This is a genomic window from Mucilaginibacter flavus (assembly GCF_030409315.1).
Lineage (GTDB): Bacteria > Bacteroidota > Bacteroidia > Sphingobacteriales > Sphingobacteriaceae > Mucilaginibacter > Mucilaginibacter flavus.
Map to the genome: position 1 here is coordinate 1 of NZ_JAUFPS010000094.1, position 93,142 is coordinate 93,142.

Genomic DNA, 93,142 nt, shown 5'->3' on the forward strand with positions numbered 1-93,142 from the left:
ATTGTTCTTTATAAAAAACTTGCATTGAGCGACAAAATCAGGGCTTGTTTGAAATATCGTGGTAGCCCATAAGATTATGGCGCAAAGCGCCGTAATCGCAGAGGGTATTTTCGACCTATCGGCCACTGGAAAGGCAAAAAATCTGCATCAAAAGCAGTCTCTACAATGCGTCAACTTTCTTTAAAGTTAAGGCATACAACAAAAAAAGGCCGGTAAAAACTTACCAGCCCTTTCAAGAATATTCACATTTGACTTATTTATTTTCGCTCAACATCTTCACTTTTTCTTTTTCACTTTCTAAGAGACGTTCTAACAAAGCAACTTTTTCGTCATATAGCGCAACAATCTTGTCAATTGGACTGAAATTGTAGTAATGCCCGTAAGATGCGGCATGGTCATTATAAGTATTGGCGATAAAATTGATTACAGCCTCATCATTAAAGTTTTTAATAGCTTCAGCCGGAACACCCAGAGCCTTAGCCACCTTTTCTAAAACATCATCCTCTATTGTTTCGCTTTGCTCCATCCGGGACACAGTTTGTTGACTTACCCCCAATTCGGTAGCAAGCGTTTCCTGTTTAATGCCGCGCATTTCGCGAATACGACCAATTTTTCTTCCAATATGATTGTTTGAGGGTTTAGCAGATGTTTCCATATTCAAATATACAAAGAATAAACATTGGTAAAGAAAACCCGTTAACGGGTAAATAACCCGGCTTTTGAGTTCTATACGCAGCCCGTAGCCTTGAATTTTGATTTGATCGGTAATCAAAATTCAACAATATGAACAGCATTAATTTTTTCAATGGCTCGGTGATGAATAGTGTAATCATAAACGGGTCGAGTATCACCATATCTGGTGTTACGATGGAGATTGACAAGGTAATAGAAACAGCCTACAAACGATTGTTGGCACAGGCACGGGAACGCATAATGGTTTTAGAGGCGGCGCTCAACCGTGAGTTTCCCATTGAGGACTTGGTAGACGACCATTATGCAACAGAAGAACAAGGGAAAGAAATGGATGAACTAATCCAGAAAGTCGCAGAAAAGTACAACCTGTCACATATCTTTTGTTTTGCCCGGAAAAGCAATATATCAAACGATTTTAATGCTTTCGGTAATTTAAATTCGGGTACTGAAATTGACCTTCATCATTTTCTATTATTCATTACAAAAGGTTCAGAACGGGTAGAACATGAAATACAAGATTACATTAACAACCATTTTAAAAGCTTTAAGGTAACTGCCTTATCACACAGCTTTGAAAATGCCCGCAATGCCATAGCACAAGGCAACCGTTTTTTTGTCACCGCATTTAAAGGCATTACCATGTACCATGACAAGGAAACTTTCCTTGATATAGAAATGCCTAAACTCAACCCGGCGACTACACTTGAAAAGGCTGAAAAGCGATTTCGCGACCATATCAGAATGGCATCAGGCTTTTTACACAGTGCGTCTATCTGCATCAGAAACGAAAAATTCTTTGAAAACGGTGTTTTCTCGCTTCATCAGGCAGTAGAGCAGGCTTGCATAGCGCTAATTAAAGTACATACGGGCTACCGAATTGATTTACACAACATTGCACGGCTTTTAAACTTATGTAGGTTTATCTCTGAACAACCTGCTCATTTATTTCTACCCGGTGATCAGGAATCGGAAAGATTATTTCAAATCCTTCGGGACAGCTATGGCAATGCACGGTATAAGGAGGACTTTAAAATAGACGAAATCGATGCTGTAAATATTTTAGAAAAGGTAGCTGCATTCGTGGAATTAGCAGAAAACATTTGCCTTGACTGGATAAACAATCTGCGCACCGAGATCAGTAACAATGAAAATAGCAACATTGACGTAGAACAAACAACAGAATGACTATGCCTGCCAAAAAGAGAAAAGAGGCGGTAATCATTCCGTCCGAAATGTTTTTTTACGCAATGCCGTTTAAGTCGTCGCGCCAGCGCCTGACACGCGAAGACCTTGCAGAGCATTACGAGCCGCCGAAAGGAAGAAAAGCTTATATGGGTAATCACTATCTGCTTATCAGCTTTGAAAATAGTATCCTGACTGTTAAGGTTAATCCTAATGATGGCTCCGAAAATCATTTATATCTGCACGTTGAGCGTGATGAATTGAATGTGGCGTGTACATGTGGTATGCCCGGTGATAAACTTTGCTATCATGCTTTTATAGGGTTACATAGCATGTGTTGGCTTACAGAGGGTTTTGACTTTCAGGAGATTTATTGGCCGGGCTACTATGAGAATGGTAAAGCAAAAAAATTCCTTGAAATAGAGTTAGGTAAACAGCGTATAACCGTTTCAAGTAAGCCGGAATTTGGCACTATCTACCGCAGTGATTTGCAATTCCCTGATGACCAACCGCCTTTATTGGCAGACCCAACAGATCAAATATATACTATAAAACCGGGTGATACTGCTATCTATGCTTATGCGGTTTGCTTTGCAACTGGTCGTTTCCGAAATCGCCATTTTCCACTTCTACTGCCATTCTATGGCATAACAAGCAAGGACGGCTCAAAAGTAGTACGCTTTACTAAATTTATTTTGCCTGATAAGCTACCTGCTAAAAATAACGGTCATCAGTTACAACAGAGATTAGACGATTACAGCAAAACCTTATATGGCATAGTTAAACCTTTGAGCATTGCAGAAAACCGAAACAGAAAGACCTGGAAAGAAGCTAAACAAACAGTTTTTGAGTTATGGCAAAAGATATTACCCGTACTGGCAAACTATCCGTATAACCAAAGCTATTACTTATGGTGGCTAAAGTATTTGAGGGAGCGACCTATGAAAATGTTTATGCGGGGATGCCGGTATAGCTTAGAGCGGCCAACTTTAGCATTCGATCTCACTTATCATAAAGAGTATTTCACGCTTACCATAAACGTGATTGTCGGAAGTAAAGCAATTACTGTAGATCATAAACCTCATTTATTTGTTTTTGACGAAGAAACGCATACTGGATTTTTGATGAACAGCATCCAAGATGACGAATTATTGATATGGATGATGGACAATAAGAATGAGATAACTGTATTAGCTGAACATTTTAGTGAGTTTGATAGGGACTTTTTAGGTCAGCTAAGTGAAAAATATGTTGTTTTCTTTTCAGACAGATTGGGTAAAAGGGTAAGCTATAATTACAATTTGGTAAAAACGATGGTCGGGCTATAAACTTGCATAGCGGTTAGCGGTTGCGGCAAACGGCTCCATTCTTACGCCGTCAGCCTCACCGCAAGTAACAAAGAGCATTTGCCCTTTGCATAGCCCCTCAATCACCACTACAGCAAAGATAGCCACCGAAGACAGGACAGTAAAGGGCTTTCGCGGCATAAACCGTTACGCTGCGCTCCACTATTTATTCCACGTTCCCTTGACAGTCCTGTCTTCTTCCCCTTTTTGTTGCTTAAGTGGTGATTAAGGGGCGGTGTGTTTATTCGTATTTCCATCTTGCAATAATTTCTCTCAAACGCTTATCTTCATAAATGATTACGAAATCCAAATCAATCATGAGCCTGAAACAACTTACCCTTTTGCTACTGATTATTTTGTCCACGAAAACTTTTGGACAGACAAAACAGCAGGATTTAAGATTGTCAATACTTAGAAAAAATATTGTAGGCCATGATTTTGTATTTAAGACCGAAGAAAACACCACAACCCATCTAAAGTACTTAGGAATACTTAGGTCAAAGAAAGGAGATATTTATAAGGTGATGAACTCCATTTGGCTATGGGGCCAGGCACATCGTGCAACCAGTCGTATATTGATCTTCAATGGAAACAACCAATATCTTGGTAATTATTATCTCGCAGTAACAGACGATCTCCCTTCATTCATTAAAGACAATGAATTGGTATTTATTAATGATGCTAAGGATAACGATTGTGATTTAAAATCGATCACTCGAATTAACTTTAACAACGGGTTACCCAACAAATTCTTTCGCAAATGCCGGGGCGACAGTGGGGACTTTTACTCGTTTGATAGCGAATAATTTTAGTTGAAAAATCCGATTATATTCCTATCAATTACGGTAAAATGAGCGGTTTTATAGTTGGAAATATGAACTTAGATTGGTATATTTGTATCAATCGCTGTTAAGGAATATGTGAGTAAAACAGTGAGTTGTTCTAAAAAGTCTCTATCAACTAATTGATATATAGTTATTTGCGGAAAGGATTAATCGTCCTGCCATCCCGACAAAAGCGATACCAAATTTAAAAGCCCTCTGAATCGAAATCCAGAGGGCTTTTGTTTTAACTAACGCGATGATCCATCAATTCTGGCTTGATCCATTATTTTCTCCATCACGATCTTAATATCCAGTCTGCAATATGTTTACCTGATTGATCACCAAGTATAATAAATTCCCTTTTTTTGTTGTCGGCAGTTTTTACATATACCTTCCCATCATGCGGGTAGTTTCCCATGCCCCATTTTTTGCTATTATCGTAAGTTACCTCTGTAATATCTCGTTTGTATATCTTAAAATTAGCTTTATCATTTTGCAAAATAGCATCTGAATAAATGTCCTGATCAAGCAATGGTTGCAGATATTTGTTTTTAACGTAGGAAAACGGATTATTCAGGTCGCCTTTTACGGCTAATGCTCTTGAGACAGCAATAGCGAGCGGATTGTGGCCGCCTTCCGCACTAATCGCGTTATTTACTTTTAAGCCTAACAAAAAATCTTTAGTAATAATTACCAGGTAGGTTCGGTTTAATATTAGCGTGTGGTATTCCATGGCAACAAAATGGTTCCCATCGGTGAGGTTTAAATTTTTTAAAAGCATTTTCTTTTTTTTCGACACCAATTTGTGAAATAAATACTGGAAAAGGAAATGTTAGCATTGAACGAATCGGAATTATTTTTTTATGTAGGGCTTATACAATACGTATAGTTTTAAATTTAATAGTAACCTCAACTTATAAAGAAAAATACTCGAAATTTATAAAGGATTTGCCACAAAAGCAGATGCCAGGTATCAGTCCCGTTTAAACCGAACGTCAAAAAGGTTTTTTATATGATGACACCTTCAAAAGTTACTCTTTATTTGTTGCATACATTGTTGGTTCACGCAAACGTTTTCGCAAATAAATACGCGGATATGTATAAACATCCATTAAAAAATTAGCTACTTAGCAACGGTTTAAAGTTAATAGCCGATTAATTTAACCATTCTATAATGTAAACCTTACGGGAAAATTTATTGCCGTAGCAACTTTTGTATTTTGTTTATGAAACTTTTTGCCTTTTTATTAGTGCTGGTGTTGCCCTTTGCCGGTTACGCGCAAAACAAGGTATTTAATATTAATACTTATGGCACCAGGGCCGATGGCTTTACCGATAACAAAGCCGGTATCCAAAAAGCTATTGACGATGCCAACGCGCAGGGTGGAGGAGTAGTATTTATACCCGCCGGCGAATATTTAACCGGCCCGCTCACTCTAAAATCAAGCGTTACCCTAAAACTGGCAGTCAACGCCGTACTTAAAGGCACAGCTAAAAGGATTGATTACGGCACCGGGTACGCATCGCCGCTTATTATGGCCAGGGGGCAGCATAATATTGGTATTACCGGTCGCGGAACAATTGACGGCAACGGGCACGAGCTGCTAAAAGATGTATTTAAAATGCTTGAAGCAGGCCAGCTCAAGGATGCTTTGTGGAAAACAGAAAATCCCTGGGGACAAATACAGCCCGAAGAGCCAAACCGCCCGAGGATCATCGGGTTTTATGACTGTGATAACATTGCTATAAAAGGAGTAACAATTAAAAACGGATTGGTATGGGTACAGGAGTATAAAAATTGTACCGATATTAATGTCGATAATATAAAAGTGGAAAGCAACACTTACTGGAACAACGATGGCATCGACTTGGTTGATTGCAAAAATGCCCGTGTAACCAATAGCTTTTTTAATGCCGATGACGATGGAATTTGCCTTAAATCGTCTGACAGGAAACGCCGCTGCGAAAACATCTTCATTGCAAATTGCACCATTCGCTCAAGCGCCAGCGCCATTAAGTTAGGTACCGCGTCGTGGGGAGGCTTTAAAAACATCACCATAAAAGATATTAAGGTTTATGATAATTACCGTTCGGCCATAGCGCTCGAAGCCGTGGATGGTGGTGTTATGGAAGATATTGATGTAAATAACGTTCACGCCGTTAACACCGGGAACGCTATTTTCATTCGCCTTGGCCACCGTAATAAAGATAGTCTTTACAGTATTGCAAGGCACATCCGCATCAGTAACTTAACTGCCGAAATACCTGCGGGCAAACCAGATAAAGGATATCCTTATGAAGGGCCGCTGGTGAAGGTTGCACACAATATTTTCCCTTCCTCAATTGCAGGCCTGCCAGGGCACCCGGTGGAGGATGTGGTGCTTGAAAATATAAAAATAGTTTACAAGGGTATAGCCAATAAAAGCAGGGCAAATGTGCGTATCGATTCGCTTGCCGCCATACCCGAAAATGAAAGCAGCTATCCCGAGTTTTCCATGTTTGGCGAATTGCCGGCCTGGGGTTTTTATGCCCGGCATGCCAGTGGTATCACTTTTAAAAATGTAACCTTAAGTCATTTGGGAAACGATTTTAGGTCGGCCTGTGTTTTTGATGATGTTAATGTGCTAAACCTTCATGGGCTTTCAATACCGCAGGTTAAAGGATTGCCTGTTGTGGTATTGCGTAAGGTAAGTAAGCCAACCTTAAGTAAGCTTACTATACCAGGTAAGGCAGTCGGCAAAATAAAAACACTTTAGGTGGATTTCGATTTGTTTTTTAAAAGTTTACCCGTGGGGTAACAACTTGTTTAGCATCAAGGTTATTAAATCAGGGGAATCGCCTTTAAAGATTTGCGTGGTAAAAGGTAGCTCCTACGGAGCAAAAAAATAAAATATCTGTTCTACAAATAGGTAGCCGCTATGCGGCAATTTTTTGTTTTATCAAATATTCAATGCCGCGTAGTGGCTACCGGTTTGTAGAAATAAATGAACCAGACAAGATGCCGCATCGCGGCTACCTGTTGTGTGCTTATTGAAAGATTTCTCCTTGTATGAAAATGTTAAAAGCGATTTCTCTGGTTAATAAATAGGGGGAGCGACAAAACAATTCAAGTTTTGTATATTTGGCATACTTTTCCTGAACTATTGGAGTATGTCAAAAAATATTATTGTTGTTGATGACGATGAAGATATCCTCAACATCATTGAATTAATTCTTATAGAAGCCGGCTATCATGTCCGGGCTGTAAGTGACATCGTATCCTTTTATAGTATCCATGAATTTAGTCCTGATTTAATTTTGCTTGATGATTGGCTTGCCGATGGCTACGGGAGCAAACTTTGTTTGGATTTAAAACAAAACCCACGCACAAGTAACATACCGGTGATCCTGATATCGGCTAAAAACGATTTAAAGAATATCGCTAAAGCCTGCCTTGCCGACGATTTTATCCCCAAGCCTTTCGATCTGGATTTCTTTACCACAAAAATCAATAACTGGCTCCTTAATGCCATACCCAGGTAGGAGTATTGTTTCTGTATTTGATCTGCTTTACTGCTTCCGCTTTGCGGTATTATAAGGCCTTAAGATGCATAATTAAACGGTATTTGATCGCGATATGTAATAGTTTTTAAAGTGTAGCTTAATTGTTACCTTTTTTGCACCCCTTGACACGTTTGCGTGGATTACATTTTATGAAAAAGTTTAAATGTTATTTATTAATTAAATAAATAACATTATTTGAGACTGCTATTTTAACAATGAATGAATATATAAACTGCCATTTTGTAAAACTATCGACAATCGCTTTTTTTATTACCGCAAATTTGTAATTGTTAGTTAATAAGATGATTTTGGCGTAGTTATTTTAATAGGGGTATTAAATAACAAAAAATCAAAAATGCTGGCGTGATTATTCGCGCCTGCATTTTTTAATCTCATCATAACAAAAAGATTCAGCTATTTTGTGACAGAGACTATTTGAAGGGAATTTAAATAGCAATAGCCTTTCGCGGTATATCAATTATGATTTTACAGGTAATATCACGTTTTATCAAACATATACCCGGTTTCATGCTTGGCAGCAGACATAACAAAAAAACTTTGCATATTACCTACATCAGGTAGTTTGGATAATTTTTCTATAAGCACTTTGTTATACTCATCCATGTCTTTAATGGCAATTCGCAGCAAAAAATCAAATGCCCCGGTCATGTGATAGCACTCCATTACTTCAGGTAGTTTTATAGTTGCCTCCATAAAAGCTTTTAAGCTTTCCTGCGAGTGTTCTTTGAGATGTACCTGGGTGTAGGCAATAAGCCCCCTGCCTACCAGCTTATGATTAATAATGGCTGTATAACGTTGAATGTATCCCCCATCCTGTAGTTTTCTGATCCGGGCATGTATAGGAGTGATAGAAAGGTTCAGCAAATGCGCTATCTCTTTATGGCTTATCCTTGCATCTTTTTCCAGTAATTTAAGGATGCCGAGGTCTATTTTATCCAGGCGGTTTTCCATGTTCAGTTTTTTTGGAGTATCTGGTTTAATAAATTAAAGCTTTCGGCTTTTTCTACCATGTTTTTCGATCCTATAAAAATTGGAGAACGCTGATGCAACTCGGTGATTTCAAGATCCAGGATTCGTTTGCTGCCGTTGGTAGCCTTACCGCCAGCCTGTTCAATCAAAAAAGCCATTGGATTACATTCATAAAGCAGGCGTAATTTGCCGCCAGGGGCTGATGCTGTAACGGGATATATAAATATACCTCCTTTAATAAGGTTACGGTGTACATCGGCCACCATCGAGCCAATATACCGGGATGAATAGGGGCGTTTAGTAACCGGATCTTCTACCTGGCAATATTTGATATAGTCTTTAACCCCTTGCGGAAAATGCACGTAATTACCTTCGTTTATCGAGTAAATAAACCCATTCTGCGGAATTTTCATATTAGGGTGCGAGAGGCAAAACTCACCGATGGAAGGATCAAGTGTAAAACCGTTTACACCTTTGCCGGTAGTGTAAACCAGCATAGTAGATGAGCCATAAATTACGTAACCTGCCGCTACCTGCGCTGTTCCGCGCTGCAAAACATCTTTTATGCGTGGTGGCCCCTCTGTAGTTTTTCTGCGATAAATAGAAAAAATAGTCCCTACAGGTACATTAACATCAATATTTGATGACCCATCCAAAGGATCAATTGCTACAATATATTTAGCGTTTTTTGAAACGTCGGTATCAAGCCTTATAATCCCCTCATTTTCCTCAGAGGCAACAATGCAGCATTCGCCGCCGCTTTTTAGTGCCGAAATAAATTGCCGGTCGGCATAAACGTCAAGCTTTTGCTGGTGTTCGCCCTGGATGTTTACGCCGCCTGCGTCGCCCAGGATATCTATAAGTCCTGCTTTACTTACCTCGCGGTTAACAATTTTGGCGGCAATGCCAATGTCGCGCAATAACCTCGAAAGCTCTCCTTTAGCAAAAGGAAAATCGGCTTGCTGTTTAATAATGAATTGCCCTAAAGTAATAGTTTCGCTCATGGCTTAGTGTAAAAACTACATTGGTTGTTTACTTAATTGGTAAAGCCAATGTAGATATAAAATGATTTAATTTGCAAATTTTAACCATTAAATTGAACGCTTGTGTTATTTTATTGGTGTTGGCATAGTGTATTGAGTTTGTATTTCAAATGCCGAATTAGCTGCGGAATGTGTTTTTTAATGTATTAAACAGAAAAAATGACCTTTTATAAACTGTTTTTAGTCATGTTTTCCAAAATGATAGTATGCTATGGTTTTAGTAACTAAAACAGCCAACCTTTACAGCATAATTCAAACGCCATGGCGCATTTGATCAACCAATTATTATTAAAAAAATAGAACAAAAAAAACAGGCTTTTGAGGCAAAAACCCGGCTGGCGGTGATTGCTTTTTTTGTCGATAACTATTAGCTGTCAAGATCCCTATGATATCGGAAAGGATAATTATAAAAGACCAGGTTTTTGTTTTCAATCAACAACCGGCTATCTGGAAAAATAATTACAATTCAATAAAATGAAAGCGATGAAAGTATCAGTTACATCAATAACGGTCACAGCGTTGGTTTTAACAGCGGCACCAATTGCGGTTTACCTGTTTAGGCGATACCGTAAATGTAAAAAGGGATATAACGATGATTTTGAAGGTTGGATTTAAAAGGTTTAATATGATTGATTTAATTACAAAGCCTCAATTGCATTACCAGTTAACCGCAGAACAATTGGTGGCGCAAACGCTGCAAAGGGGCGAGGGAGTTTTAAATAGTACCGGGGCTCTTGTGGTTAATACAGGTACGTTTACCGGTCGCTCGCCGGCTGATAAATTTATTGTTAAAGATCAGACCACGGAAAGTGCCATCCACTGGAACAAATTTAATCATCCGCTTGAGCCGGCCGCTTTTCTTAAATTGCAAATAGCTATTTGCGCGTATCTTAATGAAAAGGCCGAAATATGGGTAAGGGATGCTTTTGCCTGCGCCAACCCCGGATACCGCTTATCTGTACGCGTGATTACCGAAACGCCCTGGAGTAATCATTTTACGGCCAACATGTTCATTAACCCCCAACCCGAAGAATTAAAGCTTGCAGATGATTGTGAATGGCAAGTGATACAGGCTCCTGGTTTTCAGGCTATACCCGAAGAGCACGGTACCAGAAAAGGAAATTTTACTGTGATTTCTTTTGCCCATAAAACCATCCTGATAGGAGGTACGGGTTATACCGGTGAAATTAAAAAAGCCGTTTTCACGGTGCTTAATTACCTGTTACCGGGCATCAACGTATTGCCGATGCATTGCAGCATAAATGAAGGGAAAAGAGGCGATACAGCCTTGTTTTTTGGCTTAAGCGGTACGGGGAAAACTACCCTGAGTTCTGACTCCGACAGGTTATTGGTAGGCGATGATGAACATGGCTGGGACGATGACGGAACTTTCAACTTTGAAGGTGGCTGTTATGCCAAAATTATTAACCTCTCGGCCGAGCATGAACCTCAAATATATAAGGCCATTAAGCATGGTGCTTTGGTAGAGAATGCCGGTTTTATTCCCGGTACTAATCATATTGATTACAGCTGTAAAAAGCTGACGGAAAATACCCGGGTGAGTTATCCATTGAGCTTTATTAATAATGCCAAAACACAGGCGGTTTCGAGCATCCCCAAAAATATCTTTTTTCTTACCTGCGATGCCTACGGGGTTTTACCACCTATAAGCCGTTTATCTGCAGTGCAGGCCATGTATCATTACCTTAACGGTTACACCGCTAAAATAGCAGGAACAGAAGAGGGAATACTGGAACCCCAGATAACATTTAGCGCGTGTTTTGGCGCGCCTTTTCTGCCCTTGCATCCCCATAAATATGCCGAGTTGTTTGGCTATCGAATGAAAATGCAGTCGGTAAAGGTATGGATGGTTAATACGGGCTGGTGTGGTGGCCCTTACGGCACTGGCAGCCGTATTAAACTTGCCTATACAAGGGCTATGATCACCGCCGCGCTTGATGGCCGGTTGGATCATGTAAGTTACGTTGTACACCCGTTTTTCGATATGCTTGTCCCACAAAGCTGTCCTGAAGTGCCCGAATTAATATTAAACCCACGTGATGCGTGGCCGGATGTAAACGCATATGACCTGGCCGCACTGGAGCTTAAACGTAAATTTCAACTCAATTATGAGGAAGTTATGCTGGATGGCATGGTTTCAAGTAATTGCTAAATGCTAACGTTCAGTAGCTTTTTAAAAACATATAAAAGCCGTCATTGTGAGGTACGAAGCAATCCCCAAGAAGCAGATCGACTAAGCAAATCCGCGCTTATTTGATCATTTTTAAATAGCTTCTTATTGACATGGGTAGTTTTTTTCCATGGTGCGGAATTCTATTGCTTAATGCCAATTCTTCGCAGCTCAGCTGTGATAGGATTGGCATTTATTGTTGGATACCCGACGCGATATTTAATTATTTGTTTGCTAAATCGATTTATTTTGCTTTCTTTGCTAAATCAATTTAGCTTAAATAAGTACTATACAATTTCAGAAAATAAATGAGGAACTATTTTTATAGCTTGCTACTGCTTTGCGCTTTAAATACGGCCGCGGCAGCGCAAACTATCGGGCCGTTTAAGGCGGGAGATAGGGTAGTGTTCACCGGCAATAGCATTACGGATGGCGGGCATTATCATTCTTATATCTGGCTGTATTATATGACTCGTTTCCCCGGGCAGAGGATCACTATGTATAATGCCGGTATAGGTGGCGATGTATCAAAACAAATATTGGAGCGCATGGATAATGACGTATTTGCTAAAAAGCCAACGGTAGTGACGCTTACTTTTGGGATGAACGATACCGGCTACCAAAACCTGAAAGGGGCGAAGGCCGATTCTACGTACGCTGCTAAAGTGGCCGAGTCATTAAAAAGTTTCAGGCTTATTGAGCAGAAATTAATTCAGCACCCCGAGGTTCGTAAAGTGATGATTGCCTCATCGCCTTATGACGAAACATCAAAAATAAAGACCACACCATTGATTGGTAAAAACGCGGCCATGTTAAAAATCGCGGCCGTTCAGCAAGCCACCGCAGCTAAACACCACTGGGATTTTGTGGACTTTAACGGCCCTATTACAGCTATAAATTTAAAGCAGCAACAAACCGATTCGACGTTTACCCTGGAGGGCAGCGACCGTATCCACCCAACTAACGATGGGCAAATGGTGATGGCCTGCCTGTTTCTGAAAGCCCAGGGATTAGCGGGAAAGAAAGTAGCCCAGATCACTATTAATAGTGGCCGTAAAATGTTAAAAGCCGCGGAAAACTGCAAGGTAGATTTAATGGTTTTTAAAAAGAATAGCATCGGTTTCAATTACCTGGCGTCGGCGTTACCCTATCCTATAGATACCATACCAAGTGGTTTCGGTCGGCCGGCCAAAGCCCAGGCAGAGGCTTTAAAAATTATTCCCATTACGGATGAATTTAACCAGGAACTTTTACAGGTTGAAGGTTTACAAGCATCTGCACAATATGTATTGAAGATAGATGGCGAACCAATGGGTAGTTGGAGCGGCACAGATTATAACAGAGGTATCAACCTGGCAACCATCAACGCTACACCGCAATATCAGCAAGCCCTGGCGGTAATGCACCTGAACGAGGAACGCTGGACTATTGAACGCCGCCTGCGTGAATACTACTGGATGCATTACTCTATCCTGAAACCCAAGAGAATGTTGTTTAACGACGGCCTGGCCACGGTAGATTCATTGCAGAAGTATGCCAAAAAAGATTTTTTTGTGGCAGTAACCGTACCCACTTACCAAAAGGCCCGGTTTACAGCCGTAAGGGAAGCCTGGCAAAAAGAAATGGATTTGCTTACCGATGAAATCTACCGCATTAATAAGCCTGTAACACATCGCATCGAAATAACATTGGCAGCAAACAACTAATGAAAATATCTACCTGTAAATTACTGATCATATTTTTAGTGATGAGCGGCATAGCGCATACAGCCGCCGCCCAAACCGCCTGGTATATTGACGGCTACCATGGGGGAGTGTGGGGACATTATCCCGATTGGAACACCCGTTTTATGGCCGATATGCTGAAGAACAACCCCGATTGGAAGATCAACATTGAACTGGAACCAGAAACCTGGGACAGGGCGCAAATGATTGATCCGGCAGCTTATGCCGATTTTAAGGCGTTGTTTGCCGATCAATCCCTTAACGGGCGCATTGAATATGTAAACCCGGCCTATTCGCAAAGCTATATGTACAATATCTCGGGCGAGAGCATGATTCGCCAGTTCGCGTACGGGATAAAAAAAATCAGGGAGCATTTTCCAGAGGCTACTTTTACATCGTACTCTTCCGAGGAACCCTGTTTTACCAGTGCTTTGCCGCAAATTCTTACTTCGTTTGGGTTTAAATATGCATCATTGAAAAACCCTAATACCTGCTTTGGCGGCTATACCCGCGCCCATAGCGGCGAGCTGGTTAATTGGATAGGGCCGGATGGTACCGGCATCCTTACCTCGCCACGTTACGCGGTAGAAAAACTATCCGACAAATCAACCTGGCAAACCATCGGGTGGACTAATGACGCTGCTTATTTGAAAGCCGCTTATGCCGATGGTATTAAGCACCCTATAGGGATGACTTTACAGGACGCCGGCTGGAAAGGCGGCCCGTTTATTGGCAAGGGCGATAAAAATGGAATACACAGCATTTATACCACTTGGAGAAATTACTTTGCCAATGTGATTAAAGGCGATGCGGTTACTGATTGGAAGGTATCGCAGGAAGATATGCTGGTGAGCCTGGTTTGGGGATCGCAGGTTACACAGCAAATAGCGCAACGGGTTAGGGTTAGCGAAAACAAGATAGTGCAGAGCGAAAAACTGGCGGCCATGGCAAAGATTTATGCCGGTGGCAATTATCCTTCGACTGGTTTTGATGCCGCCTGGCGAACCCTCTTGCTTTCGCAGCATCACGATTGCTGGATAGTGCCCTACAATGGCAAACCCGGCGATACCTGGGCCGATAAGGTTGTAGGCTGGACAACATTCACCAATAACAAAAGTGACAGTATAGCTAAGGCATCAGTCCTTAAAATAGCCGGTGCCGCTGATGATTATGTCGCCGTTTATAATACCCTTGGTATGCATCGTAATGAAATCATTACAGTTGCCATTCCGCCAAAGTTTAACGTGGAGTACGTCGCCCTTTTTAATAGTGATGGTAAAAGGGTAGTAGGGCAGGTTATTCCCGCTGATAACACGGGGAGTGCAATGATGGCTTTCAAGGCAAGTGTGCCATCAATGGGCTACGCTGCTTACCAGTTTAAGCAAGCAGAGCAGGCGGTTTCGACGGGTGCTCATATCAGCCAATCTGTTGATGGCAATTATCACCTGGAGACAGATTTGTATAGCATTACTATCGACCCTGCCCATGGCGGCATCATCAAAAGCCTGGTAGCTAAAACAATGGGCAACCGCGAGTTTGTGGATAAAGCCAATGCCCGTGGCTTTAATGAATTGCGTGGTAATTTTTATAACGATGGCGGATTTAAATCAACCAAAGATAACCCGGTAAAAGTGGAAGTATCGCAAAATGGTCCGCTTACTGTTAAGCTGGCTATTAATGGTACCATTAACGGCAGCGGCTATACCCAGGTGCTAACCCTTAACCAGGGCGAACCACGGATAGATGTGAAACTTAAGATAGATTGGAAAGGCAATCCAGGAATAGGGGAGGCTATGCAACCCGGTACCTACAAAATGGAGAACCCCGCCAAACCTTTTTATGACGACAGAAATAAACTGCTGGCGCTTTTTCCGCTTAATTTAAAACATCAAAAAGTATACAAAAATGGGCCATTTGATGTTACCGAAAGCAAGTTGCGCAACACGTTTTATACCCGCTGGGATAGCATCAAAAATAACGTGATCCATACCTGGGTAGATGTTACCGGCGATAATGACCAATATGGCATGGCGCTGCTAACAGATCATACCACCAGTTACGCGCATGGTGAGGATTTTCCGCTGGCGCTTGATGTGCAATACTCGGGCATGGGGCTTTGGGGGCGCAATTACACCGTTAACGGCCCAACCGAAATTAATTACGCGTTAATACCGCATACCGGCAAATGGGATAGGGCCGGAATTTGGGGCGAGGCTACCCAATGGCAGGAACCTTTGATAACAAGTACAGGCAGGCCGCAAACCGGTACTAAAAGTTCATTGATAAAAACGGACAAGGGGGTTGAGGTAAGCGCTTTGCAATGCAATGGCGATGATATGCTGCTGCGGGTTTTCAATACAGGCACCAGCAACCATTGCAAGGTCGAGTTCCATTTTAATATCGATAAAGCCGAACTTGTTGAATTGGATGGCCGGGTTAAACAGCAATTGCCAATTAAAAAAGTGCAGAGCGGCCACGCAATTGATTTTTACATACCCAAATTTGGTGTGCGTACGGTTAGGTTGGTTAAAGCGGGGCTGTAGGGGAGTTTTTAAAACTATAAGTCTGGTGTTTATCACCGCCCTCAAAAAAATATAAAAATAATTACACAAATATTTTGCTAAATCGATTTTATTAAATAATTTGGACGGTAATTACCAATTATAAATATCCACTTCTTAAAATATCAATGCGGCAACTTAAAGCTAATTCTGTAAAAGGGATTGTGTCTTTTGTTTTTGTGGCAGCAGGTATTTTTGAAAGTAAAACCATAGGAGCGGGGCAGGCAAAGGCGTTGCATTAAATAAAAAACAGCTAATAACTAACGGGGCTGAAAACAGGTACTTATTTTTTACTGTAAGCCAACAAAAACGGGGATGTAATATTGAGAATGATGTAATAGATGATGTTGATTTGTGCGGATTTGCTAAAACGATTTATGTGAAACCAAATTATAAATACTATATCTATCAACCATTTATCAAAACCAAATTATGAAAAGAAAATTATTTACCTTGTTTGTTGCCGGTACTGCCCTTTTGCAGGCCTGTAAACGCGATGAATCGGCAAAACCGGCTACGCCGTCCACGGTTGTAGCAGGGGCCAAAATTCCCCTGGCGGGGTCGCCCGTGAACGCTTATGGCACGTTTTACATCAGCAATGTTTCCAGCAGCAAGATCATCGAAATTAATGGGATAGGCATGCTCAATGATGGTAACGCCGCCCAACAATACCAATACCTGGGCAGTGGTACGGCCACCAATCCCAATCAAAAATGGTACATTATTCAACAAGGTACCGGTGCAATAACAAGTACCACCAAATTTAAGCTCATGAACGTGGCCAGCGGTAAGTACCTCGAAGTGCCACTGGCCTCTACCACGCCGGGTATTGGCCTTTGGCAGGATAAAGCCAATACCAATAACGCCCAGCAATGGTATATCCAATCGATAGGTACCAATATTTACAAAATTATAAATGTGGGCAATGGCCTTGCGGTAACCAACGAAGGCGCATCAACCAGTAACGGAACCGCCATAACGCAGGAGGCTTTTGTGAGCGGGAATACCGCCCAGCAATGGGTATTAAACAGTATCACTGCCGAAGCCTATCGCGATGATGATGTGGTAAACTTTTTCCATCGTACCAGCGGTACCGTGGCTTTTGACGAAGGTAAAAGTATCCCCCTTACTTACGGCGCCAATAACGGCAAGGTATTTTGGGTTACGGAGGATGCTTACGCCGGCGATCAGCTGCAATCAAGCGGGCAATTGTACTGCCAGTTTTTTAAATACCATAATTCGGCATTGTTGCAACCGGCAAGTCATAGCTGGGATCAATCATTAACGCCCAATATCACTACCACAAATTCGCCGGTGAGCAACCTGGAAATCATTGAAAGCCCTGGCGACCATAACAGTACCTATCGCTGGCCGGGCATTGGCATTGAGGCGGGGAGCAAGGTGCTGTTATACACCTATGAATCTGCAAACGGTTCAACCGCGGCTAACCAGGTTGTTTATTCCATTAATCAAAATACCACAGGCTTAAATTGGGGTGCTGCAACGCGTTTAACCCCGAATGGCATCTCGGGACAGACAGATGTAGGCTTTAGCAGTGGCATGGTAAAAAACACAACCGGCGATAGCGTTTATGTATATGGCAATAAAAGCGTTTACTTTAATACGGCCAACATATTCCTGGCCCGCTTCCCGGTAAGCAACCCATCAAGCTGGACTTTCTGGACCGGCAGCAGCTGGTCTACAAGCCTGCAATCGGCATCAACAGCAGCTATTACCGTGGGCAGTGGGAATACCACACAGCAAAACGTAGCTATATCAAAGGTGAATGGTAAATATGTAATGATGATTACAGACCTGGGGTATTTTTGTGATCCGGGCAGCCACAACATTTACATTTGTACGGCTACCAGTCCGGCAGGGCCATTCACCACACCCAAACTGGTTTTTACCATTAACGATATGTACAACGGGCATTTGGCCAAATATTATACGCCGGCCATACACGGCGAGTTTAGCAACGGGCATAACGAACTTTTGGTTACCTATTGTTTAAATTACAACGCCGATGGCGGCAGCTGCTCAACCCAAACCTGCTTTAACAATAACCAGGACCCTAATTATTACCAGGTAAAAGGGGTAAGGATACCGTATTCGTTGGTGGGGTTGTAGGGAGTACAAGAAGCGGACGTTAAGAGAAACGAGAGGCTTGCGAAGTTTTTAAAATGACAGGGCTGAAAAGCCAGAGCCACGAGCGAATCCCCTCTTCAGAGGGGCGGAGGGGTGTGTTGTACAAGCGATGAGGAACGCCGAAGAACACACCCCTGCCAACGCTCAAGCCCAGTGCGCCCCCTCTCAAGAGGGGATTTGACTTGATGGGAAGAAAAAAGAGAATAACTAAATACACAATGAAGAAAGTTTTTTTACTACTGGTGGGTCTCGGGATAACCGCGTTAACACATGCTCAAAAGATAGCGCCGTTTAAGGCTGGTGATAGGGTAGCATTTGTGGGTAACAGTATTACCGATGGCGGGCATTATCATTCCTACATCTGGCTGTATTACATGACGCATTTTCCCAACGCGCGCATCACCTGTTTTAACGTGGGTATCGGCGGCGACGCCATTGGTCAGATAGCTGATAGGTTTGATGACGATGCCTTATCAAAAAAGCCCAATGTTTTAACCCTTACCTGGGGCATGAATGATAGCGGCTATTTTGAATGGTATAAACCAGATGCGCAGGATTTTATGGATAAACGCATACAGGGTAGTTATAAAACTTTTGCCACCCTCGAAGAAAAGCTGGCGCAGCATACCGAAATAAAAAAGATCTTCATTTTAGGTTCGCCGTATGATTTTACATCTAAGTTTAATAAGCAAAATCTTTATCCCGGTAAAGCGCAGGCGTTTTCAAAAATCATTGATTTTCAGGAAGCCGCAGCTAAAAAAGATGGTTACGGTTATGTCGATTTTTTCCACCCGATGAGCGCCATTAACCTCCGAGAGCAGGCCAAAGATTCTACTTTTAGTTTAACCCCCAATGATAGGATTCACCCGGATAATGATGGACACCTGGTGATGGCTTACCTGTTTTTAAAAGCGCAGGGTTTGGATAATATGCCGGTAGCCGATGTGGTGGTAAACGCCCAAAACAAAAAAGTTTTAAAAGCAGTTAACTGCCGCGTTAGTAACGTGGTTACCGCTGCCGATTCTGTAGGTTTCAATTACCTGGCCAACTCGCTGCCTTACCCTATTGATACCATTCCGCGTTCATGGGGGAATCGCAAAAAACAGTCGGAAGCGTTAAAGGTTGTGCCTTTTACCAAAGAGTTTAACCAGGAGCTATTGACTATTAAGGGATTAAAAGCCGGCAATTATGTAGTGAAAATTGATGGTGAACAAATTGCCAGCACATCTGCGGAGCAACTTTCCAACGGGCTCAACCTGGCCGAAATTACCACTACCCCAGAATATCAGCAAGCCATACAAATAAGGGAACTAAACGAAGAACGCTGGGATATTGAACGCCGAACCCGCATGTACAAATGGATGCAGTATGATTTTTTAAGAGGAAAAGGTTTGTTGTACAATGATAGCAATGCGGCCCTTGATACCGTGAAAAAATACGCGGTGAAAGATATTTTTGTGAATGGCAACAAGGATAATTATACCCGTGCCCGCTACAAAAATGTGCGTGATGCCTGGCAAATGGAAATGGATGTACTTACCAATCAAATTTATGCCATTAACAAACCACAAAATCATCGCATAACCATTGTTGCCGCTAAATAACACACCACCGAACTTATCTTAACTATGAATACTTATAAAAAAACATTTTTATTGCTGATCATCTGCTTTATAACATTTATAAAGGCCAATGCTGCAACGGTTGATACCGCCTTAACACATAGTGATGCTATGCATAAGGATATTAAAGCCGTGGTAATTAAACCGGTGGGCTATAGCACCGGCAAAAAATACCCGGTACTTTACCTGCTGCATGGCTTTAGCGGTAACTACAGTGATTGGATTACCAAAGTGCCGGCCATTGCCGGCCTGGCCGATCAGTACCAAATAATCATCGTTTGCCCCGATGGTGCTTTCGCGGGCTGGTACTATGATAGCCCAATGAACAAAGAATGGCAATTTGAAACCTACGTAGGTACCGAGCTGATTAACTATATTGATAAGCATTATGACACCATAAACGATAGGAGCGGACGGGCAATTACTGGTTTAAGCATGGGCGGCCATGGTGCCATGTACCTGGCCTTTAAGCATCAGGATAAATTTGGCGCCGCAGGCAGCATGAGCGGTGTGGTTGATGTGCGGCCTTTTGCCGATAGCTTTGGCATTGAGCAAATGCTGGGCAAATACAGCGAGCATCCCGATACCTGGGAAAAAAATACGGTCATCAATATGATTTATCTTATCAAACCAAATTCATTGGCCCTCACCTTTGATTGCGGTTATGACGATTTTACCTTTAAGGTGAACCAGGCTTTTCATGACGAACTGCTGCTGCGCAAAATTCCGCATGATTTTACCATACGCCCGGGCACGCATAACTGGGAGTATTGGGGAAATTCCATCAATTACCAGATGCTGTTTTTTAGCAGGTTTTTTAATAAGCAGAAGTAGGGGAGAGGGGGAGATCTCATGGCGTAGAATACTCACCCGCCAGCCCGCCTTTGGCGGACGGCACCCTCGCTCCGGCTACGCCGCATAGAGGGGTTTGAACGCGGGTTGGTTTTTCTTTTATGTTTAGCAATTCAAAATATTCACCATTCAAACCCCTCTTTCAGGCTTGCCGAAGAGAGGGTGACGAGCGTAGCGATGTCGGGTGAGTCTTTGCCAGCATTCAAAGCCAATGTTTGTATAATACCCATTAAATAATGGATTATACGGCCGTTTAAGCTGACATTATTCGCCTCGATAACTATTCTGTTTTTGAGCAGTTTTTAGGGGGCATAGTGTTGCCATTTTAATTTTACCGGGCTTATAATGTTAAGCCCCATTTTTAAACACATTTTTAATTTTTTAAAGCATTTAATGCGAACAAAATAAATTTGAAAAAAGTGCGGAAAAAATTTGCTAAATCGTTTTTATGGTTTAAATTAGCACTCAGATTCAATATCTGTTATAAACCAGTTACCATATACTTACTTTTTTGAACCATAATCTGGTAAAGGTTATGGAAATGTGCTAAATCGATTTTTCTAAAATTGAAAAGTTGGTATTGCGTGTAAAATTATGCTATTGTAAATAAACCTATAATATGAAAAAAATTTACTCCAGGTTTCTTTTTTATCCGCTTACAGGGCTCGCGCTTTTTTACATGTCATCGTGTAAAAAGGATGGCTTTTTGGGGCAAACAGTTACATCAAACTTAACTAAGGGTACCGTGTTTGCCGATAGTGCTAATACCGTGGCGTTTTTATCAAACATCTACAGCGGGGTTGGTTTCAGCTTTAATCCCGGCAGGTTTACGTACGGGGGGATTGATGCGTCATCAGATGAGGCCGAAGTGTATACATCTGCGGGCTCAACGGCGCTGGCTTTTGAATCGGGCACGGTTAACGCGGCGGTTATTACGGATGATGCGTACAAAAACAGCTATATAAATATCCGCGCGGTAAATCAGCTGCTGGCTAATTTGCCAAAATCGCCAATAAAGGCCTTTGCCAAAACCCAGATGCGTGCAGAAGCTCACTTTTTAAGGGCCTGGTATTATGCCATTTTATTGAAACACTACGGCGGGGTACATATTGTTAAGGATAGTATTTACAATTATACCGATGCTATCCCGGCGGCCCGCAACACGTACGCCGAAACTGTTAACTACATCCTGGCCGATTGTGATACAGCGGCAGCTGATTTACCATTAACGCAAACAGGTTTAAGTTATGGTCGCGCTTCAAAAGGCGCGTGTATGGCGCTTAAATCAAGGGTATTACTTTACGCTGCAAGTCCGCTGTTTAATGGTCAGTCAATAGGAACAGGTGCCACCAAAGAATTGGTTGGCTATGCAAGCTATGATAAAGAACGCTGGAAACTTGCTGAAGATGCTGCCCTGGCACTGATAAGCACCGGTGCTTACCAGTTAAATACGGACAACGCTACAGCACCGGGTTACGGCTTTCAGCACCTGTTTACGCTGCCGCTTAATACCGAGTATATTTTTCAGCTGATGCGTGGATCAAATGCCGACTTTGAAGGCCTTTGGCAACCACCAACACGTACCGGTAAAAACGGTGCCTTTCCCTTGCAAGCCCTTGTGGATGCCTTCCCGATGGCAAACGGTAAGCCGATTACCGATCCAACATCCAATTACGATCCTCAAAACCCATACGCCGGTCGTGATCCGCGTTTGAATTACTCTATCATTCATGATCAATCGCTGATGCAGGTAAGGCTGGCATCTGGCAAAACCCCTATCGATATTTTTATTGGCACTTATCTGGGGCGCAGTACCGGGCCGGATGCTGTAAACGTAGGCACCCGCACGGGCTACTACACCAACAAGATGTTAGATCCCGATGCCGTATCGCAGGATTTTACTCATCCAACAAAAAGATGCTGGCCGCTGATGCGCTATGCCGAGATATTGCTTAACTACGCCGAGGCTGCCAACGAATACAGTGGCCCTACAACGCAGGTTTACCAGGCTATTGAAGCTATCAGGCAAAGGGCGGGCCTAAATCCTTACCAATTACCCACCGGGTTAAGCCAGGCCGATATGCGCACCGTTATACAAAACGAGCGCCGCATTGAACTGGCCTTTGAAGAGCACCGCTTTTGGGATGTGAGGCGCTGGAAAATTGCCGACCAAACCGAAAATGTACAAACCTACGGTATGGAGGTTGACAGGAATAACAGCTCCGTTACCTACAAAACTTTCCCGGTACGTAAACGCAATTTCCGCACGGCAATGTACCTGTGGCCTTTACCGCAAACCGAGGTGGCAAAATCAGCAGCGATGTTACAAAATCCCGGTTATTGATCATTAACAGATATAGCAAATGAAAAAGAATAACATATTTAACCAGGTAAGCCTTTTGCTGATAGCTGTGGTAACTATCCTGATGGCATCATGCAAAACCGAAAAGCCGCTATCCGTAGCCGAGCCGGTGAAAGATATTACCGGCAGCTGGCAGGTAATTCGGGCCACTCGCAACGGTACCGATTTAACCAGCATTATTGATTTTACAAAATTCAGGGTAAACTTTAAATCAGGTACCTACAACCTGGAAAACAAACTGCCTTTTTTGGTTGATGGCGACGGCCAATACTCATTGGATGATCCTAAATACCCGTTTAAAATAACTTTTACAGCCACCGGCGGTACGCCTGTTGCAACGCCTTTCACTTATCCTATTGTGAACGGTAAACGGCAGCTAACTATTACGTTTAGCCCGGGATGCCCCAATAATAGCTATGTGTATGTATTACAGAAAACCAATTAATTAAACACAAACCCAATAAATAAATACGAAGAATTTATGAGATCATATTTACATATTAAAGCTAAAGGTTTGTGGAAGTTTTGCGCTTTAATAACCATTGCCATAATACTGGCCTGCTGCGGCGAAATTATTACCGGCGTCGATCAGCCGGCTACTGCTACGGTGGGCGCGGTTGTGCCTATTACCGTTCACATTAACATACCCACAGTAGGTAACGGCGGCCCCGATTACCTGATCTTCGGTTTCCTGGTGCCTAAAGGCTGGAAAGCGGCTCAAAACACCACCATTACATACACCAGTCCGCTGGGTAATGGCACTATGAACCTGGTACCTGCCGGTACAGTTGCAAAAAATGGCGGCGGCCTTGACTGGCCTGCTTATATGAAAAAAACTTTTCAGATAGGCGGCAACTTAATTGACGATATGGAGTGGGTGGCCTATCAATCAGATAAAGCCTATCCGCACAGTGATGGTAATGCCATATCTGGCGATTTGCACATCAAAATTAAAGTAGGTGCCGATGGTAATAACACCCTGGTGAAATTAGGCTACGTAATTACCGATACCGGTAACGGTTTTACCAGCGATGGTAATGGCACTTACTATAGCGAAAAGGTAACCGACTGCTTTGAACTAACCGGCGGCACCGGCGATCTGGTGGATTTTTGTAACCCGCAGTTAACCACCATTAACCCGCCCAAATCATTAGACAATGATATCATCACCCTCACCTTTGATGGTACCGTGGTTGAAACCAAATTAATTGATAGCAATCCAACAGAAACTTATCTGTGCGCCACAGCCTATACCAGCGATGGTAAAACCATTAGCGTGTGCGAGCAAACGGATAAAACCAAAATGGTGCAAACGGCGTCGGGCAGTAAAAAATTTCAGGTAACATTTTGGCCAAAGGCTTTCTTTGGTACCACCGGTACGCAAACCATAACTAAAATAGAGTATTTCGTAACCGATAAAACGGGCGCTATAAAGGTTGGCTATGGTAATACCCTGGCTCCGTTTGTGTACACGTTTAAGTGCTCATAAACCAGTTTTAAAACAATGATGTTGCTTAAGGGACCATAAAGTGCTATGGTCCATGCACATTTGCTAAAACGATATTTTAATTATTGCCAACAATTTAAATCTTATACTATGGCTTATTGCTACTTAAAGAAATGCTTTACAGGTTTCATGATATTGATGCTTATGCTGGTAAAAACCGGGTATGCAGCCATGCAGGATACCACAGGCAGGGGTAGTACCCATCCTGATTGGGTAAGCGGGATTGTACTTGATGAATTTGCCAATCCCTTAAAAGGGGTTAAAGTTGCCATAAAAGGCAAAGCCGAAGCGGCAGTTACTGATAAGGACGGCCATTTTGAAATTAACGCCGGGCTTAATGATGAGCTGGTTTTTACCAGGGCTAATTATAACACACGCCAGGTTGTAGTTAAAAATAAAGGCATTTTAACGGTACGGTTGCTGGATACCTACCTTAAATCGCCAGAAACCATTAATGTGTTGTACGGCACCAAAAAGGCATCTGCCAACTTAGGATCGGTTGCTACCATTTACAACAACCAACTCACCACCACACCTGCATCGTTATATACCTATGCATTGCCGGGCCAGTTAGCGGGCTTGTATACGCAGCAATACAGCGGTTTCAGTACCCCGCAAACAGCTACCCAAACCGTGGCCGACTTTGTTGGTAATGTGGTACAGCACAACAACTACTCCGCAAATGATAATACCGAAATTGGTTTATCATTACGCGGCCAGGCGCCCATTACCATTATTGATGGGGTACAGCGCGAATTATCGTCTATCGATCCGGAAAGTATCGAATCGGTATCGGTATTGAAGGATGCGTTGTCAAATATATTGCTGGGCATCAACAGTTCACGTGGGGTGCTATTGGTAACTACCAAACGCGGCCAGGCCGGCGCGCCACGCATTTCATTTACGGCCGAAGCCGGATCACAGCACCCGCTTGATTTGCCTACGCCATTGCCTGCCTACCAGTATGCGTATTTGTATAACGAGGCTTTGCAAAATGATGGTAAACCGGCTATTTACACTGCCGATGATTTTAATGCCTACCGTAACCATACCGATCCGTACCGCCACCCGGATGTTAACTGGTTTAAAACCCTTTTGCGTAATAATTCGCCATTAAGCAGCTATAAGTTAAATGTTAATGGCGGTACCGATGTGGCACAGTACAGCGTATCGTTAAGCTATCTTGATCAGCAAGGGATGTTCAATACGGCCCCTACATCAACCTATAACACCAATAACGATTTAAACCGGTATGTGATCAACTCTGATCTGAGCGTTAACGTTACCAAAAAGTTTACTGTTGATTTACAGTTATTTGGCCGTATTCAACAAGCTACGCAGCCGGGAACGGGTTATGGAAATATTTTAAACACATTGTACAACACGCCAAACAATGCCTACCCGGTTTATAACCCTAACGGCTCATTTGGTGGTACTACCTTGTTTACCAATAACCTGTTGTCACAATCAGAGTTTTCGGGCTATCAGCGTACCAACAGTAACGATGTAATGGCCAATCTCGATCTTAATTACAACCTCAGCAGCGTAACACCGGGCCTTTCGTTAAAATTGAAAGGTAACCTGGCTTTTGAATCGCAGGGGCTGGTGAACCGTTCTTTACAAAATAATACCTATTTGTATAATAAAGATAGTACGTATTCGGCAGTGGGTACGCCAATATCACAGTCAAATGGCTTTGCAACGGTATCAAGCGCCCGCTACTCATTCGCGCAGGCTGCCGTGAATTATGAAAGACAATTTGGCAAAAGCAATGTAAGCGGCATGTTGCTGTATGATAGCCGGTCTGCAGTTTTAAACTATGACCTTTCTGGCGTCACTACCGATAGGGCGGTTAAGTTTGGCTACAATTATGATAGCAAATACTTTTTAGAAGCATCGGTAAACAGCAGCGGTTACAACAGGTACCCACCGGGCCACCAGTATGGCACATTTTACGCTATTGGTTTGGGCTGGCAAATGGCACAGGAAAGCTTCATGACGAATCTAAGCTGGATAAGCTCATGGAAATGGCGTGCAACCTACGGTAAAACCGGTAATGCCAACGTAGATAATTTTGGTTACTACAACTTTTTACAAACCTACAGTACCTCAAATGGCTATCCTTATACTTTGGGTACTGCCCGCAGTGTAATTCAAAGCTACAATGAAAATACGCTGGCTAACCCATACATCAGGTGGGAGAGTGCTAAGAAGCTGGATATAGGTGCCGATATCTCCCTGTTTAAAGATCACTTTAAAATTACTGCCGATTATTACCGCGACAGGTATTACGACTTGCTGCAAACCCGTGGCAACAGCATCGCTTTGTTGGGTACAGGTTACTCTGCAGAAAACATTGGTGTAAAACTATACAAAGGCACCGAGCTTACGTTAACCTACCAGGATCATGCAGGCAGCTTTAACTACTTTATAAGCGGCAACGGATCAATTCAAAGAGCTGTTAATGTATTTAGCGATGAAGAGCCTGTGCCGTACCCCTGGATGAAACATACCGGCCTATCGCCAGATGTGGTATTTGGCTACACTGCCATAGGTTACTTTAAAGATGCCCAGGATGCTGCAAGCAGCGCCACGTATACAGGCTACACCCCGCAAGCCGGCGATGTAAAATACAAAGACCTTAACGGCGATCATGTAATTAATCAGTTTGACGTTGCGCCAATTACCAATAACAAACCGCTTATTTATTACGGAGCGTCACTTGGGTTTAATTATGAGGGCTTTAGCCTGAGCGTGATTTTACAGGGCGTAACCAACCGTCAAATCATCTATAACAGCAACTTGGTAAACGGCTTTGCGGGCATCGGGCCGTTTGGTAACATTTATTCGGGACAGGGCTATGATGCCTTAAGCGGCCGCTGGACACCAGAAACCGCCGATGTGGCAACCGCGCCGCGATTAACGGTATCCGGTAATATCAATAATGGGCTGCTTTCAAGCCGCAACATTCGCTCTGGTAATTACATGAGGCTTAAAAATGCAGAGGTAGGCTATAACCTGCCTTACGACTGGGCACACAAGCTGCGCCTATCGGGCATCAGGGTGTTTGCCAATGGCGAAAACCTGTATACGCTTTACGGCTATAAAGGGGTCGATCCCGAGGTAAATGGTTTGGTATACCCTATACAAAGGGTGCTTAACGCGGGCATAAATATTAAGCTATAGTTTTTGGCCAACATTAAAATTATGATCATGAAGAGAATTAAAAATATAAGTATAGCGGCCACAGCATTAGTGATAGTATTGGCGGGCTGTAAAAAATATGAGCAATTTCCGGTTGATAAGGTGGGCATCAACTATGTGTTTGATCCTAAAGATTCATTGGGTACCGGCGCACGGGAATTTTTATACGGCATTTACCCGGTAATGAAGAGCGGCCACAACAGGGTAGGCGGCGACTATTTGGATGCCGCGTCTGACGATGCGATGTCATCAGCATCATCAACCACAACCCAAACTACCATACTGGCTACGGCCACCTACAACTCGTATACCGTACCTGCCGATGAAAATCTTTGGGCTTACTATTACGCAGGTATCCGTAAGGCAAACATTTTTGTAAATAACATTGGTGTTGTGCCGGTAATGGCTAAGTACAACGGCTATTCGGAAAAGTATGTATGGAAAAGCGAGGCACGCTGGTTAAGGGCTTTCTTTTACTTTGAACTGGTAAAACGCTATGGTGGCGTGCCTTTATTAGGCGATAAAGTATATACCATAAGCGATAACGTAGCCCTGCCGCGCAATTCGTTTTCCGATTGTATCAAATACATTGTAAGCGAATGCGACGCTATTAAGGATACCCTGCTAACAGCTCCTGTTGCCAACCCCAATGCCGATGCGCAAAGGGTTACCAAAGGCGCTGCGCTGGCTTTAAAAGCAAGAGCGTTGCTGTATGCTGCAAGTCCGTTATTTAATGGTGGCAATATTGACGCGTCAAACCCTTTAACCGGCTATACCGATAACAGTGTAGCCCGTTGGGCAGCGGCTTCTGCAGCTGCTAAGGATGTGATGAATTTAAATAGCTATTCGCTATTTAGCAGTTTCACAGGCCAGTTTTTAACGCAGAATAATTCTGAAATGATTATGATACGGCAAACCGGCAGCGACAACGCTATTGAGAGCATCAACGCGCCTATAGGTTTTACGGGCGCGGCCGCCAAAGGCCAAACCAGCCCAAGCCAGCAATTGGTTGATGCTTACCCCATGTTAAACGGCCTGGCAATTACCGATGCTGCATCGGGCTATGATAGTAACAACCCTTACCAAAACCGCGATCCTCGCCTTACGGGTACCATTTTTTACAATGGCGCGCGCTGGCTAAACAGCGATTTGCAGCTGTATGAAGGTGGTATGAGTAAGCCCAATACCAGCTTGCAACAAACCACAACTGGCTATTACATGCGCAAGTTTATGGGTAACGAGGAAAATACCAACAGTTTCCAGGGCCATAATGCCGATTGGATCATCATCAGGTATGCCGACGTGCTGTTAGGGTATGCCGAGGCCGAGAATGAGGTTAACGGCGCTACCAGCGATGTGTACAGTGCCTTGATCAGCATCCGCAAAAGGGCAGGTATTACAGCAGGTGGCGACGGTTTATATGGCTTAAAAGCCGGTATGAGCCAGGCACAAATGCGCGATGCCATCCATAATGAACGCCGTATTGAATTTGCTTTTGAGGAGAGCCGCTACTGGGATATCCGCCGTTGGAAAACAGCCGAAACAGTGATGAACCAGCCGCTGAAAGGCATGTCTATCACCAAAATAGGATCGAGCTTAACTTATAACATCGTTAACGCGCTCACCGCCAAGTTTACTTCGCCGCAAATGTACCTGTATCCAATACCGTACGACGAAGTGTTAAAGAACCCGAATATGAAACAAAACCCCGGATGGTAATCCTTAAATCAATTTAACCAATTAATTAAGCAGTTATGAGAAAATTCATACTTTTCTTTCAAATAATAATAGCCATAGTTCCGGTGGTGGTGTTTGCGCAAAATAAAGCCATAACAGGCAACGTGCGCGATCTTACCGGTGCTTTGCCAGGCGCATCGGTGGTTGAAAAGGGATTGCCATCAAATGGTACCATTACCAATGCCAACGGTAAATTCAGCCTTACCCTTAAAGGGAAGTCAAACATAATCATTGTAAAATTCATCGGCTACATTACGCAGGAATATGCGCTTAAAGATGGTAATACAGCCGATGTTATCCTGCAAACCAATAACAACGGTTTGGATGAAGTAGCAGTAGTAGGTTACGGCAAAAGGAGCAGGCCAACCAACACCGGCGCGGTAAGCTCCATATCAGCTGCCGATATCCGCACGGTACCAACAGCCAACGTGCAAAACGCGCTTACCGGTAAACTGCCGGGTTTCTTTTCGCAACAGGCATCGGGCCAGCCGGGTAAGGATGCATCTGACTTTTATATTCGTGGTGTAAGCTCATTAAATCCTGCCGGTAACCAGCCTTTGATTATTGTGGATGATATTCAGTATAGCTATGACCAGTTACAACAAATCAACGTAAACGAAATTGAAAGTATCTCGATATTAAAAGACGCCTCCACCACCGCTATTTACGGTATTAAAGGTGCAAATGGTGTTTTGGTAGTAACTACCCGCCGCGGTAAAAGCGGAGCGCCCAAAGTTAACCTGCGGGTTGAAACCGGTGTACAGGCCCCTACAAAAACGCCAACCTTTTTAGATTCCTATCATTCGGCACAGCTAATTAATGAAGCTTATGCCAATGATGGCCTTCAGTTGCCGTTTACAGCGGCCGATATAGATCATTTTAAAACCGGCGATGATCCTTACGGGCATCCCAATGTTGATTGGTATAACAAGATCTTTAAGAAAAACACCTACCAGGCCAATACCAACCTCGATATCTCGGGCGGTAACAGCGCTTTAAAATATTTTATCTCGGGTGGTATTTTAAAACAAAACGGTTTGGTACGTGATTTTGCCGATCCGCAAAGTTTGGTGAACACCAATTACTACTTTAACCGTTATAACTTCCGGTCTAATTTAGATTTAAAGGCCAATAAAACATTGGATCTGCGTTTGGATGTAACCACCCGTTTCTCAGATCTTAACCAGCCTTATAATGAAAACGCTGTAGGCGAAATTTACAATTTTACCAAAGAAACACCTTTTACAGCGCCTTATTTAAATCCCAATGGGTCATACTCTTACGCGTATTCGGGTTTTAACCCCGATCACCTGCCAACGCTAAATGCAAGGCTTGCTGCAGGCGGTTATCAACACTCGCGCCGTACCGACTTTAACTTTTTGTTTGGCGCAACTCAAAAATTAGATGCCCTTACCGATGGACTGTCATTAACCGGCAGGGTGGCTTACTCCAGCATTGAGCAGTTTACCAAGCAAATATTTAACGGCGGCGGTATCCCGGCTTATCATTACAATCCAACAAATAATCAATACTCATTGCAGCCGGGCGGTACCTATGTTTACTCCACCTATGTGTTAACTGGTAACACCGATATGAACAGCAATAATTATGATATACAGTTGTATGCCAATTACGATCATAATTTTAATAACGCGCACCACGTAACCGGTTTGTTGTTGTTTAACCAAACATCGCAAACGTATAACGCGCAATCATTACTGGATGCATCTTTGGTGGCTGTGCCGCAAAAGTTTCAGGGTGTATCGGGTAAATTAGGGTACGATTATATGCAGAAATATTTGTTGGAGTTTAACATCGCCTATAACGGTACCGATAGGTTTGCGGCCAATCACCGTTTTGGTTATTTCCCGGCATTAAGTATTGGTTATAACCTTGCTAAAGAGAAATTTTTCTCTGACAAGTTCCCTGTATTCAGCCTGTTAAAAGTAAGGGCAAGCTATGGTTTGGTGGGTTCTGATGCAGCGCCGGGCAACCGTTATGTGTATAACCAGGTTTACAAACAAGGTGGAGGCTACTATTTTGGCGAAACACCTACAGGTTACGGTACCATTTATGAAGATGCCTTAAGCAATGCCAACGTAGTTTGGGAGCGTGCCAAGAAAACCGACATTGGTTTGGATATGAACTTATTTAACGATAAAATTTCGGCCACGATAGATTATTTCCATGATATCAGGTATGATCAGCTGATTGTGCCGGGTAGCGTGCCCGAAATTTTAGGTGTTGGCTTACCAGCCGTAAACATTGGTAAAACCCGCAATCAGGGTTTTGATGGGCAAATTAGCTATCATAGCACCCTGGGTAAGGTTCAGTACAATGTTGGCTTTGTGTTTTCATACGCCAAAAACAAAATCCTTTTTCAGGACGAAGCAGCTCCGGCTTATCCCTGGCTGGCTAAAACAGGGCAGCCAATCGGTCAGCAGTTTGGTTACCATTCCCTGGGATATTATACCGCCGATGATATCAGCAAAATTACAGCATACAAAGCCGCTCATGGTGGCTCAAACGCAGGCGATCCTATAGCAGTGCCAGATAATGGTTTACCGCTACAACCCGGCGATTTAAAATACCAGGATTTGAATGGCGATGGGCAGATTAACGTATTTGACCAGCGTGCTATCGGTCATCCAAACCTGCCAAATACCTCATTAGGTTTATCGCTACAGGCGGTTTACAAGGGGTTTAGCATCAGCGCGCTGTTTGCAGGTTCGTTTAACTACAGCTTCGCGGTATTGGGCACAGGTATTGAACCTTTCCAAAGCCAGTTTCAACCCATACACGAGGAGCGCTGGACGCCTGCTACAGCCGCCACTGCCCAATTCCCAAGGTTAACCACCAATCCTACATCGGTAAATAGTCCAACATCATATTTTTCTGACTATTGGTTAATTAACGCTTACTACATCCGCTTAAAAACCATCGATGTAGGTTACCAGTTACCGGCCAAAATGCTGCCCTTTAAAATTAACAACGCCCGTATTTATCTGAGTGCCTACAACCTGTTCACCTGGGATAACTTCAAAAAATACCAGCAAGATCCGGAGGTGGCAACCAATACCGCGGGTGATGCCTACATCAACCAACGGGTAATTAATATTGGCATACAGGCTGGGTTTTAAAAGGCCTTTATACAAGAGATCAACCAAGGGACGACTCACCCGGCCGACGCTGCGCTGGGCCGCCCTCTCTCCGGCAAGCCGCAAAGAGGGTAATAAAAACAGCGTTTAACCCCCTCTATGCGCGAAGCGGAGAGAGGGGTGACAAGCGTAGCGATGTCGGGGTGAGTCGTCTTCATTATGCGAATCAGATTTTACATTAAGTGATGCCGAAATAACCACCCGGCATCGCTTCTTTTTTAACATTTATCCTTTCTTTTTTGATATTCTTTATCATTAAATTAGTACTATGTTTCCAACCATAGGCCACCTTTTGTATTACCTGTTTGGTATCAGCTTTACTTTCCCAATTCAAACACTGGGATTGTTGGTGGCGCTGTCGTTTTTCTTTGCCTACCTGGTATTTACTGCCGAGTTTAAACGTTACGAGGCTCTGGGCAAAATACAGGGGTTTACAAGGGAAGTGTTGGTAGGCGGCAAGGCCACGGGGGCAGAAATTGCGGTAAATTCCATACTGGGACTGTTGCTGGGTTTTAAGGCTTTTGGCGCTATGTTTAACTACACCGAATTTTTCGCCAATCCACAAGCCTACCTTTTATCCATGAAGGGTAATTTGGTAATGGGGATACTTACTGCCGCGGTATTTGGGTTTTGGGTTTATGCCGATAAAAAAGAACACGAACTGGAAATTCCAAAGCTGGAGGTACAAACTGTACACCCTTACCAGTTAATGGGTTTAATAGTTTTTTCTGTAGGTTTCTTCGGTTTCATCGGTGCCAAACTTTTTGATACGGTGGAACATTGGAACAATTTCAGGTATGACCCTTTGGGCACATTATTTAACGTAAGGGGTTTTTCTTACTATGGCGGTTTGATATTTGGCGCGCTTACTTATCTGTACATAGGCCACAGAAGAGGTATGAAATTGGTGCACCTGGCCGATATTGGTTCGCCGGGTATGATGCTGGCTTATGGCATTGGCCGTATTGGTTGCCAGTTGGCCGGCGATGGTGATTGGGGCATTGTGAATGAACATGCCAAACCCGGTTTTTTGCCACAGTGGATGTGGTCGTTCAAATACCCGCACAATGCCATCAACGCCGGTTTGCCCATCCCCGATTGTGATGGTAATTATTGTAACCAATTGCTGTATGGGGTTTATCCCACACCTTTTTATGAAGCTACTATTTGCATTTTGTTTTTTATGCTGATGTGGGCCTTCAGAGACAAGATCAAAATACCTGGCGCGATGTTTTTTTTATACCTTATTTTAAATGGCGGCGAACGTTTTTTGATAGAGCAGATTCGTGTTAATCCTAAATATCATATCCTTGGCTTAATGTTTACCCAGGCCGGCTTTATAGGTTTTTTAATGGTGATGGGGGGGCTGGTGGGCTTTGCTTTCATCATCCGTCATCGTAAAAATAACTTGCACGGGCAGCATGCTACGGCTTAAATTTGCGCACCCAATTATTGATTAACCCTTTTTATACCATGAAAAAGTTTGCAGTACCCTGCCTGTTACTTTGCTTTGCCCTTACCCCGCAAATCAAAGCGCAAACCACCGTACAACCCGTAAACCTTACCCATTTAAAATTTACCGTTGAACCCGCCCCGGAATGGAGCGCCCTGCTAAAACGGCAAACCGGTTGGTTTGGCGGCGACGGCATTTATACCATCCCGCTTAATGGCGTGGAAAACAAAGCAGCCAAAGCAAATGACAAAGTGCTGTTTATTTTTAGCGACAGCATGATAGGCAAACTGGAAAACGGTACCATGGCCCCTGGCTATAAAATGATCCATAATTCGGTAGCTTACCTTAAAGGCAATAAACCGGTGGACGGGCAAATGAAGTTTTCATGGGATACCGATAAAAGAAGTGAGGCCGAATCGATATTTATCCCGCAAACTCCCCAAACAATAGCCAGCGACTATTACTGGCTTGGCGACGGTTTTGTAAACCAGGAACTCAATAACGCTATTTACATTTTTGGTTACCGGGTACGCAATGTAGGCACCGGCGCGTTTGGATTTAAAGAGGTAGGTAACACGCTCATAAAAATACCGGCAGGCGCGCAACCACCTTATACGGATATTAAGCAAATGGATACGCCATTTTACCTTACAGATAAAAACGGCGACATCGGCTCATTTGGTGCCGGCATTTATGTAAACACTGCCAAAGCAGGCGCGGCCAAAGCCGATGGTTATATTTACGTTTACGGGGTACACGGCATAGGCAAAGCCCTGCTGGTTGCCCGCGTTTTACCCAAAGATTTTGAATCCTTCAATAAATGGACCTTTTACGATGGCACCTGCTGGGTAGCCGATATGAACAAGGCCGCCGATGTTACTGACAACGTATCCAACGAACTTAGTCTTACCGCTTTGCCAGATGGCCGTTACGCTCTGATTTTCCAGGTAGGGGGTATGAGTACCAATGTAGGAATGCGCATAGGTGCCACACCTTACGGTCCGTTTGGCCCGGTAATAAAAGTATGGGATTGCAAGCCCGACCTGGAAGAGAAAACATTTGTGGTGTACAACGCCAAAGCCCACCCAAGCCTATCCTCTCCGGGAGAATTGCTGATCAGCTACAACATTAACTCGGTAGATTTTATCCCCGATTTAATGAAGCACCCCAATTTGTACAGGCCGAGGTTTATTAGGATGAAAATTAGTAGTAAGTAGTAAGTATCAAGTAGTAAGACAGGAGCAAAAAAGCGGGGCCACGTGCGATTCCCCTCTTGAGAGGGGCGGAAGGGTGTGTTTGTAAAAGCGACAACCGAACGAGCGATAACCAATTCAAAAATTCCCTACCTTCATACCCAAACTGAACCAGCTCAAATTATGACAACCGAAATATTAAAGAAACTTTTTACCCGCGATTTAAACAAATTAAAAGAAGAGATCGCAGCTTATAATAATGAAGAAAAGCTGTGGTACATCGAGGGAAACATCGCCAATTCGGCGGGTAATCTTTGTTTGCATTTAGTGGGCAACCTGAGCGCCTTTATCGGTGCCGAACTTGGCAAAAGCGGCTATATACGCAACCGTCCAGATGAATTTGCTTTAAAAAATGTTCCCCGCGCCGAGCTCATCGACAAAATTGAGAAAACAATTGTGGTAGTAGGGGAAACGCTCGACAAAATCACCCAGGAACAATTGGATGCTGTTTACCCCATAGAGGTATTGGGACAAAACCTCGATACCGGTTATTTTTTAATGCACCTGGCCATGCATTTAAGCTACCACTTAGGGCAGGTTAATTATCATAGAAGGTTGTTGGATGAATAGTTTTTAACACATTCAACAGTCATGTGCATTCGTTATAATTGTATCATCGAAACCTATACCACAAGTGAATAATACATTTTTTACAAGAACCGAGTTTAACAGCAGATTTGGCAAAGAGTTGGCATCGGCCGGCAGCGTTTATGAGCAAAGAAAAAAAAGCGGGATGCAGGATTATTCTTTAGCCTGTTACGATTTTGTTTTCTTATCTGATACAAAAGAGAAAGTGCTGCAATTGGGGAAGTTTTTGGAGAATAATTGTCATTTCAAGGTACGCGAACCAAAGGAAGTTGACGGCCTTTGGGAAATAACCGGTGATGCGATAGAGTTTCCTGTAGACGATTATAATTTCATGTATTGGGTATTAGGATTATATTGTAAAGGATATGAGTTTGATTGTAAATTAGATGGATACGGAGCCACGGGGGATTCAAACAATCAAAGGTTCCCAGATCTGAAATCGGTAGACGCAGATCATTATTTCGCTCTTGCTATGGACGCGTATAATAGGGGAGATTTAGGGATGTCGGTTATTCACTTTTCTATAGCTATCAAAATCAATCCTTCAGATCCTAACTCATGGTATTCGAGGGCGGCTGTAAAAGAAATGCTTTACACACGGAAAGCAGCGAGGCGCGATTACGATAAAGCGATTGAACTGGCTCCGAATTTTGTTGACGCGATTATCAACAGAGCTGCGAATAAAGATGGAGCCGGCGAGCATCTTGAAGCTATTGATGATTATATAAAAGTGATAGAAATCGACCCGGAGAACGAGATGGCCTATTTTAACATGGGGAACTCCAAATTGAGTATCGGAGATAAAGATGGCGCGTGCAAAGATTGGAATAAAGCTTTGGCTTTAGGTTCTGATAGCGCGCAGGAAAGAATTGATGCGAACTGCAAACCAAAGAGCTTCACCGAAAAAGCTAAGAAACTGTTTAAATGGTAATCTAAGGTTTTGGTTGCTCATCGCCATCTTAAAAAAACTGAGCTTACCCGATCCAAAAAATCTTACTACTTACTACTTGATACTTACTACTAAAAAATATACTTTTGCTAAATCAATTTAGCTATCTAAAAAATCATGAAAAAATTTTTACTGTTTGCAGGCATTATTATGCTTTGCAGTTTTCAGCCTGAAAAACCAACTAAGGTGGTTTTCTTTGGCGATTCTATTACCGAGTACGCGGTACAGCCTAATGGTTTTATTACCCTAATTCAGCAACGCCTTAAAGCCGAGCAAAAAGACAACGCTTACGAAGTTGCCGGAGCGGGTATTGGTGGCAATAAAATTTACGATCTGTATTTGCGGTACGAGGATGATGTGTTAACCAAAAACCCGGATGTGGTGGTGATTTGGGTAGGGGTGAACGATGTTTGGCACAAACGCATGTTTGGTACCGGTACCGATTGGGATAAGTTTGGCAAGTTTTATACCGCGCTTATCAAAAAACTGCAGGCCAAAAATATTAAAGTGATGATCTGTACACCGGCCAGCGTAGGCGAGAAAACCGATTACAGTAACGAACTTGACGGCGACCTGAACAAATATTCTGGCATTATCCGCGATCTGGCCAAACAAAACAATTGTGAGCTGATGGATTTCCGTACCATTTTTCACGAATACAATCTTAAAAATAACCCCAACAATAAAGGCGATGGCATCCTGACCAAAGATGGCGTGCACCTGAACGATGAAGGCAATAAATTAGTAGCCGACCTGTTTTACAAAACCCTGTTTAAGTAAAACGGGGTTTTTAAATAATCATTTGCTAAATCGATTTATTGATTATATTTGTTTATCAGATGCCAATATCAAATCGGCATAAACCACATTATAAACACTCAATGAAAACACGGTTACTTACATGCGTTTGTGCGCTTTTATGGGCCAACGTGCTTTTTGCGCAAACCGACAACCTGGTTAAATATGTAAACACCCGCCAGGGTACCAATACCAAATACGAGTTTAGCTACGGCAATACGTATCCGGCAACCGCGTTACCCTTCGGCATGAATACCTGGACGGCCCAAACCGGCAAAAACGGGGATGGCTGGAAGTATCAGTATTTTGAGCACACCATCCGTGGTTTTCAGCAATCGCATCAGTGCAGTTCATGGGTTAATGATTACGCGGTATTTTCGCTGATGCCGGTAACCGGCGATTTGGTGGTTAACGAAGATAAACGCGCGGCTAACTTCAGCCATGAAAACGAAACTGCCCAACCCAGTTACTATAAAGTAAAACTGGATAATAACATCACCACCGAAATGACGCCTACCGAACGTGGCGCTCACCTTAGGTTTACGTTCCCGAAAGGGCAGGGATCATACCTGGTACTGGATGGGTATACCAAAATGAGCATGGTGAAGATCATCCCGCAGGAACGTAAGATCATTGGTTGGGTAAACAATTGTCGCTGGGCGCCGCAAGGCTTTAAAAACTATTTTGTGATCACTTTTGATAAACCTTTTGCCGCTTATGGTACCTGGGAAAACAAAAAGGATCAGCTATCACCCAAAAAACTTACTGCCGAAGGTGAAGGGGTTGGCGCTTACCTCAAATTTAAGGATGGCGATGCAGTGCAGGCTAAGGTGGCATCATCCTATATCAGTCCGGAACAAGCCGAACTCACCCTGCAAACCGAATTAGGCAAATACAAAAACTTTGATGATACCCGTAAAGCTGCCGACCAGGTTTGGAACACCCTGCTTGGCCGCATGAAAATTGAAGGCGCTACCGAAGATCAGAAAGCTACTTTTTATAGCTGCATGTACCACGCCAACTTGTTTTCGCACCAGTTTTTTGAGTACGGTAAAGATGGTAAGCCGTATTACTATAGCCCCTATGATGGTAAAACGCACGACGGTTACATGTATACCGATAACGGCTTTTGGGATACTTTCAGGGCGCAGTTTCCGCTCAATACCATTATTCACCCTAAAATGCAGGGGCAATATGTGGAGGCTTTGTTAGATGCGCAGCAACAATGCGGCTGGCTGCCGGCATGGTCGTTCCCGGCCGAAACAGGGGGGATGTTGGGCAACCATGCCATCTCACTATTAACAGATGCCTGGGTTAAAGGAATCCGCACGTTTGATCCTAAGCGTGCTTTGGAGGCTTACTATCACGAAGCTACCAACAAAGGCCCATGGGGTAGTGCCAACGGTAGGCCGGGCTGGAAGGAATACTTTGCAGATGGCTATGTACCCTATACACCTCAAACCTTAGGCTCAACCGCCTGGACTTTGGAGTTTGCTTACGATGATTTTTGTGGCTATCAGCTGGCCAAACAAACCAATAATCCGTACTACGAAAATGTTTTTGGCAGGCAGATGTACAACTACAAAAACCTGTTCGATCCTAAAACCCGCTTTATGCGCGCCAAAGATGCCAAAGGCAACTGGATAGAGCCCTTTGACCCGATGGATTGGGGCGGCCCCTACACCGAAGGCAACGCCTGGCACTGGACCTGGTCGGTTTTTCAGGATACGCAGGGTTTGATAAACCTGATGGGGGGCGATAAAAACTTTACCGCTAAAATCGACTCTGTATTTACCGAGCCAGGCACCATTAAAGTAGGCGGCTACGGCCAGGTAATTCACGAAATGACAGAAATGGCAGCATTTAAAATGGGCCAGTACGCGCAGGGTAACGAGCCTATTCATCATTTACTTTACATGTACAACTATGCCGGCCAGCCATGGAAAGCGCAGCAGCATTTGCGCGAGGTGATGGACAAGATGTACAATGCCGGCGAAAACGGTTATCCTGGCGATGAGGACGAAGGCCAAATGTCGTCATGGTATGTGTTGAGCGCCGCGGGCATTTACAGTGTATGCCCTGGTACGGATGAGTATGTGATAGGCAGCCCTGCTTTTGGTAAAATGACCATCAGTTTAGAGAATGGTAACAAATTTATCATTGAAGCCAATAACAACAGTAAGCAAAACGTGTACATCCAGTCGGCAACGTTAAATGGTAAGCCTTACACGCATAATTTTATCAAGCATAGCGATATTATGGCCGGCGGTGTGCTACGCTTTGAAATGGGGGATAAACCTAATATGAGTCGTGGTTTGGCGGTGGAGGATAAGCCGTTTTCGTTATCGAAAGGGAATTAAAAAAAACTGTGCTCTTCTGTGTTGTCAAGTCCGGCGAACTGTTAAAGTGGAAATAACCGAGCGATAAGAGACTTACGAAGTTTTAAAAACTTCGTAAGTCTGGGTCTACAACTTTTCATGGGTGGCACAGGGCCTGTCACCCCGAGCCTGTCGAAGGGCGCGCGTAGAGGCCTTTGCCCGCTATTCTTCGACAGGCTCAGGATGACAGCCATTTTGGATACGTTGTTAGCACCTTTGGCATCCACCAATTTTAAGACTCCAAAAAATGCCGCCATTCATTTTAAAACATTTAAACATCACCACATAATGCCTTTTAATTTTTACCAGCTTTTAAAACGATCAATTTTCATGGTCTGTGCCGCGGCCTGTACCCAGGCCTCAGCACAAAATATAACTTACCTTAACAGCGCTAACCCGCAAACCAACTGGAGGGTAAAGGCCCAGGCCGAAGTTGGTTCCGATAGCGTTAATATTTACAAACCCGGCTATGATGCCGGCAACTGGGTTAAAGGCGTAGTACCAGGCACTGTTTTTAACGCCTATGTAGTAGCCGGACTGGAAAAAGACCCCAACTTTGGCGATAATATTTACAAGGTTGATAAAGCAAAATACGACCGCAACTTTTGGTATCGAACCGAGTTTAAAATCCCGGTTAACTACACTAAGGAAAAAATCTGGTTCAACTTTAAGGGCATCAACCGCAAGGGCGATATTTATTTGAATGGTAAATTGCTGGGTACGCTTAACGGCTTTATGCAGCGCGGCAATTTTGATGTAACGGGTTTGGTGAGCAAAAATAATCCAAATACGTTGGCTGTATTGGTCTATTGTCCGCACAATCCGCTGGTTAATTATGAGAGTCCAACGTATATCCCCGCTGCGAGTTGGGATTGGATGCCTTATGTGCCGGGCTTAAACTCGGGCATAACAGATAATGTATACCTGAGCAATACAGGCAGCATCACACTGCAAGATCCATGGATACGTACCGAGCTGCCTACCAATGCAAGGGCCGATGTTTCGATAGCCGTGGGTGTTAAAAACAGCACATCGGCCTTTCAAACCGGGGTGCTAAGCGGCGTTATCCAGCCGGGTAATATCGAATTTTCGCAAAAGGTGTTTGTGGGCGCTAATACCACATCAGAAATTAAGCTGGATAAAAAACGCTTTGAACAACTGGCTATCAACAGCCCCAAACTTTGGTGGCCAAACGGCTACGGCGATCCAAACCTGTATACCTGTAAGTTAAGCCTAAAAGTTGGTGACCAGGTTTCTGATAGCCAAACCATCAAATTCGGTATCAAAAAATACAGCTATGATACCGTTGGCAATGTGTTGCACGTATTTGTGAACGGTACCCGCGTATTTTTAAAAGGCGGCAACTGGGGCATGGCCGAGTACATGCTGCGCTGCCGTGGCAACGAATACGATACCAAGTTGAAACTGCACCGCGAAATGAACTTTAACATCGTGCGTAACTGGATAGGGTCGACCACGGATGATGAGTTTTATGACGCCTGCGATAAATATGGTATGATGATATGGGACGATTTTTGGCTTAACTCTATCCCTAACCTGCCCAATGATGTCAATAATTTTAACGTGAACGCTATAGAAAAGATCAAGCGTTTCCGTAACCACCCATCCATTGCCATTTGGTGTGGCGATAACGAGGGTACACCTATGGCTCCGTTAAACGGCTGGCTGGCCGAAGATATCAGCAATTACGATGGCGGCGACAGGCGTTATCAGCCCAACTCGCATGCCGGCAGTTTAACAGGTAGCGGCCCTTGGACTAATTTTGATCCGCGCTGGTATTTTAGCAGATCGCCCAATGGTTTTGGCGGTTCGCCGGGCTGGGGTTTACGCAGTGAGATTGGTACGGCGGTGTTTACCAATTATGGCAGCTTTAAAAAGTTTATCCCAAAGGATAAGTTATGGCCGCGCAATGAGATGTGGAACCTGCACTTTTTTGGTCCATCGGCAGGTAATGCCGGTCCGGACAGGTATGATGATGGCATCAATAAACGTTATGGTACGGCAACAGGCATACAGGATTATTGCCGCAAGGCGCAACTGCTTAACATTGAAACCAATAAGGCGATGTACGAGGGCTGGGAAGATAATATGTGGGAAGACGCATCGGGCATCATGACCTGGATGAGTCAATCGGCCTATCCCTCACTGGTATGGCAAACCTATGATTATTATTACGACCTGACAGGTGCCTACTGGGGAGCCAAAAAAGCCTGCGAACCGCTGCACATTCAATGGAACCCGGTAAATAATTCTGTTAAAGTGATCAATACCACCGGTGCCAATGTGAGTGATTTAACCGCCGACGTAGCCGTTTATAATAGCGACGGTAAACCGGTAAGCGATTATCATCAAACCAAACAGGTAGATGCCATTGCCAACGCGGCGGTAAACTGTTTCACCATTAACTTTAAAGAGGAGCATACCAACTTAGCACTTAATAAACCTACGGTAGCATCATCAATAGAAAACATGGAAGCAGCCCTGGCTACCGATGGTAACAGCGGCAGCCGCTGGGCCAGCAGGCAAAATGATAATGAATGGATTTATGTAGACTTAGGTGCTGAGCAAACGGTAAACGGCGTAAAGCTTAACTGGGAAGAGGCCTACGGTAAGGCGTTCAAAATTCAGGTATCTGATGATGCCAAACAATGGCGTGATGTTTATGACACGGAGGACGGGTATACGGGTGTGCAGCAGATCACTTTTGACGAAACCAAAGCCCGTTATGTAAAAATGCAGGGCGTACACCGTGGCTCGGGTTGGGGGTACTCGCTTTGGGATTTTGAGGTGTACGGCGGCGAGCCTAAAAGCAATGGACTAAGCGATGTGCATTTTATCAAGCTAAAACTAAGCGATAAAGCAGGCAAACTAATATCTGATAACCTGTACTGGCGCGGCAATAAACGCACCGATTTTACGGCGCTTAACAGCCTGCCAAAAGTAAAATTGAAGGTAACATCAAAGGTAACCAGGGCTGGTGGGAAGTATTATATCAATGCCACCATTACTAACCCATCAACGTCGCCGGCAGTGGCTTTTGCCATACGAGCGCAGGCGGTTAGGAAAAGTAACGGTGAGCAAATTTTACCGGCGCTGATGAACGATAACTATTTTTCATTGATGCGCGGCGAATCAAAAGAGATCAAAATTGAATTTGATGCCGATGTTTTGGGTAACGATACGCCAACGTTGTTGGTACAGCCTTACAATGATCCTATAAGAGAGGAATAAAAAAGCTTCATTGCGAGGTACGAAGCAATCTCCACGCAAGCAAATCGGAGCCGCAAAGCTCGCTCTGTATCATTTGGAGATTGCTTCGTACCTCGCAATGACGACTGTATATGTGCCCAATTGAGTGTATAAAGTTTTTAAGTCGATTTCCCTTAAGAATCCCCTTCCCATTTTCGCCCTTAAAACACATTTACTATCTTTCGGACTTTTCCGACTTCCGGACTTTCCGACTCAAGCATGACTATAGAAGAAATATTAAAACAGTACTGGAACCACGATCATTTCAGGCCGATGCAGGCCGAGATCATCAAGTCTGTTTTATTGGGTCATGATACTTTGGCGCTGTTGCCTACGGGAGGGGGGAAGTCGGTTTGTTTCCAGGTGCCGGCTTTGGCCAAGGAGGGAATTTGCATTGTGGTATCGCCACTGATAGCCCTGATGAAAGACCAGGTTGAAAACCTGAAGGCCAAGGGGATCAACGCTGTAGCCATCGTATCGGGCATGGGGCGGCGCGAGATTGACCTCGCTTTGGATAACTGCATTTACAGCACCGTTAAATTTTTATACTTATCGCCCGAGCGTTTGTTATCAGAATTGGTACGTGAACGTATCAAATACATGAAAGTGAACCTCATCGCTATTGATGAGGCGCATTGTATAAGCCAGTGGGGCTATGATTTCAGGCCACCATATCTGCACATTGCCGATATCAGGGAGCTGCACCCCACCGTGCCCATATTAGCACTAACGGCAACGGCCACAGCTGTTGTTAAGCAGGATATCCAGGATAAATTAGCTTTTAAAAATCCGGTTGTTTACCAGCAAAGCTTTGAGCGACGCAATATCAGCTATGTGGTTCAGGATGCAGAAAACAAACTGCGCCGGATGCTGGATATTGTTAAAGGCGTAAAAGGCAGTGGAATTGTGTATGTTAGGAGCCGTAAAGATGCAGCCGATATAGCCCGGTTTTTGATGGATAATGGCCTGCGGGCCGATTACTATCACGCCGGTTTATCAATGGATGAGCGTGCCGAGCGGCAGGAAAGCTGGAAAAACAATCGTACACAAATTATAGTGGCCACCAACGCCTTTGGGATGGGGATTGATAAACCCGATGTACGCTTTGTGATTCACAAGGAAATGCCCGAAAGTTTGGAAGCCTACTACCAGGAAGCCGGCAGGGGTGGGCGCGATGAAAAAAAAGCCTATGGGGTGCTATTATACACGGAGGCCGACAGGCTGCGGCAGGAGAAACTGTTTCTGCTCAATTTTCCTTCGGTTGATGAGATCAAGCATGTTTACCATTGCCTGGCCAATTATTACCAACTGGCTTATGAAGCGGGAGAAGGCTTAAGTTTTGACCTGGATCTTGGCGACTTTTGCAGTCGTTACAAACTGGACCCCATCAAAGCGCTTAACGCGCTTAAGTTTTTAGAAAAAGATGAATACCTGTCATTTAACGAGAGCGTGTTTTTACCCTCGCGGTTCAGGTTTGAGGTGGTAAACGAAGTTTTGTATAACTTTCAAATTCAGAATGCCGGTTGGGACCCTTTTATTAAAACCCTGCTGCGTTCATACGGCGGCTCGTTTGAAGATTTTGTGCGGGTTAAGGAGTATGATGTTTCCCGGCGTACAGGCTTAAGCGTACAGCAGGTAATTGAAGGTTTGCTGCAACTGCAGCAATACGGCCTTATTACTTATATGCAGCAAACAGATAAGCCGCAGGTAACGTATTTAAAAGCCCGGCAGCAGGCCAATCGTTTGTTTATCAATAAAGAATACATAGCGCAGCGTAAAGAAAACTATCGGCAAAAAATGGAAGCGGTTTTTGCATACGCCACGCAAAAAAAATGCCGCAGCCAAATGTTACTCGCTTATTTTGATGAATCGAACGCCGACAAATGTGGTATTTGTGATATCTGTATTGACGAAAAGCGCCTCAAAAATGCAGATGAACTATTTGACAATATCACCAACGAAATAGTGCAGCAACTAAGCATATCAACTCCGGATATTGGCTCCTTGATTACCAGTATCAACATCGGCACCGAAAAAGAAAAAATGGAAACTATCCGCCAGCTACTCGACGCCGGCAAAATCAAAACCGACGGCGAAAAATATTACTTGTGATTAATAGGGGAAGATCCTGACTGTACATGAGCAATCGCGTTTGGGCTTGTTCCTTATTTGGGCTAAAGCCATCTTGATGGGTGCTGTTTTTCCGCCCCATAAATGGGACGGCAATGAATGTTTAACTCTGTTTCATTTGTCTTTTTTATCATTGCCGTTTGGCTTTAGCCAACGGTTCATTTAGGTTGATGACCAAATGGCTTTAGCCAAAATCTTGTTTGTTTGCAATTTTAACAATGATTTTCAGCCTCCTCATAGACTTGGTTTTCTGCTCATAACCCAATACTCCGCATTGGTAACCGGTTCAATAAACGAAGCAATAGTTTCATAACCTATACGCTTATAAAAAGATATGTTGGCCGGGGTAAATGTTTCCAGGTATGTGGTGAGGCTTAATTTATCAGTTTCGGCAAGGACAGGTTTAATCAAGCCGCTGCCCAAACCTTTCCCCTGAAATTCGGGCTTTAATCCTACGATGGACAAGTACCAGCTATCGGCCGTAACAAGCTCATCGGCTTTTGAGGCCATAAAACCGGTGATCTGGGTATAAGTATTAAGCGCGTCTTTGCCCAATTCATCCTTCAAAAAAGCCTTCTTTTGTTGTTGTTTAATCAATTCCAAATCGGCATTAATTGGTTTGCTCCATATAGATGCACCATGGTTATGTTCTGTCGGCAAATATAAAATCCCATATTGTTCGGCCTCGGTCATGGAGTAATCCATGTATTTGATGAGCGCGTTTCGTTTTTCTGTTTCGCCGGATATTGAACTTAGCAGGGTAATATAAAAAGGATCGTTTTCAAGCGCGCCGTATAGGGCTTCGGCTAAGGGTTTATATTTGAAGATGTACATGTAGCAAAGTTAGATCATCAAAATATAGGAAAGGTATTTGAAATGAGGAAAGAAATAAAAATAACACAATAGGAGTCTGGCTGGCTATGTTACGATCCGTAGGAGCTCAAAAATAGGGAAACTGTAACAGCTATATTTTAATTATTAAAGGAAAATAGGAGGCACCTACGGAGCCTAAAGAGCACATACGTTAATCTATAAACACGTGACTCCGCCAGAGTCTTAAAGTTGTTTTCGGCTCCGTAGGCGCCACGTGTTTATAGATTTAAATTAAATTATTTTTTGGCTCCGTAGGTGCCTCCTTTTAAACGCGATTTGCCTGTGCACTATACCCACCACTTTAACGGAAACGTAATCTTATCTACCGAACCAACTACCATATCCGGCTTAAAGGCATAGTGGCTCAATGATTCTTTGGTGGATATGCCCGAGAGTACCAAAATGGTTTTGTAGCCCATTTGTACGCCGCCTTGTATGTCAGTTTCCATGGTATCGCCAATTACGGTTGTTTCCGCGGTTTCCAATCCTAAAAATTTACGGGCCGAACGCATCATTACCGGGCTTGGTTTGCCGGTTACAAATGCTTTACGACCGGTTGCTTCCTCAATCATGGCTGTGGTAGCGGCTATGCCCAAATTGTTCCATCCCGGTTTTTTGGGTGATGGATCGCGATTGGTGGTGATGAATTTTGCGCCGGCCAATATCATATCAACAGCACGTTGCACCATTTCAAGGGTAAAATTGCGACCCTCGCCCAAAACGACAAATTCGGGGTCGGAGTCAACCAGGGTAATGCCATTTTCATGCAGGCTTGTCAACAGGCCACCTTCGCCCAAAACGTAGGCAGTACCATTGGGGCTTTGGTCGCCCAGGAATTTGCCGGTAGCCATGGCGCTGGTGTATACATGTTTGGTTTCTACCGTAATACCCAATCTTTTAAGCTTGCGTACCACCTCAAGGCTTGTACGCTGGCTATTGTTGGTCATAAAAGCGAATGGTATATCGTTATCTATAAGGTGCTTAATAAACTTATCGGCGCCGGCAATCAATTCTTCGCCGCTGTATATTACGCCATCCATATCAATCAAAAGTCCTTGTTTCATGGGAGGTTTTAGGGTTGGTTATATGCTGCAAGGTAAAACTGTAAATCAATACCGTCAAAATCTTATTTAAAATAAACAAACATGAGGTAGCAGCGGTGGCATTGTTAAATAATGTTAATTCTACGAAATATTCGTACGAATATTTCGTAGATGGTATTTTGCTTAGTATATTTGATCTGTCGACACAAAAAATATCATTCATCAATACTTTCCTTATAACCATTATGAAAAAAACGATACTAATTTTAGCCGCTTTGGGGCTGCTGATAACAAACGTTAAAGCCCAGAAGCCCGATAGCGTAAAAGCTATGGTTCATTATAAATTTTCGCACATCAGGGATACTACCAACCGCGATAAACCCTATACCGAAAACATGGTCCTGTTTTTAGGTTCTCAGTCAAGTGCTTATAAAAGTTATGACCGCACACTACAAAATGCCATGATGAAAAAGCAAATTGCCCAGCAGGTAGCCGATCAAAAGGGCAGTGGCGGCCCCATGCGAATTAGTGTGAAAGGGACAATGGCGACCACCAGTACAGAATTTTACCAGTTTCCGCTTGATAAAAAGCTGGTGCGCAAGGAAAGGCTGATAACGCCTTACCTGATAGAGGAGGCTATGCCGGTTATAGATTGGAGCATAAGTAACGATACTGCCAGTTTTGCCGGTTTGCATTGCCAGAAAGCTACCTGCCATTTTAAAGGCCGCGATTATACGGCCTGGTTTTGCCCCGATTTACCTTTTCATAGCGGCCCCTGGAAACTTAATGGTTTGCCCGGCTTAATTGTAGAAGCTTACGATACCAATAAAGACGTAGTTTTTAAGTTTGACAGCATGGAGGAGGCCGATGTTACCGCTAAACCTGCAACAGAAGCCCCAACCGGGGGCATTACTGTTAAAATGATAGGTATGGATGATAATGACGACCCCAATGTTGTCACCCTGCCAACAAACGCGGTAAAAACTACCGAAAAAGAGTTTAGGCACCTGGAGCAAGCCATGAAAAAAGACCCCAACGCGTTTGCCCAATCGGCAATGGCAGGTAGTGGTGGTGGGATGAGGATGGGGCCTGGTGGCGGTCCGGGCGGATCTGAAGGCGGGAACAAAATGAGTATCCGCCTTGATGGTAAAGAACCGGTGGTTAATAACCCGATAGAGTTACCGGAAAAGAAATGAGCAGCCTTTTAAAAACTGCCGGGGTATTCATATTTTGGATGCTCATAGGTGTGGTATGCCTTGGCCAAAGCATAAAAGGTACCGTTACCGATAGCCTGGGTAAGCCCTTAAGCTTTGCGGGCATCAATCTCAAAAATAGTAATAATTTAATTATAGCTTACGCAACAAGCGGTTCAACCGGTACTTACAGCTTACAGGTGCCTGCCGATGCCGGTAAAGATGGCCTTATGCTTGAAGTAAGCTGCATAGGCTTTAAAAAAGCTGTAAAACCTATAACTGGTTTTACAGCACCTTGTAACTTTAAACTATCAACCGCGGTGCATCAGTTAAAGGATGTAATTGTAAAAGATAAGCGGCCAAGGCTGCGCGTTAATGGCGATACCTTAAGTTATAAGGTATCAGACTTTAGCAGCCCGCAGGATAGGGTTATTGGCGATGTGATCAAAAAACTGCCCGGGATTGATGTGGCCAAAGATGGTAAGATAAGTTATAACGGTAAGGCTATATCAAACCTGTACATCGGCGGCGATAACTTGCTGGATGATAAATACAACATTGCAACCAACAGTATTCCCAACGGCGTGGTTGACCAGGTGCAGGTGATGCAAAACCATCAGCCTATAAAAATGCTGAAAGATAAAGTGGTAAGCGATGATGTGGCTTTAAATCTCACCATAAAAAAAGATGCCAAACTGCAATTGGTGGGCCAGGAAATCGTAGGGGCGGGGCTGCCCAATAAATACTACGAGGATTTAAACGCCATGATGTTTAAAGATAAATACAAGGCTATCAACTACCTCAAAGGCAACAATACAGGTGTTGACGTAGCGGGCGACCTGGTATCACATAACCTGGGCGATTACCTGCAACGTGTAGATAATGATAAGCCCGGCACTGTACTATCCCTGGGTACAGCCGGCGATCCGGATTTGCCGCGTAATCGGTATTTGTTCAATCAATCGGGCATTTTGAATTTGAATAACCTCATCAACCTTAAAAAAGATGTGCAGCTGCGGGCCAATATTTCTTACCTGCGGGATAGTCAGCATCAGGATTACCGACGTTTAAGCGAGGTGTATTTGCCGGGTGATACCGTTAGGTACACCGAGGTACAGCACAATAAACGCCGCCCCGATTTGCTGCACGCCCAGTTTGTGGTGAACATCAACAGCAGTAAATACTATTTAAATGATAACCTGGTAGCCGACTATAGCCATAACACGGCTTACTCCAACCTGATAACTAATGGTAATCCTGTTAATCAAACTTTTAAAGATAATCTGTCCGATTTTTCGAATGATTTTAACTTTATGCAAACCTTTAAATCAAATAACATTGTGGAGGTTTATAGCTATGTTAATCGTTCAACCGAGCCAGAGAACAGGGTAATTGATCCAAACCTAAACCCCGATATTTTTAATAAGGGTGTTAATTACTCGCTGCTTACCCAAAATGTAAATATCCCCAGCTGGTTTACCAATAACTATGTTTCGTACAAAATACCGGGGCAATATGTTACCCAAAGTTTTAAGGCGGGTTTTAGTTTGCAATCGCAAAAACTGAATAGTGCTCTGGGGGTTACACAGCTTAATAACGCAAACAACCTGGTATCTGATAGTACCCGCAACGCTTTAAACTGGAGGCGCAGTAAATTATATGCCGAGGCCGATTATGATATACCGGGCAGCATCCTCAAAATTAACGTAGGCTTACCACTTAGTTTGCAGCAAACCCATTATTATGATGATTCCTTCGGGCTGGATAACCGCCTTAACCGCTTGTATTTTAATCCCCATTTATCGGTTAAGTATCAAAGCGGTATAGAAAACTATTTTACGCTCAATTACAATTTGCGCAATAATATTGGTAACATTCAGGATGTTTACCGGGGATATGTGCTTACCAATTACCGAACATTGTACGCCAACAGCGCCGATTTAACCGAGCGTCAATCTCAAAGCGCAGGCCTGGGCTTCAACTATCGCAAGGCTATTACCTTGTTCTTTTTTAGTTTAAATGCGGCTTACAGTCATGTTTACGCCAATAACATCGCGTCGAGCGTTTTAACCAACAACCTGCAGCAGCGCATTGTACTGCCTTTTGATAATAATATGGATACCTGGACCTTTAGCGGCTATGTAAGCAAATACAACTTTGATTTGCGCACCACCTTCAGCGCCGGGGCATCGTGGCAAACCACCAGGCTTAACCAAATTCAAAACGGACTTATTTTGCCTTTTAACACCATAGCCCAAAATGTTAACATTGGTGCCGATACCAAGGTAAGCGATAAGATTACGTTTAATTACAAGGCCGATTATGGGCAAACCACCAGTAAATCAACAGCGATAGCTTCAAGTTCCAAATTTCAGCGCCTTATTCAAACAGCGGCTGTAAATTATAACCCGCTCAATACGTTGTTCTTTGTTGTATCTGGCGATCATTATTACACCCATCAGCAGCAGGCTAATGATTTGAAATACTTTTTTGCCGATGCGATTATCCGCTACAAATTCACCAAAACAAAAATAGACCTGGAACTGAGCGCGCAAAACCTGTTCAATGTTAAAAACTACACCGCGCTGTATTTATCGGCCAATGTTTTTACCAGCAGCTCGTACAACATACCGGGCCGCATGATGCTGGCAAAGGTGATGTTTAACTTATAATCAATCTGTTTTATGTGCCAATGGAAAAGGCTGCTGCGGTACAGCGATAGGGAAGGCCCCTTCATGTTTAGATTGCTTCATCACCAGCGTAGTTTGCACCGAACCAATGGCCATAATGCCAAACAGCTCGTGCATTAAAAACTCGTGATAAGCGGCAAGGTCTTTAACGGCTACTTTAAGTATAAAATCATACATGCCGGTCATGTGGTAACATTCCAATACCTCGGGCAGGCGAATGATGGCCTGCTCAAAAAGGCTTAAGCTGTCCTTTGAGTGGTCTTTAAGCTGCACGTGGGTAAAGGCCATTAGGCCGCGGCCTATTTTCTCGGGATCAAGCACAGCTACATACCGTTTAATAAAACCCTCATCTTCCAGGCGTTTAATGCGGCGGTGGATGGGCGAGGCTGTTTTATGCAGCTTTTCGGCTATTTCCTGGTTGGTAAACCGGGCGTTTTCCTGTAATATTTTCAGGATGCTGATGTCGGTATGGTCGAGCATTTGATACATGGTTGTAAAAATATGCTAATTGTAAATGAAACTCAATCGCTGTTGCAATAAAATTCTAATAAAAATTATTTAATTGGATTTTTATATCAATTATTTCTGTTTTGTGTTATTTAATTGTGCTTATGTTGAATTTTACAGCAAATATTTACCGCTGTATGAATTTGAAAGAAACAATCCTGGTAACCGGCGCTTGCGGCCAAATTGGTACCGAACTGGTTAAGGCCCTTCGCCAAAAATATGGTAAGGATAGCGTTATTGCTACCGATATCAGGGAGGTTACAGAGGCGCTTTGTTCCGATGGTCCGTATTTTAAATTGGATGTTTTAGATAAGTACGCGCTGGAGAAACTTACCATCGACCTTCATGTTACCCATATATATCACCTGGCCGCTGTATTATCTGCCAACGGCGAAAAAAATCCTTTAGGTTCATGGGATCTGAATATGAAAAGCCTGTTGAATGTGCTTGAAGTTGCCCGTGCCGAGAACCTGAAACAGGTATTTTGGCCAAGCAGCATCGCGGTTTTTGGACCGGACGCGCCTAAAGAACTTTGCGGACAGGATGCCTCAACGCTGCCAACTACGGTGTACGGCATTAGCAAAATAGCAGGTGAGCATTGGTGCAGGTATTATAATGAGCAATACGGTTTAGATGTGCGCAGCATTCGCTACCCAGGCTTAATCAGCTACTCAGCGCAAGCAGGGGGCGGTACAACAGATTACGCGGTTGACATTTACCACCAGGCGTTAAAAAGCGGCCGGTACCAATGTTTTTTAAGCGAGGAAACCCGCTTGCCCATGATGTACATGCCCGATGCGGTAAGGGCCACGCTGGAGTTGATGGACGCACCATCAGAAAATATCACCATCCGCGGTTCATATAACCTTGCCGGCTTAAGCTTTAATCCGGCAGAATTGGCTGCAACCATCACCAATCAGCTGCCCGATTTTAAAATTACCTACCAGCCGGATGCACGCCAGCAAATTGCCAACAGCTGGCCAGGTTCAATAGATGATACCCCGGCAAAAACAGATTGGAACTGGAAACCCGAATATGACGTTTACAGCATGACTACCGATATGCTGCAGCATTTGGCCGAAACCTATCATGCAGAAGCGTTACAAAGCAAATAGTTTGTTTTATATTACTCTTTAACAGATATCAAACTCCCGCCGGCAAAAACCGACGGGAGTTTTCTTTTTCATGCTATCGTACCGGAGGAGGCTTATGGTTGCTACATTTGCTATATTGGTATATGATTTGTAAAGTGTCGGGCTTAATGGCTTGTTGATCTGTTTACATACCTTTAAGCTCACCGCTAAAAACACAATGAAGAAGCTTTTAATTACAGTTTATTTTATAATTATTGGCTGCTTTTGCTGCTACGGGCAAACAACAGGTCCTGCTTATTTAAAAACGCTGCAAACCGCGCTTCAACAAAGCCGGGCTGATACTGGCCGCTTGCGCATTTTAAATAAGCTTGGTAATTATTACATATTACGCAATTACCTTGAACGTAAGTCATATTATCTTGATAGCGCCCTTGTTAATTTGCAAAAGGCTATCGCTTTAAGCACGCAACTCCATTTAGATACCGGTGCTTACGGTAAAAATGAAAACGAAATTTTGCTTGGTAAGGCCTATATGGCTCTTGATGATACCGCTAAAGGTAAATTGCATTACATGATTGCAATTAATTACTACCACAACCATCATAATCCCTTGTCAGAAGTTAAAACATGGAGTTACCTGGGTGATACCTATATATATCACAGCTACCCTGTTGAGCAACGGGAATCATATCTCAAAGCAATTGAAATAGCCAAAAGGTATCACTACATTGATAGGGAGATTGAGCTTAGATATAAACTGGCAGCGATATTTTTTTCAGATGCTAAGTATGATGAAGCTATTGCAGCTTGTAAAAATATCCTGCACGATTTTCCCGACCGCCCATCAAGCGAAGTGGATGAATTAGACCAGGTTTATTGGTTGCTGGCTGCAACTTACCGTTACAAAGGGAGCCTTAATAAGGCTTTATACTATGGTTTGGAATGCATCAGGTGTATGGAACTACATCATGAAAATTATTGGAATGATAAATTTTACGGAGAGCTGGCGCAGATTTATGATGATTTGGGACAGACAGAAAAAAGCATTTTTTGGTACAAAAAAGCTTTAGCAATACGGGAAAATAAAGACACGCAAGAAGAATATATTTACAGAACAGTTGCTTTTATTGTACAGGGTTTAATAAAGCTGGGCAAAAGCAAGGAGGCACTTGAAGAAATAACAGCGCTTGAACGCCGAAGAGCACCCGTAACGCCATTGGGCAGCGCCGTTGTTTATCAGTCAAAAGCATATTGTTATGAAGCTTTAAAAAATTATCCCTTAGCCGAAAGCAATTACCTCAAAATGATTAGGTTGTATCAAACCAGCATCAGCATCACCGAAATTACTGCAATTGCTTTTTATGATATCAGCCGGTTTTATGTGGAGCAAAAGCGCTATGCCGACGCTGCGAAATACCTTAACGATACCGTGAGCGGGCACCTTACTTTAAGCGTAAATAAAAATTTCCAGTATTTATATTTCAAGGTCGATTCGGCTTCTGGTCGGTATATAGATGCAATGCGTCATTTTGGTAATTACAAAGCTTTAAATGATTCTATGTTCAATATCACCAAAAGCAAGCAGATTGAAGAATTGCAGATAAAGTATGAAACCGATAAAAAGGAAAACGATATCAGGGTTTTACAAAAGGACAGAGCCGACCAGCAGGATAAGGTAATACAAGCCAACAGGGTGCGTAATTTAACATTATGTGGCACTTTACTGCTCCTGTTAACCCTTGGTTTACTTTACAATAGCTACAGGATCAATCAAAAGAAAACAAAGGAAATTGACATTAAAAACAATACGCTTGGTTTGCTGATAGATGAGAAAGATGAGCTGTTGGCCGAAAAGGAAGATTTGATTAAGGAAATTCATCATAGGGTAAAAAATAACCTGCAAATTGTGATGGCCTTGTTGCAGCGCCAATCAACGTTTATAACTAATGAAGATGCGCTGCTGGCTATCAGGGATAGCGAACACCGGATGCATTCTATAGCGCTTATTCATCAAAAGCTTTACCAGACCGATAGTTTCACCATTGTTAATATGGTTGAGTATATTGATGAATTGACAGGTTATTTGCGCGATAGCTATGATTTGGGCAACCAGGTACAGTTTGAAAAACATGTTGAAGATGTTGAACTGGAGTTAAATATAGCTGTGCCACTGGGACTTATTTTAAACGAAGCTATTACCAATGCTATAAAATACGGGTTTACCGATACACAAAAAGGAACTATTTTTATTGCCTTAAACCAGGTTGCAGATCATGCTTATGTGCTTAAGATAAGTGACAACGGCGGCGGGCTCCCAGATGACTTCGACATCAAAAAGAATAGCTCGATGGGCTTTAACCTCATGACCGGTCTTAGTAAACAAGTTGGCGGAAGTTTTAAAATTGAAGGCGAAAACGGAGTTGTTATCACTATAGATTTCAGAACAGACCAGGGTGCTAAAGTGATTTGATTAACGTGTTTAATCTTAACACAACCGGAAAGTCATTTTCAACGCACACCACTATTTTTGGCTGAAGCCACCCTTTATGATTATTTCTATCATCCGTTGGCTAAAGCTAAAAACGGCAATGAATTAGAAGTGTATACTTCATAACCCTCTGGAAATTCATTGCCGGCCCATTTATGGGGCGGATAGAATAGATAGACAAGCTGGCTTTAGCCGAACCGGATCGTTTATTTTCTAAAAGGCAATGTTATGATAAAATAAGGGCCTCCTCGTTGTTTGCTAACGATATGCCGTTGTTTTGTGTTTCAGCATTATTAGTCGCCGTAAACTTAACAGTACCGTTTTTTGTTTTTTGTAAAATAGCCAATGTCACAATCTTGGTATCAACTTGTAGTTTAGGCGCGTTGTTGATACCTTTCTACCTGTTATTTTAAATCTTATGAAACTGACCCAAACTGCTAAGATCTCATTGATCCTGGTGCTATCGTTATCCGCCTACCGTGGCGTTGCCCAGCAATTGAAATTAAGTGCCGAAGTTGAAACTGGTCTAAGCAAAGTTGATACCGCGCAATTTAAGGCTGATATTGCTTACCTGGCCGATGATAAGCTGAAAGGCAGGGCGCCTGGTACCGAAGGTTTTCAAATGGCGGTTGATTATGTGGTTGGCCGGCTAAAAGGCTTGGGTGTAAAGCCGGCCGGCGAAAACGGCACCTGGTTACAGCAGGTAAAATTTCGTAAGGCTTTTGTTCAGAATGGAGCACTTTCCATAACCAGTAATTCTCAGTCACTCAAAGCGGGTGTTGATTACGTGATTATGCCTAATCCTTATCTTCCCGATGTTAAGCTGAGCGGCCAATTGGCATTTGCAGGTTACGGGGCCAGCGAGCCGGAGTTAGGGTATGATGATTATGCCGGTTTGGATGTAAAAGGCAAAATAGTGCTGGTTACACGCGGCGCGCCCGATAAATTCTCCTCTTCGGTATCGGCACATACCATGAATGCAACCACCATATTAAAGGCCGCGGCAGATCATGGCGCGATTGGGGTTATCATTTGCTCTGTCGATTCTACGTCGCGTTTAAATAGTCCGAAAAGCGGGACTTACAGTGTCAAGAATACAGATGGCTCGGTAGCTATCTCCAGAACTTATTATTCGGCACAGGTTAAAGTGTTGGGTTTATTTAATTACGCTTTGTTTAATTCGTTGCTACAGCAATCGGGCAAAACAATGGCGGCGGTACTGGCGGCAATAAAAGGTGGTGAGCCAAATTCATTCGCCATCAACAGCAGCGCCGATATTGCTTATACCTCAACTTACCAGGATTTGATTAGCTATAACGTTGTAGGCAAAATTGAAGGATCGGACAAAAAACTGAAAAACGAATATGTAGTACACAGCGCGCATTTAGATCACCTGGGCATTGGTAAACCTGTTGAGGGCGATTCTGTGTATAACGGCGCGCATGATAATGCATCGGGTGTGGCAAGTGTGTTAGGGATTGCCAAAATATACAATGGCATTAAACATAAACCTAAGCGATCTATCCTTGCCGTATTGCTAACCGGCGAGGAACTTGGCGATTTAGGTTCGGGTTATTTTACATCGCACCCAACAGTGCCGGTTAAAAGTATTGTGGCCGATGTTAACACCGATATGCCCACCATTATAGCGCCACTACTTTCTGTTACCGCTTTGGGTGCCGAGCACTCTTCACTGGCTACCCAGGTTGATGAGGCTGCGGGTTACCTTAACTTGAGTGTTGAGCCAGATCCCGAACCCAAACAAGCCCGTTTTACCCGAAGCGATCAATATAGCTTTGTAGTTAACGGCATACCGGCCCTGCATATCAAATACGGCAGCAAAACGGCCGACGGTAAAAATAATCTGAACGATTTTGTAGCCAAATGGCGCGCCAAATACTACCACAAACCGCAGGACGATATTAATGGTATTTTTGATTTTGCCGCCGGTAAAAAGTATGCCCAGCTCAACTTTTTAATAGGTTACCTGGTAGCGCAGGATGATGCCCGGCCAACCTGGAACAAGGGCGATATTTTTGAGGTTAAGTAATAAATAAATTTAGGGGTAAAGGCATCGGTTTGATGTGTACAAGCGTATAGTTATTAATGATTAGTGATATTGAAACAGAAACAGGAAGCCTGTTATTAAATTTAACCTGCCCCGAATGTGGTACGGTGCATGTTGCCCACATGGTAAATACAGTTTGTAGTAATGAAAGCTGCAAATCAACCTTGTTTGCCGCTTATAACTTAAATTTTGTTCCCGATAAATCGGTGTTATTAAACCGCCCGGCAACGATGTGGCGCTACCGCGAATTTTTGCCGGTGTTAAGCGAAAAAAATATTGTTACTCTTGGCGAAGGTTTTACACCGATGATCCCGGTTGAAAATTTGAAACAATTTACCGGGGATAATGAGGTAGTTTGGAAAGATGAATCGGGCAATCCAACTGGCTCGTTTAAAGCAAGGGGACTAAGTGCGGCCGTATCAAAAACAAAAGAATTGGGTATTAAAACTATTGCCACGCCAACGGCAGGTAACGCTGGTGGCGCTTTGGCTGCTTACGCGGCAAGGGCTGGCATCAAAGCTATTGTATACATGCCCAGGCAAACCCCAAAAGTATTTAAAGATGAATGCCGCCTTTATGGAGCCGGTTTAGTGGAGATAGATGGCAACATCAGCGATTGCGGTCGGCTGGTAAACGAGCAGGCCATAGTCAATGGCTGGTTCCAGGTATCCACCTTAAAAGAACCTTACCGGCTGGAAGGCAAAAAAACGATGGGCTACGAAATTGCCGAGCAGTTTAGCTGGCAGCTGCCCGACGTGATCCTTTACCCAACAGGCGGTGGCACCGGTTTAATTGGTATGTGGAAGGCTTTTAATGAGTTGGAACAATTAGGGTGGATAGGCAGCAAACGCCCGCGCATGGTGGCCGTACAATCTGAAAGTTGCAACGGCATTGTAACCGCCTTTAACGCCGGTTTGCCTGTATCTGAGTTTGCCGATGGTGGCTTTACCATTGCCAACGGCTTGCGTGTACCCAAACCCTACGCTGATAAACAGATCCTGAAAGTGATAACCGAAAGCCGCGGAACCGCGCTTACCATTAGCGATGAATTAATGGGGCTTGCCGTAAAGGAAATAGCCCGAAATGAAGGTATGTTGATAGCGCCCGAAGGCGCGGCCCTGTGGCAGGCCTTCAAAAAACTCAAAGCCAGCCAATGGATAAAGCCCGGCGAAAAGGTGCTGATGATTAACACTGGAAGCGGATACAAATACCTGGAAAATATTGTGATTGATTGAGAGATTGTTTGAATATATGTATAATCCGTCATTGCGAGGTACGAAGCAATCTCCAAACTAAACAGAGCGAATCTGCGAGGCTGATATGCGTACATAGCAAATATAAAGGTGCTTGATACAAAAACCGATCTTAAGCCTGTTGGATTTGCATGCGGGAGACGCAAATATGCGTCTCTACAAGAGTGTGTTAACGACTCCCCTGATACATACTTGCGATGAAGATCTTTGTATCAGTTTTAAACCAGACATTAATTAGGAATGGAGATTCTAAACGGGATTTTCACGCTACCACCGTCATACATCAGTCTGAATTATAGAAAATTGTACATTAGTTGAATGTGCTGTGAAATTTTTTCACACTATATTGTTCTTTTCTGCACACAATTAAACACATTTTATTTTCATATTTGTTGCATAACCGTTTACCAGATCATCTTTTAAATATTATACCAATGCAGGAGTTAGACCCATCCATTCTTCAAAAAGTAAATACCTGGCTCGAAGGCAATTACGATGCCGATGTAAAAAAGGAAATTCAGGCATTGCTTGACGCCAAGGCGTATACCGAGTTAACCGATTCATTTTACCGCGATCTTGAATTTGGTACCGGTGGTTTACGTGGCACAATGGGGCCGGGTTCAAACCGTATCAATAAATACACCATAGGTGCCGCGACACAGGGACTTGCCAACTATCTTAAAAAAACTTATCCCGGCGAAAAGGTAAAAGTCGCTATAGCGCATGATAGCCGTAACAATGCCGATTTGTTTTCAAACATTACCGCCGAAGTATTTTCGGCCAATGATATTCACGTTTACTTTTTTAAAGCTTTGCGCCCAACGCCAGAGCTTTCTTTCGCGGTACGCCATTTTGGTTGCAAGAGCGGGGTAATGCTTACGGCATCGCACAATCCTAAAGAGTATAACGGCTATAAAGCTTATGGTGCCGATGGCGGTCAGTTTGTATCGCCTCATGATAAAGCCGTTATGGACGAGGTAGCCAAAATAGCCAGCATCGACGAAATTAAATTTAACCGTGTTGATGCTAATATTGAGGAAATAGGTGAGGAGGTTGACGAGCTTTACTTAGCCGGCATCGCTAAACTGTCTATTTCGCCAGAGGCTATTCAGCGTCAAAAAGATCTGAAAATTGTTTTCTCGCCAATACATGGTACAGGTATCACTTTGGTGCCACAGGCTTTGGAACGTTTCGGTTTTGAAAACGTGATACTGGTTGATGAGCAAACCACACCAGATGGTAATTTCCCAACCGTAATATATCCAAACCCCGAAGAAAAAGAAGCTTTAACCCTGGCTCTTAAAAAAGCACAGGAAACTGATGCCGACCTGGTTTTGGCTACAGACCCGGATGCCGACCGTGTGGGTATCGCCGTTAAAAACACTGATAACGAGTTTATCCTGTTAAACGGAAACCAAACCGGTTGTATGCTCATCAACTACCTGCTAAGCGCGTGGGAAGATAAAGGCAAACTTACCGGTAAGGAATACATTGTTAAAACCATTGTAACATCCAACCTTATTGATACCATTGCCGCGGCAAAAAATGTTACCTGTTATAATACCTTAACCGGCTTTAAATATATTGGCGAACTGATGACCCATTTTGAAGGTAAACAAACCTTTATTGGTGGCGGCGAAGAAAGTTACGGTTATTTAATAGGCGAACTGGTACGTGATAAAGATGCAGTAGTATCAAGCGCGTTTATTGCCGAAATGACCGCTTATTACAAAGACAAAGGCAGCAGCTTGTTTGAAGCCCTGTTAGATACTTATGTACAATATGGTTTCTATAAAGAAAAACTGATATCAATCACTAAAAAAGGTAAAACCGGTGCCGAAGAAATTAAGGCGATGATGGAAACCTTCAGGAAAAATCCGCCGGCTACACTGGGTGGTTCAAAAGTGGTAACCTTAAAGGATTACGAGTTTAGGGTTGAAACCGATTTGAACACCAACACCACCAAAGCTATTGAATTGCCAACATCTGATGTATTGCAGTTTATTACCGAGGATGGCAGCATCATTTCGGCCCGACCATCAGGTACCGAACCTAAGATCAAGTTTTATTGCAGTGTAAACGGTAAACTGGCCAGTAAAGAGGCCTATGCTGAAACCGACAAGCAATTAGAAGCTAAAATTGATGCTATTATGAAGGATTTAGGTGTTTAAAAGCTTTTTAAACAAAAAATTGTCATCCTGAACGAAGTGAAGGATCTTCTTCCTTAGAAAAGTGGGCGATTTACAGGGCGAAGAAGATCCTTCGTTCCTCAGGATGACAGGGTGGAAGAAGCTGGTTTACGTCATTTCCACTTTCAGAGTCTGCAGATTTTATAACTCAGCATCACAGGGTGAAGATGTTAATCCCGGGCAATTTGCCTGGGATTTTTTGTTGTAACAGGTGCGTACAATGGCTGTCCCGTTTCCGAACGGTTAATTTGATTTTTATTATCATTAGTTCACTGGTTCATTAATCTTGTCCGGCTGGCAAGGTTTTATTTAGGGTTGACCGCGTTCGGGTACTATTACGATGTCAATATCGCTTATCTTTTTCACGTACAGCTCATCTACCAAAATGATCACGATAGCCAATAACGGCACCGCCAGGATAATGCCCAACACTCCCGATAACGTACCCATAAGTACCTGCGCCAATATGGTTAGGGCAGGGGGCAGGTTTATCATTTTGTTTTGAATAATGGGCGTTACAATATTGCTTACTACGGTTTGTGTTACAATGTATATTAAGGCAACAATAATGGCTGTATTGGTGCTTATGGTTAAAGCGAGCAACACTCCCGGAATCATAGCCGCTAACGAGCCAAAGTTTGGGATAATTTTTAACAGACCGGTTAGCAAGGCAAGTACCAGTGCTACCGGGATGCTCATTGTGCCTAAACCTATTGATAGTAATATAAACACCAGCACCATGGACAGCATCATACCTTTTAACCAACCTTTTAGCGCGTGGCTTATCCGGTCGATAACCTGGTGGGCAAGCGGTTTACGACTTTCGGGCACCAGTTTAATCATGCCGTCTTTATATAAATTAGGATTGCTGGTAAAAAATATAGCCAGGAACAGGATGATATAAATATCGCCCAATACGCCAAAGCTGGTATTGAAAAACGATTTGGCGGTAGTCATCAGCGTATCCGAATTATCATCAGATAGATAATCAAGAATTTTTTGACCAATCGGGGTTTCAGATAACTTTTGTTTGGCTGTATTGATGGTATGCGGCAGGGTATCGCTTAATACACCTATTTGTTTGGATATGGTGGCGCCCATCAAATAAAACAAAGCCGCCAGTATTATAAAAGTGCCTCCTACAGATATGATCATACAAATTCGCCTGCGCCAGTTTGTTTTCCGTTGGATGATATCGCCCAGGCCATGGAAATAAACAGATACCAATATACCGGCCAGCACCATCAACAAAACGTTAAAGGCTACACGCGCTATCAGGATCACCACAACTAACAGTGCTACAACGGCAACCGTTTGCCATACCTTTTGAATATAAGTGAGTTCTTTTTGAACAGTTTTTTCTGCGTGGAAGTTTTGTTGAGCCATATCCTATTTAAACAAAAAGGTTTTAAATAGGGGACAAAAAATAGGAGTAAAAGTTTTAACAATAGTGTAATACTATGTTAATATAGCGTTAGGTTACATTACAACATCACTTATTGACCGTAAACGCATACCTGCGTTATTTTTCTGCTTTCCCTTTTATAAAAGCCATTATCTTTTCAGTCTCTTCGGGATAAATAGCGATATGATGCGTACGCACTTCATATGGTGGATTCATTTTGCTGTTAAAAGCAGTTAAACTTATTACGTGCGATGCCTTGTTTGGCATATGGCAGTTAATACAATTGTTTTTTATAGCCTCACCAAGTTTTGGAGCAAGCTTACAAAAATTGTGTTTAGCCTCGCTGTGGCAGTTAAGGCACTTTTGCGTAAACATGGTTATGCTTTGTTCCTGGTTAACGTGCGGGTTATGGCAGGTGCCGCAATCCATTTGGCTCATCATATAACATTTGCTTGATGCCAGTAAGGCATTTTGATTGCCATGCACATCAAGCGTAGGAGGGGTAAATGAATTTTCAAAAGATCCGCCTACGAATTTGTTGAGTGTATCGCCCATCTGAAAATCAAAGGTTGAGCGCTGTGGCACCATCTTATTGCCCGAATGGCAAACCGCGCAGGCATCCATTTTTTGCGAGCGGGTTAATGATTTATAGGTAGTTATATATTTTGCTTTCTTTTCATCCGGATTATCGGTGTGGAAGTTTACGTGATTGGCCGCAGGGCCGTGGCAGCGTTCGCAATCAATACCTGTTATCAGGCTTGCCTTTTCAAACCCTAATTCTTTACTGTCGGGCGGCAATTCGCCTATATAGGAAGTATGGCATTCCAGGCATTTTCTTAAAATGGGCCGGTTAAAGTTAACACGATCAGGAATATATCCAGGGCTGTTTGCCCAGCTATGAATAGCGCTAAAATAGGATACCGGTAATTCATATAACTGTTTCGCCTTCCAGTATAAGTAGGTTTCGGCTTTAACGCCGCCTATGGAAATATCAAAGGGAGCGGCTTCGGTTTGTTTGCCATTTTGATAGGCCACCTGGTAAAGGCTGTCGCCGTGCTTTTCCATCGCTACTTTAAGGCCGTAACCATAATCTAAGGTGTTTAAACCTTTGGCAAAACTGCCGCTAATGGTTTGTGAGGATGCCAGTCGGGAGGTTTTAAAATGCGCCGTGTGGACGTAGGAATTATACTCGTTACTATGGCATTTTATACAGCTTGCCGATCCTGCATATACCTCGCCACGTGGGTCTGGTGGAGTGCCGTTAAAGCATTGTGTTAAAGTAAAAGTTAATGGTATAAGCGCGAGCACAACTAAAAAAAGCAACCTCTTTTTGAGCATGGGTATTATAGCGATACGGGTTTAAACTAAGTTGGTTTATAAATCAATCACAATTTAGCTCAATAATAATACAAAGCAAATTAAAAGCGGCGCGCCGTTTAATAAACAGCTTAAATGAGAGCAAATGTAGGGGACGTTTTAAATAATAAGTATTGCAAAAATATCAGGCGATAGTTATTGGAGTGGTCTATCATTAATTGGCAAAATCACATTTATAGCTATTCGCCTTTATATTCAGCTATAATCCTTGTAAATTTATACCGCATTTATCATATTTCGTTAAAAGTTGATCAATTAACGATATAACGTTTTTTGATTTTTAATAAGATTTACCTATTTATCTGAAAATCAAATTTTTATTAAACTGGTACAGGCTTTGCGTTTGCCATATTCATTAATTAAATGTGGCTTTTGATGTTTTATAGATTATATTGGTAACAATCATGTTTATACTTATCAACGCTTAAATTTTTAAATACAAACCCAACACAATTAATACCAGCCGGTTCATGAGTAAAAAACATTCCAAAGAAAAAGAATCTGAAAAGCAGGCGGAGCGCCCTGAAAAAGGCATCGAAACCATGTTCAGGATTACTTCATCAAATAACCAGCGCCTGAGTGATATGGCCGATAAAAAAGCGCATATCCTGATCACTGTAAATTCAATAATACTATCGGCCATCATTAGCTTACTGCTCAGAAAGCTTACCGAAGACAGTTTTTTAATTATACCAACAGTGATTTTACTTTCTGTTTGTGTGGGATCAATTGTGGTATCTATCCTGGCTACCAGGCCGGCCATCCCCAACGGAACGTTTACCGAAGCCAACCTGGAACAGAAAAATGTTAACCTGTTGTTTTTTGGCAACTTTTATAAAATGAGTTTGGATGAATATGCAAGAGGCATGGGCCTGGTTATGGGCGATACCGAGTTTCTTTATCAAACACTTATCCGGGATGTTTACGGGCAGGGATCTGTGCTTGGTAAAAAATACCGCTTGCTAAGGCTTGCTTACAGTATATTCATGTTCGGGCTTATCATAGCAGTGGTGGCATTTATTATAGCCTCTGTTTTTCACAAGGCCCCCGCGGTGCCTGTGATAAAAAGATCCATGCCGCCTGTTAAATATTAAGGCGTTGGTTTACAAAGTTCAGATACTTTAAATTCCGACAACACATCTACCTACCATGATTAAAAAATTTACTCCGTTATTGTTATTGCTTTGTAATGGCGGTTTGGCAAATGCGCAAAGCGTTGTAAAGCAGGATAGCGTACTGGTTAAAGTGCATGAGTCATATAATGACGTAAGCGAAATTCACCGCGCACTGTTTGGCGAAAATTACCGTAAAGAGTGGGCCATGCCGGTAAAGTTGCCGGTTATTAAATTATCAGAAATTCATGGCGGCTTAACTCCCGTAAAAGAGGGGGGCGGCATGGAATCCAAGTCGTTACGCTTGCAGGACAAAAGCGGTAAAGAATGGGTCTTACGCAGCGTGGAGAAAATTCCGGATAAGCTATTGCCCGAAACCCTGCGCGGAACATTCGCTATTGATTGGATAGGCGATGAGTTTAGCGGTCAGCATCCTTATTCGGCTTTAATAGTGCCCCCATTGGCAGAGGCCGCGCGGGTACCACATGCGAATCCGATTATTGGGGTAGTAGCTGCCGACCCGGCTTTGGGCCAGTTTAGCAAAAAGTTTACCAACCTGGTATGCCTGTTGGAAGAGCGCGAACCCATAGGCGAATCTGATAACACCCTTAAAATGGAGCGCGAGCTGATTAAAAGCTACGACAACCGCGAAGACGGTATGCTTTTTTTGCGTGCCCGGATGCTTGACTTATTGATGGGCGATTGGGACCGCCATGAAGATCAATGGCGTTGGGCGGTAACCAAAGATGGTAAAGCCCGTATGTATGTGGCCGTTCCGCGTGATCGGGACCAGGTGTTTCACGTTACCGAGGGGATATTGCCCTCAATAGCTTCTTTACCATGGCTTGATCCCTTACTTGAAAATTTTGAAGGCGATATCCCCAGTATAAAATGGTCTATATTTAAAACCCGCTTTATGAAGGCGTTTCCGGATGCCCAAATAAGTTATGAAGACTGGATGAAGGCTGCCAACGATTTTGTCAAAGCCGAAACAGATGAAGTGTTAGAAGCCGGATTGAGAAGGTTACCGAAGGAAAACTACGAATTTCGCGGCGCCGAACTATTAGCCAAATTAAAAAAACGGAGGGATAAAATCCCGGCCGCCATGTCTGAGTATTATTACTTCATCAACCGGATAGTTGATCTGCACGCCACGGATAAGGATGAACAATTTACCATAACCGGCACCCCGGATAAAGGTTTACGCATCCTGATAGAGAAGCTAAATAAAAACGGGCAAACCAAAGGCGTATTTATGGATATGACCTACAAGCCCGATATCACCAAAGAAATTCGCTTATATACTGCCGCCGGTAACGATAAGGTAATCATTGATAATGGCACATCGCCCATAAAACTACGCATTGTTGATAGTACTGATGCCAAAGCTTTTACGGTAAAGCAATCAGTTAATAAAGTACGGGTTTATGGCCCTAAGGATAGCACCAGTTTTACAGGCGATGTGAATAGCCTGAGCAAGCATCTATCGCGCGATACGGCAAACAGCATTTTTCAGCCTACCAACCTTTACAATAAATGGATGCCTTTGGCTAACGGTGCCATTAATGCCGATGACGGTTTTTTATTGGGCCTTGGGTTTAAGTATACCGGTTACGATGGTTTCAGAAAAAGGCCATATTCAACAGTACAACAATTGATGTTAACCCACTCATTTGGTACCGAAGCATTCCGTATTAATTACGATGCGGAGTGGATTGAAGCCATCGGAAAGGCAGATATCACCATTCATACCCTGGTAGAGGCCCCGGATAATACCATGAACTTTTTTGGTCGCGGTAACGAAACTGTGCTTGATAAAACCGGCGATTTCCATAAATTTTACCGGGCAAGGTTTGATACCTATAACTTTGATCCAGCGTTGCGCTGGCATACAGGTAAAGGTAGTACGTTTAGTTTTGGTCCTTCATTTCAGTATTATCGCATGGATATTAATGACAATGTTGGCCGTTTTATTAAGCAAACTTCGCTTATTAATTCATATGATAGTTTGACTACTAACCAAAGTAAAGCCCATTTAGGGTTGATAGCCCATTATGTAAGTAATAAAAGGAATAGTGATCTATTCCCTTCAAAGGGCTTTTATTTTGATTTGAATGTAACGGGTTATAAAGGTCTTAATACTTATTCACGTTCATATGCTCAAATTAAAACCGAGTTTACCTACTACTTAAGAATAGATACCAGCTCAAAAGTGGTTTTTTCTGATAGGATTGGTGGCGGTGTAAGTCTGGGTAGCCCAGCGTTTTACCAATCAATGTTTTTAGGCGGGCAGGGTAACTTGTTAGGCTTTTTAAAGAACCGTTTTGCCGGCCAACACATGATTTATAATAACCTGCAGGGTAGGGTAAAGCTGGCTAATATTCCCGGATATATTTTGCCCGGCCAGCTGGGCCTTAGCGGTTTTTATGATGTAGGCCGCGTTTGGGTAAGCGATGAGCATTCAGATAAAATTCACCAGGGTATAGGCGGCGGTCTTTATTTTGCGCCGGCCAGCTTAACGGTGCTACAGGTTTTGGCCGCTCACTCAGATGAGGGATGGTATCCTTACATCGCGTTTAATTTCAGATTTTAATGTAATATCATCTAACAGGAAAGGGGCATCGTAAGTGTGTCCCTCTCCTGTTAGATGATGTTGTAAATTATTTCACGGCTAAAGCATAAGCCACTCTTAAGCCAATAAAGTTAAGTTTACTATTATCAACCAGGTTATCAAATTTGGTTGTACGCTCGTACCTCACACCCGCGTCAATATAACTTTGCCCTGCAAGATGAAACTGCCAGCCAACCTGTGGTGTGTACAAAAACACTGTTGATTTTTCAAAACCAGTTTCGTGTTTGTTTAAAAGGAAGCCGGCACCTGCATCGGCTTGTACATAAAAACTGCTTACCGGAAAGTATTTTATACCAGCCATGGCGGGTAACAAGTGAATGTTTGTGGCATCAAAGCCGGTACCGTTAATATTGTTTTTGCCAAACACGTTGGTATATCCGGCATTAACCGTAACATATACCTGGTGGGCTACAGGAATATCTGCCTGTAAAGATGTGCCGGTTGACCATTTATAGGTATTTTTAAAGCCCCCGACACCAATGCCGCCTTCCTGGCCTATGCTGTACACAACACCTTGCGGGGCCGCGCTGTTTTGTGCTTTTGCGCTTATAGCGCATGCTGATAATCCTAATACAATAGCAATAGTTTTGATTGAATTTTTCATGGTTTTAATGTTAAAATGTTTAATAGATTATTATTTGTAAAAAGTGTAAAGCAGTTCTATGGCGTACAGGTAAATGCTGAACAGATTGATCCTGACTGGCCTAAAATTAGCCGGGCGTTCGACTGTTAATTTGTTTATTCCCCTACCTAAATTCAGGTCCCTGAAAAAATTGGTTGCTGTATTGGTGATGATTTTTAAGTTTTGCATAACATTTTGTTTTATAGTAGATATGTTAGGCAGTTTGCATTATTGATGCCATTGTATTAAGTATTTGATTATTAGTTATTTGTGTAGTTTTTGAATCGAGAATTCTCTCTCTATTTCGAGAATTGGCGATTTTGTTACGATATTTAGACAGCGTGCGCTTTTGCGGAGTGAGGAAAAAATGAGTTGGTATTTGTCTCTGAAAAAGGAATAGTAATATGTGGGATATTGGTTGTAGGGTATATGAAAAAGAAAAGACCGCATTTGTTGAAATGCGGTCTTCATGTTAATATAGGTGCGGTAGTAGGGCAGTTATGTCAAGTAATCTTTTTACTATTTAAGCGGATGTAAGAAGCTCAATCCCTGTATTTGTCCCATTCTTCCAATTGATCCTGTAAATCTTTTTGAGGTGCAATTACATACACCAGTGCCAGCAGGCAGCAAAGCAATATTGCTCTTGTGATTAAAAATATAAATACTTCCATGGTTGATAGTTTTTTTTGTTTACATCGTCTTTTGCATACAACGTGCCATGGTGTTAACTTTTTGATTGTTAGTGTTTTATGATTTATTCTTGATTTTTAAGATACGATATTTCGGCGATTGGCGAACGAAAGTGCGGTATTTAGATGGAGTTTGTAATTTGTAAAGCACTGTAAGTGAGGTATAAGGATTTGATTTAGCAGAGACACCCTCAAAAGCAATCTAAAATAATTTTTTGCGTAGATATTATGGTATTAGCAGCCGGCTATGTTTAAAAACAAAGCCCGGTGCAGTGTTTATTTAAACGCTGCACCGGGCTGGTATTTATACTAAGCTCTGTTGTATATCGCCGGGGTTATTTAACAGCCCATTCATGGATGCCGGCAGAGTTATCTTTAGGCAATTGTATCACCATTTTTAAAGCTGTTGTGTTTACCGGCTCAAAGCTAACGGTGTTGAAGCTGTCTTTACTTATGGTATACGGCGTTGTGTTTTTTACCGGAAGCCACTGGTCATCTTTTTTATAAAATACCTGGTACGATACCGGGATACGGCAACCGCCCCATGGGCCATCGTCAAACCAGTAAACTTTTGATTCGCTTACGGTGTGGGCCGCGTCAAAATCGTATTGAACATATTCGCTGGTATCTTTAGCAGGCCACCAGTGCAGGAAAGGGTAGCTATTATCGGCCGAACTGGCCGGCTCATACTGATCTTTGATAGAGGCGAACATCTTTTTGTTTTTTAAAGATGCGCTTACTTTACTGGTACTGGCAATGGTTGGCGCGGGCTGCGGTCTTGATGCCGATGCCTCATAAGGAATCCAAACCGTCATTTCGCTTGGCCCACGGTTAGCCCATGCATAGTAGGGGATGGCCTTTACTTGCTGATTGGTTTCGGTAAGGTTAGTGCTGTTGAGCTGTCTTTTGGTGCCTTTACCTTCGGTGCTAATCACGTCCACACCATTGAGCAGGTCGGCCTGGTAATTGGCGTTGGCAATGGCGTCTTTATCAATCATAATGTTTTGAACCAGGCTATCGCGGTTATCTGGTCCTTCCAGGCAGTATACTATTGGTCCGCGTTCAAATGCAAACCTGCTTTTATCATCTTTAACCTGGCTGTTAGCCAAAACTTTTTCGGTTTCCATGGGCAGGTTCAGGGTAACCTTGTCGCCCTTTTTCCAGCTGCGTTTTATTACAGCATAACCTTTTTCGTTTACAAACGACGTTGCCTTGCCGTTAACTAACAGGATAACAGGTAAAGGTTTATTATTCATAAAGGTATAAAGATCACCGGGAACAGGTTTTTGTTGTGCCCAGCCAGGGATGCGCACCCTTAATGTAAATGCCGATGTTTTAGCAGGATTAAGGGTAATATCAACCTTGCCCTTCCATGGGTAATCTGTGGCTTGTACAATGTTTACATTGCCCGATGTTAGTTTGATAGTACTGCTATTGCTCATAAAAAGGTTAACATATAGGTCATTTTTGTTTTTGGCATATACATAGCCGGGTAATGATGGTAAAAAACGGGTCATGTTGCTAATGCAGCAAGCACAGCTAATCCATGCGCTACGCTGATGCTGGTTCATGGAGGCGAGCGGGTTGGGGTAAAAAAAGCGGTCGCCGCTTAAAGATACGCCCGATAGTAAACCGTTGTATAGAGTGCGCTCCAATACGTCGATGTATTTAGATTCGCCATGAAGCAAAAACATGCGGTTATTCCAGTACACATTACCAATAGCCGCACAGGTTTCGGCATAGGCCGACATGTTGGGTAACTGGTAGGCATCGCCAAAAGCCTCACCATTGCCGGTTGCCCCAATGCCGCCGGTGATGTACAGCTTTTTATTAACCACATCGCCCCAGATATCGTCAATAGCCGTAAGGTATTTGGTATCACCGGTTAAAGCGGCAATATCGGCCATTCCGGTGTACATGTAGGCCGCGCGTACAGCATGCCCTTCTGCCTGGTGCTGGTCAACCACTTTTTTATCGGCCTGGTTATAAGCATCGCCTTTAGGTCCACGCACATCTAAAAAGAATTTAGCCAGATCAAGGTATTGTTTATTGCCGGTAACCCGGTACATTTTTGATAAGCCAATCTCCACAATCTGGTGGCCCGGGTATTCTTCAATTTTGCCCGGTCCGAAGGTTTTTACCAGTAAATCGGCGTTTTTTATGGCTATGTTAAGCAGGGTACGTTTGCCAGTAGCCTGGTAATGGGCAACAGCAGCTTCATACAGGTGCCCGCAATCATATAACTCATGGCTTAATATTTCTTCATTTACCCAGCGTTTATCGCCTATCCATTCATGGGGCTTTTTGGCGTGAACGGTGCGGAAGGTATACAGGTAGCCATCGGGTTCCTGGGCAGCCCCAATAATGTTTATGAGTGTATCAATGTATCTATCCAGTTCGGGGTTCTTTTTGTTTTGCATGGAGTAGGATGCACCCTCTATGGCCTTATAAACATCGGTATCATCAAATGGGAATTCACTTAGCTTATCGCCATCTAACTGTTTGGCGGCCCGCAAAAAATTATCCATGCGGCCATTCTTTTTGCATTGTTCAAGCACGTAGGGAATGGTTACATTGGCGTTCACCTCCATTTTGGGCTGCCAAAAACTATCCGTAACCTTAACACTGGTAAATGCCACAGGTTGTATTGGATAATCTTTTTGCTGCGCGAATACGCTTGCGCAAAAACTTAATGATATTGAAAATAAAGCGGAAACTTTAACTAAGCTGGCCATTGGTTACATTTATGTTATCAAAATATAAATGTACCGCGTAGCAGGCAATAATTATACACCATAACTTGCCGCTGATAGCAAGATATTAACTGTTTTGGATGGAGGGAGAAGTTAGCGGAGTAATTTGCGAAAAAACTGATCATAAACACATTTATGATCAGTTTTTAATAATTTTATCAGATAGCCCGTCGTGGTCTTTTAGCCTTTGCAGGTTCTGATGCTGATGATGAGTTTCTGAAGTTATTACCGCCTCTGTTATTATTATTGCCGTAATTACTATTGCCGCGGTTATTGTTATTGCCAAAGCTTTTGCGTGGTGGCGGTTGTTTAACGTAGGTTTCTTCGTTTATTTTAACATTTAAAACCCTATCGCCCATGGGGGTGCCATCCAATGCTATTACCGTATTTTCGGCTCCTTCGCGGTCTTTCATTTCCAGGAAGGCGTAACCTTTGCATATTCTTGTTTTTTTATCACGCACAATTTTAATGGTACTTACTTCACCATGTAAGTTCACCATTTTAACCAGGTCCAGTTCGGTCATGTCCAAAGGGAATCCCCCGACAAATAATTTCACCATTATAAGTTTTGTTCTATTTTTTTTTATTGTAAACCAACAGACATACTTTTCGTTTTAGTACATCCAATAAAATTCACAGGTTTTTTTGGCAATCATACGATAAAAGATTCTATCTTCTATCACATAATTAAAGTTACACATAAAAAATACAATCTGTAGCTTTATTTAAAGCATATTGACAAAAATAAGGCTATTTTTAACACGCTATAATACCTGTTTAAACAAGTATTATAGCTGGAAATTTAAACTACCTATCTATGTTAATGTTTACCAGGAAAACTTCTGTTTTGCTCTGCGCCGCTTTGCTTTTGGGCACTGCCGCAAACGCCCAGCTTTATAAAAATCCCAAGGTGCCTGTGCCGCAACGGGTGGCCGATCTTTTAAAACGAATGACGCTTGAAGAAAAAGTAGGGCAGATGAGCATGTCATCGTTAAGCGAATCAAAAAACAGCAAAATTGCATATGGCGTTTTAGAGAGCCCTTTCAGCAATGTTCATGATATTGCTCTGCAATCGATTGCTGCCAAAAAATATGCCCGTGAACAAACCCGTTTGGGCATTCCGCCTATCCAAATTGGCGAGTGCCTGCATGGGCAATTAGCTGCGGGTGCAACAACCTTTCCGCAGGCTATAGCACAGGGAAGTACCTGGAACCCCGGCCTGATCAGGCAGATGGGCGCTGCTATTGCCAATGAAGCATCTACCTCTGGTGTTGATGAAGCGCTTTCCCCATTGTTTGACTTAATCAGGGATGCACGTTACGGCAGGGTAGAGGAGTGCTTTGCCGAAGATCCTTACCTGGTGGGCCAGTTGGGCTCGGCATTTGTAATTGGCATGCAGGGCGATCCTGCAAAAACACACCAAAGTTTTGCCTTTGATAAAGTGATGTGTACAGGTAAGCATTTTGCGGCTTACAGCAAACCGATAGCCGGTATGAATCTTGCACCGGCCGAAATTGGCGAACGCGAGTTACGTTCCATGTTCCTGGCGCCGTTTAGGGATGCAGTGCAGGAAGCCAACATTGCGGCCATAATGCCATCATACAACGAAATTGACGGTATCCCGGCGCATAGCAATGAGTTTTTGCTGAAACAGGTGCTCAGAAAAGAATGGAACTTTAAAGGTTACGTTTTTTCTGATTATGGTGGTTTAAGCCAGTTATATGATTTTCATAAAGTTGCCAAAACCAAAGCGGATGCGGCCATACTTGGCATAACCGCCGGCGTTGACTTAGAAGCTGCCCGACCGGATATTTACGCGCATCTGGTTGAATTGGTAAAAGCCGGCAAAATCAAAGAATCGCAAGTAGATACGGCGGTAGCGCGTATCTTAACTGCCAAATTTAAGGCTGGCCTGTTTGAAAAGCCGTTGGCCGATACCGCTCAACTGAAAAGCAGGCTACACACGCCGGAGCATATTAAACTATCGCAGCAAATAGCCGAGGAGTCTATCATCCTGCTAAAAAATGAAAACAGCCTATTACCGTTAAATATCAATAAAATTAAATCATTAGCAGTTATCGGCCCAAATGCCAACAAGGTGCAGTATGGCGATTACAGTTTTACCCGCGATAACCTATCGGGCGTAACCGCTTTAGAAGGCATTAAGCAATATGTGGGCAATAACGTTAAAGTGAATTATGCCCAGGGCTGCGAATTAAGCGGCACCGACAAAAGCGGTTTTGCCGAAGCCGTAAAAACGGCCAACGAAAGCGACGCCGTGGTAGTGGTTTTAGGTACCACCAGTGTAGTTTTCCAGGGTATAGGCTGGAATGGGCAGGCGCCGGCCAATGAGCCAAAAGACCCGTTTACCTGTGGCGAAGGTTATGATGTAACGGATATTAACCCGCAAGGCGTGCAGCGCGAATTGCTGCAGGAGATATATAAAACAGGTAAACCTGTAATACTGGTATTGGTACATGGCAGGCCTTGGAGCATTAGCTGGGAAAAGCAAAACATTCCGGCAATACTGGAAGCCTGGTACCCCGGCGAAAAAGGCGGCGCGGCTATAGCAAACATTTTGTTTGGGAAAGTAAATCCATCCGGAAGATTGAATATGAGTGTGCCGCAGTCAACCGGGCATATTCCAGTATTTTATAATTATGTAAATTCAGCAAAGGGAAATAACCGGGAACCCGGTACTATTGAAAAACCCGGTCGCGATTATGTGTTTTCGTCAACCGATCCTTTATTCGCTTTTGGTTACGGTTTAAGTTATACTTCATTTAAGTATGATAATCTGAAAGTTTCAAAAACCGTGTTCAGCAAAAAAGACCAGGTGAGTGTTTCGTTAGATGTTAAAAATACGGGTACTATGGCCGGTAAAGAAGTTGTGCAGCTGTACCTTGGCAATAAAGTAAATTCTGTTAGTACGCCCGAAATGTCATTAAAACGGTTTAGCAAAATAGCACTCGAACCAGGCGAAACTAAAACAGTAAGTTTTACCATTAACAGTAACGATTTAGCAATCTGGAACCGGCAAATGAAACACGTTACCGAGCCTGGAACATTTGACGTAATGATTGCCAAAGCCGCCGATAATGTGGTGTTAAAAAAACAATTGGAGTTCCGTTAACGGATTACTCCCTACACCGTCTTCAGGAATATTGCGCGCCCGGCATACTATACAAGTGGCAGGCCAGGGGGCTATATAAACAAGTACTTCATTTTTTAAAAAATGAAGTACTTGTTTATCAGGTATAAACGTTGCTCAACGCTTATATTGCAAACATAAATGGTGTAAATACCCCGCAACATTTACACTATTGTATATATTTGAAATTATAAACCAACAATTAAATTTTACGATTGAAACAACACTTGCCGCTAATCAAATCGATTTACGGTGTTTGCTTTTGCTCCGAATTTTTTTAGCAATGCGTTTTAATACAATTGACTTTGTAGCTATTTGCCTCAATAATTCGTACCCCTGTTATTGATAAAAGGCATTGATAGGCTAAATGAAGCTTTAAAGCTGATGAATTGATTAAAATTGATTTATTATAATTAATTTCAAGCGAGGCTTTTAAGAAACCTGATAGCTGCCGTCTGTGTAAACCTTATAGAATATACCTAAAATATGAAATATTTTTTCTGCCTGATTTTTCTATTTTCCAGTTTTTCTGTCTTCGCATCTAATTCAACCGACGATTTAATTGATGAGCTGAAAGTTGAAATCTCCAAAAAAAGCGCTTATGAGGGAGTCAAAGAATCGCGGATCAATAAATTGAAGTTGTATCGTTCCCGGTTGCAGGCAAATGATTTTGAAGGGCAATTTTACTACCTGAATAGTTTATACAGCGAATACAAAGCCTATCAGTTCGATTCGGCCTATGTATATGTAGATAAAATGATAGCCTTAAGTAAGCTCAAGGGGGATAAGCCTAAAGAGTATTACAGCTATGTTAAAATGTCGTTTATCCTGTTATCCTCGGGCATGTTTCACGAGGCCTTTGATTTTTTGCATAAGGTTGATGTGAAGGTTTTGGATAACCCGGCCAAAATAGATTATTATTTTTTTTTAGGACGCTGTAATTACGATTTGGCCAATTACAGTAACGATAAATATTTTACGCCATATTATATTGCCGCAGGTAACCGGGTTATTGATTCGGCCATATCTTATTGTGGTACCGATTTTATAACCCGCAATTATTTGCTTGGCCTTCAAAAACTGCAGGAAAAAAAGTATGAAGAAGGGAAAGAATGGTTTTCTAAACTATTAGAAAAAGATAAGGTAATATCCACGCATCTGAGGGCCATGGTTTCTTGCTCGTTAGGGATAATATATTTAGAAACCAATCAAAAAAATGAGGGAATAAATTTGATGATCCAATCGGCTATAGCCGATGTGAAATCGTCAACCCGCGAAACTGTAGCCTTATACACCCTTGCCGACCTGTTATACATGGAAGGTAATATTAAAGATGCTTATAGCTTTATACAGCTGGCTAAAGAGGATGCCGACTTTTATGGTGCAAGGCAAAGAAAAATCCAGATAGGGGCCATCCTTCCGCTGATAGCTACCGCCGAGCTTAACAACTCAGAACATCAAAAGAACCGTTTTCTCATTTTCCTGATCATTATTACCGCGCTGGCGCTCCTGGTGGTGTTTTTCCTGGTGTTGATATTTAAACAACTCAATAAAGTAAAGATCAAGGAGCGTGTGATTGAAAGCAAAAACCTACAGCTAAGTGAGTTTAATGGTAAGCTTATTGAAGACGCCAAAATTAAAGAGGAATATATCGGGCAGTTTTTTAAAGCCATATCGGGCTATATATTAAAGCTCGAAAATTTAAAAATTTCTGTGGATGCTAAGCTCTCCATGAAAAAGTATGATGCCATTCATACCCTGATTGATAAGATTGATATAAAAAAAGAGCGTGAAAGCCTGTATTACAGCTTTGATCACATCTTCATTAAAATCTTCCCCAACTTTGTACACGTGTTTAATACCTTGTTTGATGAAAAGGACCAGATATGGCCGCACGAAGAGGAAGTATTAAATACCGACCTACGCATATTTGCCCTTATCAGAATGGGTATCGCGGATAATGACACTATCGCCAAAATTCTGGAGTATTCTGTTAACACTATTTACGTTTATAAAATGCGTATCAAAGCCAAATCCCTGCACCCTGAGCATTTTGAACAACGCATCATGAACATTAAAGCTTTTGATTTTAATTGATTTTGCGATGCTTTTTGTCGCTTTAGGTAACATGAAAGTTGCAATTATTGCTCATTAATGAGCAATAATTGCGTTACAAAATGGTAAAAAAAGCTTATATTTTTTCAAGTGATTTGAAATTTAAATCACTGATAATCAAATATTTGATTTTAAAAAACGATAAAAAAAATTATATAAATTTTAAAACAGGTCGTTAAAACCCCAAACGGCCTTTGCAGCGTGCTTTTGTATGTCATTTATCGCTAAATTGCATAAGATTTTAAGGTGTGATATTCTAAACCATTACATTTTTAACAGCCAATTATAAAAAGTTCAGTTCCTGCTAAGTTTATTTATTCCGGTTTTGGTGGGGATGACTTTGAGTTATTTTACCTTTATTTTTTTATCGTCTCGTAAAAAAATAAATAGTATCAGGTTGTTAGCATATATAGGTTTATCGTATTAAATTTAAAAGTCTAAACCAAGTAAACAAAAAACCAATTTCAACTAAATCCCAGTAATTATGCAATTTAAACACTTACTCAAAGTATGTTTCTTTGCTGTTATTCTCTTTTTCTCGGCCAACGTTATGGCTCAGAACAAGACTATTACAGGAAAGGTAACTGACAAAAAAGATGGGTCACCGCTTCCTGGTGTATCAGTAACAGCCGTTGGCGCAACAGGAGGGGCCATTACCACTGCCGATGGTGATTACAAATTATCCGTAGCCGGAAACGTTACCGCGCTTAAATTCAGCTATATTGGCTATGTTGCCCAAACAGTAAACCTGGGTAGTGGCAACACACTCAATGTAAGCCTCGAAACTTCAAGCAAATCATTAAACGAAGTAGTTGTAATTGGTTATGGTACCCAAAAAGTTAAAGATGCTACAGGTTCTGTTGCATCACTTGGTACTAAAGATTTCAACAAAGGTGTTATTTCAACGCCAGATCAATTGCTTCAGGGCCGTATTGCAGGTGTTACAGTAACATCTGCAAGCGGTGAGCCCGGCGGCGGTGCTTCTATCAACATTCGTGGTACCGGTTCAATCAGGGCTGGTAATGATCCGTTATATGTAATTGATGGTGTGCCTGTATCAAATGATAGCTATGCTGCTTCAAGTGGTTCAAGCCCGATTGGTATGTCATCAGCAAGAAATCCTTTATCATTCTTAAACCCTAATGATATCGAAAACATATCGGTATTAAAGGATGCATCTGCTTCTGCAATCTACGGTTCGCGCGGTGCAAATGGTGTGGTTTTGATTACTACCAAAAAAGGTCGTAAAGGACAAGGCATCCAGTTTTCCGAAAACACTTCGTTAAGTTCAACCGCAAGCCGCTACAATCTGCTTAGCGCTCCCGACTTTTTGAAAGCGGTTGCAGGCACAGGTGCCGATGCTAATGCTATTAATAAAGGAGCCAACACCAACTGGCAGGACCAGATTTTCCGCAAAGCGGTTTCACAAACTGTAAACCTTGGTTTTGGCGGTGCTAAAGATGGCTTTACCTACAGGGCATCTTTTGGTTATGATGATCAGAACGGTATTATCAAAAAATCGGGGTTAAAACGTATAACAGGCCGTATCAACGCAAGCCAGATGTTATTTAAAGATGTGGTTAAGTTGGATCTGAGCTTATTAGGATCAAATGTAAAAAACCAATATGCGCCGGTTACCAACGATGCTGGTTTCCAGGGTAGCTTAATTGGTGCTACAATTGGTCTTAACCCAACTTATCCTATTAAAAACGCCGATGGTACCTACTATTTTGATGGTAGCAACCTAAACCCGGTTGATATGTTGAATAACACTTATGATAGTGACAACATAAACAGAACACTGGGTAACTTGGGTTTAACCATTAAACTGGCTAAAGGCTTAAGCTACCGCGGTACTTTTGGTAATGATTATTCATTGGCAAAACGTAAAACCTTCTATGATCCAAGAATTCAGGGTTATACCAGCAGCAGCACAATCAGGGGTAAAACAGTTCCTTCCATATCAGGAATTGGCCAGGGCGATTTGCAAACCGTAAAATTAAGCAGCCAGATTACCGAGCAAACCTTAACCTATGAAAAAAAATGGTCTGATAACAGTTCATTTACCATATTAGGTGGTTACTCATACCAGGTGTTTAATAATAAAAGCATCACCGATATCAGAACCCAAACGGTTACACCTAATGTACTGGTACAAAACCTCGATAGTTTTAAAGATCATTTCCCTCTTTTTGGTGATACTACCAGGTCTGAGTTACAATCATACTATGCAAGGTTAAACTATTCATTTAAAGATAAATATTTATTGACCGCTACAGTGCGTACAGATGGTTCATCAAAATTTGGTGCCAATCATAAATACGCAACATTCCCTGCATTAGCGCTAAAATGGAAAGTTATTAACGAAAGTTTTGCTCCAAAATCATTGTTTGATGATTTGAGCCTTCGCTTAAACTACGGTAAAACCGGTAACCAGGAGTTCCCTGCTTATCAGTCGCTATCGGTATTCCAAACAGATTTGGCAGGCAACAGCAGCCAGTTATATTTCCCTAATCCTAACCTGAAATGGGAAACTACTACCGCTTATGGTGCAGGTATTGATTTCACCATTGTTGGCGGCAGGTTATCAGGAACAGTTGATTATTTTAACAAAAGCACAAAAGACCTTTTGTTTTTCAATGCCTTCCCACAACCAACAGCGGCGCCAGGTATCTGGACAAACTTAGCCGGTAATGTTATCAATAAAGGTTTGGAAGTTGGTTTAACCTTCCAGGCAGTTAACACTTCTAAATTCCAATGGGAAATCAATTATAACATGACCTTGCTTAAAAACAATGTAGAGAATTTTACAGGTCGTGTTGTACAAACAGGTGCTATCAATGGCCAGGGCCTTTCAGGTGCATTCTCTCAGGTTATTCAAAACGGCTACCCATTGTTTACCTTTAAAGTGGCTAAATACAACGGCCTTGATGCCCAGGGTTTTGGTATCTATCCAAACGGAATTGACGTGCAAACTTTACAAGGCAGCGCGCTTCCTAAATTTACAGCCAGCTTAACCAACAACTTTACTTACGGTAACTGGAATTTGAGCGTATTCTTAAACGCTGTAACAGGTTTCTACGTATATGATAATACAGCTAACGCTTATTTCTACAGAGGTAGTTTACTTACAGGTCACAACGTATCGCAGGATGTAGCTTTCACAAACGAAAATCCGCTAAACTCTGGCCAGGTATCAACCCGCTGGTTAGAAAAAGGCGACTTTTTACGTGTATCAAACGTAAGCCTTGGTTATACATTCGCGCTTAAAAATACAAAAGCTATTAAAACCTTAAGGTTTAGCCTAACCGGTCAAAACTTAGCTTTAATAACCGGTTATAAAGGCCTCGACCCGGAAATTAACGTTAACAAACAAATTAACAACGTGCCATCAAGAGGTATTGATTATACAGGTTACCCTAAGGCCCGTACTTTCACTTTTGGAATTAATGCAGGATTTTAAAAATATTGATATGAAAAAGATTACAGTAAAAATTGGAACAACCTGCCTTGCCGCACTTGTGCTTGCATCCATGAGTTGTACAAAACTGAATGAGAAGGTGTATGGATCTAAAGAGGTAAGGGCCGCCAGTAATGGTTCTACCGGCGATTTAGGTGGTGTGTATTCACAATTAAACGGACAATCAAACCAGGCTAACACATACGCTTTACAAGAGCACCCAACAGATGAAATGATGGGCCCAACTCGTGGTACAGACTGGGGCGATTTTGGTACCTGGCGTAAGTTGCATACCCATACCTGGGATGCTTTCCACAACCAGGTTAGCGATACCTGGGATGAGCTTAACACTGGCGTTTACCGCGCAACCCAGGTTATTAACGCGGCTGGCGTTACCAACCAGGTAAAAGGCGAAGCCAGCTTTTTAAGGGCTTATTTCATGTTTGAAGTAGTGGATCTTTACGGCCAGGCTCCTTTCCGTGACCCGGCAGGTTCTGTTGATGCTATCCCAACTGTTTACAACCGTAGCGATGCGACCGACTTTATTATTAAAGATCTGGAATTTGCTGAAGCAAACCTTGGCGCGCCTGTTGATATTGGCCATGCCGGTAAAGCAGCCGCAGAAGCGCTTTTGGCAAAGGTTTACCTAAATAAAGCGGTATATAAAGCAGCTACTGTAGGTGGTCCGTTTACATTTTCTGCTGCCGATATGAATAAAGTTATTGGCTATTGCAATAGCGTAACCGCTGCCGGTTTCCATTTAAATGGCCCTGGTAAATACTTTGATAACTTTTCATGGGATAACACCACATTGAGTACCGAAATTATTTTTGGCCGTATCAACACCGCTACAAACGCGCCTGCAAATACCCACAACCGTTGGAGGATGGGCATGCACTACAACCAAAGCCCAAGCAGCTGGAATGGTTTTACCACTCTTGCCGATTTTTATCACAGCTTTGAGGCCAGCGATGAGCGTATTGGTGGTACTTATCCTAAATTAACCGAATACAACGGTTTAAGAACAGGGTTCCTGATCGGTCAGCAATACGGACCTGGTAACGTGGCTTTAAAGCAACGTGGTGGGCAGCCTTTGATCTTCACGCCGGATGTTAACTTAAACTATTCTACCGAAGCTCAGGGTATCCGTGTAATTAAATACTTCCCTCAGCCTAAACCAGATGGTTCTGTAAATGATGATAATGCAACTAATACCTACATCTTGCTTCGTTACTCAGATGTTTTGCTGATGAAAGCGGAAGCTATTATGCGTGGTGGTACCGATCCAAACGGCCAAACTGCTTTAGGCATCCTTAATTTACTAAGAACAACCCGCGGCGCGTCGGTAGCAACAACTGCAGATGCCGCTACAATATTGGCAGAGCGTGGTCGCGAACTTTACTATGAAGGCTGGAGAAGAAATGACCTGATCAGGTTTGAAAAATTCAATGATCCGGTTGATCAGCGCCCTAATAAAACTGATAAAACAAGGACTGTATATCCAATACCACAACGTGCTGTGGATACAAACCCTAACCTGAAACAAAACGCAGGCTACTAATCTTGAGGTTTATTTGATTTGATTTAAAACGTAGCGGAAATTTTCCGCTACGTTTGTTTTTATATGTCTAAAATGATTTTTAAAAGGTCGGTATTTTACACTTTTTCGGCAGTTGCGTTACTTTTTTCATGTAACGGTATAAACAAGTCCACGTTATTTACGCTTCAATCCAATGATGATATAGGCATCAATTTTATTAACAAGCTAAATGATCAGGATCGTACTAACGTGTTCAGCTACCGTAATTATTACAATGGCGGCGGCGTTGCCATAGGCGATGTTAATAACGATGGTCTTAATGATATATACCTTACCTCAAACCAGGGGGGCAACCAACTCTACATTAATAAAGGCAACTGGAAATTTGAAAATGTGACCGATAAGGCCGGAGTAAAAGGCACCAAGTATTGGAGTACGGGTGTAACCATGGCCGATGTCAATGGCGATGGATGGCTGGATATATATGTATGCCACAGCGGCAATGCAAAAGGCAATGAAAAGGGGAACGAATTATTTATTAATCAGCACGATGGTACTTTCAAAGAAGAAGCCGCGAAATATGGCCTGGTAGATAATGGATTATCAACCCAGGCCATATTTTTCGACTATGATAATGATGGCGACCTGGATTGCTTTGTGTTAAATAACTCGTTTAAGCCTATCGGCGCTTTTGATTTTAACAGCAACTTACGGGCTGTAATTGATCCGCTTGGCGGCGCAAGGCTGTACCGTAACGATGGCGGCCACTTTACCAACGTTACCCAACAGGCCGGCATTTTTTCAAGTGATATCGGTTTTGGCTTAGGTGTTTCTGTAGCTGATGTAAACCAGGATGGTTACCCGGATATTTACGTTTCTAACGATTTCTTTGAACGCGACTACCTATACATTAACCAAAAAAACGGAACTTTTAAAGAGGACATCCAAAACGAAATGGGGCACCTTAGCCAGGCCTCAATGGGCTCTGATATCGCTGATATTAATAACGATGGGCAATATGATGTGTTTACCACCGAGATGTTGCCCGAAGGGGATAAGCGCCTTAAGCAAATGACCTCTTTTGAATCGTACGATGTTATAAAAGCCAAACAGCGCGATGGTTATTACAACCAATATATGCAAAACTGTCTGCAGGTAAATAACGGTGATGGTACATTTTCCGAAACCGCGTTTTACTCGGGCATTGCCGCTACCGACTGGAGCTGGGGAGCATTAATGTTTGATATGGATAATGATGGCTGGAAAGATATTTTTATATCAAACGGTATTTATAAAGATCTTACCGACCAGGATTACATTGAGTTTTTAGGTAACCGCGATAACATGGCAAAAATTGCCGAAGGCCGTAAAAAGTTTGATTTTAAAGATTTTACCGATAAAATGAAATCAACCCCGCTGTCAAACTATGGCTATTTAAATAATCATAATTTAACCTTTACCAATAAAACGGTTGATTTTGGTTTAGATAAACCATCTTTCAGTAACGGATCAACCTATGCCGATCTGGATAACGATGGTGATAACGACCTGGTGGTAAACAACGTTAATTCGCCGCTTTATGTTTACAAAAATAACGCCGAAAAAAATGGCAACCATCACATACAGGTAAAGCTAAAAGGAAGCGGCTTCAATAAGTTTGGGGTGGGTACTACTATCAAAGCTTTTATGAAAGGTAGCGCGCTTATTTACTACAATCAGCCAACCCGTGGTTTTGAAAGCTGCACCTCGCCAAATTTGCTTACACTTGGCATCGGTAAATATACCCAGGTAGATTCGTTGCAAATTATTTGGCCCGGCGGCAAATATCAGTTGATTAAAAATGTAAAAGCCGATAAAGTTTATACTTACCGGCAAACAGATGCTACCCTAAACTACAATTGGAGCAAACCGGTAGTTAAGCCGTTATTTACCGATGTAACCAAAGCGGTATTTGATAGCATCCCTAAGCATAAAGAAGACGACTTTATTGATTTTGACAATGAAAAACTGATGCTGCAAATGCTATCTACAGAAAACCCTTACATAGCAACCGGCGATGTGAATAATGATGGCTTAACAGATTTTTATTTCGGCAGTTCCAAGAACTCATGGGCAGCTATCTACATACAGCAAAAAGATGGCAAGTTTAAGCAAACCATACCGCCGGATCTGGCCAAACAGGAATACCTGGAAAATGCCGGTGCCGTATTTGCCGATTTTGACGGCGATGGCGATCAGGACCTTATTGTGGGTGTTGGGGGCAATGCCGATGAAGCCGGCACGCCGGTATATTTCCCTCGGTTTTATGTAAATGATGGCAAGGGGAATTTCCACCGCGACGCGAGCCGCACTTTACATGCCGGGGTTAATGCTTCGGTTATAGTATCCTGTGATTATGATGGCGATGGGCATCCTGATTTGTTTATCGGGGGTAGGAGTGTGCCGGGCCTTTACGGATGCGCGCCTAAATCATACGTATTTCATAACAATGGCGATGGTCATTTTACCGATGTATCAGAACAGGTGTTGGGGAAAGATACCAAACTGGGCATGGTGACGGCCGCCAAATGGGCCGATCTGGATAATGATGGCTCGCCCGATTTGATAGTTGCCGGTAATTGGATGGGTATTAAAATATTCAGAAACGTTAAAGGCAAATTTACCGAAGACAAGCAATTAGATAACTACAAAGGCTGGTGGAGCAGCCTTGAAGTAGCAGATGTTGACGGCGATGGTAAGCTTGATATTATAGGCGGCAACATCGGCCTGAATTCTAAGTTTAAAGCTTCAGAAGCAAAGCCGATGAAAATTTACATTAAAGATTTTGACAATAACGGCACAAAAGAATGTGTTACCTCCATGTACCGGGGCGATATGAGTTATGTTTTTCATATGAAGCCAGATTTGGTTGGGCAATTGCCGATACTAAAAAAACGCTTTCTAAACTATGCCGATTATGCAGGGAAACCTTTTAACGAAGTGTTTACCGCCGAGATGTTGGAAGGGGCGGAGGTGCATGAAATGAATTTTCTCGCTTCGGCAGTATTTTTAAATGAGGGCAAAAAGTTTACCTGTAAACAACTACCGGTAAATGCGCAGCTATCTATGGTGAATACCATTTTATGCGATGATATCAATAATACAGGTGTTAAGCAGATAATTTTGGCAGGCAATTTTTATGGCTTTAAGCCAGAAGTGGGCAGGCTGGATGCCAATCGGGGTTTAATTTATCAATACGGCAAAAATGGGTTTACTTATACCCCGCCCGCAAAAAGTGGTTTCAATTTAAATGGGCAGGTGCGCTCATCGGCCATTATCAAAAATGCAAAGGGAGCCAAATACTATCTGTTTGGGATTAATGACGCGCCGCTTAAGGCATATAAACTTCAGCAATAAAATAATGCCAACTAACTAATACACACTTATGCCAACTAAAATATATTGCTGGTTGATGTTTATAAGCATTATTGCTATAAGCGCATGTAAACCCAAAAAAGCGGGAGAGGGCGTATTTAAATTACTACCAGCCAGTGAAACCGGGATCAGTTTTGTAAACAAGAACGTTGTAACAGATTCTGTTAACATTTTAGACTACCTGTATTTTTACAACGGAGCGGGTGTTGCAGCAGCCGATTTTAACAATGATGGCTTGCAGGATTTGTATTTTGTATCAAACCAGGGCGATAACAAATTGTACCTGAACAAAGGCGGCCTAAAGTTTGAAGATATTACATCCAAAGCTGGAGTGGCCGGCACCGGCAACTGGAAAACAGGTGTTACGGTTGTTGATATCAATGGCGATGGCCTGAAAGATATTTATGTGTCTGTAGTTTCTGGCTACAAAGGGTTTAAAGGTAAGAATCAGCTGTATATTAACAACGGCGACCTTACTTTTACGGAATGCGCCGCAAAATACGGTCTTGATTTTGCTGGCTTATCAACCCAGGTTTCATTTTTTGATTATGATAAAGATGGCGATCTGGATATGTTTCTGCTTACTTCATCGGTGCATAGTAATGATACCTATGGCGATTCCACCCTTCGGTTTAAATACAGCCATGATGCCGGCGATCACCTGTTTAGGAATGATAATGGCCATTTTACGGATGTAACGCAAAAATCGGGTATTTACAGCGCGCCTATTGGCTATGGTTTAGGTGTAAGTGTAGGCGATTTAAACAATGATGGCTGGGACGATATTTACGTAAGTAACGATTTTTTTGAGCAGGATTATTATTACATAAACCAGCACGATGGCACTTTTAAAGAACAATTAAAGGGCGCTTTTGGGCATACCAGTCTGTTTTCGATGGGCAATACTATCAGCGATATCAACAAAGATGGCCACCTTGATGTAATCACCACCGATATGCTGCCCGAGGATATGAAAAGCCTACGATCTACCATTAACGATGAACCCCTGGATATTTATAACCAGGAAGTTAACGCTGGTTATTACTATCAATACTCAAAAAACTGCCTTCAGCTTAATGTTGGTAACGGCAGCAAATTTGTTGACCTGGGTTTGTACAGTGGTGTATCGGCCACGGATTGGACATGGTCGCCACTGGTGCAGGATTTCGACATGGATGGGCGTAAGGATCTGTTTTTTAGCAACGGCATCAAAAAACGCCTGAATGATATGGATTACCTCAAATACCTTGGCGATCCGCAGGTGATGCAGGATTATAAAAACAACCGTGTTTTTGATAAAGACAAGATCAATATGATGCCCGATGGCGCGGTGCATAATTTCTTTTATCATGGGGGCGATGAGTTGAAATTTTCTGATGTTTCGGCCATAAATGACATGAAACAGCCCTCCATTTCGGCAGGTTCGGTAGCGGTTGATTTGGATAATGATGGCGACCTGGAAATTGTAACCAACAATATGGATGAGCCGGCTTACCTGTATAAAAATACAACAATGGAAAGCCACAAAGATCAAAAGCCCGCTTATCTTAAGTATGCCGTTAAATATACCAACCTAAACCCCGACGGTATAGGTACAAAGTTTTTCATGAAATCAGAAAAACAGGTTGATTTCCAGGAGATAGAAACCAGTAACGCCTATGAAAGCAACCTGAGCAATGAGCTTTTATTTACCTTTTTACCCGGCGATAAACCCGTTGAATTATTGGTGGTTTGGCCCAATAACAGTTACCAGGTAATCAATGATTTTAAACCGGGAACCAAAAACAAGATCACTTATGTGGGATATGGGCTTGATGATAGCAATACTGCCGCGACTATTGAAAACTTTATCGGCAGCAAAAAGCAATTTGATCACTCGCCTGTACAAGCAAAACTATTAGCTCAATTAAAACCTTTTGATACCCCCGACTTTAACTACTATGGTTTATTGCCACATACTTACCTGCCGCATACGCCTGCTATTGCCGTTGCCGATGTTAACGGCGACGGTATTGACGATATATATGTAGGTGGCTTTGTCGATGAAGAAAAATACCTGCTCGCAGGCAATAAAAACGGAGGCTACGATAAAATAAAAGTTCCGGCTTTTGATCAGTTTAAAACATCGGGCGATGAACAGGCTATTTGGACTGATGTGAATAATGATGGTAAACCTGATTTGCTGGTTATTAGCAGCAATCACCCTTTCCAGGAAAGTGATAAATTATTACAGCCCCGTTTATATATCAATAAAGGAAACTTTCAATTTGAGTATAAGCCGCTACCCAAAATAGGCAATCAAACCGCAAAAATGCTGGCTTTTGATTTTAATGGTGATGGGTTGAATGATATTTTGCTTACGGCTGCTATCTCGTACAAAAACTACACGGCAAATATTCCATCTACTATTTTGATTAACAAGGGGAACGGTAATTTCGAAATTAGTAATGATAAACGGTTTAGCGATATCAAATCTATTCCATACGTAACCAGTATGTCTGTTGCCGATGTAGATAAAAACGGCAAACCCGATTTGGTGATTACGGCAGAATGGCAACCAATACAGATATTTTTAAACGATGGTAAAAAGCTTAATAAATTTTCATCAAAACTACTTGATAACGAAAAAGGCTGGTGGCAATCGGCATTAGTAACAGATGTTGATGGTGATGGCAAGGCCGATTTAATAGCAGGCAACTGGGGAACAAATAATAAATACAATGTAACACCAGAGCAGCCATTATACGCTTATAATACCGATTTGGATAAGGACGAGAAAAATGATCTTATTCTATCCTATTTTGTTAAAGGTCAGTACTATCCGTTCCGCCCTAAAAATGATCTGGAGCAGGAGCTGCCATACCTCAAAAAAGAATGGCTGAGCTACCAAAAAATGGCCGATAAAACTACCGCCGAGATTTTTAAAGATAAATTAGATGATAATAACCGCCTAAGTGCAAACCAATTCAACAGTATCTTTATAAGCGATGTTTTACACGCTAATGCGTTTGCCGCATTACCTTATCTATATCAGCAGGCACCAATACGATCGGTTATTAGCGGTACAAAAAACGATATTATTATCAACGGGAACTTTTGGGGTGTAGTGCCCTACGAGGGTAAATACGATGCCTTAGGTTTGGCAACCCTGCAATACAATAAACAACAAAAGCAGTTTAACCAACCGGGATACTTTACCAACCCATCCTTTAACTCGCAGGAGCTTACCTTTTTTAGCACAGTTAAACGCGCCTCGTCAACAGATTATTTGCTGGTTACTTATGATGGCAGGCTGATGTTGGTAAACCGGTAGTTAAAAAATTGGAGCGTAAATTTTTGTTACCCATTTTGATGTATCCTTTTCAACAGATCTATCGGTAATTAATGACTCAAACGGCATGGCCGGGGCTATCAATTTATGGTCTTTCATGTAGATTTGTACTTGCTCAAAAGCATCATTTACGGTATGGGGGCCACCTTTTACATCGGCAATTAATAAATTGCCTCCCATTACCAATTGGTTTATGGTTGCACCCACAGGTGGCGTGATTTTTTTATCAATAGGGATGGCATAACTAATCTGATACTCAGCTTTGCCAACCTTGGTAATATTCAGCATCGGGAAATTGGTTGTTTTGGCCCCTTTGGCTATAGCCTGCTGTTTTAAATTATCAATGAGCTTATAAATGTTTTGCATATCGGGATAGCTGGCAGCACTTGTGGTAGTAGTAAGTAAAAATGCGTCTTTTACCTTATCAATATAAATTTTATACCCGTACGCGTTTTTTTGATCTTCTAAAAAAAGTTTAAGGCTATTTAAAATTTCGCCTGCTTTGGTTTCTAATTCACGGGCTGCATAGTAGTCGGTAATGCGTTTAACCGGGTTCATACTGCTTTGTTTTTCAGCCAGTATTTTAATTTTTGCCGCAAAATCTTCTGCCAGGTAGCTGATATCAGCATCCAGTTTTAAGTCGCCTTGTTGGAGGGTAACATTCGCTCCCCCGTTGGTTGTTTTATTAATCTCAACCTGTATCCCCTTGTAAGCAAAGTGGTCGTTGGTAATCTTGCTCCCCGGCCACCATTTGTCCCATAGGTTTTTATGAATTAGATACTTGGCTACAACGCCATCTGATGCTTCAACGGTTAATTCATTACTGATAGTAAGGGTAGATGGAATTATAAAATATACAGCCGCTGCAGCAAGTATAAGGGCAGCTAAAATTATCAATACAATTTTCTTCATTTCGGTTATAAAGGGGGATGGTAAATCTAATGATATTGAATCATTTTTGAAATATTTTAGATGCAATTATGATAGATAAATGCCTTGATAATTAAGTTGGTTTTTATGTTAAAAAACTATCATTTATAGGCTTATAGTAACGTAAAAAAGCCTATATTGGCTGTTGATCAATATAAAAACCGGCAAATTTTAACCCAATGGTTTGCCAGCGTTTAAACCTTTATTTTAATTTATGAGATCCTTTTTATTTTGTATGACAGGGGCATTATTTTTATTAGCATCCTGTAAAAAGCCCGACTACGAAAAGGTAATTCACGACCCCGAATTGTACCGCGTCACCGTAAAAAAACTAAATGATATTGTGCTGGAAAACAACTTTCCGCCGGTAACAGCTTCGCGTAATTATGCTTATGCCAATATCGCCGCTTACCAGGTTATTGCCGCCGGCGATGCTGCTCATTACAATACTTTATCTGGCCAGATAAAACATTTGCCGCCAACACCAAAAGCTTCAAAAGATACCGCCATTGATTACCAGTTTGCATCGCTCCTGGCGTTTTGTTACGTGGGTAACGCGGTAACGTTTCCGGAGGGTAGTATGGATCAATATGTTGATGGCTTAAAACAGAAGGCCAAAGATGCGGGCATGCCCGATGATTTGTTTGAAGGATCGGTAAACTACGCCAACAAGGTAGCTAAATCAATCATGAAATGGAGCAAGGGCGATAACTATTTAAAAACCCGGTCGGCCAGTAAGTTTACGGTGAAACAGCAAGATGGCAGGTGGATACCAACACCGCCGATGTATGCCCAGGCTCTGGAGGCGCATTGGGGCGAGATCAGGCCGATGGTGCTTGATTCAACAGCCCAATTTATTCCGCCAGATCCACCGGCTTTTGATGTAAAAAACAAAAACAGCAAGTTCTATCTACAGGCATTAGAGGTGAAAAACATTGTTGATAGCCTAACCAAAGAGCAAAAACACCAGGCCGATTTTTGGGATGATAACGCGTTTAAACTCAACGTAGTTGGGCATGCCATGTTTGCCACTAAGAAGTTTTCGCCGGGCGGGCACTGGATGAATATCACCGGTATAGCTACCCGCGCCAAAAAGATGGATTTTAATACCACCGTAAGCATTTATACCCAAACGGCTATCGCTTTATTTGATGGCTTTATCAATTGCTGGTATCTTAAATACAGGTCAAACTATGTACGCCCCGAAACTATTATCACCAAATACATCAATCCCGATTGGCACCCTTATATCCAAACACCGCCATTTCCGGAATATAGCAGCGGCCACGCGGTAATTTCTTCGGCCGCGGCCGAGGTGTTGAGCAATAGGATAGGGGATAATTTTGCTTATACCGATTCGTCAGAGTCGGAATTTGGGATAGATCCTATGTCTTTCAAATCTTTCAGGGAAGCAGCAAAATCGGCCGCTATTTCAAGGGTCTATGGTGGTATTCATTTTAAAAACGCTTGTATCATAGGCAACAAGCAAGGTGCTCAAATTGGGCAATTGGTTTTGAAAAAGCTTCAGTTAAAAAAATAATCATCGGTAATGAAAAAAATATATACCTGGTGTATAGCATTAACGCTATCCATACCGGTTACCCTAAAGGCGCAAAATACCGACCCATGGGTTGTTAAAGCGGATAAAATTGATCCGGCAAATTATTACGGCATCACGGTAGCCAACGGGATGATTGGCATTGTATCTGCACCAGAGCCTTTTAAAGTTAAAAATGTAGTGCTTGCCGGCGCTTATGATTTGTACGGACGTGGCAGGGTAAGTAACTTTTTAAACAGTTTTAATCTGCTTAACATGTACCTGGAAATTGACGGCAGGCGCATCGACGCGAAAAACATCAGCAATTTTAAACAGGAGCTGGATATGCAGCACGCTGCCTTCACCACCACGTTTGATTACGCGGATAAGGCGACCATAAAATATACCTACTATTCCCTGCGCCAATTACCCTTTACGGTTTTAATGGATGTATCCGTTACGGCGAAAAAGGCTATCAGTATTACATCTGCCAGTGTGATGGAAGCACCGGACGCGTTAAAAGAGGTACAGAATTATTATAACGAGATTGATCGACCACATGTAACCATCAGCCTGTTAACCTCAACGGCTAAAAGCCCTACAGGCAAAATGCAGTTGTGTGCATCAACTTCGTTTTTGTTTAATGAGCCGCATGGACAGGAGCCACGCATTATTCATGAAATGTGGGATAATAACATGCACCTCATGAAGTTCAGTAAAAGCATAGCCGCCGGCGAAACCTATAAATACGCGGTTACCGGTTCGTCCATCACGTCGGCCCATCATGCTGATCCTTTGAACGAGGCTGAGCGTTTAACCATTTTTGCCAAGTTGGAAGGGCGCGACAGGTTAATTAAATTTCATAATAAAGCATGGGATGATCTTTGGGCCAGCGATATCCAGGTAGAGGGCGACACGCAGGCGCAACAGGATATTCACAGTATGCTGTACCACCTATATTCGTTTTCTCGTGCCGGCACGGCATACTCACCATCGCCAATGGGCTTATCGGGATTAGGTTATAACGGTCACGTTTTTTGGGATTGCGATGTTTGGATGTATCCGGCCATGTTGGTGCTTCACCCCGAAATTGCTAAATCGATGGTTGAATACCGTTTTGAACGATTGGATGCTGCCCGAAAAAACGCGTTTTCGCATGGATATAAAGGCGCGATGTTCCCCTGGGAAAGTGCCGATAGTGGGGTAGAGGAAACACCGGTTTGGGCATTGAGCGGTCCCTTTGAGCACCATATTACGGCGGATGTTGCCCTTGCGGCCTGGAATTATTATTGCGTTACGCAGGATAAGGACTGGCTGCGCGAAAAAGGCTGGCCAATACTTTCTGCCACTGCCGATTTTTGGGCAAGCCGCGTTGAACGTAGCGGCCCGGGCCATTACGATATTAAAAATGTAGTTGCTGCCGATGAATGGGCAGAAAATATTGATAACAACGCCTTTACCAATGCCGCGGCCCAGGCTAACCTGCAAAATGCGACCGCCGCTGCCAAAATATTAGGCCTTAAAGCCGATGCCGATTGGCAATTAGTAGCGCAAAATATTCCCATCTTAAAAATGGATAATGGCGTTACCCGTGAATTTGCCACCTACAACGGCGAAGGGATTAAACAAGCAGATGTAAACCTGCTGGCCTATCCACTAAAAACCATAATCGATCCCGGGCAGATTAAGAAAGACCTTGAATACTACGAAACCCGTGTGCCAAACGAAGGTACGCCTGCCATGACCCAGGCAGTTTTTGCTTTGCTTTACGCGCGTTTAGGCAATGGCGACAAAGCTTACCATTTTTTCAAGGACGCCTATGAACCAAACCTAAACCCACCGTTTAGGGTGATTGCCGAAACAAAGGGAGGTACAAACCCATATTTTGCCACCGGCGCGGGAGGGATTATCCAAAGTTTATTGATGGGTTTTGGCGGCCTGGATATTACACCAACCGGGATAACCCAGGTTAAAAGTAAACTGCCTGCCAACTGGAAATCACTTAAGATTACCGGGGTAGGGGTTAATAAGATGAGTTATATGATAAAGTAGACTTTTTGAGTTGGAGGAGGATGGCCCAAAAACCGCGTCATTGCCTTTGGTCTAACAAAAGAAACATAAAACAAAAGATTGTTATTGTTATACCGGGGGTGCAGGGGGTGTTAAGAAC

General features: G+C 42.7%; 58 protein-coding genes. 43 read left to right on the plus strand and 15 right to left on the minus strand.

Annotated elements, in window-relative coordinates:
* Positions 1–253: 253 nt before the first annotated feature.
* Positions 254–772, minus strand: coding sequence for a helix-turn-helix domain-containing protein (locus QWZ17_RS26855; protein ID WP_290308429.1), 519 nt, complete (start codon positions 770–772; stop codon positions 254–256).
* 11 nt (positions 773–783) lie between these two features.
* Between QWZ17_RS26855 and QWZ17_RS26860 the strand changes: the two genes are divergently transcribed.
* The 3 genes from QWZ17_RS26860 (at position 784) to QWZ17_RS26870 (ending at position 4,027) form a co-directional block, all read left to right on the plus strand.
* The gene (locus QWZ17_RS26860) at positions 784–1,878 is read left to right on the plus strand and encodes a HEPN domain-containing protein (protein ID WP_290308430.1); all 1,095 of its coding nucleotides are present in this window, start codon (positions 784–786) and stop codon (positions 1,876–1,878) included.
* Positions 1,875–3,203, plus strand: coding sequence for a hypothetical protein (locus QWZ17_RS26865; RefSeq protein ID WP_290308431.1), 1,329 nt, complete (start codon positions 1,875–1,877; stop codon positions 3,201–3,203). Before QWZ17_RS26860 ends, QWZ17_RS26865 begins: the two co-directional genes overlap by 4 nt.
* A 335-nt stretch (positions 3,204–3,538) precedes the next feature.
* The gene (locus QWZ17_RS26870; RefSeq protein ID WP_290308432.1) at positions 3,539–4,027 is read left to right on the plus strand and encodes a hypothetical protein; all 489 of its coding nucleotides are present in this window, start codon (positions 3,539–3,541) and stop codon (positions 4,025–4,027) included.
* Between the two features lie 313 nt (positions 4,028–4,340).
* Here QWZ17_RS26870 and QWZ17_RS26875 read toward each other — a convergent pair whose 3' ends face one another.
* Positions 4,341–4,826: a hypothetical protein gene (locus tag QWZ17_RS26875; RefSeq protein WP_290308433.1), complete on the minus strand. Its 486-nt coding sequence runs from the start codon at positions 4,824–4,826 to the stop codon at positions 4,341–4,343.
* Positions 4,827–5,271: 445 nt separating this feature from the next.
* On the opposite strand from QWZ17_RS26875, the gene QWZ17_RS26880 reads away from it, so the two are divergent.
* A complete protein-coding gene (locus QWZ17_RS26880; protein WP_290308434.1) occupies positions 5,272–6,801 on the plus strand; it encodes a glycoside hydrolase family 28 protein in 1,530 nt (509 codons plus the stop codon).
* 394 nt (positions 6,802–7,195) lie between these two features.
* Positions 7,196–7,567: a response regulator gene (locus QWZ17_RS26885; protein WP_290308435.1), complete on the plus strand. Its 372-nt coding sequence runs from the start codon at positions 7,196–7,198 to the stop codon at positions 7,565–7,567.
* A gap of 519 nt (positions 7,568–8,086) precedes the next feature.
* Here QWZ17_RS26885 and QWZ17_RS26890 read toward each other — a convergent pair.
* Positions 8,087–8,560, minus strand: a complete 474-nt coding sequence (locus QWZ17_RS26890) for an Lrp/AsnC family transcriptional regulator (RefSeq protein WP_290308436.1) — start codon at positions 8,558–8,560, stop codon at positions 8,087–8,089.
* Between the two features lie 2 nt (positions 8,561–8,562).
* Positions 8,563–9,582 carry a class 1 fructose-bisphosphatase gene (fbp, locus tag QWZ17_RS26895; RefSeq protein ID WP_290308437.1) on the minus strand — a complete coding sequence of 340 codons (1,020 nt, stop codon included), beginning with the start codon at positions 9,580–9,582 and terminating at the stop codon, positions 8,563–8,565.
* A gap of 513 nt (positions 9,583–10,095) precedes the next feature.
* On the opposite strand from fbp, the gene QWZ17_RS26900 reads away from it, so the two are divergent.
* The 21 genes from QWZ17_RS26900 (at position 10,096) to QWZ17_RS27000 (ending at position 45,488) form a co-directional block, all read left to right on the plus strand.
* Positions 10,096–10,236, plus strand: coding sequence for a hypothetical protein (locus QWZ17_RS26900; protein WP_290308438.1), 141 nt, complete (start codon positions 10,096–10,098; stop codon positions 10,234–10,236).
* A 10-nt stretch (positions 10,237–10,246) separates the two neighbouring features.
* Positions 10,247–11,794, plus strand: a complete 1,548-nt coding sequence (pckA, locus tag QWZ17_RS26905; RefSeq protein WP_290308439.1) for a phosphoenolpyruvate carboxykinase (ATP) — start codon at positions 10,247–10,249, stop codon at positions 11,792–11,794.
* Between the two features lie 326 nt (positions 11,795–12,120).
* Entirely contained in the window at positions 12,121–13,518 is a 1,398-nt protein-coding gene (locus tag QWZ17_RS26910; RefSeq protein WP_290308440.1) for an SGNH/GDSL hydrolase family protein, read from the plus strand.
* Entirely contained in the window at positions 13,518–16,079 is a 2,562-nt protein-coding gene (locus QWZ17_RS26915; protein ID WP_290308441.1) for a glycoside hydrolase family 38 C-terminal domain-containing protein, read from the plus strand. The genes QWZ17_RS26910 and QWZ17_RS26915 overlap by 1 nt, the downstream gene beginning before the upstream one ends.
* Positions 16,080–16,529: 450 nt before the next feature.
* Complete coding sequence (locus tag QWZ17_RS26920) at positions 16,530–18,227, plus strand: DUF5005 domain-containing protein (RefSeq protein WP_290308442.1); 1,698 nt, start codon at positions 16,530–16,532, stop codon at positions 18,225–18,227.
* 236 nt (positions 18,228–18,463) lie between these two features.
* Positions 18,464–19,849 carry an SGNH/GDSL hydrolase family protein gene (locus QWZ17_RS26925; protein WP_290308443.1) on the plus strand — a complete coding sequence of 462 codons (1,386 nt, stop codon included), beginning with the start codon at positions 18,464–18,466 and terminating at the stop codon, positions 19,847–19,849.
* A 24-nt stretch (positions 19,850–19,873) separates the two neighbouring features.
* Positions 19,874–20,701, plus strand: a complete 828-nt coding sequence (locus QWZ17_RS26930) for an alpha/beta hydrolase (protein WP_290308444.1) — start codon at positions 19,874–19,876, stop codon at positions 20,699–20,701.
* A gap of 637 nt (positions 20,702–21,338) precedes the next feature.
* Positions 21,339–23,063 (plus strand): RagB/SusD family nutrient uptake outer membrane protein, encoded by a 1,725-nt coding sequence (locus QWZ17_RS26935; RefSeq protein WP_290308445.1) that lies wholly within the window; start codon positions 21,339–21,341, stop codon positions 23,061–23,063.
* A 19-nt stretch (positions 23,064–23,082) separates the two neighbouring features.
* Positions 23,083–23,526 carry a DUF5004 domain-containing protein gene (locus QWZ17_RS26940; RefSeq protein WP_290308446.1) on the plus strand — a complete coding sequence of 148 codons (444 nt, stop codon included), beginning with the start codon at positions 23,083–23,085 and terminating at the stop codon, positions 23,524–23,526.
* A gap of 36 nt (positions 23,527–23,562) precedes the next feature.
* On the plus strand, positions 23,563–24,570 hold the full coding sequence (locus QWZ17_RS26945; RefSeq protein ID WP_290308447.1) for a DUF4961 domain-containing protein: 1,008 nt from the start codon (positions 23,563–23,565) through the stop codon (positions 24,568–24,570).
* 108 nt (positions 24,571–24,678) lie between these two features.
* A complete protein-coding gene (locus QWZ17_RS26950) occupies positions 24,679–27,774 on the plus strand; it encodes a SusC/RagA family TonB-linked outer membrane protein (RefSeq protein ID WP_290308448.1) in 3,096 nt (1,031 codons plus the stop codon).
* Between the two features lie 27 nt (positions 27,775–27,801).
* Positions 27,802–29,511, plus strand: a complete 1,710-nt coding sequence (locus QWZ17_RS26955; RefSeq protein WP_290308449.1) for a RagB/SusD family nutrient uptake outer membrane protein — start codon at positions 27,802–27,804, stop codon at positions 29,509–29,511.
* 35 nt (positions 29,512–29,546) lie between these two features.
* Entirely contained in the window at positions 29,547–32,669 is a 3,123-nt protein-coding gene (locus tag QWZ17_RS26960) for a SusC/RagA family TonB-linked outer membrane protein (RefSeq protein WP_290308450.1), read from the plus strand.
* A gap of 286 nt (positions 32,670–32,955) precedes the next feature.
* Entirely contained in the window at positions 32,956–34,122 is a 1,167-nt protein-coding gene (locus QWZ17_RS26965; protein ID WP_290308451.1) for a prolipoprotein diacylglyceryl transferase, read from the plus strand.
* Positions 34,123–34,160: 38 nt separating this feature from the next.
* Positions 34,161–35,357, plus strand: coding sequence for a DUF5005 domain-containing protein (locus QWZ17_RS26970; RefSeq protein ID WP_290308452.1), 1,197 nt, complete (start codon positions 34,161–34,163; stop codon positions 35,355–35,357).
* Between the two features lie 159 nt (positions 35,358–35,516).
* Complete coding sequence (locus QWZ17_RS26975) at positions 35,517–35,963, plus strand: DinB family protein (protein ID WP_290308453.1); 447 nt, start codon at positions 35,517–35,519, stop codon at positions 35,961–35,963.
* A 64-nt stretch (positions 35,964–36,027) separates the two neighbouring features.
* Positions 36,028–36,912, plus strand: a complete 885-nt coding sequence (locus tag QWZ17_RS26980) for a tetratricopeptide repeat protein (protein ID WP_290308454.1) — start codon at positions 36,028–36,030, stop codon at positions 36,910–36,912.
* Between the two features lie 135 nt (positions 36,913–37,047).
* Complete coding sequence (locus QWZ17_RS26985; protein ID WP_290308455.1) at positions 37,048–37,710, plus strand: SGNH/GDSL hydrolase family protein; 663 nt, start codon at positions 37,048–37,050, stop codon at positions 37,708–37,710.
* Positions 37,711–37,811: 101 nt separating this feature from the next.
* The gene (locus QWZ17_RS26990; protein ID WP_290308456.1) at positions 37,812–40,088 is read left to right on the plus strand and encodes a GH92 family glycosyl hydrolase; all 2,277 of its coding nucleotides are present in this window, start codon (positions 37,812–37,814) and stop codon (positions 40,086–40,088) included.
* Between the two features lie 306 nt (positions 40,089–40,394).
* Positions 40,395–43,358: a discoidin domain-containing protein gene (locus QWZ17_RS26995; protein WP_290308457.1), complete on the plus strand. Its 2,964-nt coding sequence runs from the start codon at positions 40,395–40,397 to the stop codon at positions 43,356–43,358.
* A gap of 237 nt (positions 43,359–43,595) precedes the next feature.
* Positions 43,596–45,488, plus strand: a complete 1,893-nt coding sequence (locus QWZ17_RS27000; RefSeq protein ID WP_290308458.1) for a RecQ family ATP-dependent DNA helicase — start codon at positions 43,596–43,598, stop codon at positions 45,486–45,488.
* Between the two features lie 252 nt (positions 45,489–45,740).
* Here the strand turns inward: QWZ17_RS27000 and QWZ17_RS27005 are convergent, their stop codons facing one another.
* Complete coding sequence (locus QWZ17_RS27005) at positions 45,741–46,340, minus strand: GNAT family N-acetyltransferase (protein ID WP_290308459.1); 600 nt, start codon at positions 46,338–46,340, stop codon at positions 45,741–45,743.
* A gap of 326 nt (positions 46,341–46,666) precedes the next feature.
* Complete coding sequence (locus tag QWZ17_RS27010; protein ID WP_290308461.1) at positions 46,667–47,443, minus strand: HAD-IIA family hydrolase; 777 nt, start codon at positions 47,441–47,443, stop codon at positions 46,667–46,669.
* Positions 47,444–47,667: 224 nt separating this feature from the next.
* Between QWZ17_RS27010 and QWZ17_RS27015 the strand changes: the two genes are divergently transcribed.
* Both QWZ17_RS27015 and QWZ17_RS27020 read left to right on the plus strand, forming a co-directional pair.
* A complete protein-coding gene (locus QWZ17_RS27015) occupies positions 47,668–48,618 on the plus strand; it encodes a GLPGLI family protein (protein WP_290308462.1) in 951 nt (316 codons plus the stop codon).
* Complete coding sequence (locus QWZ17_RS27020; RefSeq protein WP_290308463.1) at positions 48,615–51,287, plus strand: hypothetical protein; 2,673 nt, start codon at positions 48,615–48,617, stop codon at positions 51,285–51,287. Before QWZ17_RS27015 ends, QWZ17_RS27020 begins: the two co-directional genes overlap by 4 nt.
* Here the strand turns inward: QWZ17_RS27020 and QWZ17_RS27025 are convergent, their stop codons facing one another.
* Positions 51,288–51,794 (minus strand): Lrp/AsnC family transcriptional regulator, encoded by a 507-nt coding sequence (locus QWZ17_RS27025; protein ID WP_290308464.1) that lies wholly within the window; start codon positions 51,792–51,794, stop codon positions 51,288–51,290.
* A 155-nt stretch (positions 51,795–51,949) separates the two neighbouring features.
* On the opposite strand from QWZ17_RS27025, the gene QWZ17_RS27030 reads away from it, so the two are divergent.
* The 5 genes from QWZ17_RS27030 to QWZ17_RS27050 all read left to right on the plus strand — a co-directional run bounded on the left by QWZ17_RS27030 (position 51,950) and on the right by QWZ17_RS27050 (position 60,886).
* Positions 51,950–52,927 carry an NAD-dependent epimerase/dehydratase family protein gene (locus QWZ17_RS27030; protein WP_290308465.1) on the plus strand — a complete coding sequence of 326 codons (978 nt, stop codon included), beginning with the start codon at positions 51,950–51,952 and terminating at the stop codon, positions 52,925–52,927.
* 196 nt (positions 52,928–53,123) lie between these two features.
* Positions 53,124–55,376, plus strand: coding sequence for a tetratricopeptide repeat-containing sensor histidine kinase (locus tag QWZ17_RS27035; RefSeq protein ID WP_290308466.1), 2,253 nt, complete (start codon positions 53,124–53,126; stop codon positions 55,374–55,376).
* 436 nt (positions 55,377–55,812) lie between these two features.
* Complete coding sequence (locus tag QWZ17_RS27040; protein WP_290308467.1) at positions 55,813–57,444, plus strand: M28 family peptidase; 1,632 nt, start codon at positions 55,813–55,815, stop codon at positions 57,442–57,444.
* 56 nt (positions 57,445–57,500) lie between these two features.
* Positions 57,501–58,697: a threonine synthase gene (locus QWZ17_RS27045; protein ID WP_290308468.1), complete on the plus strand. Its 1,197-nt coding sequence runs from the start codon at positions 57,501–57,503 to the stop codon at positions 58,695–58,697.
* A 452-nt stretch (positions 58,698–59,149) separates the two neighbouring features.
* Positions 59,150–60,886: a phospho-sugar mutase gene (locus QWZ17_RS27050; RefSeq protein WP_290308469.1), complete on the plus strand. Its 1,737-nt coding sequence runs from the start codon at positions 59,150–59,152 to the stop codon at positions 60,884–60,886.
* A gap of 327 nt (positions 60,887–61,213) precedes the next feature.
* Here QWZ17_RS27050 and QWZ17_RS27055 read toward each other — a convergent pair whose 3' ends face one another.
* Both QWZ17_RS27055 and QWZ17_RS27060 read right to left on the minus strand, forming a co-directional pair.
* Positions 61,214–62,290, minus strand: a complete 1,077-nt coding sequence (locus QWZ17_RS27055) for an AI-2E family transporter (protein WP_290308470.1) — start codon at positions 62,288–62,290, stop codon at positions 61,214–61,216.
* A gap of 136 nt (positions 62,291–62,426) precedes the next feature.
* Positions 62,427–63,647, minus strand: coding sequence for a cytochrome c3 family protein (locus QWZ17_RS27060; protein ID WP_290308471.1), 1,221 nt, complete (start codon positions 63,645–63,647; stop codon positions 62,427–62,429).
* 509 nt (positions 63,648–64,156) lie between these two features.
* Between QWZ17_RS27060 and QWZ17_RS27065 the strand changes: the two genes are divergently transcribed.
* Both QWZ17_RS27065 and QWZ17_RS27070 read left to right on the plus strand, forming a co-directional pair.
* Positions 64,157–64,780 carry a Pycsar system effector family protein gene (locus QWZ17_RS27065; RefSeq protein WP_353959535.1) on the plus strand — a complete coding sequence of 208 codons (624 nt, stop codon included), beginning with the start codon at positions 64,157–64,159 and terminating at the stop codon, positions 64,778–64,780.
* Positions 64,781–64,835: 55 nt separating this feature from the next.
* Positions 64,836–67,391, plus strand: coding sequence for a BamA/TamA family outer membrane protein (locus QWZ17_RS27070; protein WP_290308472.1), 2,556 nt, complete (start codon positions 64,836–64,838; stop codon positions 67,389–67,391).
* Between the two features lie 67 nt (positions 67,392–67,458).
* Here QWZ17_RS27070 and QWZ17_RS27075 read toward each other — a convergent pair whose 3' ends face one another.
* From QWZ17_RS27075 to QWZ17_RS27095, 5 genes are all read right to left on the minus strand, one after another.
* The gene (locus QWZ17_RS27075; protein WP_290308473.1) at positions 67,459–68,034 is read right to left on the minus strand and encodes an outer membrane beta-barrel protein; all 576 of its coding nucleotides are present in this window, start codon (positions 68,032–68,034) and stop codon (positions 67,459–67,461) included.
* Between the two features lie 30 nt (positions 68,035–68,064).
* Entirely contained in the window at positions 68,065–68,241 is a 177-nt protein-coding gene (locus tag QWZ17_RS27080) for a hypothetical protein (RefSeq protein ID WP_290308474.1), read from the minus strand.
* A 353-nt stretch (positions 68,242–68,594) separates the two neighbouring features.
* Positions 68,595–68,723 (minus strand): hypothetical protein, encoded by a 129-nt coding sequence (locus tag QWZ17_RS27085; protein WP_290308475.1) that lies wholly within the window; start codon positions 68,721–68,723, stop codon positions 68,595–68,597.
* A gap of 353 nt (positions 68,724–69,076) precedes the next feature.
* Positions 69,077–71,476 carry a glycoside hydrolase family 127 protein gene (locus tag QWZ17_RS27090; RefSeq protein ID WP_290308476.1) on the minus strand — a complete coding sequence of 800 codons (2,400 nt, stop codon included), beginning with the start codon at positions 71,474–71,476 and terminating at the stop codon, positions 69,077–69,079.
* Between the two features lie 176 nt (positions 71,477–71,652).
* On the minus strand, positions 71,653–72,054 hold the full coding sequence (locus QWZ17_RS27095; protein ID WP_290308477.1) for an RNA recognition motif domain-containing protein: 402 nt from the start codon (positions 72,052–72,054) through the stop codon (positions 71,653–71,655).
* Between the two features lie 263 nt (positions 72,055–72,317).
* Between QWZ17_RS27095 and QWZ17_RS27100 the strand changes: the two genes are divergently transcribed.
* The 6 genes from QWZ17_RS27100 to QWZ17_RS27125 all read left to right on the plus strand — a co-directional run bounded on the left by QWZ17_RS27100 (position 72,318) and on the right by QWZ17_RS27125 (position 88,487).
* Positions 72,318–74,627 (plus strand): glycoside hydrolase family 3 N-terminal domain-containing protein, encoded by a 2,310-nt coding sequence (locus tag QWZ17_RS27100; RefSeq protein ID WP_290308478.1) that lies wholly within the window; start codon positions 72,318–72,320, stop codon positions 74,625–74,627.
* A 504-nt stretch (positions 74,628–75,131) separates the two neighbouring features.
* Positions 75,132–76,742 carry a SusR family glycan utilization regulator gene (susR, locus tag QWZ17_RS27105; protein WP_290308479.1) on the plus strand — a complete coding sequence of 537 codons (1,611 nt, stop codon included), beginning with the start codon at positions 75,132–75,134 and terminating at the stop codon, positions 76,740–76,742.
* Between the two features lie 502 nt (positions 76,743–77,244).
* Positions 77,245–80,223, plus strand: a complete 2,979-nt coding sequence (locus tag QWZ17_RS27110; RefSeq protein ID WP_290308480.1) for a SusC/RagA family TonB-linked outer membrane protein — start codon at positions 77,245–77,247, stop codon at positions 80,221–80,223.
* Between the two features lie 10 nt (positions 80,224–80,233).
* Complete coding sequence (locus QWZ17_RS27115) at positions 80,234–81,781, plus strand: RagB/SusD family nutrient uptake outer membrane protein (RefSeq protein ID WP_290308481.1); 1,548 nt, start codon at positions 80,234–80,236, stop codon at positions 81,779–81,781.
* Between the two features lie 72 nt (positions 81,782–81,853).
* A complete protein-coding gene (locus tag QWZ17_RS27120) occupies positions 81,854–85,156 on the plus strand; it encodes a VCBS repeat-containing protein (RefSeq protein ID WP_290308482.1) in 3,303 nt (1,100 codons plus the stop codon).
* Between the two features lie 28 nt (positions 85,157–85,184).
* Positions 85,185–88,487, plus strand: a complete 3,303-nt coding sequence (locus tag QWZ17_RS27125; protein WP_290308483.1) for an FG-GAP repeat domain-containing protein — start codon at positions 85,185–85,187, stop codon at positions 88,485–88,487.
* Here QWZ17_RS27125 and QWZ17_RS27130 read toward each other — a convergent pair whose 3' ends face one another.
* Positions 88,488–89,417 carry a GyrI-like domain-containing protein gene (locus QWZ17_RS27130; RefSeq protein WP_290308484.1) on the minus strand — a complete coding sequence of 310 codons (930 nt, stop codon included), beginning with the start codon at positions 89,415–89,417 and terminating at the stop codon, positions 88,488–88,490.
* Between the two features lie 232 nt (positions 89,418–89,649).
* On the opposite strand from QWZ17_RS27130, the gene QWZ17_RS27135 reads away from it, so the two are divergent.
* Complete coding sequence (locus QWZ17_RS27135; protein ID WP_290308485.1) at positions 89,650–90,975, plus strand: vanadium-dependent haloperoxidase; 1,326 nt, start codon at positions 89,650–89,652, stop codon at positions 90,973–90,975.
* Between the two features lie 9 nt (positions 90,976–90,984).
* Positions 90,985–93,024 (plus strand): kojibiose hydrolase, encoded by a 2,040-nt coding sequence (locus QWZ17_RS27140; protein WP_290308486.1) that lies wholly within the window; start codon positions 90,985–90,987, stop codon positions 93,022–93,024.
* Positions 93,025–93,142: the final 118 nt, after the last annotated feature.

Excerpts from the sequence above, each read along its gene's own strand:
- QWZ17_RS27015 (WP_290308462.1), top strand. The coding sequence starts at position 47,668 with ATGAAAAAAACGATACTAATTTTAGCCGCTTTGGGGCTGCTGATAACA.
- QWZ17_RS26965 (WP_290308451.1), top strand. The coding sequence starts at position 32,956 with ATGTTTCCAACCATAGGCCACCTTTTGTATTACCTGTTTGGTATCAGC.
- QWZ17_RS27040 (WP_290308467.1), top strand. The coding sequence starts at position 55,813 with ATGAAACTGACCCAAACTGCTAAGATCTCATTGATCCTGGTGCTATCG.
- QWZ17_RS26870 (WP_290308432.1), top strand. The coding sequence starts at position 3,539 with ATGAGCCTGAAACAACTTACCCTTTTGCTACTGATTATTTTGTCCACG.
- QWZ17_RS26920 (WP_290308442.1), top strand. The coding sequence starts at position 16,530 with ATGAAAAGAAAATTATTTACCTTGTTTGTTGCCGGTACTGCCCTTTTG.
- QWZ17_RS26875 (WP_290308433.1), bottom strand. The coding sequence starts at position 4,826 with ATGCTTTTAAAAAATTTAAACCTCACCGATGGGAACCATTTTGTTGCC.
- QWZ17_RS26945 (WP_290308447.1), top strand. The coding sequence starts at position 23,563 with ATGAGATCATATTTACATATTAAAGCTAAAGGTTTGTGGAAGTTTTGC.
- QWZ17_RS26930 (WP_290308444.1), top strand. The coding sequence starts at position 19,874 with ATGAATACTTATAAAAAAACATTTTTATTGCTGATCATCTGCTTTATA.
- QWZ17_RS27070 (WP_290308472.1), top strand. The coding sequence starts at position 64,836 with ATGATTAAAAAATTTACTCCGTTATTGTTATTGCTTTGTAATGGCGGT.
- QWZ17_RS26960 (WP_290308450.1), top strand. The coding sequence starts at position 29,547 with ATGAGAAAATTCATACTTTTCTTTCAAATAATAATAGCCATAGTTCCG.
- QWZ17_RS26865 (WP_290308431.1), top strand. The coding sequence starts at position 1,875 with ATGACTATGCCTGCCAAAAAGAGAAAAGAGGCGGTAATCATTCCGTCC.
- QWZ17_RS26995 (WP_290308457.1), top strand. The coding sequence starts at position 40,395 with ATGCCTTTTAATTTTTACCAGCTTTTAAAACGATCAATTTTCATGGTC.
- QWZ17_RS27010 (WP_290308461.1), bottom strand. The coding sequence starts at position 47,443 with ATGAAACAAGGACTTTTGATTGATATGGATGGCGTAATATACAGCGGC.
- QWZ17_RS27135 (WP_290308485.1), top strand. The coding sequence starts at position 89,650 with ATGAGATCCTTTTTATTTTGTATGACAGGGGCATTATTTTTATTAGCA.
- fbp (WP_290308437.1), bottom strand. The coding sequence starts at position 9,582 with ATGAGCGAAACTATTACTTTAGGGCAATTCATTATTAAACAGCAAGCC.
- QWZ17_RS26940 (WP_290308446.1), top strand. The coding sequence starts at position 23,083 with ATGAAAAAGAATAACATATTTAACCAGGTAAGCCTTTTGCTGATAGCT.
- QWZ17_RS26915 (WP_290308441.1), top strand. The coding sequence starts at position 13,518 with ATGAAAATATCTACCTGTAAATTACTGATCATATTTTTAGTGATGAGC.
- QWZ17_RS27045 (WP_290308468.1), top strand. The coding sequence starts at position 57,501 with ATGATTAGTGATATTGAAACAGAAACAGGAAGCCTGTTATTAAATTTA.
- QWZ17_RS27050 (WP_290308469.1), top strand. The coding sequence starts at position 59,150 with ATGCAGGAGTTAGACCCATCCATTCTTCAAAAAGTAAATACCTGGCTC.
- QWZ17_RS27065 (WP_353959535.1), top strand. The coding sequence starts at position 64,157 with ATGAGTAAAAAACATTCCAAAGAAAAAGAATCTGAAAAGCAGGCGGAG.
- QWZ17_RS26990 (WP_290308456.1), top strand. The coding sequence starts at position 37,812 with ATGAAAACACGGTTACTTACATGCGTTTGTGCGCTTTTATGGGCCAAC.
- QWZ17_RS27035 (WP_290308466.1), top strand. The coding sequence starts at position 53,124 with ATGAAGAAGCTTTTAATTACAGTTTATTTTATAATTATTGGCTGCTTT.
- QWZ17_RS26900 (WP_290308438.1), top strand. The coding sequence starts at position 10,096 with ATGAAAGCGATGAAAGTATCAGTTACATCAATAACGGTCACAGCGTTG.
- QWZ17_RS27130 (WP_290308484.1), bottom strand. The coding sequence starts at position 89,417 with ATGAAGAAAATTGTATTGATAATTTTAGCTGCCCTTATACTTGCTGCA.
- QWZ17_RS26860 (WP_290308430.1), top strand. The coding sequence starts at position 784 with ATGAACAGCATTAATTTTTTCAATGGCTCGGTGATGAATAGTGTAATC.
- susR (WP_290308479.1), top strand. The coding sequence starts at position 75,132 with ATGAAATATTTTTTCTGCCTGATTTTTCTATTTTCCAGTTTTTCTGTC.
- QWZ17_RS26970 (WP_290308452.1), top strand. The coding sequence starts at position 34,161 with ATGAAAAAGTTTGCAGTACCCTGCCTGTTACTTTGCTTTGCCCTTACC.
- QWZ17_RS26935 (WP_290308445.1), top strand. The coding sequence starts at position 21,339 with ATGAAAAAAATTTACTCCAGGTTTCTTTTTTATCCGCTTACAGGGCTC.
- QWZ17_RS26975 (WP_290308453.1), top strand. The coding sequence starts at position 35,517 with ATGACAACCGAAATATTAAAGAAACTTTTTACCCGCGATTTAAACAAA.
- QWZ17_RS26950 (WP_290308448.1), top strand. The coding sequence starts at position 24,679 with ATGGCTTATTGCTACTTAAAGAAATGCTTTACAGGTTTCATGATATTG.
- QWZ17_RS27120 (WP_290308482.1), top strand. The coding sequence starts at position 81,854 with ATGATTTTTAAAAGGTCGGTATTTTACACTTTTTCGGCAGTTGCGTTA.
- QWZ17_RS27055 (WP_290308470.1), bottom strand. The coding sequence starts at position 62,290 with ATGGCTCAACAAAACTTCCACGCAGAAAAAACTGTTCAAAAAGAACTC.
- QWZ17_RS27090 (WP_290308476.1), bottom strand. The coding sequence starts at position 71,476 with ATGGCCAGCTTAGTTAAAGTTTCCGCTTTATTTTCAATATCATTAAGT.
- QWZ17_RS26985 (WP_290308455.1), top strand. The coding sequence starts at position 37,048 with ATGAAAAAATTTTTACTGTTTGCAGGCATTATTATGCTTTGCAGTTTT.
- QWZ17_RS27115 (WP_290308481.1), top strand. The coding sequence starts at position 80,234 with ATGAAAAAGATTACAGTAAAAATTGGAACAACCTGCCTTGCCGCACTT.
- QWZ17_RS27005 (WP_290308459.1), bottom strand. The coding sequence starts at position 46,340 with ATGTACATCTTCAAATATAAACCCTTAGCCGAAGCCCTATACGGCGCG.
- QWZ17_RS26880 (WP_290308434.1), top strand. The coding sequence starts at position 5,272 with ATGAAACTTTTTGCCTTTTTATTAGTGCTGGTGTTGCCCTTTGCCGGT.
- QWZ17_RS27025 (WP_290308464.1), bottom strand. The coding sequence starts at position 51,794 with ATGTATCAAATGCTCGACCATACCGACATCAGCATCCTGAAAATATTA.
- QWZ17_RS27030 (WP_290308465.1), top strand. The coding sequence starts at position 51,950 with ATGAATTTGAAAGAAACAATCCTGGTAACCGGCGCTTGCGGCCAAATT.
- QWZ17_RS26890 (WP_290308436.1), bottom strand. The coding sequence starts at position 8,560 with ATGGAAAACCGCCTGGATAAAATAGACCTCGGCATCCTTAAATTACTG.
- QWZ17_RS27075 (WP_290308473.1), bottom strand. The coding sequence starts at position 68,034 with ATGAAAAATTCAATCAAAACTATTGCTATTGTATTAGGATTATCAGCA.
- QWZ17_RS27100 (WP_290308478.1), top strand. The coding sequence starts at position 72,318 with ATGTTTACCAGGAAAACTTCTGTTTTGCTCTGCGCCGCTTTGCTTTTG.
- QWZ17_RS27085 (WP_290308475.1), bottom strand. The coding sequence starts at position 68,723 with ATGGAAGTATTTATATTTTTAATCACAAGAGCAATATTGCTTTGCTGC.
- QWZ17_RS26910 (WP_290308440.1), top strand. The coding sequence starts at position 12,121 with ATGAGGAACTATTTTTATAGCTTGCTACTGCTTTGCGCTTTAAATACG.
- pckA (WP_290308439.1), top strand. The coding sequence starts at position 10,247 with ATGATTGATTTAATTACAAAGCCTCAATTGCATTACCAGTTAACCGCA.
- QWZ17_RS27125 (WP_290308483.1), top strand. The coding sequence starts at position 85,185 with ATGCCAACTAAAATATATTGCTGGTTGATGTTTATAAGCATTATTGCT.
- QWZ17_RS27095 (WP_290308477.1), bottom strand. The coding sequence starts at position 72,054 with ATGGTGAAATTATTTGTCGGGGGATTCCCTTTGGACATGACCGAACTG.
- QWZ17_RS27140 (WP_290308486.1), top strand. The coding sequence starts at position 90,985 with ATGAAAAAAATATATACCTGGTGTATAGCATTAACGCTATCCATACCG.
- QWZ17_RS27060 (WP_290308471.1), bottom strand. The coding sequence starts at position 63,647 with ATGCTCAAAAAGAGGTTGCTTTTTTTAGTTGTGCTCGCGCTTATACCA.
- QWZ17_RS27020 (WP_290308463.1), top strand. The coding sequence starts at position 48,615 with ATGAGCAGCCTTTTAAAAACTGCCGGGGTATTCATATTTTGGATGCTC.
- QWZ17_RS26925 (WP_290308443.1), top strand. The coding sequence starts at position 18,464 with ATGAAGAAAGTTTTTTTACTACTGGTGGGTCTCGGGATAACCGCGTTA.
- QWZ17_RS26955 (WP_290308449.1), top strand. The coding sequence starts at position 27,802 with ATGAAGAGAATTAAAAATATAAGTATAGCGGCCACAGCATTAGTGATA.
- QWZ17_RS27110 (WP_290308480.1), top strand. The coding sequence starts at position 77,245 with ATGCAATTTAAACACTTACTCAAAGTATGTTTCTTTGCTGTTATTCTC.
- QWZ17_RS27080 (WP_290308474.1), bottom strand. The coding sequence starts at position 68,241 with ATGCAAAACTTAAAAATCATCACCAATACAGCAACCAATTTTTTCAGG.
- QWZ17_RS27000 (WP_290308458.1), top strand. The coding sequence starts at position 43,596 with ATGACTATAGAAGAAATATTAAAACAGTACTGGAACCACGATCATTTC.
- QWZ17_RS26885 (WP_290308435.1), top strand. The coding sequence starts at position 7,196 with ATGTCAAAAAATATTATTGTTGTTGATGACGATGAAGATATCCTCAAC.